Annotated in this window: 88 protein-coding genes, 4 tRNA genes and 1 pseudogene (2 of these 93 cut by a window edge); 47 read left to right on the plus strand and 46 right to left on the minus strand. The window is 62.1% G+C overall.

Features of this window, described 5'->3' with window-relative positions; all coding sequences use genetic code 11:
* The 3 genes from CMN27_RS09410 to CMN27_RS09420 all read right to left on the minus strand — a co-directional run.
* Positions 1 to 1,578 carry the beginning of an ATP-binding protein gene (locus CMN27_RS09410; protein ID WP_293625856.1) on the minus strand. It extends 2,433 nt beyond the left edge of the window, so 1,578 of the gene's 4,011 nt are visible here — the first part of the coding sequence; it begins with the start codon at positions 1,576 to 1,578; its stop codon lies beyond the left edge, outside the window.
* Between the two features lie 583 nt (positions 1,579 to 2,161).
* On the minus strand, positions 2,162 to 2,950 hold the full coding sequence (locus CMN27_RS09415; RefSeq protein WP_293625858.1) for a metallophosphoesterase: 789 nt from the start codon (positions 2,948 to 2,950) through the stop codon (positions 2,162 to 2,164).
* A gap of 377 nt (positions 2,951 to 3,327) precedes the next feature.
* On the minus strand, positions 3,328 to 6,069 hold the full coding sequence (locus CMN27_RS09420; RefSeq protein ID WP_293625860.1) for a hypothetical protein: 2,742 nt from the start codon (positions 6,067 to 6,069) through the stop codon (positions 3,328 to 3,330).
* Between the two features lie 154 nt (positions 6,070 to 6,223).
* Between CMN27_RS09420 and CMN27_RS09425 the strand changes: the two genes are divergently transcribed.
* The 8 genes and pseudogenes from CMN27_RS09425 to CMN27_RS09455 all read left to right on the plus strand — a co-directional run bounded on the left by CMN27_RS09425 (position 6,224) and on the right by CMN27_RS09455 (position 28,335).
* Positions 6,224 to 7,933, plus strand: a complete 1,710-nt coding sequence (locus CMN27_RS09425; RefSeq protein WP_293625862.1) for an MBL fold metallo-hydrolase — start codon at positions 6,224 to 6,226, stop codon at positions 7,931 to 7,933.
* A gap of 992 nt (positions 7,934 to 8,925) precedes the next feature.
* Complete coding sequence (locus CMN27_RS09430; protein ID WP_293625864.1) at positions 8,926 to 12,315, plus strand: STY4851/ECs_5259 family protein; 3,390 nt, start codon at positions 8,926 to 8,928, stop codon at positions 12,313 to 12,315.
* Positions 12,316 to 12,331: 16 nt separating this feature from the next.
* A complete protein-coding gene (locus tag CMN27_RS09435; RefSeq protein ID WP_293625866.1) occupies positions 12,332 to 18,655 on the plus strand; it encodes a DEAD/DEAH box helicase in 6,324 nt (2,107 codons plus the stop codon).
* A gap of 799 nt (positions 18,656 to 19,454) precedes the next feature.
* Positions 19,455 to 19,644, plus strand: a pseudogene (locus CMN27_RS17440) (ribbon-helix-helix protein, CopG family).
* A gap of 70 nt (positions 19,645 to 19,714) precedes the next feature.
* A complete protein-coding gene (locus CMN27_RS09440) occupies positions 19,715 to 22,483 on the plus strand; it encodes an N-6 DNA methylase (protein ID WP_293625868.1) in 2,769 nt (922 codons plus the stop codon).
* Positions 22,484 to 22,539: 56 nt separating this feature from the next.
* On the plus strand, positions 22,540 to 24,363 hold the full coding sequence (locus CMN27_RS09445) for a restriction endonuclease subunit S (protein ID WP_293626049.1): 1,824 nt from the start codon (positions 22,540 to 22,542) through the stop codon (positions 24,361 to 24,363).
* 142 nt (positions 24,364 to 24,505) lie between these two features.
* Positions 24,506 to 27,625, plus strand: coding sequence for a type I restriction endonuclease subunit R (locus CMN27_RS09450; protein WP_293625870.1), 3,120 nt, complete (start codon positions 24,506 to 24,508; stop codon positions 27,623 to 27,625).
* Positions 27,622 to 28,335 carry a SprT family zinc-dependent metalloprotease gene (locus CMN27_RS09455; protein WP_293625872.1) on the plus strand — a complete coding sequence of 238 codons (714 nt, stop codon included), beginning with the start codon at positions 27,622 to 27,624 and terminating at the stop codon, positions 28,333 to 28,335. The genes CMN27_RS09450 and CMN27_RS09455 overlap by 4 nt, the downstream gene beginning before the upstream one ends.
* Positions 28,336 to 28,528: 193 nt before the next feature.
* Here CMN27_RS09455 and CMN27_RS09460 read toward each other — a convergent pair whose 3' ends face one another.
* The 3 genes from CMN27_RS09460 to CMN27_RS09470 are packed head-to-tail and all read right to left on the minus strand — an operon-like array spanning position 28,529 to position 31,724.
* Positions 28,529 to 29,554, minus strand: a complete 1,026-nt coding sequence (locus CMN27_RS09460) for an AAA family ATPase (RefSeq protein ID WP_293625874.1) — start codon at positions 29,552 to 29,554, stop codon at positions 28,529 to 28,531.
* Positions 29,551 to 30,528 (minus strand): TraI domain-containing protein, encoded by a 978-nt coding sequence (locus tag CMN27_RS09465; RefSeq protein ID WP_293625876.1) that lies wholly within the window; start codon positions 30,526 to 30,528, stop codon positions 29,551 to 29,553. Before CMN27_RS09465 ends, CMN27_RS09460 begins: the two co-directional genes overlap by 4 nt.
* Before the next feature lie 2 nt (positions 30,529 to 30,530).
* Positions 30,531 to 31,724 (minus strand): site-specific integrase, encoded by a 1,194-nt coding sequence (locus CMN27_RS09470; protein ID WP_293625878.1) that lies wholly within the window; start codon positions 31,722 to 31,724, stop codon positions 30,531 to 30,533.
* A 439-nt stretch (positions 31,725 to 32,163) separates the two neighbouring features.
* Here CMN27_RS09470 and CMN27_RS09475 point away from each other — a divergent pair, with 439 nt between their 5' ends.
* Positions 32,164 to 32,385 carry a helix-turn-helix transcriptional regulator gene (locus tag CMN27_RS09475; protein WP_293625880.1) on the plus strand — a complete coding sequence of 74 codons (222 nt, stop codon included), beginning with the start codon at positions 32,164 to 32,166 and terminating at the stop codon, positions 32,383 to 32,385.
* Between the two features lie 241 nt (positions 32,386 to 32,626).
* Here CMN27_RS09475 and CMN27_RS09480 read toward each other — a convergent pair.
* The 10 genes from CMN27_RS09480 to CMN27_RS09525 form a co-directional block, all read right to left on the minus strand.
* Positions 32,627 to 32,703 (minus strand) — tRNA-Arg (locus CMN27_RS09480).
* 14 nt (positions 32,704 to 32,717) lie between these two features.
* Positions 32,718 to 32,810 (minus strand) — tRNA-Ser (locus CMN27_RS09485).
* Between the two features lie 167 nt (positions 32,811 to 32,977).
* Positions 32,978 to 33,157, minus strand: coding sequence for a carbon storage regulator (locus tag CMN27_RS09490; RefSeq protein ID WP_293625882.1), 180 nt, complete (start codon positions 33,155 to 33,157; stop codon positions 32,978 to 32,980).
* A gap of 9 nt (positions 33,158 to 33,166) precedes the next feature.
* Positions 33,167 to 34,441: an aspartate kinase gene (locus CMN27_RS09495; protein ID WP_293625884.1), complete on the minus strand. Its 1,275-nt coding sequence runs from the start codon at positions 34,439 to 34,441 to the stop codon at positions 33,167 to 33,169.
* 63 nt (positions 34,442 to 34,504) lie between these two features.
* Complete coding sequence (alaS, locus tag CMN27_RS09500) at positions 34,505 to 37,117, minus strand: alanine--tRNA ligase (protein ID WP_366515439.1); 2,613 nt, start codon at positions 37,115 to 37,117, stop codon at positions 34,505 to 34,507.
* A 92-nt stretch (positions 37,118 to 37,209) separates the two neighbouring features.
* Positions 37,210 to 37,509: an MTH1187 family thiamine-binding protein gene (locus CMN27_RS09505; protein WP_293625888.1), complete on the minus strand. Its 300-nt coding sequence runs from the start codon at positions 37,507 to 37,509 to the stop codon at positions 37,210 to 37,212.
* Between the two features lie 372 nt (positions 37,510 to 37,881).
* Complete coding sequence (locus tag CMN27_RS09510) at positions 37,882 to 38,358, minus strand: regulatory protein RecX (RefSeq protein ID WP_293625890.1); 477 nt, start codon at positions 38,356 to 38,358, stop codon at positions 37,882 to 37,884.
* Between the two features lie 33 nt (positions 38,359 to 38,391).
* The gene (recA, locus tag CMN27_RS09515) at positions 38,392 to 39,483 is read right to left on the minus strand and encodes a recombinase RecA (protein ID WP_293625892.1); all 1,092 of its coding nucleotides are present in this window, start codon (positions 39,481 to 39,483) and stop codon (positions 38,392 to 38,394) included.
* Positions 39,484 to 39,566: 83 nt separating this feature from the next.
* Positions 39,567 to 40,112, minus strand: a complete 546-nt coding sequence (thpR, locus tag CMN27_RS09520) for an RNA 2',3'-cyclic phosphodiesterase (RefSeq protein ID WP_293625894.1) — start codon at positions 40,110 to 40,112, stop codon at positions 39,567 to 39,569.
* Between the two features lie 21 nt (positions 40,113 to 40,133).
* Positions 40,134 to 40,643, minus strand: coding sequence for a CinA family protein (locus tag CMN27_RS09525; protein WP_293625896.1), 510 nt, complete (start codon positions 40,641 to 40,643; stop codon positions 40,134 to 40,136).
* Between the two features lie 206 nt (positions 40,644 to 40,849).
* Between CMN27_RS09525 and mutS the strand changes: the two genes are divergently transcribed.
* Positions 40,850 to 43,477 (plus strand): DNA mismatch repair protein MutS, encoded by a 2,628-nt coding sequence (mutS, locus tag CMN27_RS09530; protein ID WP_293625898.1) that lies wholly within the window; start codon positions 40,850 to 40,852, stop codon positions 43,475 to 43,477.
* A 24-nt stretch (positions 43,478 to 43,501) separates the two neighbouring features.
* Here mutS and CMN27_RS09535 read toward each other — a convergent pair whose 3' ends face one another.
* From CMN27_RS09535 to CMN27_RS09585, 11 genes are all read right to left on the minus strand, one after another.
* Entirely contained in the window at positions 43,502 to 43,750 is a 249-nt protein-coding gene (locus CMN27_RS09535; protein ID WP_293625900.1) for a DUF2970 domain-containing protein, read from the minus strand.
* A gap of 2 nt (positions 43,751 to 43,752) precedes the next feature.
* Positions 43,753 to 44,253: a DUF2505 domain-containing protein gene (locus CMN27_RS09540; protein ID WP_293625902.1), complete on the minus strand. Its 501-nt coding sequence runs from the start codon at positions 44,251 to 44,253 to the stop codon at positions 43,753 to 43,755.
* Positions 44,254 to 44,300: 47 nt separating this feature from the next.
* Positions 44,301 to 45,722, minus strand: coding sequence for an AarF/ABC1/UbiB kinase family protein (locus tag CMN27_RS09545; protein WP_293625904.1), 1,422 nt, complete (start codon positions 45,720 to 45,722; stop codon positions 44,301 to 44,303).
* A gap of 165 nt (positions 45,723 to 45,887) precedes the next feature.
* Positions 45,888 to 45,963, minus strand: a tRNA-Met gene (locus tag CMN27_RS09550).
* Between the two features lie 84 nt (positions 45,964 to 46,047).
* Positions 46,048 to 47,139, minus strand: a complete 1,092-nt coding sequence (gene ychF / locus CMN27_RS09555) for a redox-regulated ATPase YchF (protein ID WP_293625906.1) — start codon at positions 47,137 to 47,139, stop codon at positions 46,048 to 46,050.
* Positions 47,140 to 47,215: 76 nt separating this feature from the next.
* Positions 47,216 to 47,809 carry an aminoacyl-tRNA hydrolase gene (pth, locus tag CMN27_RS09560; RefSeq protein ID WP_293625908.1) on the minus strand — a complete coding sequence of 198 codons (594 nt, stop codon included), beginning with the start codon at positions 47,807 to 47,809 and terminating at the stop codon, positions 47,216 to 47,218.
* 48 nt (positions 47,810 to 47,857) lie between these two features.
* A complete protein-coding gene (locus CMN27_RS09565; RefSeq protein WP_366515440.1) occupies positions 47,858 to 48,589 on the minus strand; it encodes a 50S ribosomal protein L25/general stress protein Ctc in 732 nt (243 codons plus the stop codon).
* A gap of 162 nt (positions 48,590 to 48,751) precedes the next feature.
* Positions 48,752 to 49,705, minus strand: coding sequence for a ribose-phosphate diphosphokinase (locus CMN27_RS09570; protein WP_293625911.1), 954 nt, complete (start codon positions 49,703 to 49,705; stop codon positions 48,752 to 48,754).
* A gap of 373 nt (positions 49,706 to 50,078) precedes the next feature.
* Positions 50,079 to 50,153, minus strand: a tRNA-Gln gene (locus CMN27_RS09575).
* Positions 50,154 to 50,407: 254 nt separating this feature from the next.
* Positions 50,408 to 51,034 (minus strand): lipoprotein insertase outer membrane protein LolB, encoded by a 627-nt coding sequence (gene lolB / locus CMN27_RS09580; RefSeq protein WP_293625912.1) that lies wholly within the window; start codon positions 51,032 to 51,034, stop codon positions 50,408 to 50,410.
* Entirely contained in the window at positions 51,031 to 52,764 is a 1,734-nt protein-coding gene (locus CMN27_RS09585; RefSeq protein WP_293625914.1) for a tetratricopeptide repeat protein, read from the minus strand. Before CMN27_RS09585 ends, lolB begins: the two co-directional genes overlap by 4 nt.
* Positions 52,765 to 53,052: 288 nt before the next feature.
* Here CMN27_RS09585 and hemA point away from each other — a divergent pair, with 288 nt between their 5' ends.
* Genes hemA through prmC form a run of 3 tightly spaced genes read left to right on the plus strand, consistent with a single transcriptional unit; the run spans position 53,053 to position 56,310 of the window.
* Positions 53,053 to 54,366, plus strand: a complete 1,314-nt coding sequence (gene hemA, locus CMN27_RS09590; RefSeq protein WP_293625916.1) for a glutamyl-tRNA reductase — start codon at positions 53,053 to 53,055, stop codon at positions 54,364 to 54,366.
* Entirely contained in the window at positions 54,363 to 55,448 is a 1,086-nt protein-coding gene (gene prfA / locus CMN27_RS09595) for a peptide chain release factor 1 (RefSeq protein WP_293625918.1), read from the plus strand. Before hemA ends, prfA begins: the two co-directional genes overlap by 4 nt.
* A 10-nt stretch (positions 55,449 to 55,458) precedes the next feature.
* On the plus strand, positions 55,459 to 56,310 hold the full coding sequence (gene prmC, locus CMN27_RS09600; protein WP_293625920.1) for a peptide chain release factor N(5)-glutamine methyltransferase: 852 nt from the start codon (positions 55,459 to 55,461) through the stop codon (positions 56,308 to 56,310).
* 14 nt (positions 56,311 to 56,324) lie between these two features.
* Here prmC and CMN27_RS09605 read toward each other — a convergent pair whose 3' ends face one another.
* From CMN27_RS09605 to CMN27_RS09620, 4 genes are all read right to left on the minus strand, one after another.
* The gene (locus tag CMN27_RS09605) at positions 56,325 to 56,657 is read right to left on the minus strand and encodes a circadian clock KaiB family protein (RefSeq protein ID WP_293625922.1); all 333 of its coding nucleotides are present in this window, start codon (positions 56,655 to 56,657) and stop codon (positions 56,325 to 56,327) included.
* A 5-nt stretch (positions 56,658 to 56,662) separates the two neighbouring features.
* Positions 56,663 to 58,369: a circadian clock protein KaiC gene (gene kaiC / locus CMN27_RS09610; protein ID WP_293625924.1), complete on the minus strand. Its 1,707-nt coding sequence runs from the start codon at positions 58,367 to 58,369 to the stop codon at positions 56,663 to 56,665.
* An 11-nt stretch (positions 58,370 to 58,380) separates the two neighbouring features.
* A complete protein-coding gene (locus CMN27_RS09615; protein ID WP_293625926.1) occupies positions 58,381 to 60,468 on the minus strand; it encodes a bifunctional diguanylate cyclase/phosphodiesterase in 2,088 nt (695 codons plus the stop codon).
* A 474-nt stretch (positions 60,469 to 60,942) separates the two neighbouring features.
* Positions 60,943 to 61,956 (minus strand): isocitrate dehydrogenase, encoded by a 1,014-nt coding sequence (locus tag CMN27_RS09620; RefSeq protein ID WP_293625928.1) that lies wholly within the window; start codon positions 61,954 to 61,956, stop codon positions 60,943 to 60,945.
* A 199-nt stretch (positions 61,957 to 62,155) separates the two neighbouring features.
* On the opposite strand from CMN27_RS09620, the gene CMN27_RS09625 reads away from it, so the two are divergent.
* The 8 genes from CMN27_RS09625 to CMN27_RS09660 all read left to right on the plus strand — a co-directional run bounded on the left by CMN27_RS09625 (position 62,156) and on the right by CMN27_RS09660 (position 68,180).
* A complete protein-coding gene (locus CMN27_RS09625; protein WP_293625930.1) occupies positions 62,156 to 62,683 on the plus strand; it encodes a L,D-transpeptidase family protein in 528 nt (175 codons plus the stop codon).
* A 44-nt stretch (positions 62,684 to 62,727) separates the two neighbouring features.
* On the plus strand, positions 62,728 to 63,711 hold the full coding sequence (locus CMN27_RS09630) for a cation transporter (RefSeq protein ID WP_293625932.1): 984 nt from the start codon (positions 62,728 to 62,730) through the stop codon (positions 63,709 to 63,711).
* Positions 63,712 to 63,787: 76 nt separating this feature from the next.
* Complete coding sequence (locus tag CMN27_RS09635) at positions 63,788 to 64,198, plus strand: M67 family metallopeptidase (RefSeq protein ID WP_293625934.1); 411 nt, start codon at positions 63,788 to 63,790, stop codon at positions 64,196 to 64,198.
* Positions 64,199 to 64,303: 105 nt separating this feature from the next.
* Entirely contained in the window at positions 64,304 to 66,004 is a 1,701-nt protein-coding gene (locus tag CMN27_RS09640; RefSeq protein WP_293625936.1) for a proline--tRNA ligase, read from the plus strand.
* A 172-nt stretch (positions 66,005 to 66,176) separates the two neighbouring features.
* Positions 66,177 to 66,737 carry a transglycosylase SLT domain-containing protein gene (locus CMN27_RS09645; protein WP_366515441.1) on the plus strand — a complete coding sequence of 187 codons (561 nt, stop codon included), beginning with the start codon at positions 66,177 to 66,179 and terminating at the stop codon, positions 66,735 to 66,737.
* 86 nt (positions 66,738 to 66,823) lie between these two features.
* Positions 66,824 to 67,210 (plus strand): arsenate reductase family protein, encoded by a 387-nt coding sequence (locus CMN27_RS09650; protein WP_293625940.1) that lies wholly within the window; start codon positions 66,824 to 66,826, stop codon positions 67,208 to 67,210.
* Positions 67,207 to 67,824, plus strand: coding sequence for an NAD(P)H:quinone oxidoreductase (gene wrbA / locus CMN27_RS09655; protein ID WP_293625942.1), 618 nt, complete (start codon positions 67,207 to 67,209; stop codon positions 67,822 to 67,824). The genes CMN27_RS09650 and wrbA overlap by 4 nt, the downstream gene beginning before the upstream one ends.
* Complete coding sequence (locus CMN27_RS09660) at positions 67,824 to 68,180, plus strand: DUF2069 domain-containing protein (RefSeq protein ID WP_293625944.1); 357 nt, start codon at positions 67,824 to 67,826, stop codon at positions 68,178 to 68,180. The genes wrbA and CMN27_RS09660 overlap by 1 nt, the downstream gene beginning before the upstream one ends.
* A gap of 342 nt (positions 68,181 to 68,522) precedes the next feature.
* On the opposite strand, the gene hda is transcribed toward CMN27_RS09660, so the two are convergent.
* The gene (gene hda / locus CMN27_RS09665) at positions 68,523 to 69,209 is read right to left on the minus strand and encodes a DnaA regulatory inactivator Hda (protein ID WP_293625946.1); all 687 of its coding nucleotides are present in this window, start codon (positions 69,207 to 69,209) and stop codon (positions 68,523 to 68,525) included.
* A 28-nt stretch (positions 69,210 to 69,237) separates the two neighbouring features.
* Positions 69,238 to 70,290 (minus strand): AI-2E family transporter, encoded by a 1,053-nt coding sequence (locus CMN27_RS09670; RefSeq protein WP_293625948.1) that lies wholly within the window; start codon positions 70,288 to 70,290, stop codon positions 69,238 to 69,240.
* A 302-nt stretch (positions 70,291 to 70,592) separates the two neighbouring features.
* On the opposite strand from CMN27_RS09670, the gene purM reads away from it, so the two are divergent.
* The 3 genes from purM to CMN27_RS09685 all read left to right on the plus strand — a co-directional run bounded on the left by purM (position 70,593) and on the right by CMN27_RS09685 (position 73,055).
* A complete protein-coding gene (gene purM, locus CMN27_RS09675) occupies positions 70,593 to 71,636 on the plus strand; it encodes a phosphoribosylformylglycinamidine cyclo-ligase (protein WP_293625950.1) in 1,044 nt (347 codons plus the stop codon).
* On the plus strand, positions 71,633 to 72,325 hold the full coding sequence (purN, locus tag CMN27_RS09680; RefSeq protein WP_293625952.1) for a phosphoribosylglycinamide formyltransferase: 693 nt from the start codon (positions 71,633 to 71,635) through the stop codon (positions 72,323 to 72,325). Before purM ends, purN begins: the two co-directional genes overlap by 4 nt.
* 79 nt (positions 72,326 to 72,404) lie before the next feature.
* The gene (locus CMN27_RS09685; RefSeq protein ID WP_293625954.1) at positions 72,405 to 73,055 is read left to right on the plus strand and encodes a DUF3108 domain-containing protein; all 651 of its coding nucleotides are present in this window, start codon (positions 72,405 to 72,407) and stop codon (positions 73,053 to 73,055) included.
* A gap of 15 nt (positions 73,056 to 73,070) precedes the next feature.
* Here CMN27_RS09685 and dcd read toward each other — a convergent pair whose 3' ends face one another.
* A complete protein-coding gene (dcd, locus tag CMN27_RS09690; RefSeq protein ID WP_293625956.1) occupies positions 73,071 to 73,637 on the minus strand; it encodes a dCTP deaminase in 567 nt (188 codons plus the stop codon).
* A 137-nt stretch (positions 73,638 to 73,774) separates the two neighbouring features.
* Here dcd and CMN27_RS09695 point away from each other — a divergent pair, with 137 nt between their 5' ends.
* Positions 73,775 to 74,782: a zinc-dependent alcohol dehydrogenase family protein gene (locus CMN27_RS09695; RefSeq protein WP_293625958.1), complete on the plus strand. Its 1,008-nt coding sequence runs from the start codon at positions 73,775 to 73,777 to the stop codon at positions 74,780 to 74,782.
* A gap of 216 nt (positions 74,783 to 74,998) precedes the next feature.
* On the opposite strand, the gene CMN27_RS09700 is transcribed toward CMN27_RS09695, so the two are convergent.
* The gene (locus tag CMN27_RS09700; protein ID WP_293625960.1) at positions 74,999 to 75,304 is read right to left on the minus strand and encodes a DUF1127 domain-containing protein; all 306 of its coding nucleotides are present in this window, start codon (positions 75,302 to 75,304) and stop codon (positions 74,999 to 75,001) included.
* Between the two features lie 117 nt (positions 75,305 to 75,421).
* On the opposite strand from CMN27_RS09700, the gene CMN27_RS09705 reads away from it, so the two are divergent.
* On the plus strand, positions 75,422 to 76,324 hold the full coding sequence (locus tag CMN27_RS09705) for a LysR substrate-binding domain-containing protein (RefSeq protein WP_293625962.1): 903 nt from the start codon (positions 75,422 to 75,424) through the stop codon (positions 76,322 to 76,324).
* A 15-nt stretch (positions 76,325 to 76,339) separates the two neighbouring features.
* Here the strand turns inward: CMN27_RS09705 and apbC are convergent, their stop codons facing one another.
* A complete protein-coding gene (gene apbC / locus CMN27_RS09710) occupies positions 76,340 to 77,431 on the minus strand; it encodes an iron-sulfur cluster carrier protein ApbC (RefSeq protein WP_293625964.1) in 1,092 nt (363 codons plus the stop codon).
* Positions 77,432 to 77,552: 121 nt separating this feature from the next.
* Here apbC and metG point away from each other — a divergent pair, with 121 nt between their 5' ends.
* From metG to CMN27_RS09760, 10 genes are all read left to right on the plus strand, one after another.
* The gene (gene metG, locus CMN27_RS09715) at positions 77,553 to 79,616 is read left to right on the plus strand and encodes a methionine--tRNA ligase (RefSeq protein WP_293625966.1); all 2,064 of its coding nucleotides are present in this window, start codon (positions 77,553 to 77,555) and stop codon (positions 79,614 to 79,616) included.
* A gap of 485 nt (positions 79,617 to 80,101) precedes the next feature.
* A complete protein-coding gene (locus CMN27_RS09720) occupies positions 80,102 to 80,755 on the plus strand; it encodes an RnfABCDGE type electron transport complex subunit B (protein ID WP_293625968.1) in 654 nt (217 codons plus the stop codon).
* A gap of 1,256 nt (positions 80,756 to 82,011) precedes the next feature.
* Complete coding sequence (nth, locus tag CMN27_RS09725) at positions 82,012 to 82,659, plus strand: endonuclease III (RefSeq protein ID WP_293625970.1); 648 nt, start codon at positions 82,012 to 82,014, stop codon at positions 82,657 to 82,659.
* Positions 82,656 to 83,321 (plus strand): fumarylacetoacetate hydrolase family protein, encoded by a 666-nt coding sequence (locus CMN27_RS09730; protein WP_293625972.1) that lies wholly within the window; start codon positions 82,656 to 82,658, stop codon positions 83,319 to 83,321. Before nth ends, CMN27_RS09730 begins: the two co-directional genes overlap by 4 nt.
* On the plus strand, positions 83,318 to 84,028 hold the full coding sequence (locus CMN27_RS09735; protein ID WP_293625973.1) for a phosphoglycolate phosphatase: 711 nt from the start codon (positions 83,318 to 83,320) through the stop codon (positions 84,026 to 84,028). The genes CMN27_RS09730 and CMN27_RS09735 overlap by 4 nt, the downstream gene beginning before the upstream one ends.
* 95 nt (positions 84,029 to 84,123) lie before the next feature.
* The gene (locus tag CMN27_RS09740) at positions 84,124 to 85,230 is read left to right on the plus strand and encodes a hypothetical protein (protein ID WP_293625975.1); all 1,107 of its coding nucleotides are present in this window, start codon (positions 84,124 to 84,126) and stop codon (positions 85,228 to 85,230) included.
* Entirely contained in the window at positions 85,220 to 86,518 is a 1,299-nt protein-coding gene (locus CMN27_RS09745; RefSeq protein WP_293625976.1) for a hypothetical protein, read from the plus strand. The genes CMN27_RS09740 and CMN27_RS09745 overlap by 11 nt, the downstream gene beginning before the upstream one ends.
* Positions 86,519 to 86,645: 127 nt before the next feature.
* On the plus strand, positions 86,646 to 88,301 hold the full coding sequence (locus tag CMN27_RS09750; protein ID WP_293625978.1) for a phosphoenolpyruvate carboxykinase (ATP): 1,656 nt from the start codon (positions 86,646 to 86,648) through the stop codon (positions 88,299 to 88,301).
* Between the two features lie 179 nt (positions 88,302 to 88,480).
* A complete protein-coding gene (locus CMN27_RS09755; RefSeq protein ID WP_293625979.1) occupies positions 88,481 to 89,509 on the plus strand; it encodes a putative solute-binding protein in 1,029 nt (342 codons plus the stop codon).
* 14 nt (positions 89,510 to 89,523) lie between these two features.
* Complete coding sequence (locus tag CMN27_RS09760; RefSeq protein WP_293625981.1) at positions 89,524 to 90,120, plus strand: helix-turn-helix transcriptional regulator; 597 nt, start codon at positions 89,524 to 89,526, stop codon at positions 90,118 to 90,120.
* A 106-nt stretch (positions 90,121 to 90,226) separates the two neighbouring features.
* Here the strand turns inward: CMN27_RS09760 and CMN27_RS09765 are convergent, their stop codons facing one another.
* The 3 genes from CMN27_RS09765 to CMN27_RS09775 form a co-directional block, all read right to left on the minus strand.
* The gene (locus tag CMN27_RS09765) at positions 90,227 to 91,090 is read right to left on the minus strand and encodes an FKBP-type peptidyl-prolyl cis-trans isomerase (RefSeq protein ID WP_293625982.1); all 864 of its coding nucleotides are present in this window, start codon (positions 91,088 to 91,090) and stop codon (positions 90,227 to 90,229) included.
* A 78-nt stretch (positions 91,091 to 91,168) separates the two neighbouring features.
* On the minus strand, positions 91,169 to 92,515 hold the full coding sequence (locus CMN27_RS09770) for an MFS transporter (RefSeq protein ID WP_293625984.1): 1,347 nt from the start codon (positions 92,513 to 92,515) through the stop codon (positions 91,169 to 91,171).
* Positions 92,516 to 92,827: 312 nt separating this feature from the next.
* Positions 92,828 to 94,036 (minus strand): argininosuccinate synthase, encoded by a 1,209-nt coding sequence (locus tag CMN27_RS09775; RefSeq protein WP_293625985.1) that lies wholly within the window; start codon positions 94,034 to 94,036, stop codon positions 92,828 to 92,830.
* Between the two features lie 169 nt (positions 94,037 to 94,205).
* Between CMN27_RS09775 and rnt the strand changes: the two genes are divergently transcribed.
* Together rnt and CMN27_RS09785 are read left to right on the plus strand one after the other, a co-directional pair.
* Entirely contained in the window at positions 94,206 to 94,862 is a 657-nt protein-coding gene (rnt, locus tag CMN27_RS09780; RefSeq protein WP_293625987.1) for a ribonuclease T, read from the plus strand.
* 233 nt (positions 94,863 to 95,095) lie between these two features.
* A complete protein-coding gene (locus tag CMN27_RS09785) occupies positions 95,096 to 95,863 on the plus strand; it encodes a lysophospholipid acyltransferase family protein (RefSeq protein ID WP_293625988.1) in 768 nt (255 codons plus the stop codon).
* Here the strand turns inward: CMN27_RS09785 and phaZ are convergent.
* The 3 genes from phaZ to CMN27_RS09800 form a co-directional block, all read right to left on the minus strand.
* Positions 95,817 to 96,719 carry a poly(3-hydroxyalkanoate) depolymerase gene (gene phaZ / locus CMN27_RS09790; protein WP_366515442.1) on the minus strand — a complete coding sequence of 301 codons (903 nt, stop codon included), beginning with the start codon at positions 96,717 to 96,719 and terminating at the stop codon, positions 95,817 to 95,819. The two genes, CMN27_RS09785 and phaZ, sit on opposite strands and share 47 nt — an antisense overlap.
* A 182-nt stretch (positions 96,720 to 96,901) precedes the next feature.
* Positions 96,902 to 97,750: an alpha/beta fold hydrolase gene (locus tag CMN27_RS09795; protein WP_293625991.1), complete on the minus strand. Its 849-nt coding sequence runs from the start codon at positions 97,748 to 97,750 to the stop codon at positions 96,902 to 96,904.
* Positions 97,734 to 99,440 carry an alpha/beta fold hydrolase gene (locus tag CMN27_RS09800; protein WP_293625993.1) on the minus strand — a complete coding sequence of 569 codons (1,707 nt, stop codon included), beginning with the start codon at positions 99,438 to 99,440 and terminating at the stop codon, positions 97,734 to 97,736. The genes CMN27_RS09795 and CMN27_RS09800 overlap by 17 nt, the downstream gene beginning before the upstream one ends.
* Before the next feature lie 145 nt (positions 99,441 to 99,585).
* On the opposite strand from CMN27_RS09800, the gene CMN27_RS09805 reads away from it, so the two are divergent.
* The 3 genes from CMN27_RS09805 to CMN27_RS09815 all read left to right on the plus strand — a co-directional run bounded on the left by CMN27_RS09805 (position 99,586) and on the right by CMN27_RS09815 (position 104,674).
* Positions 99,586 to 100,959: a YihY/virulence factor BrkB family protein gene (locus tag CMN27_RS09805; protein ID WP_293625994.1), complete on the plus strand. Its 1,374-nt coding sequence runs from the start codon at positions 99,586 to 99,588 to the stop codon at positions 100,957 to 100,959.
* Between the two features lie 42 nt (positions 100,960 to 101,001).
* On the plus strand, positions 101,002 to 102,657 hold the full coding sequence (locus CMN27_RS09810; RefSeq protein WP_293625995.1) for an AMP-binding protein: 1,656 nt from the start codon (positions 101,002 to 101,004) through the stop codon (positions 102,655 to 102,657).
* Between the two features lie 358 nt (positions 102,658 to 103,015).
* Entirely contained in the window at positions 103,016 to 104,674 is a 1,659-nt protein-coding gene (locus CMN27_RS09815) for an AMP-binding protein (RefSeq protein WP_293625997.1), read from the plus strand.
* 265 nt (positions 104,675 to 104,939) lie between these two features.
* Here the strand turns inward: CMN27_RS09815 and CMN27_RS09820 are convergent, their stop codons facing one another.
* From CMN27_RS09820 to minC, 4 genes are read right to left on the minus strand one after another with little or no spacing between them, the layout of a single operon-like run.
* On the minus strand, positions 104,940 to 106,571 hold the full coding sequence (locus CMN27_RS09820; RefSeq protein ID WP_293625998.1) for a choline dehydrogenase: 1,632 nt from the start codon (positions 106,569 to 106,571) through the stop codon (positions 104,940 to 104,942).
* A 39-nt stretch (positions 106,572 to 106,610) separates the two neighbouring features.
* Positions 106,611 to 106,877 carry a cell division topological specificity factor MinE gene (minE, locus tag CMN27_RS09825; protein ID WP_293626000.1) on the minus strand — a complete coding sequence of 89 codons (267 nt, stop codon included), beginning with the start codon at positions 106,875 to 106,877 and terminating at the stop codon, positions 106,611 to 106,613.
* Between the two features lie 6 nt (positions 106,878 to 106,883).
* The gene (minD, locus tag CMN27_RS09830; protein ID WP_293626001.1) at positions 106,884 to 107,690 is read right to left on the minus strand and encodes a septum site-determining protein MinD; all 807 of its coding nucleotides are present in this window, start codon (positions 107,688 to 107,690) and stop codon (positions 106,884 to 106,886) included.
* A 3-nt stretch (positions 107,691 to 107,693) separates the two neighbouring features.
* On the minus strand, positions 107,694 to 108,455 hold the full coding sequence (gene minC / locus CMN27_RS09835) for a septum site-determining protein MinC (RefSeq protein ID WP_293626002.1): 762 nt from the start codon (positions 108,453 to 108,455) through the stop codon (positions 107,694 to 107,696).
* 163 nt (positions 108,456 to 108,618) lie between these two features.
* Between minC and CMN27_RS09840 the strand changes: the two genes are divergently transcribed.
* The 6 genes from CMN27_RS09840 to CMN27_RS09865 form a co-directional block, all read left to right on the plus strand.
* On the plus strand, positions 108,619 to 110,076 hold the full coding sequence (locus CMN27_RS09840) for a circularly permuted type 2 ATP-grasp protein (RefSeq protein WP_293626004.1): 1,458 nt from the start codon (positions 108,619 to 108,621) through the stop codon (positions 110,074 to 110,076).
* A gap of 2 nt (positions 110,077 to 110,078) precedes the next feature.
* Positions 110,079 to 111,005 (plus strand): alpha-E domain-containing protein, encoded by a 927-nt coding sequence (locus CMN27_RS09845; RefSeq protein ID WP_293626005.1) that lies wholly within the window; start codon positions 110,079 to 110,081, stop codon positions 111,003 to 111,005.
* A 42-nt stretch (positions 111,006 to 111,047) separates the two neighbouring features.
* Entirely contained in the window at positions 111,048 to 112,118 is a 1,071-nt protein-coding gene (locus CMN27_RS09850; RefSeq protein ID WP_293626006.1) for a putative zinc-binding peptidase, read from the plus strand.
* A gap of 37 nt (positions 112,119 to 112,155) precedes the next feature.
* The gene (locus tag CMN27_RS09855) at positions 112,156 to 113,037 is read left to right on the plus strand and encodes a DMT family transporter (RefSeq protein ID WP_293626008.1); all 882 of its coding nucleotides are present in this window, start codon (positions 112,156 to 112,158) and stop codon (positions 113,035 to 113,037) included.
* The gene (locus CMN27_RS09860) at positions 113,034 to 113,915 is read left to right on the plus strand and encodes an alpha/beta hydrolase (RefSeq protein ID WP_293626009.1); all 882 of its coding nucleotides are present in this window, start codon (positions 113,034 to 113,036) and stop codon (positions 113,913 to 113,915) included. The genes CMN27_RS09855 and CMN27_RS09860 overlap by 4 nt, the downstream gene beginning before the upstream one ends.
* A gap of 501 nt (positions 113,916 to 114,416) precedes the next feature.
* Positions 114,417 to 115,343: the beginning of an Ig-like domain-containing protein gene (locus CMN27_RS09865; RefSeq protein WP_293626051.1), read on the plus strand. 2,544 nt of this gene lie beyond the right edge of the window; the window shows 927 of its 3,471 coding nt (coding positions 1-927); its start codon is at positions 114,417 to 114,419; the stop codon falls past the right edge of the window.

Here is a 115,343-nt window from a genome sequence, read left to right on the forward strand (position 1 = left end):
TTGTGCATCGACATGCGCCTTACCCAGGGCCTGCTGCTGTTCGGACAGTCGGGTATTGAGCGCGCCCCGCTCCTGTTCATGACGCTCGTCAACAGCCTGACGCTGTTGTTCAGCCTCAACGAGGGCAGCCCGTTCTGTTTCACGAACACGATCCTCGGCCGACTGGAGACGCGCAGCGGCATCGTTCTTCGACTCATCGAATTCGACGTCGATATCACGCGAAGCGCGCTTGATCAGAGCGGCCTGATTCTGAGCGCTTTCGAGAGCAGCCTTGCGAACCTCCAGCTCGCCCGCCTCTTCAAGTGCCGCTGCCACCCCTCGCTTGCGGAAGTCGCTTTCCTGGGACTCAAGCGCCTCGACGGCGTTTTTGAGATCACGTGCTGATTGGCGCGCCGCGCTGATCTCATCTTCGTATGCCCTTCGGGCCTCGGCATGCGTTTGATTCAACGCGTTGCCCTGGAGCTCGAGCTGACGCTGGTGATCAGCGGCGCCCTCCTTCTCCTCGAGCGCTTTCTCCGCCCGACGTTCCATGGCCTCACGCAGGTTGACCTCGGAAACCGACAGGCGTGCGAGTTCATTGCCGGCCGTGATCGCTTGTGTGGCGTGCTTACGCAGCCCCCTGGCTTCTCGCATCCCGCGATAATCATCGACCCAGGCCAGAACCTTCTCCGGATCCAGGTCCGTTCCGGACAGGGAGTCGTCATCAATATCGGACATGCGCTGCGCCTGCTTGAGTAATAGCAGCTGCAGCAAACGCTCATCGACCTTGCTGTCGAGCGTCGCGGTCAACAGGTGGTGAACGTCGGTCATTGAGCGACCCGAGGACCCACCATCTAGACCGACCAGGATGTTGAACCGAGCCAGCTCAGGCGAAGAGCCGCGCCGTCGCGCACCACCCCACACAATATCGACGTAGGCGCGAATGGTGCGGGCATCATGAACCTCATGGCCTGCCGCTCGGGCCCGCCGCACCAGGTCGTCCTTGTTCAGAAAATGGTTGTCCGAATCCAGGAATAGTTCTGGCGCAAACGCGCCGCTGATCAAGATTGGACGCAAGGTGTCGCGTCGACCATCGGTGATGAACACCGCCATATTCAGCCCTTGGGCTGTGGCGTACTCGAACACCAGATAGCTGCCATCGCCGGGCAGATAGAACCCCGAAAAGGATGTGTGATGCGAGCCGCTGTTGTTCCGCACCAGATGCCCAGGCTCGGCGCCGAAGAAAAGCGGGAGGATGCGGATCAACGATGTCTTTCCGGATGCATTTCGCCCGGTGACGCTGACATGGCCGTCGATCTTGAGCTCAGCACGGCAACGACGAATGTAGGAGTCGAGCAGGATGAGCCGCCGGAGCCCGAGGTGGTTGTTTTGTTGCGCCCCCGGTACCGAGACGCTCGCCTGCGAGTCGTCGGCAGCGCCCTGGCCTGAGCTCCCGAACCCGAAATCAACCGGCAGCGAATATGCGTCTCCGACAACACGCCCCCGAGACGAATCGAGGTCAGCATCTTCGGTAGCGGATGCTGGGGCCGATGTGTTCTCGGCTTCGGACCCTCCGCGCCCGTGATCGTCGTCGCTCAAGGCGTTATTCTTCTGGTCTGACATTGGCCGTCTCGGCAGCGAGCAATCCAGAGTATGGTCGCATGGTCAGTGTCCCGAGTAATCGTTGTACCGACATTGATCGTTTCACCCTCCACACCTATTACGGCATCGTGGTGAACTTCGACCTATGAGAAAATTCTGAATAGATAAACACATCCCCGTCCCGATCCGAGGAGAGTCCATCACTATCGAACGTCCGAGTGCGGCGATACGAACTAGGGTGTGATACGGGGATTCCAGGCTCGACCACAGTGTCGCGCCCAGAAACAGAAGGTCCTTGGCGGTGATCTCATCGTTTTCGAGGAGCAACACGTTCGGATACGAGGCGGCGGTTTCACGTGCAGCGTATACCAGCGTGGCGTAGTCTTACCCGTAGAACTCGTGGTTGCCGAGTACATAAAGCACGGGCGCTCGAAGGTATGCGCCGCCCAGTCGATACCCCGCGTTTCCACATGAATGTCGTCCGCCACTACGGCCACATCACAGTCGACATCGTCACGGATACCGACGCGCTCGGGCATGTCATAGAACTCCGAATGCAGACCGGAGCGCACGCGTAGCCTCATCGCTGGCGCCAGTCAGTCGTCACTGTGAGGCAGTCCTCGGCGATCGACCAGACCTGACCCTCGCTGGCCAGTTCTGCGATAGATAGCGTGCCGTCCTTGGCTGCACCGGTATCGAGCCAGCGGGTGTTGGCGGCTCGCGTCGGGCGAGGAAGCGGCGTGTGGCCAAACCAGACGATATCGATATTGGCGACACCGACTACGTCCGATGTGGCGTTGCCGATCGCCATCAGCCGGGCATAGCGTTCGCGCGACCACAGCACGTGTTCGAGTGATTGCACGAAATCAGGGTCCGGGTCTGTCGGCTGGATGCGGTCACGTGTTACGCCCCAGTCGTCGGCGATGACATCGCCGTGGATCAAACCGTGCGTTATACCCTCGGCATCTTCCACTTCCAGCATGATCGGCAGCCGCGAAATGTCGAAATATGCCGCCTCCTGGTCCGGAATCGGCATCTGGAAGAACCAGCTGCCCGCATTGGAGAGCCATTGCTGAGCCGCGGCCATATCCACCGGCGCCTGTTCCACCGTATGCGCGCCCCGCAGCAGCATCCATTCGTGGTTGCCACGGATGGCGTGGAACCAGGGCTGAAGGAGGAATTCGGAAACCCTTTCGCTTTCAGGCCCATGGTCGATGAGGTCGCCGAGCGAGAACAGGCGGTCGGTCTGTTCATCGAATTCGATGTGAGTCAGCAATGCTTCGAGCAGGTAGAAGCAGCCGTGTATGTCGCCAACGATGAAGTCGCGGCCGGTAGCGTTCGGCCCGAGCGATGTGATCAGAGCTCTCATTATTTACGATGCCTTGCTTAGCCGCGGGTACGGGATAATTGTCGATGATGGACCATGATATGGGTCAAGAAACGACCCACCCTTGACGAAGGCGCGTTTAACTGACGGCTATGCTTGTCTTGTAATGAACAAGGTAACTTCGATCTCCCCGCTCGGCCGATAAGGGGCTGATACGATCAAACCGGAAAGGGAAAACTGGCAAGGCAGATACGTGTGCCGTCTTCCCTGACTTGTCACTTATGGCTCGCGTATAGCAGTTCCGAGTGCGAAATCCGAAAGCCTTATTCGTCGGACCTCAGCGACTGCGACGCCTCGGGTCAGTTTTCGAGGCGCTCTGCCCAACCTCTGCCACACTTTGGAGCGTTGAGCTCGTTCGGTTATCGAGCGTCCGGTGTAGGCAACAATGCGAGCAACCTCGGTGCCAACCACCCCGAACGGGGCAACTGCCGCGTTACCCATTCCCTACGCTCTAACTCAGATAAGAGCTCGGCATCGTGTTCCAAGATGCCAACGACATCGACCAGTGCCGAGTCAAACGGGTCTGTCCTATCGCTGAAACTATCGAAACCGAGTATGAGCGCACGTTTAAGGCTTCGACCAGAGCGGGCCGTCAGCATCTCCTTCGCTTTTTCAGGGAACACGTTCCAAACGAAAGGCACGATGATGCCGTATTTACCATCGGCCTCGATCCATGGCACGAGCGCGTCGATCAAACCAGCGTGTACGGCGGGCGCGATGTGGAACCACCACCTATTCAGCTCCTTGGGATGGCTTTGCCATTGCTCCAACAAGGCAAGCTGATAGTTCGTGGGCAGTGAGACGAAATTCCGACATATGAACGCATGCGCATCGGTCGAGATGGCGTCCCAAAACGCTGCCGCGTTCGATCGCTCGAAGAGCGTCTTTCGAAGCGCCGTGCCCCGCACCATCGCCAACCCTATGAACGAGCGCCGAGCCTGGGCATTCAACTCTTCATTTTTAGCCATACTAACGACGGCTTCCGTAAACGATACGAGCACGGATGTCAGATCACCCGAGACCTGGCCCATCCGATGCTCCACCATCTCGCTAGCCCACTCGTGATTCAAGACAAACGCCCACCAGTCGTCTGGCACTCTCGCTTCCTCGGTCACACAACGCACCAGCGCATCGGGAATCAATACGCCAGGCGCATCGACCTCCAATGGAGCCAATACATCAACCACTTGCTGTGCCTGTCGGACAAGTAATCGGTCCGAGGACGCCAACTCGGGAAGACTGCGGTCGGCGTCGAAAGAGGTCACTGCGAACGTCCAATCAGGCGCATCGATCTTCCGAAACCAACCAGGGAAATAGGCAGACCATTCCTCGGGTATCTCCGTAACTTGAGACGTAGTCAGGCCCCATGCCCAACACACCGCCTGCCAAGCAGATCGGTCAGTATTGATCGATGTCCAGGCCTGCGGCGGCATATACACATCGTCGCCGTTCAATCGCTCAATAACCCGAGCGCCGAGGTTTTCAAGCACCTCCGCATCCGGCGGTGTGTCCGACATGGCGCGGAAACCGACCGCGCAAAATAAGGCCTCAGCCGCTCCGATGCTCGCGGCATCACCCGACTCCGCCGTCAACAAGCGCCGACACACATCGTTCAACTCGCCGGCAGTCAGCAGTGCGAGTGCATCATCGACGACGGGGCGTCGGGTTGCATCGAAATACAGGTGGCCCCACGCCGTGTGTGGTTGTTGAATGATCTGCTGTACAAGTTCGTCCCGCGCGACCAGATGAGCGAGGAACCTCGGACGCAACTGCCACTCTGCCAAGTGATTCTGGTGCAAAAATTCTGTATCGCTTAGATCGGGACGCGGCGACTCACTCAATCGATGTTTTATCTGCTCAGCGAACATACGGCGCTTGTCGCCGTCCGCCTCCTGCGCGATCGCTTCGATGAGATCATCCGATTCGCCCGGGTGACGACTCGCGCTTGAAATTCCTCGCCAGGATCTTGCATCGATCGAGCGCCCCCACGGCACGTAGGCCGCCATGAGCCATTCGACGACGATCGCTTTGAAATCGGCGCGCCCGTCCGGCCTCGAATCACCGATCAATTCGAGAAGCCGCCCGCCTGCGATACGCTCACTCATTCTCGGCAGATTGCGGCTGCCGAATCGGTGCGCGAAACGACAGATCGCGATCAGATCGGCGGGCGTATCAATCAGGTTTTGGTCCCCCGATTCAGCCAGCCAGCGCTCGATGTGTTGCGGATCAAACCCTGGGCCCTGCTCTCCGAGTCGTCGATCAATCCACTGAAGCAGGCGCGAGCGCCAGTCAGCGTGCAACTGCCAACGGTATTGCTTGAGCGTCCCCTCGTCGACGAAGGGCCCGTACTGGGTCAGGCGCAATCTCGCGCGTTCATCGGTCGAGGCCGTTTGATAGGTCCAGCTGTATACGCTCTTCGATTCCCGGTCTTCCCGTTCCTGGAATTCGAAGGGCGCACATACGAGTACGGCGCACTCCGGATGTTTGTGTGCCAGTGCCAAAGCGTCGCGCTCGCCCGCGGAATCGCTAACGTATAGGCACACGGCTTGCGCCTGCGCGAGCGGTTCGCGCGCGGAAGCTACAGTTGAAGCGGTTCGGCACGCGTACGGCGAGTGCCGTTTGAGACGCTCCCAGAAAAGGGTACGCCCGGTTCCCGACGGGATATGCAGCCACGTAACGCCCGGCGCCAGCGCGCCAGTGCGTAATCCGCTCACAGGTGATCCGAACCAGCTTCGAATCTCTGTGTCGGGGTCGTCGCCAGCAGAGGTTGTCCAATACCCAATGTCGCACGGCGACTCCCGCGTAAGATCGAGCGGCCTGAGCTCTGGGAAATCGTCGAACGAATAGATCGCGCGGCCGCGGTCAGCCGCATGGAGCCCCAGGTCTTTCGATGAACACTCGAGAAAAGCAGTGAGCTTTTCGACAAAAGCATCACGCTTTAGCCACCAGTCAGTTCGACCACGGTCGAGTTCGCCGAGCTTTACCCCCAACGAGCGTGGCTTGGGCCAATTCTGATCTGGAAACCGCTCGCATAGCTGCGCGCCTAGTTCATCGAACGACGCCACGTTGTGGTTCGCCATTGCCTGTCTGACTAATCCCATAGCACCTCCCGGTTGCGCGTCGAACTATATCGTCGAAACGCCGACAATGCATTGATTAATGCACCGGTGCATTGCATTGCATATTAATTGCATTGTTGTAGCGCGCATTCCAGAGTGCGATTGCGATCACGCACTACCAAAAAGGAACCACGCTATGGAAATTCAATTCTTAGGCCCGCTCGGCAAAGTCACGGGGTCCTGCGCCTGGATGCGCGACACTGCCAGGAACTGGAGCTTTCTTGTCGATTGCGGCATTCAGCAAAGCGAGGCCACCGCGAAAAGCTGGAACGCCGGAGACCATTGGCCCTTCGAACCGAGGGATCTCAAGTTCGTCCTACTCACACATGCGCATGTCGACCACTGCGGCCTGATACCCGAGCTCTATAAACGCGGCTTCTCGGGCACGGTCTATTGCACAAAGGAAACGGAAGAACTCGCGACGCTGTTGCTCAAGGACGCGGCGAGTTTCCCTGACACGCCGTACACGCTCGAAGATGTCGGCAGCGTACGGTGGCATACCCCGAACGGCGATACGCGGTTTGGTGACTATCACCCGGTCGACGATGATCTGTTCATCCGCTTCTTTCCCAGTGGCCACATCATCGGCTCGACCAGCATCACCGTGCTGTGGGGCCCACCGGGCGGCGATCAACGCAGCATCGTGTTCTCCGGTGACATCGGGCCCGGCTCGAAAGATCACGAAGTCCTTCCACTCCTTTGCTCTAGCCAGCATCCGGCACCAGCGAATTTCGCTGTGCTCGAATCCACTTATGGCGACAAGAACAGATGCGTTGAACAACGATCGCCCGAGGCCCGTCGCAACCGGCTACGCGCCCTGCTCGATCGCGTACTCGAATCAAACGGGACCGCCGCGATCACTGCCTTCGCCGTCGGGCGCACCCAGGACATCATGTTCGACCTGCATCACATCGTCGCGAACGCCCCAGACCAGTACGGTGCGATCGATTTCGTGCTGGATTCACCCAGCGCTCTCGCGGTGAATGACATAACCCTGCGTGCGCTGCGCAAGACGCAGACTGTCCAACATACGGGCAAGACGTTCTCGACGTGGCTCGGAAAACAGCTCTTTCGAGAGCTCGACCTCGATCACAAGAACGCCGGAGATGTTCGGTCAGCTCTGGCGATATGCGAGATGGTTCTCGGAGCCGACCGAGTTGCCGCCACAAGAATCCTATCGGGTAACCCGGTCGCTCGCGCCTGGCGCCCCCTCTTCCGAGTAGCCGAAGACCGAAACGAAGAGATTCGCCAAACCGGCAACCGGCCCAGAGTCGTCTTGATGACCTCCGGCATGGGCGATGGCGGGCCGGCCGCACACTGGCTGCCATCGCTTGCACGCCACCCGCGCAACCTGATCGCGCCTAGTGGTTACTGCGCCCCTTCGTCAGCTTGCGGGAAATTTCTCGGGGTGATGAATAGTTCTCCTGGCGATCGTGCACTCCGTCACGATGAGGTCCGTTGGACTCAACCAAACGGTGACCACATCGCAAGCTTACCCGTTGCCGAAATCAAGGCGGAAGTCCGCCTTCTTGACGGGTACTCGGCGCACGGCGACCAGTCCGACCTGGTGAACTGGCTATTCCATACGTTCAAGGAAGAGACCGACCAAGTGATGGCGCCGACCGTGTTTCTTCAACATGGCGAAGACCGGCAGCGTCGCGCTTTGGAAGACGCGCTCCTACAACGCGCAGACGATTGGGGTCTTGATGTCGATATCTTGAAACCCCATGAGCCTGACGCCTGGCATGACCTCGAACACGCCGCAAACACGACAGTTGGTCGCGAAGAACATGATCGGATTCGGCGACAAATCCGGGCGTTGCAAAATCAGCTATCCACGATGTAGCGCCACGAAAGCTAGAGCCACCGACAGACGTTTACATCCCGGAGCCGCTCCGGTATGTCGACTGCGCCCTGAAGACGCGCCGCAAAGTGCCAATCGAAGCTTTGCGGGGCGTCTCCTACAGACTCGGTCGATCTTCGCTGTCTCAGCGAGCCAGAAGCTTCTGCAGCGCACCGCGGCCGCGGCTACTATCCCGGCCGACGTCGCTGGTGCCAAGTAGAAAAGGACTCCGGTTCGTGTTCAGCAGCTTGCCAATTCGAAATGCGTGCGCCGCGATATAGCACGCCCGTGAATCGCGCGTCAGCGCCGAATTGTGTTCTTGCATCGGCTCATACGCATAGTATTTAATCTCATGTTCCTACTGGCTAATTCGGCACCAGTAATCCCTTTCGAGCCGGATACGCCGCCCGTTTAACCTTCGCTTTTACAATAAGATTGGGCATGGCTCATGGATCTGTTTACGCAAGCCGAGGACAAGATCTCAATGCTAGAACCGACGGGTCCTGAGGGCGTGGATTGTAGCCCCGGCGGAGGATCTGGCATAAGCAGCTGGACGCCCTAGTACAGTGCGAATTGCGTCGCGACTTGATAGCGCCGTTCGTCATTCCTCTGCAGCCCGGCCGCGGCAACTGAACCCGCCCAGTTTCGATTCAACGCCTGCTGTTCCCGGGAACGCGATTGACCGGTCGGACCGGCACCACCAACGCTGTACACCAACACTGAGGCATGGTGCGACGACTTATCGGCCGCAGGTTCGCTGGCCGAAGAAACGACATTGCATGAGTTGATTACGTACTCGGCATGCGACAGTGAAACTCTCAAAGTTTCGTATGGAAATATCGTGACGGGCCACTGCAGAACCGGCGCCTATTACGTCCACGAGATCGTCCAATACGCGTCACTTTATCTTGCCGAGTTTCAGCATCTCATCAACCGACGCTGTAACTCGCCCTCCATTGGTGCCTCGGTCAGCGAGCCGCTGCCATCACAAAGCCATGCGCCGCGCCGAGAGTACAGGTAGCCAAGCTGCAACTAATAAAAACGTACTGGGAGAAACCCGGACCATGGTCGATGCTTCAAGTCTTCAATATTCACTTTGGCTCGAGAAATTTATGCAGCGACGCTTCATGCGGCAACCGGACCAGCGGCCGCTATACGCTTATCAATGTAACCGTGATGAGTACTTCGAGCTTTTGAATTTGCTGAAAAGGCAGGGTGCGAACGCAAGCTACGACGAAAACCGCGCCGCTTGTGCCGCATTCGTGTTGTTCTGCGCGGAATGGTACCGACGTGACTATCAGCAGAATTTTGGTTGGAGCTGGGATCAAATCTGGCAGCGGCTGGGCTACGAATTATTGCCAAATGCACGCGCCACAGTTGTCAGCAAAGGCTTGGAGGGCTACTGGAAGCGGCCCTTGCACCGTTACGACAGTGGCACACGGAATTTCCTAGGCTCCCTGTTCAGCGAAGGCGGCCTACCGTTTCAAGTTCTGCGTCAAGGAGATAACCGCTTCCAGACGTTGTTCGAGCGCACGCTCGCGCAATATGACGAAGCCCGGTTGCTGGGCTATGACACCTTTAAACACGTCGAACAGCAGCTCGAGCGTATCAATCTGCCGGCGGTCTTCTCGGAAGCCGTTTCCGTGCAGTTAATAGCCGAGATGACTGACCAGCTAGTGGCCCTGGTCAGGGAGTACAGGCTAACGGATACCAACGACCCGGTAGGCCATCTGGACACCAATAACCCTAGGTGGCGCGAACAGTTCCCACTGCCGCTGGATGACACGACCGGCAACAGGCTACTGAACCACCTGCTTAACCGAGCGACCAGCGAGACCAAAAAACGCAAACGAGACGATTCAGCACTTTGGCAGCATCTTTGGCGGCCCAGCCAGCCGGAACACCTTTGGTTTAAGGTCAATCTGCCGAAACAAATTAGTTTCCGACTCGAAACACAGCCGTCGACTACCCGTTTCGAGCTGGCTATTGTCGAAGGCGAGCAGTCGATCAAGGCGATAGGCCCCGGATATGCGGCGCTCGATGACTTGGTAGCCAGAATCCAGCTCCGCAATCCCAAAGTGATCGGCCCGCGCCAGTCCAGTCATCTGCCCCTTGGTCTAGTAGCCATGGCGGGCGGGATAGTCATTGCCAGCAGTCAGCTTACGGGCAGTGATGTTGCACTGGGGGAAGTGCCTCTAGGCTTTGAAAGAGAAGGCGACGATTGGCAGCTCTGTGGCCAAGCTTCGCTAGACACCGCAAGCGAAGAGCTCCTGCTGGCCCTACCTGCGGGCAGCGTTATCGAGGATCTCGAAGTGGTCGAGGGCCAGCCGGAAATTATCCCAATGCCGGAGATGCTGGGGCTCGTGGCTGTAAGGATCTGCGGCAAGGCCGAGCTGAAGCTCAACGCAGATGAGTCCTACCGGATTCGCACGGGCCACGGCTCAAGTGGCGATCCGGGACTGGCGCTGGCCGGGGAATCCGTCGGTTGGGCTACCCAGCCAGCGCTGTCCTTCATAGGCCTACCGAAACCAAGCTGGAAGAACTCCGATCCGCGTGCGCAATACGATACCCGGCTGCTCATAGGCGGTCACGAACCTGGAAGTGTCGGTGCAGAGGATATGTTGGGCGTTCGCTATGTCACCGTTCGCAACCGACAGGGCGATTCGCTACTGCGACGCAAGGCGGGAATCCTGCCGACCGGTTTTCGTCTACAACTGCGCCCCGGGGATACCGCCGGACAAGGCAGTGTTTTGGTGTTTTCATCCCGGCGCGTTCTGCTCGATATCCAAACCGATACGGTCACCACCCGGCAGATAAGGCATGACGACCATACCGAGTTGCGGCTAACAGCAAACAGTCTCCCACCGGTGGAACTGCGGCTGACTGTAACCCCTAGCCTTCTAGCAGACCCCATAGAAATTACCTTGCCTTTTCCGGGGACCGGCTGCCTCGGTTTCGATAAAAAAGGCGATAAGCTGCAATCGGTTCTATCGTTTGACGACCTACTGGGTAGCCGCCTTCTTTTGTTCGCAAAACCGCAGGCCGCCACCTGGTTTGTCCTTGAGTTGACCCTAAGCGGCTCGCTAGCAAGACACGTTTATTGCCGCTGGTCCTACCAGGTCATCAACAAGCCGGTCGAAATCAGCCTATACAACTTGCGCGAGCAAATTATTGATCTCATGTCGCTCAGCGGTGATATCGACCAGACGGTGGAATTACGGATATCCTCGCCCGGCGTCGGAGACAAAATCTATCGCATACGTCAGCACTCGGCAGAGCTGGTACTAGACCGTAATCGCGGGCTGCTAGCCACTTCCGGGCTCAATAAAATTAACGACGCATTCCCCGAGCCGGCTCTGATGCTATTGCATGACCCCCATCAGCGTGCACGGTTGCTGGTTTCACGGACCAGCCAAGGTACCGATGTCGGTACTTACGAATTGCCGGCCACTTTAGACAGGGACGGCCCGTGGCTGGTCGTGCCATCGACGTCGGATTCTTTGTCCTTCCGGCCAATTTTTCTGCCAGGCAACTGGCAGGCACCCGCCACGACCCGACCCTCCAGCAGTTTACAAAGCGCAGTACTAAATTTTGATCCGACGGCCTCGGCATCTTCGAGTCCTTTCATTCCTGTACTGAACGCCATGGCCGAAAACCCGTTGCACAGTGGCTGGCAGTTCCTGCGAGCACTGTACGATCAGTATGGCTACCTGCCACTCGCCACTTTCGAGGTTTGGAAGGCGCTGGTACACCACCCGCAGGCTTTGGCTATGTCGTTGTTCAAGTTCGAGATGGACCCCAAGTTTCTTGGCAGGATCGAAACAGAGTTCCCGATCCTCTGGGAGCTTTTTCCGATCGCTCACATACAACAAGCGCTTCGGGCCTTTAGCGTTTTTCTCGCCGAAAATGGCGTTAGACCCGAGGCTATCGACGAAATTTCAAACCGCTATCTGGAGCAACTCGGTGCAACACTTCCCAGCTATGGCGGAAATGTGCAGGCCTACCTGGGTGGCGACTTATCCAGTTCGCACATGAATGTTCCGTACGAGGCATTCAAAGCCGTCTTGCATAGCTGGCATCAGGAGTTGATCAGGGTCCACAGTGAGGATCAGTGGCCAGAATTTTATGGCAGCGAGCTCAAACAGTGGCAGCGGAGCCAACAGGAAGCCGTTATTGATTTCGATACCACCATGAGCTTTCGCAACGCGGTGGTCTATATGCCCATGTTCGCTGCGGCAGTGGCCAGCGGTGATGCCGAACTTGGCGATATCTTTAGTGAAGACAGAAAATCCGTTTTCTTCCTCCGCCAGGTTCGGGATTTCGACTCGAACTGGTTTACATCGGTTTACCAATACTGCCTGCTAAAGCGGCTCGCACGTTATTAAACAAAAAAAACAGACGATGAATAACTATTTTGCCAATCTTTCCAGCCAAGCGCTTTCGCGAGCTACGGAGTCGACACTAAGCATTCTGGGTATAACCGATCCCGCTTTGCGCGCGCACTTGGGCGATATTATGAGCCGGGATCCCGGCAACGCTGGATCTTTTCTAGCTCCGCCCGTTTTCGAGCAGATGTTTGGCTGGGAGACCTCTCCACAAACCATGAACGACTTGGCGACCGACGGCAGCATGCTAAGCCGGGAAGTCGTTAATTCTCTGGACAACGCCGCCAATGGCAGATATCGATTCGGCGCGGATTGGCAGCCGTTCACCCACCAACTGGCCAGTTGGCGGTCGCTTCTGGAAAAAAAGCACTCGGTCATAGTGACCAGCGGCACCGGTTCGGGCAAGACAGAATGCTTTATGGTGCCGGTACTTGAAGATCTTCATCGCGAGTACGTCGCTCGCGGCAGACAGCCGCTAGAAGGTGTACGTGCACTGTTCTTGTATCCACTTAATGCGCTGATAAATTCCCAACGGGAGCGTCTGGATGCCTGGACACGGGGCTTCGGCAACGGTATCCGCTATTGCCTTTACAACGGTAATACCGAGGAAACCGCACGCAATCGGGCAGAACAGGCACAGCGGCCCAACGAGGTGCTGTCGCGCCAGCTGATGCGGGAGAAACCCGCGCCCATTCTGGTAACCAACGGCACCATGCTGGAATACATGATGGTGCGTCAGGTAGACGCCCCCATCGTACGAAAATCGCGAGCAGAAAAATCGCTGCGGTGGATTGTGCTCGACGAAGCCCATACCTATGTCGGTTCACAGGCGGCCGAACTGGCGTTACAGCTACGCCGGGTGATGACCAACTTTGGTGCCGAGCCGGAAAACATTCGCTTTGTGGCGACTTCCGCCACTATTGCCGGCGACCCCGACGCCACCCGACGTCTGAAACGATTCCTATCGGACTTGTCTGGCGTAGCCGTTGCCAATATCGACGTCTGGGACGGACAAAGAGTTACGCCAGAACTCCCGCCCTGCCGAAGCCGCACCATGTCGCTGGACGAACTGGAATCGATACCAGCGGATTCTCCCAAAGACCGCGAAGCGAGCAAGCTCCGCTACTACGCTTTGGTCCATAGTCCGGAAGCGCGCCGCCTGAGGGGGCTCGTGGTAGATGCCGAAAAGCCGTTGACGCTGACCGAGATTATTACACGCATGCACGGCAATAGCGGTTGCAAGCCCTCGCCTCAGGAAGCCTTGCGCTGGCTAGATGTCTGCTCCGGAACCCGTCCTGCATCTGACAAACCGGCGTTTTTGAAGCTCAGGGGGCACTTTTTTCAGCGTACTACCCATGGTTTGTGGGCATGTTTCGACGCCAACTGTTCAGCCAAGAGAGGTACTTCTCTGGAGAATGGCTGGCCTTTTGGCTATGTATACCCTACCCAGCGGCAGACTTGTACTTGTGGCAGCCCGGTATTTGAGCTGGCTTTTTGCCATGACTGCAATGAACCTCATTTACTCGCTCGGGATGCCTACGGCCGCCTGATGCAGTGGGAAGGCGTAAGCATCGACGAATTTTCGTTACAAGAGGAAACGCCGGCGGACGATGATCAAACTATCGCCGGTACCAAGGGAGACCATATCCAACCTCAATTGGCGCTGTGCCCCGCGGCCAACGCTGGCGAGAACTACCTTGCCCAGTGCTTTGATAAGCGCACTGGCTCCTTCGATTCGGGATCCGGTGACCATGTCCAGCTGGGACTAAGGGACTCCGACCCAGAGTGCAGCCGGCCTGGATGCGAATACAGGGGTTCGCACGGCCGCCAAACGTTCAGAAGGGCACTGTTGGGCGCCCCCTTCTATGTCAGTAGCGCGGTGCCAACCCTTCTTGAGCATTGTAAGGATTTCGAATCCTCGGATTACGGAAAGCAATCGCTCCCCGGGCGCGGGCGCCGACTGATCACCTTTACTGATAGTCGGCAAGGAACGGCCCGCATGTCGGTACGCATGCAGCAGGAAGCCGAACGTAGCCGCTTGCGCGGTCTGGTCGTGGAAATACTGAGCTGGCACCAGCGCCGGCACGCGCAGGAGGTTGAATGCTCTCCCGATCTAGATGCCGAAACGCTCCACGGGTTTATAGCCGATGCCCGAAAAAAAGCAGACCTATTCCGCAATCTTGGCTTACATACCCAAGCGAAGCGAGAGGAGCAGAGCATAGATGAATTCCGACAGAAGCTGAATACGGCAACCGGCAATAAGCCTCGCATCCCGCTCATATCGCTATCGTGGGGAGAAGTAGTTAACGAATTATCGAGCAAAGAGGACATCAGAAGCTCGATCTTGGATCACAACCGTTACTTGGATCCGGAAACTTTCGGACGAGACGCTGGGCCTCTTAAGCTTTCGGAATTGTTGTTGTTTCGAGAGTTCGCGCGCCGGCCGAAGCGACAGAATAGCCTCGAGACGTTGGGCCTCGTCAAGCTAGGTTATGCCGGCCTCGAACACATAGACCGCTCTCCCGAGCGTTGGGAACAAAACGGGTTGACGCTCGACGACTGGCGCAGCTTTCTTATCGTTGCGCTAGATTTCTATGTTCGAGAGAACACCTATGTACAAGCCGACCGGGACTGGACCCGGTGGGTAGGCGCACACTTTTCTCCCAAGACGCTGAGAACCCCCCTCTCCGAAGAGAAAGATGAGATTCGAATCAAACGCTGGCCGCAGATTCGAGGCGGCTATTACTCGCAACGGCTGATAAAACTCTTGCTGTTGGGCGCCAATCTGAGTCCGAGCGACACATCCCATGTCGATCTGGTGAACAGTTGGTTGCAGGCGGCGTGGAAGCAGTTGACTCAGACCACTTTCATTCTTAAACCCGACGGCAACCAATACTCTCTTCCTCTCCAGAACATACGATTCTCCCTGACCGCCAGGGCTGACGTCTGCCCGGTAACCAACAAACTGCTGACGACTAGTTTCAAAGGTCTGACCCCTTACCTTCCTGCGCACATTGATTTCTCGCGGTCGGTTGACGAACTACGTGAGCGCTACCGCACCCTTCCGGTCGAGATGCCCGAGATCTGGCGGTTTGACAACTCTCAAGAGGACTACGACACCGGACTCAGAAAGATCCGAGCCGAGGTCGGCCATGATCCGCTGATAGCCAGTTTGCGTGACGAAAACCTTTGGACAGACATCAGCGACCGAGCGATCGAAGGCGGTTTTTACTACCGCACTGCTGAACATTCCGCGCAACAGTCCGCAGGCCGTCTAGAGCAATATGAAAGTAAGTTCCAAAAGGGACAGGTCAATGTATTGAACTGTTCAACAACGATGGAAATGGGCGTCGATATCGGCGGTATTTCCGTGGTGGCCATGAATAATGTACCGCCCCACCCAGCGAACTACCTGCAACGCGCCGGGCGCGCCGGGCGCGGCAGCGAATCCAGGGCCATAGCCTATACGCTCTGCAAGAACAACCCGCACGATCAGCAGGTTTTTATGAGGCCGGAATGGCCATTTGAAACCGCGATACCGGCACCGGCTGTCGCATTGAATTCGGAGAAACTGGTGCAGCGTCATGTCAACTCGCTGCTGCTGTCGGATTATCTTTGCAACATCGTCGCCCCCACGCGCACCGAAAAAACGAAGCTGAACACGGCGTGGTTTTTTCATAACGAGGCTGGCCCGTCCCATTGTGATCAATTTATGGAACGTCTAGCACAGGCCGAGCTCAAGTGCCTCGACGAAACGCTCCATCGGCTAGTCAAGCGAACAGCTTTGGACGGCATCAAACCCCATCGATTACGGCAGTATTCCCTCGACGCTATCAAAAAGCTCCAGGAACGCTGGCAAGAAAGCTACCGTAATCTCAGCGCCCAAGAAGCCAGCGCCGAACCCAAGACGCCCTTCCGGAAGCGTCTGGAGATCGAAAAATCCCGGCACTGCCAAGAATATCTATTGCGCGACCTCGCGGCCCGAACATTTCTGCCGGGCTATGGGTTTCCTACGGACGTAGTCAATTTCGACAATTTCACAATCGAAGACTATCTCAGGGAAATGAGGGGCGAAAATAACGAGCGAGAAGATAATATCGCTCGCTACAAAGGCCTGCCCTCCCGCAACCTGGCGATTGCAATTCGCGAATACGCTCCAGGCGCCGAAATTGTTCTGGATGGGCGGGTTTTCACGTCGGCCGGGATTTCCCTACATTGGCATAATTTGTCAAGCGAGAGTAAGGAAGCCCAGAAGATGGATACCGCTTGGCGTTGCGACGTGTGCGGCCAAGTCGGCTACGAAGAAGGGCTTGGCCAGATGTCGGAGCTGACCTGCAGCAATAACCGATGTCAGAGTCTCATCAAACCGAACAATATTCGCAAGGTTTTACAACCGACCGGGTTTGTAACTGACGCCTATGCACCGATTTCCAATAACGTGCAGCGCCAGAAGTTCATCCCCGTCGAAACGCCTTGGGTTTTCGTCCGCGCCACGCCCGTCCCCTTACCCAATCCGGCTCTCGGCGACATGTCTTTTGCTCATGATGGGCGGGTTTTCCATTACAGCGCCGGGGAGAATGGCCAAGGTTATGCCCTATGTCTGGGTTGCGGACGTGCTGATTCTATGTCGCCGCAGGGTGAATACCCGCCGGGGTTGAGGCCAAGCCAGAATCACTTTCCACCCCGGCCCGGCAAGGAGGATAAGGACAGCAATAACCACCGTGTCGCCTGCCCCGAAAGCGGTAATGTAAGAGCCGGCATTTATTTAGGGACGATCTCGACAACCGATGTATTCGAACTGATTATCCGTAACCCCGAGACAGGCGAGTATCTTCTGGATTCCGATAAGGAATGCCAGCAGATCGCCCTGACCCTAGCCGTGGCCATGCGGGCAGCGTTAGCCGGGACTCTAGGCATATCTAGAGATGAGCTGGGTTACGCTACCCGTCCAAGTAAATTACCGGAAGGCCAAGCGGCTCTTGTCCTCCAACTATTCGATGTCGTGAGCGGCGGTGCGGGCTTTTCCAGTAGCGCGCCGGAACACGTGGAAGCGCTCTTACTTGGCATGGCGAAGCAGCTGGAATGTGAATTCTGCGAGACCAGCTGTAGCGAGTGTCTGCTTGACAGCCAGACACGCCATGATTTCAGCATGCTGAACCGCAAACTTGCGCTGCAATGGCTGGGCCAAAATTTTACGCGCCACGTAGCGTTGACCCGCGATGATCAACTCGGGTTGGAAGATGCGAGATACTGTCCAGGCAGCATGGAAATCGTGCTGCGACGGCTGATCAATCGCGGAGCGCATAAAGTCAGTCTGCGGGCCACGGGCGACGCTTCCGAGTGGGATTTGTTGGCGCCACAATTTAACAAGGCCATCCAGCAGTACTTGTTCAACGACGAACTCGAAATCGACTTGCTTCTGCCCGACCACATCGGAGACCAGGTGCTATTGCAAGACCTCGACCGCCTAAGGTCTTTAGGGGCCAGAATTGGCTTGGCCAATAAGCGCCTGCCTCAACCCGTTGCCGCCCAGGTTTTCCTCGATGGAAAGATCATCACGCTAGCCACTGGGGACACCCGGGCTACCGTGCCGGGAGAAAATTGGCACCAAGCAGGTGAGATTGTCGTATCGTCCGAATCCTGTCCGGCGTTCGAATTGCAACCATTCGATTTTCCAGATACCAATCTGGCTCCGGTGGCAATCATTCAGATCCGCGATGAGGCCAATGCGCCTTGGCGGAGATTCGGTAGCCGTTTTTGGAACGCAGTCATAGCACAATGCCCTGCTGCGTCCGAGTTGCTGAAAGATGCAGCGGTGAGCCGTATTTGGTATTCAGACCGTTACATCCAGAACCCAGCTGCGGTTGCAATCCTCGGTTCTATTCTGAGTTATTTTCGCGGGAGGTTGACGCCCGATGCACATATTGGTGTCCACACGCTATTCAAATCGGGGAAGTGGGCCGGACGAAAGACTTTCGAAGACTGGGCAGCGCAACAGGACTTCGAGCTTTTCCTCCATAGCTGGGTCAGCACTATTTTAGATAAACCCGTGGACGTGACCGTAGCAACCTCCAACAGGGATATTCCGCACCACCGCAAACTGGGCATTGAGTTTTCGAGCGGCAAAACATTGGAGTTAAGGCTGGATCAGGGCGTTGGCTACTGGCAGCTATGGTTTCGCAACCGCCGCGATGCGCTGTTTGATTTTGACCAAATCGTCGAACGGCAGCTGGTAGAGATGGGTGAGAAGCTCAAATACGCCGATGTCCAAAACTCAACAGATAAATGGCCAACCGATATATTTGCGGAGGTTCTTACCTCAAACCTGTATGGTGAGTAGCGGGCCCAGGTATCTTTCGCGATGTCTGCTTGGTCATCTGTACAATTTACGGCTCTAGCTCATTCGGCTGAATGATGTTACGCGTTACACCACGGTCATCGGCGATTACATCGCCGTGAATCTGACAGTGTGCTGCGCTCGCCGCGTCGATTTCTACCGCGCCAAAAAGCGGAATACGCGGCTTCCTCGGCCGCATGCGCGCCGCGCATCACCATCCATTCGTGGCTGCCACGAATAGCATGAAGAAACCTAGAGGCGCTCGCTTTAAGGGCCGTGGTCGGAGTGAGCGGTGTCACTTGCAGGTAGAAGCCCCGTAGGTCGCGCCGACGATGAGGTCTTGGCCCGCGGCGTTCGGTTTGAGTGACTGGACGAGAGCTCTCATTCTTTTAGCTCCGCTCCCTCGATAGACCCTGTAGCGGTAGCGATTATGGCCTCAGCATTGGGTTAGTTACTGATCCAGCCGGGGGTTTCTGCTACAACCTGCCCTATTGAAGGGCTAACAATGCGCAATATGCCGCATCTGCATTGCGACGTAGCGGACCGCACAGTTTGGTTCTCCAAAGGCGGTTGGCGAGGCACAACGAACGCCGATCACGAGACCGCCTATAACGTTCTCAATTCCGGCAGTCACATTTCTCGCCAGTGGCGCGTCAGCGCAACTTGCGCACGATTAAACGTTCGGCTCCGTCTGCAAACGCTCGCTGTTTCGTACGGTTGTCACAATCGCAATGAAAACCTTCGGCGACGACTGCACATCTGCAGTACATTCGCATTATCCAACAACCGCCTAGGAAATCCTATGGCAGCTTCGAAGACAGCGACGCTTACATTAAGGATCGATCCAGGCGTAAAGGAAGGCCCTGCGACGGCTAGCCGAGCAGGAACACCGCAGCCTCGCCAATATGGTTGAGGTCATGATCCGCGACTATTGCGCGGAGAGGCATCTCGCTGTCCCCCGAGCAACAAGCGGTGCTCCCCTCGAAAAATGACAGAGAGATGCAGTAGCGCAGTACTGCGAAACGCAATCAACTTCACCGTCAGAAGAACCAATCGACCTGCATGGCCATTAAGAAATCCCAGCTCTATTCCTCCCTCTGGGCCTCCTGCGATGAACTGCGCGGCGGCATGGACGCGTCGCAGTACAAGGACTATGTCCTGTTCATGCTGTTCATCAAGTACATCTCGGACAAGTACGCCGACTACGACGGCTTCGAGCCGCCGGTGGTCATCCCGAAGGGCGCCAGCTTCGCGGACATGGCCAAGCTCAAGGGGCAGAGCGACATCGGCGATAAGATAAACACCCAGATCATCCAGCCGCTGATCGACCACAACACGCGCCTAGCCCGTAGCGACTTCCCAGACTTCAACGACCCCAACAAACTTGGCGAAGGCAAGGCGATGATCGATCGCCTCACGAACCTGATCGGCATTTTCCAGAAGGCCGAGCTAAACTTCGCCAAGAACCGCGCCGACCACGATGACATCCTGGGCGATGCCTACGAATACCTGATGCGCCACTTCGCCTCGGAGTCCGGCAAGAGCAAGGGCCAGTTCTACACTCCGTCCGAGGTCAGCCGCGTGATCGCGCAGGTCATAGGCATCGCACCCGAGAACACCACCGCCCGCACCGCCGCGTACGATCCAACATGCGGTTCGGGCTCGCTGCTACTGAAAGTCGCGGCCGAGTCGGGCAACCCGATCACGCTGGAAGGCCAGGAGAAAGACGTGACCACGGCCGGTCTGGCCCGCATGAACATGATCCTGCACGACTTCCCCACCGCCACCATCGTGCAGGGCAACACCTTGGCCAATCCCAAGTTCAAGGATGGCGAAAGCCTGCGCACCTACGACTATGTGGTGGCCAATCCGCCGTTCTCCGACAAGGGCTGGAACGCCGGCATAACACCCACCGACGACCCCCACCAGCGCTTTGCCTGGGGTGCGCCGCCAGCCAAGCAAGGCGACTATGCCTACCTGCTGCACATCGTCCGCGCGCTGAAGAGCACCGGCAAGGGCGCGGTCATCCTGCCCCACGGCGTGTTGTTCCGCGGCCACGCGGAAGCGGCCATCCGCAAGCAGCTGGTGCGCTCGGGTTACCTCAAGGGCATCATCGGCCTGCCCGCCAACCTGTTCTACGGCACCGGCATCCCCGCCTGCATCCTGGTGCTGGACAAGGAGAACGCCCCCGCCCGCAAGGGCATCTTCATGATCGACGCCGCCCGGGGCTTCATCAAGGACGGCCCCAAGAACCGCCTGCGCGAGCAGGACATCCACCGTATCGTCGACACCTTCAAGAAGCAGGCCGACACGCCGCGCTATGCCCGCATGGTGCCCTTCGACGAGATCGCGGACCCGAAGAACGATTTCAACCTCAACCTGCCGCGCTACATCGACAGCAGCGAGCCCGAGGACCTCCACGACATCCACGCCCACCTCAACGGCGGCATCCCGCACCGGGACATCGACGGCGATGACACCGCCATCCCGCCCGTGCCGGGCCTTGCCCGCTACTGGGCCGTGCTGCCGTCGCTACGCCGCAGCCTGTTCCGCGACAACGGCCACCCCGGCTACGCCGACCTCGCCGTCGAGCCCGACCGAATCAAGCCCACCATCGTGGAGCACGACGAGTTCGCCGCCTTCCGCGCCGAAGTCACCGCCCGCTTCGCCAAATGGCAGACCGACAACAGGCCGCGGTTGAAGGACTTCGACCAGGGCGGCAAGCCCAAGGTGCTGGTCACCGACATCGGCGAGGCCCTGCTCGACACCTTTCGCTCCATCCCGTTGCTGGACCCCTACGACATCTACCAGCATCTGATGGACTACTGGGCCGAAACCCTGCAGGACGACGCCTACGAGATCGCCGCCGACGGCTGGGTGGCCGAAACCCGCCGCGTGCTCGAAGAGGTCAAGAGTGGGAAGAAGAAGGGTGAGATGAAGGACAAGGGCTGGACCTGCGACCTCATCCCCAAGTCCTACATCGTCATCCGATACTTCGCGGACGAGCAGGCCAAGCTGGACGACCTGCGCGCCCAACTGGATGCCGTGGCCGCCAGCCTGACCGAACTCGTCGAGGAACACGGCGGTGAAGAGGGCGTGCTCAAGGATGTCTCATCGAAAGGCGATGCCGAGGACGCCTTCACCCAGACCCTAGTCGCCGTCTGGAACGAGGACGACCCGGCCGCCTGCGGGCAGTACACCACCCTGATGGAACAGGCCGGCGAATACGCCGCCGAGCTGCGCAGCCTCACGGACCACAGCCACCTTTCCGCCCTCAAGAGTAGCAAAGGCAAGCTCACCCAGAAGTCTGTTAAGGACCGCCTGGCTGCCACCGGCGATACAGCCGAGCAGGCGACCCTGCAGCGCTATCTGGATGCGGATAGTCAGCAGAAACAGAACAAGAAAAAGGCCGACGGGTTGCTCGCGAAGGCCGAACAGCACTACCGCAGCCGTCTGGGCGAGACCCCACTACCGGAGGCCCTCACCGATCTCAACGCCACCGCCACCTATCTGGGCCTGCTCGACCGGCAAAGCAGACTCAAGAGCCAAGTCAAGGAGGCCGACGCCGTCCTCGACCAGCTCGCCTACGAGAAATACCCCCAGCTCGGCGAGGACGAGATCAAGACGCTGGTGGTGGACGACAAGTGGCTGGCGGCGCTGGATACGGCCGTGCAAGGCGAGTTGGAGCGCGTCTCCCAGACCCTCACCGGCCGCGTGCGGCAGCTGGCCGAGCGTTACGAGACGCCGTTGCCGCAGATCGTCAATCGTGTCGAAGAGCTATCGGCACGGGTAGATGAGCATCTGAAGAAGATGGGAGCGGTATGGGCGTGAGCCGAGACGTGATGGAAGTGCGGGATGCTTCGGCAGGCTATCCGCCACTGGTAGATATGCCATTAGTGCTAGAGGGCCACGTTGAACTAGGCGCGGTTACTCAGTGGTTGTCGGGTGGGACACCCAGTCGTTCGGTAGAAGCCTATTGGCAAGGAGAAATTCCTTGGATTAGCGCGTCAACTCTTCGGAAAGTGGAGGTCACGCAATCAGACCAGTGCGTTACACCCGAAGCTGTAGTAACTGGTAGCAAGATGGCGCCAATTGGTTCAACCCTTCTTTTGGTAAGAGGAAGCGCGTTACATAAAGAAATTCGAACTGGGATAGTCCGCACACCTGTTTGCTTCAACCAAGATGTAAAGGCCTTAATTCCGAGTAAGCAGCTATATCCAGAGTACCTTACATATTCACTTCTAGGCCGTGAAGGCGAATTATTGAAGCTTGTGAGTTCTGCTGGGAATACAGCAGGGGTTTTGGACACCAAACTTGTTCAATCCTTTCGGGTATGGCTCCCTAGTTTCGACGAACAACGCGCCATCGCCACCGCCCTGAGCGACGTGGATGCCCTGCTGGAGGAACTGGACCGCCTGATCGCCAAGAAGCGCGACCTCAAGCAGGCCGCCATGCAGCAACTCCTCACCGGCCAGACCCGCCTGCCGGGGTTTGAGGGGGAATGGGAACAGACCGTGCTTGATGAGCTGGTAACGTTCCTTTCTGGCGGGACTCCATCGAGGGGCAACGATACGTACTGGGCCGGTGACATCCCTTGGATCAGCGCAAGCAGCCTTAGAACTTTTCACATTTGGCGTTCCGAAAGCAACGTCACGGAAGATGCTGTGGTGGCAGGTAGTAGGATGGCTCCAATAGGGGCAACGCTGTTACTCGTGAGGGGCAGCGCCCTCCACAACGAAATTCTTGCTGGTTTAGTTAAAAAACAAGTTTGTTTCAATCAGGATGTTAAAGCGCTCGTACCGAAGAAACGGTTGCTCCCGAAGTTTCTTACGTTTCTGCTTCTCGGGAGAGCAAACGAATTATTGAACCTGGTGAGCTCCGCCGGGAATACCGCGGGTGTGCTGGACACGAAAATCCTCAAGGCATTTGACGTTCACCTCCCGAGCCTCCGAGAACAACAGGCTATCGCAGATGCATTGACGGATTTGGACGACGAACTGGAAGCCCTGGAGCAACGCCGCACCAAGACCGCCGCGCTTAAACAGGCCACGATGCAGGAGCTGTTAACTGGGAAAACGCGGCTGGTCGACCCCGCTGTGCAAGACCAGCCGGCGGAGAAGGCCCAGCCCAGTGGCCGCAAGGCAAACATCTATTTCATGCGAAGCGTGCTGGCTGCCGAAATCGTCGACCAGTTGCACGCGGAGCCGACCTTCGGGCACGTCAAGTTCGAGAAGATGCTGTTCCTCGTGGAGCATCTGTGTGACGTGGATACCGGCTCCACCTATCACCGCAAAGCCGCCGGCCCTTACGACAACCGGGCATTGCGCTCGATCGACAGCCAACTGCAGAAGCAGCAGTGGTTCGAAGCGCGCAAGGAAGACGGACGCTACCGCTACGTACCCCTGAACCGTCGGGGGAACCACAAGACGTACTTCGTTCGGTACTTCGCCGCGGTCAGTGACACGTTCGAGCAGGTGTTGGATAGTTTTCGGCACATGGACACCGAGCGATGCGAGATCGTGGCGACGCTTTTCGCCGCATGGCGCGACCTGCTACACGATCAGCCCACGGTGTCCGATGAAATGATCGTGCATGAGGTGTTGAACAATTGGCACGAATCCAAGCAGCGGATTCCCGAGGATCGCTGGCTGAAGGCCCTCGCCTGGATGCGCGAGCGGGGATTCGCTCCGGAGGGTCGACGGTATGAATGACCGCGGTCCACACCTATTGCGATGAGTCGTGTCGTCTTGAGCATGCCCGCCCGTCAGCGATGGCGCTGGCCGCAGTGCCCCGCTCTGCGTCCACGTGGCCGGCAAAAGCTCGAGGGCTGGCATTGAAGGGGGAGATCGAACCATGACGTTATCCGCTGCTCGCCCCGAGCGGGCGACCCAGGATCGAGTTGTGGAGCTGTTCACTCGACCGACAGATTCTGGTGGGTTGGACTACCGCTACCTGGGCGACCACAGGCGGCGCGAGAACAACCGCGCCATCGAACCGGAGATTCTACGCGCCAGCCTGTGGGACCGTGGCTATTCGGAGGCACATATATCGGCCGCTCTGCAGAAGCTGGAGGCCGCCGCCGATGTCACCGGCGTAACGCTGTATCAGGCCAATCTGCGTACCTACAACCTGCTGCGTTACCCGGTGAAGGTGCTGCTGACGCCCGGCGAACCGCATCGAGATGTGCACCTGATCGACTGGGAGCAGCCGGAGAACAATGACTTCGCGCTGGCCGAGGAAGTCACGCTTCGGGGTGCCCATGAACGGCGGCCCGATCTGGTGCTGTACCTCAATGGCATCGCGATCGCGGTCATCGAGTTGAAGCGCAGCTCGGTAGAGGTAGCGGACGGCGTGCGCCAGCTCATCACCAATCAAGAAGCGATCTTCAACCAGTCGTTCTTCAGCCCGGTGCAGGTCCTGTTCGCGGGCAGTGACTCCCAGGGGCTGCGCTATGGCACCACGGGAACGCCCGAACAGTTCTTCGTGCAGTGGAAGGACGAGGAAGGCTGTGCCGACCTGGCGCCCGGAATGCTGCTGGACAAGCCGCTGGCCCAGATGTGCGAAAAAGCGCGACTGCTGGATCTAATCCGCAACTGCATCATCTTCGATGCAGGGCAGAAAAAGGTGCCGCGGCCGCATCAGTACTTCGGCATCAAGGCCGCCCAGGCGCGTATCGAGCAACGCGAAGGCGGCGTGATTTGGCATACCCAGGGCAGCGGCAAGAGCATCCTGATGGTGCTACTGGCCAAGTGGCTGTTGGAGCATGATCCCGAAGCGCGCATCCTGGTGATCACGGACCGTGACGAGCTGGACAAGCAGATTGTCGGGGTTATGCGTAACGCCGGCGTTGTGGGCGAGGATGCCCCCTCGCCGCGAATCACTTCGCGGGCGCAGTTCGTGGAGACGCTGCGCGCCACGACACCCCGCCTGCTCTGCGCCCTGGTGCACAAGTTTGACCCGGGCGATCTGAATCACGAGCCGCCGCCGGTGAGTGGGCGCGTGTATGTGTTTGTGGACGAGTGCCACCGTACTCAGGGCGGTGCCATGAACCGCCAGATGAAGCGCTGGCTGGCGGATGCCATCTTCATCGGATTCACCGGCACGCCGCTGCTGCGCAAGGACAAGCAGACCACGCGGGAGGTCTTTGGCACCAACATCCACACCTACAAGTTCCCCGAGGCCGTGGCCGACGAGGTGGTACTCGACCTGAAGTACGAGGCCAGGGACGTGCCGCAGCGCTTGACCTCGCCGCAGGCCGTGGACGCCTGGTTCGAGCAGAAGACCAAGAACCTGAATAACTACCAGAAAGCCGTGCTGCGCAACCGCTGGGCCACTATGGAACAGCTGATGAGCGCCGCGGAGCGCAAGCAGCGCATCATCGCCGACATCATCGAGGACTTCAGCCTCAAGCCGCGGCTTAACAATAACCGCGGCACGGCCCTCCTGGTGGCGAACTCGATCTACGACGCCTGCCATTATTTCCGGCTGCTCCAGAACACATCGTTCGGCCCGTACTGCGGCCTAATTACCTCCTACGAGCCGAACGCCAATGCCATTAGCCGCCAGCCGGCCGATAGCGACGAGCGCTACAAGTTCGACACGTATACCCGGTACGTGCTCGCGGACGGCCAGACCACCGGCCAGTACGAGGACGAGATGAAGCGCCGCTTCATCGAGGAACCCACCAACTGCAAGCTGCTGATCGTGGTCAGCAAGTTGCTCACGGGCTTTGACGCGCCGTCGTGCACTTATATCTACCTCGACCACGAGCTGCGCGATCACAACCTATTCCAGGCGATTTGCCGCACCAACCGTTTGGACGGCGACGATAAGGACTACGGCCATATCGTCGACTTCAAAAAGATGTTCGGCGACGTACAGCAGGCCATCGCGGTCTACAGCTCCGACGAGCTGGATCAGGAGGATGGCGGAACCACCGGCAACAATATCGACCTGAAGAACTGGCTAGAGGAGGGGCGAAAGAAGCTGGACGCGGCGCGCGAGGGACTGAAGTATCTATGCGAGCCGGTGGCCTCACCCCAAGGCTTCGAGCAATACCTGCGCTACTTCTGCGGCAACCTGAATGATCCGGAAGCGCTAAACCGCACGGAGCCTCTACGCATTGCTTTCTATAAGGCCACGGCAGCCTTCGTGCGCGCCTTTGCGGGCATTGCCCAGAACCTGGATGACGCGGGGTACACCGCTGGCCAGATCACCGAATTGAACAACGAGGTGGCGTTCTTCAGCGACGTGCGCGCGGCTATCAAGCGGCATGCTGGCGAGGAGCTGGACATCAAGCCCTATGAAGCGGACATGCGCCATCTCATCAACACGTATATCCAGGCCGATCCCGCCGACGACCTTGGCACGGTGGACGACTATTCGTTAATCGAGCTCGTGGTAGAAACCGGCATCCACGACGCCATTGCACGCAAGCTCAACCAGAAGGGCAAGCTCAATCGGAATGCGGTGGCCGAGGGCATCGTCAACAACGTGCGCAAGACCATCATCCGCGACCAGCTTACCGACCCGCGCTTCTACGAGCAGATGTCCAAACTGCTGGAGGACCTAATCGCAGAGTGGCGCAGCGAAACGACGTCATATCAGGCCTTTCTCGAGCGGGCCGAGGCGCTTATCAAGCAAATGCATAGCGGCCAGAACGATAAGGATGTGCCTCCAGCCCTGGCGGACCGGCGGGAGGCGCTGGTGGTCTACAATAACCTGCCGAACATTCTCGCGGCTGGCGGCCAAGCTCAGGAAATCCGCGAATCAAACCCGGGCTATGCAGACCCGCTGATCAGTATCGCGCTCGAAATCGACCATGCCATGCGCGAGCAAGCGCCGGCTGGCTGGAACGGGGACCAAGCCAAGGAAAGCCAGGTTCTGAATGCGCTGTTCCCGATCATGAAGCGAAACCGAACCACGACCCGCGCCCTATTCGATCTGATCAAAAACCAAGCCGGCTACCAGTGACCGAGACCATCGAACTCGGCGAACTTTCGATCCAAGTCACGCGCAAGGCCGTCCGGAACGTGCACTTGTCTGTGCATCCGCCGGACGGTCGCGTAACTCTGACGGCGCCATCGAACACCCGCCTGGACGTCGCCCGTGCCTACGCCATCTCGAAGCTCGAATGGATCAGAGCACAGCAGTCGCAACTACGCGAGCAGCCACGCGAGACACCACGTCAGTTCGTACGGCGCGAAAGTCATTACGTTTGGGGCCGCCGTTACCTACTGGATGTGGAGGAACGCGACGCCGCCCCGGGTGTCCACCTAGACCATCGGCGCATCACGATCAACGTAAGGCCTGGAAGCTCAACCGCCAAGCGGGCCGAGGTAATGCACGCATGGCACAAGCGACTGCTGCACAAGGCCGTACCGCCGCTGATAGAACAGTGGCAGCCCAAGCTAGGCGTAACGGTTTCCCGGTACTATCTGCAGCGAATGAAGACTAAATGGGGCAGCTGCAACGAGCGCGCCAGCAACATCCGCCTGAACACCGAGCTTGTAAAAAAACCGAAGGACCTGCTCGAGTACGTCATCGTGCACGAGATGGCACACCTGCTCGAGCCCACGCACAACAGCCGATTCATCGAGCTACTTGATATCCACTATCCGTGTTGGCGTGAAGCACGATCTGAACTAAACGAATTACCGTTGACAGCGGAAGCTTGGCCGTAGGCTCACCGGTCCCAAAACTATTTGGACCGATAGCTATACGGTCTAGTGTTGCGAATAGCAGCATTCAACGTTTCCCATAACCTCTTACGGCAATTCGTAACCCAGTGAGCGATTATTTGGATATGAGATTAAGGCGTTTATGTGACTCAAACCATAAATCCCAATGCGCCAAGCTCGCGCTCCGTTGGTGACTCTAGCCTAAGAATCCGATCGTACGCCGCGATTCTCCGATAATAAAATCGGCTTCACATAAGTCGGGAATAAGGCGTTTGCGGGCTTGTGTCTGCAAAGCCGCCGCGCCCATGCCGTCTATCAAACGCTTACGTATGGCACGTGGGGGCATATCCGCTAAGCGGCCCATTACGTGGTCCGGTAGCCTTGATCGAAAGGCCGCCCTCCAACCCGGATTCTGAGCCAGGATCCCTGCATAAACCGATTGTGCAATCGCCTTCAAGTCTTCCGCACTTGGGCCGTCGACGGTAGCCACATCAAATCGCGAAAGAATCGGCTTGGGTATGGCGCCGAGATTATTGGATGTGGCAATCCAGATGACATGGGATGCGTCCATAGGCAAACCGACGTGCTCGTCGACGAATTCGCTGGCCGTTCTCGTTTCTAGCAATTGATAGAGCGGCCCATATCCATCGAATCGCGCGTCAGTCGAAAGTTTGTCGACCTCGTCGAGCAGGACGATCGGGTTCGCGCAGCGGCCACCTTGCAGGATCTCGTAAACACGCCCTGGCCGGCTGCCTTGCCAGCTTGGGCTGTTGCCGCCGAGCACGAAGCTTGCGGTAACTGAAGAGCAGTTGATCACAGCGAACTCGGTGTCGAGTACTTCGGCGAGCATCCGAGCGAAGAAGGTTTTGCCGATGCCCGGCGGGCCATCCAGTAGCAACGGCGGCCACTGAAGGACCGGGGGCAGAGCCAATCGGCAAAGCGCAAGCTGGCGTCGCAGACGATCGATGACCGGTGCGAAATTCGGTTGGCTTTCCACCATTCCATCTAGCTGGTCGAGCATCGAGGACTGCACCAGCGCGAGTGTACGGTCCGAACCACTCATACGGAGCCGGTTGAGTGTTTCGCGGCGGGCCGAACGACTATCCTCCGCTTCGAACGCCTCATGCGCCGCGTCCGTATCGAACACCTTGGCCAAGAGAGCGCGGCGACGGGCTGGCGGCTGTTCTCCTACACCTTTTTCATACTGCCAGAAATCGCTCATATGATTGCTCCCACCCAGTCTTGCGGAGAAACCACCGATTTGGGCGTGAGTCGGGCGAGCAGCTGGCCACGGTCTGTACTCGTATAGCGTTGCCAGCCTTCGGCACCTTGAAACGCGCGTTCACGCAGATCCTGTCCTGCGCTGAGCCGATCCATGGCCCTCACCAGATCTGTCATCAAATAAGGCGCGTGCGTATAACTGCGCGCCGGCGCAAGAATCGAACGAAGGGCTGCCGCGCCTTCGCCCCAGTGCGCATCAAGACACGCCAGCGCCGGAGCGAGCACCTCCAGGTTGAGCGCTTCTGGGTCTGTCCCTTGCAGCGGGCTCATACCCACGGTGCTACGCGCGTAGAGCCGTATCTTGCCGATGTCGTGAAACAACGCCCCCACCACGGCCAGTTCACATTCACGCGCGGGCGTGCTATGAAGCGCGGCGGCGGCTGCCGTCGTTTCTGCCACCTGCACACTATGGATTAGCAAGCCGCCATCATAAGCGTGGTGGTGGGCCCGACTGCCCGGCACGCACATGAAAGGCTCCGAGACCCGCTCGTCCGCGAACACGCTGCCGACGAACGCGCGCAGCGCCGAGTCGTTCAAGCCATCGAGCAGTCCTTGCAGGCGCGCGAACGCCGGACGGCCATTCTCGGGCACCCAGGCCAGCGGGATCAGCGACCATTCCGGCTGAGGCGTACCGTCGAGCCGCGTCAGGTCGCTGGCAAGCAGTTGTTTGCTGTCAGACGTGTCGACGATCACGCCGTCGAAACGGACCACGGGCACGCCAGCCCCAACCTCCGAGCGTACGACGTGATCTGGCTCGTTTATCAAACAGTCAGCCTCTCCCGTGGCATCTGCGATGCGTATCACCGTCTGCTGCACACTTGCGTCAGTAGCTAGGGCTGGTCCTACAGCGAGCACGCGGTAACAACCTTGAACTGGACGACCGACGCCCGCGGGCCAATTTTTGATGCGCGTCATGATCACTCCTCCGAATCCAGGCCACCGTTCATCGCGCCCGTCACGAACCGGTCGAATGCACTGCCATCTCGACGCGTGAGATTCGGCACGTAGCGCGAATAGACACGGAATAGCATCTCCGTGGTGGTGTGCCCCATCTGCCGCGCGATCCATTCGGGGTTCTCCCCTGCGGCGAGCCAGAGTGTGGCTGCGGTGTGGCGACAGTGATACGGACGCCTCGGTGCGAGCTTCAGATATCTCAATAGCGGATACCAGACACGCTGCGTCACATTGGTCGTATCCAGCGGCGTGCCATCTCGCGTGACAAAGACATACTCGCCGTCGCCGGTGACCTTGTGCTGGGCCTGTAGCGCGTCGTATACGATGGACGACATGGCGATCTCTCGCTGGGAGCCATCGGTCTTCGTGTAATCAATCACGCCCTTATCAATCGTTTCTCTCACGAGTATCTGGCGTGCCTCCCAATCGACGCGTGACCATTTCAGGCCATGCAGCTCGCCTGTACGCATCCCCGTAAAGAACCGAAGCGTGTAGTACTGCTTGTAGTCGCTACGGACCGTGTCGAGGATCAGACGGACCTCCTCGAGTGAGAACGGCTGGATATCTTTCCGGCGCAGCCGCAGTCGCTTGATATTCCGAACGGGATTCTGGAACTCGAAGCGGTCAGCTGCCTCCGTCATGATCATGTTCAGGATGCCCATCAGGTTGTTGATGGTCTTTGGCGACAGCGTTTCGTTCCCCGAGCGGCCCGCGCACTGGGCGACTTCGGCTCTGAAGGCCAGCACCTCGGCTTTAGTGATTTCGCCGATCGGCCGGTCACCAAACGCGGGAAGCAGATGGCGATTCAGTACAGCCCGGTTGCCTAGAATTGTATTGCGGCGCCAGCGTATTTCGTTCTCGCGCCACCAAGTATCGACAAAGTCTCGAAACGTAGGTGTCGCAGCTGTAGCCAAAGGGCTTGAGGACGACACCTCGTCGCCATCAAAACGCACTGCCCGCCTGCTATCAGGGAAATATTTCCGATACTCAAAGGCACCGAGAGTAATTTCCGCATCCATCTTTTCGGCAACCGACTTCATTCGCTTCCTATTCGCTTTCGTATCGTCGAGCGCGGTGTACTCACGACACCGAATGCCTCGATACTTGAAGTCGAAAAAGAGCTTGCCGCTGTCTTCTCGGCATCGGATGTTAACCATTGCACACACCCCCGCCAGCCATCGGAATACCGGCGAACGCCATCGTCTTTGGCGGAGCGCTTTTAGCCGATGCGTCAGAAGCTGAAGAGGACGTAGGAGCACTTATCGGCGCTGAGTCAGCTCGAACTGCGGGCTGCCTCATGTCCCGCTCTATCGTTTCCCAGATATACAAGATTTTTCGACCGCCGAACGGTCGAAAGTAATGCTTGCCCTCGATTAATACCGAATCCTTCAGCCGGTCGCGGATTGTGCGAACGTCGTAATGAATTCGCTCGGCCAAGGCTTCCGTCGTTAAGTACGTGTAGTTCATAATATGCTCCATCGGTTGATTCTAGACATCTTGCGTCGCGTTAACGCGACGACTGATGTCTATATTAGTCGACCGGTGTAGCTTGTCAATACTTTTCGTCGCGTTTGCGCGACGTATGGAGCGTTAACTGTGATCCGCTTTAAGGTGAAAGAACTCCTCGCCGAAAAGGAATTCCAAGAGTCCAGAGTTATCACGCTCGCGGAAGTAGCGAAGGAGGCTGGTATTCATCGCGCAACTCTTTCGAAGATCACGAACGAGCGCGGCTACAACACGGGCACCGATAATGTAGACCGCTTGTGCGCTTATTTTGGATGCGAAGTGCAAGACCTGATGCACCGCGTGCCTGAGTAGGCGGCCTGAGAGGATTAGCAGAGGCCCAAGGCCTCACTGTCGTTATTGTATTTCGTCGCACGCAATCGCGGCTCAGCGTGGCCCCAGCTTGGCCCGCATAAGGCCCGGAGTGCTAGAAGCGCCGGCAACATATCTAGCGAGTCGACAAGTCGAAGCCCGTCGTTGACTCAGTTCACGGCACTAACGCGATGATATTGCGCAAAAAAAAGACCAGTAGCAATCAACTACTGGTCTTTCAGTATGGCGGGCCCGGGAAGATTCGAACTCCCGACCTTGCGGTTCGTAGCCGCACGCTCTATCCAACTGAGCTACGGGCCCTTGACTGGTTGTCATGGCGGAGAGGGAGGGATTCGAACCCTCGAAGGGGCTATAAACCCCTTACTCCCTTAGCAGGGGAGCGCCTTCAGCCACTCGGCCACCTCTCCAAAAATCGTTGTCCTGCGAAACGCAATCGCCGTTCTTAAGCCGTTTGCGTCGACTGTTTCGACAAACCGACTCACCGGAGTAGCGGCCTTGCGAAAACGAACTCTCATTCGTTCAAGGCCGCGAATAATACCCGGCTAAGCCTTGCGGGTAAACCCCTTATGCCACTTCATTTGCGATCGATCGTCGATTCGTCGTCCTCGAACGACTCGTCAACGCTTTCCACCCGCACGTCGCGCGGCGCTTCGACGGCGATACGCACGCGTTCGCCATCGGTATCCAGCACCCTCACCTCGATCTCGTCGCCGATCTGCAGGCGCTCACCGGCGCGGCGTTCGAAGATCAGCACGGGTCCTATCTAGCCCTGTTCCGCGCTCGGCGTGAGCTCGCTTTCGACCTTCTTCGGCTCTTCGTCGAGCTCGAATTCGTCGTGCAGCGCGCGCACGGCCAGTTCCAGGTACTTGGTCTCGATCACGATGGAGATCTTGATCTCGGTGGTCGAGATCATGCGCAGGTTGATGTTCTCGCTGGCCAGGGCCTTGAACATGCGCGCAGCGACGTTTGCGTGCGAGCGCATGCCCACACCCACCAGCGACACCTTGGCAATGCCGGACTGGCCCGAGACTTCGCGCGCGCCCAGATCCTTGGCCGCTTTTTCGAGCAGTTCCTTGGCCGCATCGAAATCGCGGGTATGCACGGTGAAGGTGAAGTCGGTGAGCGTGTAGTCGCTGGACGAGTCGCCCGAGACGTTCTGCAGGATCATGTCGACTTCGATATTGGCCTCGCCGATCGGGCCGAGCAGCGCATAGGCGATGCCGGGCTTGTCGGGCACGCCGAGCACGGTGAGCTGGGCTTCGTCCTGGGTAAAGGCGATGCCGGAGATGATCGGTTCTTCCACTTGTTTCTCCAATGTAATGAGCGTGCCGGGGCCGTCGTCGAAGGTAGACAGCACACGCAGCGGGACGCCGTATTTACCGGCGAACTCGACCGCGCGAATCTGGAGCACCTTGGAACCCAGACTGGCCATTTCCAGCATTTCTTCGAACGTGATCTGCTCTAGGCGGCGCGCGCCGGAGACCACGCGCGGATCGGTGGTGTAGACCCCGTCCACGTCGGTATAGATCTGGCATTCGTCGGCGCCAAGCGCCGCGGCGAGCGCGACCGCGGTGGTATCCGAGCCGCCGCGACCGAGGGTCGAGATTTCGTTGGCCTCGGTAATCCCCTGGAAACCGGCGACCACTGCCACATCGCCTTCGTCGAGCGCGCTGCGCAGATTGGCCGGTTCGATCTTCTGGATCCGCGCCTTGGAATGCGAGTCGTCCGAGACGATCGGCACCTGCCAGCCGGTGAACGAGCGCGCCGATACGCCGGTATGGCGCAGGGCCATCGACAGCAGCGAGATGGTGACCTGCTCACCGGTGGAGAGCAGCACATCCATTTCGCGCGGGACCGGACGGCCCTCCAGTTCCTCGGCCAATCCCTGCAGGCGATCGGTTTCGCCGCCCATCGCCGACACCACGACCACAACCTGGTCGCCGTTGTCGCGATAGCCTTTGATCTTCTGGGCGATGCGCTTGATCTTGTCGACGGTGCCGACGGACGAGCCGCCGTATTTCTGGACAATCAGTGCCATGGAATATCGCTTTCCTTGTCGGGCGCTGGGTCGCGCCGGTCATGAGTTCTGATAGGGCTAAGCTTACCCGAGTCGCTGCTCAATCCAACCGTAAACGCTTTCCAGCGCTTCATCGAGCTTGCTCGCATCGCTGCCGCCTGCCTGGGCCATATCGGGCCGGCCGCCCCCCTTGCCGCCGACCTGTTCGGCCACGAAGTTGACCAGATCGCCGGCCGGCAGCGCCTTGCTCTGGCTCTTGGCCACGCCGGCAATCAGCGCCACCTTGCCGTCGCTGGCCGCACCCAGCACGATCACGCCGTCGTCGAGCTTGTTCTTGAGCGCGTCGACGGTATCGCGCAGTACCTTGCGGTCGGCGCCATCCATGCGCCGGACCACCACCTGGGCGCCGCCGATATCGCGGGCGGCGTCGGCCAGATCGTCGCCCTGGCTGGCGGCAAGCTTCTGGTTGGCCTGGTCGAGCTGTTTTTCCAGCCCCGCCACGCGTTCGAGCATGCGATCGAGCTTGTCCTCGAGTTCCGACGGCGCGGCCTTGAGCCGGGAGGCCACACGGATTTCGCGGGCCATCGTGTCCTGAACCCACTTGAGCGCGTGTGCGCCGGTCACCGCCTCCAGGCGCCGCACCCCGGCGGCCACGCCCCGCTCTTCGGTGATCTTGACCAGGCCGATCGCGCCGCTGGCCGGCACGTGGGTCCCGCCACACAGCTCCACCGAATAATCGCCAAAGCGTACGACACGGACTTCGTCGCCGTATTTTTCGCCGAAGAAGGCCAACGCGCCTTCCGCGATCGCCTCGTCGTAGCTGCGGGTATAGAACTCGCCCTGAATATTCTCGCGCACGCGGGCATTCACCTGCGCTTCGATATCGGCCAGGGTTTCCGGGGTCACCGACTCGAAATGGGCGAAGTCGAAACGCAGCCGTTCGGGGGCCACCATCGAACCCTTCTGGCGTACGTGCGTACCCAGGGTTTCGCGCAGTGCCGCATGCAACAGATGCGTGGCGGTATGGTTGAGTTCGATGGCCTGACGGCGACCGGTATCGACCTCGGTCTCAACCGCCATGCCGGCAGCGAATTCACCGGATTCGACCTGCCCGAAGTGCAGGAACACACCGTTTTGTTTCTGGGTATCGGTCACCACAAAGCGTGCGCCGTCGGCATCGATCACGCCGTGATCGCCCAGCTGCCCGCCGGATTCACCGTAGAACGGGGTGCGATCGAGTACGACCACGCCCTCGTCGCCTGCGCCCAGTCGATCCACCGGCTGTTCGTTCTGCACGAGGCTGACCACCTGTGCACGGCCGCGGGTTTCGGTATAGCCGATGAACTCGGTGGGCGACTGCACGTCGATCTTCGCGTGGTAGTCGGCACCGAACTGGCTGGCTGCCCGTGCGCGCTCGCGCTGGGCCGACATTTCGGCATCGAAGCCGCGCGTGTCCAGGGTCAGACCGCGCTCGCGGGCGACGTCGTTGGTGAGATCGACCGGGAAACCGTAGGTGTCGTAGAGCTTGAACACCGTCTCGCCGGGAATCTCGGTACCACTCATGGCACCGATCGCATCCTCGAGAATGCGCAGTCCCTGGGCGAGCGTGAGCGCGAAGCGCTGTTCTTCCTGCTCGACCACGCGCTCGATCTGGGCCTTCGATTCGGCCAGTTCGGGGAAGGCCTCGCCCATGAGTTCGACCAGCGGGCCGACCAGCTTGTAGAAGAACGTATCCGTCGCACCCAGCTTGTGGCCGTGGCGAATCGCGCGCCGCATGATCCGGCGCAGCACGTAGCCGCGCCCTTCGTTGGAAGGCATCACCCCGTCGGTGATGAGAAAGGCGGTGGCACGGATATGGTCGGCCACCACCTTGAGCGAGGACTGCTGGGCCGGCGCGGCCTTGGTCGCATCCACACCGACCGCGTCCGACGCGGCCTTGATCAGCGTCTGGAAGACGTCGATGCCGTAGTTGTCGTGGGTGCCCTGCATGACCGCGGCGATGCGCTCCAGGCCCATGCCGGTATCGATCGACGGGCTGGGCAGGTCGACCATGGTGCCGTCGGGCTGGCGGTCGTACTGCATGAAGACCAGATTCCAGATCTCAACGAAGCGGTCGCCGTCCTCTTCCGGCGTGCCGGGGGGGCCGCCGGCGATATGCTCGCCGTGGTCGTAGAAGATTTCCGAGCAGGGGCCGCAGGGGCCGGTATCGCCCATCTGCCAGAAGTTGTCCTTGGCGCCGATGCGCGAGAACGTGGACTCGGACACGCCGATTTCGTCGAGCCAGATTCGCGCAGCTTCTTCGTCTTCCTCGTAGACCGTGACCCAGAGTTTTTCCTTGGGCAGGCCGAGTTCCCCGGTAAGAAATTCCCACGCGAAATGAATGGCTTCGCGCTTGAAGTAGTCCCCGAAGCTGAAGTTGCCCAGCATTTCGAAGAAGGTGTGATGACGCGCGGTATAGCCGACGTTTTCCAGATCGTTGTGCTTGCCGCCGGCGCGCACACAGCGCTGCGACGATACCGCACGACTGTAGTCGCGCTTGTCGCGACCCAGGAATACGTCCTTGAACGGCACCATGCCGGCATTGGTAAACAGCAGCGTCGGATCGGAGGCCGGAACGAGGCTGCTGGAGGCGACGAATCGATGCTTGTGCCGTTCGAAATATTCGACGAAACGCGCACGCAACGCGTTGGTGGACATCATGGGCAGGCGCCTCTTACGAAATCAGCGGGAAGCAAATAGCGCGCTAGTTTAACAGAGCCTTTCGGCCTGCCCTACCACTGAACGCCCTGTCAGCCCGCCTGCTGGCGCAGGCTGTCGACCTTGTCCTGATTGCTTTGATCGCGGTCGCTGCGACTGCCCAGCTTGATCGTGGTGAACACCCGCGGCGCGCCCAGATCGTGAATTGCCTCATGGCACTGCTTGAACGCAGCGAACACGTCGTCCCAGTCGCCTTCCACATTGGTGCCGTAGGCATGCGCGACCGGATTCAGGCCGGCGTTGTCGAGAATCGGCTGACAGGCAGCGATGAAACGCGACACGGACACGCCCGCGCCCATGGGAATGACACAGATTTCGGCGGTGATGTTCATGAGGCACTCCTCGGCGGCAAACGCTTGGGCTGACAAGTTACTTGTTAACTATGCATGAACCGTAGTGGGCTATGCGCAAAGCAAGCAGGTGGTCCGCAAATGAACGCGAAGACACGCGAATAAGGCGAAAGCCGGATCGCGCCATGCTACTTGGCTTGCTGTTCGCGCGGCATGCTCGACGGTTTACATGAAGTGCTGGCTCGTATTCGCGTTTATTGGCGCGCATTCGCGGACCGGTTTGCTTGTTGAGCACGAAAGGACGAGGCCGATCGTTGGCAACGCGCCCGATCTGCTGTGCACGCCACCTGCCGGCATTTGCGCGTGGTCACGCATGACTTGGCGCCGGCAGGCCGGGCGTCGACGCCCGGCCGGTCAGTCGTCGAAGGCTGCGTTGAGCATATCCATATCGAAGCCGCGCCGCTGGAGAAACCGCATCTGCTTGGCCTTGGCGGGGAAGTCCTCGGGCTGGACGGGGCCGAAGCGTTTGGCGCGTACTTCCTCGGCGAGCGCGTTCCAGTCGGTTTCGCTATCGGCGAGCGCGCGCTCGATCTCTGCATCGTCGATCTGTACCGCCGCGAGTTCGGCACGAATACGCACCGGCCCGATACCGCGCGAGGCACGCGACGACACCATGGCATCGGCATAACGGGCGGCCGACAACAGCCCGTCGTCGATCAGCTCGTCAAGAACCTCGGCCACCTGTTCCCGGTCGTGGTCGCGCTGGGCGAGCTTGTGTGCGAGTTCGGCCGGCGCATGCTCGCGGCGTGCGAGCATGTCCATGGCCCGTTTGCGAATGGCTGTGCGCTCGGCCGAGGGGTCGAGCGGTTCCTCGGCGTCGTGTTCCTGCATTACCACTTAAAGACAGCGCCGAAACGCAGGCGGCTAGCTGTTCTTGCCGCCCTGCGCGGAGCCCAGCAGATCGTCCGAGGCTTCGCCTTCGCCTTGCTCGGCGGCTGCCTCGGCCTGCTCGTCCTTTTTCTTGCGCTTGGGCGCGAGCAGCTTCTCGCGCAGCGCGGTCTCGAGCTGCTGCGCGATTTCGGGGTTTTCCTTGAGGAAGTTGCGGGCGTTGTCCTTGCCCTGGCCAACGCGGTCGCCGTTGTAGGAATACCAGGAACCGGCTTTTTCGATGAGATTGTTGGCCACGCCCAGATCGATGATCTCGCCTTCGCGGGAGCTGCCCTCGCCGTAGAGGATTTCGAACTCGGCCTTGCGGAACGGGGGCGCCATCTTGTTCTTGACCACCTTCACCCGCGTTTCGTTGCCGATGACCTCGTCGCCTTTCTTGATCGCGCCGATACGGCGGATATCCAGGCGTACCGAAGCATAGAACTTGAGCGCGTTACCGCCGGTGGTGGTTTCGGGGCTGCCGAACATCACGCCGATCTTCATACGGATCTGGTTGATGAACATCACCGTGGTGCCGGTGCGCTTGATGTTCGCGGTGAGCTTGCGCAGCGCCTGGCTCATCAGGCGCGCCTGCAGGCCAACATGCGAATCGCCCATTTCGCCTTCGATTTCGGCCTTGGGCGTGAGCGCGGCCACCGAGTCGACCACGACGATATCCACCGCTGCCGACCGTACCAGCATGTCCGCGATTTCAAGCGCCTGTTCGCCGGTATCCGGCTGGCTGATCAGCAGATTCTCGATATCCACGCCGAGGGCTTCGGCATAGGTCGGGTCCAGGGCGTGCTCGGCGTCGATGAACGCAGCCGTGCCGCCGGCCTTCTGGCATTCGGCGATGGCCTGAAGGGTGAGCGTGGTCTTGCCCGATGATTCCGGACCGTAGATTTCCACCACGCGACCGCGCGGATAGCCGCCGATGCCGAGCGCGATATCCAGGGTAAGAGAACCGCTGGAAATGGACGGAATATTGCTCGTGTCCTGGTCGCCCATGCGCATGACCGAGCCCTTGCCGAACTGGCGCTCGATCTGGCTCAGTGCAGCTGCCAGTGCTTTCTTACGATCTTCGTCCATAGTTATCGTCGCTTTGTCGTTCGTGGATACGGTCGCCGCGCCGGCCAGGGCGAGGCAGTCAGGGTCCGTTCGCGGCCATTATTTCACACTGCCGGACGCCGCCGTGGGAGCGGCCATCGGCGCAATTCCCGATAGGCGCCCGGCTGGCCGCCCTCGCCGCTGCACAGCAGCGAAAAGTGCGCCACCGGCCATACGATCGGCTCGATCTGCTCCGCCGGCACGCGGGCAGCCCTGCGTCTGACGCTGACATGCGGGCGAAAACGCCTATTCTCAATACTGCGAATTGTATTTTTATCCAGCGCCGCCGCCAAGTCCAGAAGTGGCTGCGGCGGGCTCGACGGTCCGAGCCAGGCGATCTGCGGGGCTTCGAAGGCACCCAGGCGGTCGAGAACGAGCGTGAACGCCGGCGCCTCGATCGCATCGGCCGCGGTGCAAAAGCGTGCCAGGGCCGCGGATTCGACGGCGCCGAGGAAAACGAGGGTGAGATGCAGACGCGGCGTTTCGATACGCCGGCCGTCCAGGCCAAGCCGATCCGCGGTGGTCGCAATACGCTCGGCCACCGCGGCCGGCGGCATGAGCGCGAAGAACAGCCGCTGGCTGTCGCGCGGTGGTTCCGCCGCGGCCGTCATCGGCCGGCGCGGCGGCGGTACTCAGCCGGCGTCGACACGCTCGCGCAGCCCTACCAGCGCGGCCACCACGCTCTGGCTGCGGACCTCGTCGCGCGAGCCGTCGAACTGATAGCGCACCACTTCCGGCGGCCGGTTTCGTGCAAGCCAGCCGATGTAGACCGTGCCCACCGGCTTGTCGTCGCTGCCGCCGCCGGGGCCCGCGACCCCGGAAACCGCGATCGCCCAGTCGGCCGGGCTGTGCGCGAGCGTGCCATCGAGCATGGCCGCCACCACCGGCTCGCTGACCGCGCCGTGGCGCTCGATGAGTTCGCCGCTCACGCCGAGGCTGTCCTGCTTGGCCGCATTCGAGTAGGTCACGAAGCCGCGCTCGAACCATTCGGAGCTGCCGGCGCGGTCGGTACAGGCGGCCGCGATCATGCCGCCGGTACAGGACTCGGCAGTGGCCAGGGTTTGCCCGCGGCCGGTCATCAGCGTGGCCAGCTGATCGACGAGCGAAGCAATCGAGGTCTGGGCGTCGTAAGGTACCGTCATGGCTGCATTATGCCTAAGACATCGCCCGATTTGCGGGCTGTTGCCCGTACCGACTGACAATCGCGGTGTGGCCGAAGCGCGCAACTGCACACGCGCGCGGCCTGCCCCCAGGCTGGGTTCTGCGCGTTCTCCGGCGGGCGTCTACAATTGCGCGCTGCGGCCAGCCGGGTCGCCTTGCTTGTTCGTTTACCGACACAGACTGCTTCATGAGCGCACGCCCCAGCACCGATTCGCGCACTGACGGCTCGGCCGGCGAGTACGCCGCGCATACGCCGATGATGCGCCAGTACCTTGGCATCAAGGCCGATTATCCGCACATGCTGCTGTTCTATCGCATGGGCGACTTCTACGAACTGTTTTTCGACGATGCCCACCGCGCCGCCGAACTGCTCGATATCACCCTCACCGCGCGCGGCGAATCGGCCGGGCGCTCGATCCCGATGGCCGGCGTGCCCTATCACGCCGCCGAACAGTATCTCGCGCGGCTGATCGCCAAGGGCGAGTCCATCGCCATCTGCGAACAGCTGGAAGCACCCGGGGCGAGCAAGGGCCCGGTCAAGCGCGAAGTGGTACGCGTGGTCACACCGGGCACGGTCACCGACGATGCCCTGCTGGATGCCCGGCGCGCGAACCTGATCGTGGCCATCGCCCCCGCCAAGCGGGCGATCGGTATCGCGGTGCTGGAACTGGCCCGCGGCGACTTCGCAGTGACCGAAGTCGCCGACGAAACGGCGCTGGCCGCCGAACTCGCCCGGCTCGATCCGGCCGAGATCGTGGTCAGCGAACAGGCCTCGCTCGAGCTGCCCGCCGACGGCGTCGCCCTGACCCGCCGCCCCAGCTGGCTGTTCGATGCCATCAGCGCACGCCGGCGCCTGGAGGGCTTTTTCGAGGTGGCCCAGCTGGATGCCTTCGGCTGTGCCGACCTGCCGCGCGCCATCGCCGCCGCCGGCGCGCTTATCGACTACGTCGAGGCCACACAGCAGGCCGCGCTGTCTCATATCAAGAGCCTGCGCACCTATGCGGTCACCGATACGCTGGTGCTCGATGCGGCCACCCGCCGCAACCTGGAAATTGAACGCAGCGCCTCGGGCGATACCCGCCACAGCCTGGTCGGCCTGCTCGATCGCTGCGCCACCGCGATGGGCGCACGCGCGCTGCGCCGCTGGCTGGCCGAGCCACTGCGCAATTTCGATATTCTGCGCCATCGCCATCTGGCCATCGAAACGCTGCTTTCGGGCAGTCATGCCGGGCTGTCGGAACGGCTCAAGGAAGTGCCCGACGTCGAGCGCATCGCCACGCGCATCGCCCTGGCCTCGGCGCGCCCGCGCGATCTGTCGGGCCTTAACCGCGCGCTCGCCGCGCTGCCGGCCATCCGTCGTACACTGGCCAGCCTCGACGCGCCCCTGCTGGCCGCCCTGCACGAACAGATCGACCCGGCCGACGAGGTACGCGAATTGCTCGAACGCGCGGTGGTGGCCGAACCGCCGGTGGTGGTACGCGACGGCGGCGTGATCGCCCGCGGTTACGACGAAAAGCTCGACGAGCTGCGCGATCTGTCGGCCAACGCCGATGGCTATCTCGCGGACCTGGAAACCCGCGAACGTGAACGTACCGGCGTGGATACGCTCAAGGTGGGCTACAACCGCGTGCACGGCTATTACATCGAAATGGGTCGTGTGCATGCCGATGCCGCGCCCATCGACTATCAGCGCCGGCAGACGCTCAAGGCCGTCGAGCGCTATATCACGCCGGAACTCAAGCAGTTCGAGGATCAGGTGCTGTCGGCCCGCGAACGCGCGCTGGCCCGGGAAAAAGCCCTGTATAGCGAGCTGGTCGAAACACTCGCTGCCCATCTGCCCCGGCTGCAGTCGATCGCGGCCGGGCTGGCAAGCCTGGACGTGCTGTGTGCGCTGTCACGCTGCGCGCTGGGTTATCACTGGGTCGCGCCCACGCTCACCGACGCCCCGGGCGTGCGTATCACCGGCGGGCGTCATCCGGTGGTCGAGCATTTCTCCGATACGCCATTCGTGGCCAACGACACCGAGCTCGACGACGACTGCCGCCTGCTGCTGATCACCGGCCCGAACATGGGCGGCAAATCCACCTATATGCGCCAGACCGCGTTGATCGTGCTGCTCACCCATATCGGCAGCTTCGTGCCGGCCGAAGCCGCCGAAATCGGCCCGCTGGATCGCATTTTCACCCGAATCGGCGCGGGCGACGACCTGGCGGCCGGCCAATCCACCTTCATGGTGGAGATGAGCGAAACCGCGCAGATCCTGCACCATGCCACCGAGCGCTCGCTGGTACTGCTCGACGAGATCGGCCGTGGCACGTCCACCTACGACGGCCTGGCGCTGGCACGGGCGGTGGCCGAACGCCTGGCCCGCCACAACCGCGCCTATACGCTATTCGCGACCCATTATTTCGAACTCACCCAGCTTGCCGAGGACTGGCCGGCGAGCCGGAACGCCCATTTCGAGGTGGCCGACTACAACAGTGGCGGCGAGCAGAAGCTGGTGTTTCTACATGCGATCCGGCCGGGCCCCGCATCGCGCAGCTTTGGGCTCCAGGTAGCCTCGCTGGCGGGCGTGCCGCGGAGCGTGATTCGCCAGGCTGAAAAACACCTGGCCGAGCTGGAAGCCCAGTCGCGTGAACAGTCCGGCCCGCAGCTCGGCTTGTTCGAGCCAGCGCCGGCCGAGAACAAGCCCGCCGAGCCGGACCCGGTGCACGAAGCCCTGGCCGAGCTCGACTGCGACGAACTCACCCCGCGCGAGGCGCTGGAACTGCTCTACCGCCTCAAGCGCATGGCCGCCCAGACCGACCCGCACTGAGCGCGCGGGTCGTTGTCCGGTCGGTCACGCCATGGAAGTGGCGAGCTTGACCAGGCCGACCAGCAGCACCACCAGAAGCACGGTGGCCACCAGGCCCAGCAGGATGAAATGACTGGCCCGCCCGCGGGTGAAGTCGCGCTTGCGATTTTCGCTCGACTGCACCCCGAAGAAAGCGGCCATGACGCTCATCCAGCTCTGCCATAGTGTGGGCGGCCGCCGGCCATCTCCGGCCGGCGCGCCCTTGCTGTCATCCTTGTCGTTACGCTCAGTCAAGGTTATTTGCCGGCGTACTCTGCGGCCATTTCGTTGCTGATATCCAGATCCCGCCATACCCGGCGCGTGAGCGGCCCGGAGATCGCTTTCTCAACGCGCCCGCCCAGCATCGGCACCTCGACCTTGATATTGAAGCCGAGCGTCATCTGGGCCTTGCCGCCGTTGTCCTTCATGCGCATGTCGATCGCCACGTTTGCGGGCGTCTTCTCGAAGTCGATATCGATACGACCCTTGTTCGCGGCCAGATCCCAGCGGTCGGTCTGGAGCATGTCCACCTTCTTGGGCATGCGCGAACGGATCATGTCGGGCAGGTTCATTTCTTCCGTGCCAAAGCCGTAGCGCACGGTGATTTCGAACTCGTCCTTACCCTGGGTGGTATCGATATGCTCGGCGCTGCGCCCGTCCAGGCGCTCGTACTTGCGCAAATAGTACGATTCGTCGCCGAACATCGTCATGATCACGTCGACGGGATAATCGAAATCGTAGGTTTCTTCGAACTTCATTCAGCGCGTTCCTTGTGCTTGCGGGTAACGATGAAAGCCGGGGCCGCTCAGTCGGTGGGGCGGTCCATGTCGTTGGCGGACGGCGAGCCGTCGTCGCGATACAGATAAGAGGCGAGCATACCGTGGGCATCGACTTCGGCATCGAGCACGGCCAGCAGTACGAACACGCCGCCCATGCGTCGATGCAGGAAAACGATCTCGCGCGGTGGAATCCGGAACCAGCGCGAGATCGCCGCATCGGAAACCGCCCGCGATACGCGAAACGGCAGGTCCGACTCGCCCCAGCGATAGGCGCCATCCGGGGTGGTGAGTTCATCCGGCGCGTCGTCGGCGAACGGCTCGATCATGAGCATACCGACCTTGGCGAAGGCATCGAAGACATGCTGGGGCGAATCGCGGCGCAGCAGGTTGATGCCGATCGCGCCGTCGATCAAACGCTTGGCGTCCTTTTCGAAGGCGCCGGTCACCACATCGTAGTAGGAGCCGAGAAAACGCGGTGCGAACTCGCGCGTGGCGCCGAAATCCAGCAGCACCATCTGATCCGGGCCATCTTCGCGCAGACGGATCTTGTAGTTGCCGAAATGCGGGTCGGTCTGCACGATGCCCCAGACGAAGAACTCGCGAAAGAACAGGTCCAGTGCGCTGCGCCCGATCTCGTCGCGGCGCGCCTGATCGAGATCCTGTACGGCCTCGCTCTGGACGTGGTGGGCGGCCTCATAAGAAGTCACCAGCACCGTTTCAGTGGAGTATTCCGGGAATACCTGGGGCACCACGTAGCGCTCGTCGCCCTCGAGGCGGGTGGAAAACTCGCGCGTCATGCGCAGTTCGCGGTCGTAGTCCACCTCGCGGTAGATCATCTCGCGAACCTCTTCCATGATCGCGTTCAACTCCATGCCCTTGGGCACGAGCCGCGCCAGCCTCACGATCTGGGTCAGCGTGCGGATGTCGCTGTCGATGGCATCGGCCAGACGCGGATACTGGATCTTCACGCACAGTTCGAGACCGTCGGACTTGCGTTTGGCGCGATGAACCTGGCCCAGGGAGGCAGCCGCCATCGGCTCAGGATCAATCTCCAGCTCGGCCAGACGCTTCTTGCCGAGGCGTTCGACCACCACCGGCTCGAGGTCTTCCCAGGCGACCGGCGGACTGTCGTCCTGCAGGCTGCGCAGCACTTCGATGGCCTCGGGCGGCATGAAATACTGGCCGTAGACGGACAGCATCTGGCCGACCTTCATCACGCTGCCCTTGAGCTGGCCCAGTTCGTCGGCGAGGAATTCGGCCTGCTTGACGTAGAACTCGCGGTTGCGTCGTTCCCGGTCTTCCTTGCTGCGGAACATATTGCCCAGCGTATGACCGGCGAACGACGCCCCCGCCATCACGCCCATGCGGGCCATGGCCGCATTGCGGTCGAAGGAGCCCGTCTTGAGCTTGAGCGGCTTGCGGTCTTTACGGTCGGACTTGGAGGCCATACGTCATGTCGAACGCTGGATAAAGGTTGGAGTCTATCAGGTCGCCCGCGCTTGTCGGATGGGGATCGATACCGATATTCGCGGCCGCGCTACGGGCATAAAAAAAGGGATCCGGCGCTGGCCGGATCCCTTCCAACCTTCGACGAATCGAAGGTGCACGTCGCCTGGTGGCTATGGGTGGATTTGAACCACCGACTCTCGCATTATGAATACGATGCTCTAACCCCTGAGCTACATAGCCGGAAAGCCGCGTAGTTTCTTCGCCGAGGCCCTTCGTGTCAACCCTTGAATGGCCGCCAACGATGGCCCGTGCGACAGCCCGTTTTCAGACGTTGAAACGAAAGTGTACGACGTCGCCCTCGACCATCACGTATTCCTTGCCTTCGAGGCGCTGACGGCCCGCTTCCTTGGCCCCTTTCTCGCCCTTGAGGCTGACGTAGTCGTCGTAACCGATGACTTCGGCACGAATGAAGCCGCGTTCGAAGTCGGTATGGATCACCCCGGCCGCCTGCGGCGCCGTCGCGCCGCGGCGCACCGTCCAGGCCCGGACTTCCTTGGGCCCGACCGTAAAGAAGGTCTGCAGACCGAGCAGTTCGTAGGCCGCGCGAATCACACGGTCGAGGCCGGGTTCCTCAAGGCCCAGATCAGCGAGGAATTCGTTCTTGTCATCGCCGTCGAGCTGCGCAAGCTCGCCTTCCAGCGCCGCACAGACCGCGACCACCGGCGCGCTCTGGGCCGCGGCATGCTCGGCCACGCGGTCGAGCAGCGGATTGTTCTCGAAGCCGTTCTCGTCGACGTTGGCAACGAACAGGGCCGGCTTGGCGGTGATCAGATGCAGTTCGCGTAACGCAAGGCGTTCGTCATCGCTGAATTCCATCGCCCGCACCGGCGCGCCTGTATCCAGATGGTCGCGCACGCGCTCGAACAGCTCGAAGTTGCGCTTGGCGGTCTTGTCACCGGACTTGGCCGCCTTGGCGGTGCGCTCGGCGGCGCGGGTGACCGTGGTCAGATCGGCCAGCGCCAGCTCGGTATCGATGGTTTCGATATCGGCGATCGGATCGACCCGGCCGGACACGTGCATGACATCGTCGTCGTCGAAGCAACGCACCACATGCAGAATGGCGTCGGTTTCACGGATATTGGCCAGAAACTGGTTGCCCAGCCCCTCACCGGTCGAGGCGCCGGCGACCAGCCCGGCGATATCGACGAACTCGATCGCCGTGGGAATGGTCTTTTCGGGGCTGGCGATACCGGCCAGCGCGGTCAGCCGCGGATCCGGCACGCTCACCACACCCACGTTCGGGTCGATGGTGCAAAAGGGGTAGTTCTCGGCCGGTATTTCGGCCGCGGTGAGCGCGTTGAAAAGTGTGGACTTGCCCACGTTGGGCAAACCGACGATACCGACCTGAAGAGCCATGTGAACAAACCTCTGATGGCGTTAGTGCAGCGCCAACGCAGGCGCATCGCGATGACGTGTTGTCGACAGTGCGGGATTAGTCGCTGGCTGGCGCCTTGCGCGAATTCAGCCGCTGGGCGCCGTGATCCCAGCCCTTGTCGAGCGCAAGCTCCAGCGCGTCGATACCGGCATCGATGGCAGCGTCAATGGCAATCCGATCGTCCGGCGACGGCGTGCCCAGCACATAGGACAGTACCAGCGATCGATCGCCGGGATGGCCAATGCCGATCCGCAACCGCTTGTACTGGGTACCGATCACCCGGGTGATATCGCGCAGACCGTTATGGCCGCCGTGGCCGCCCGACTGCTTGAACCGGGCCGTGCCCGCAGGCAGGTCGAGCTCGTCGTGTACGACCAGCACGCTCTCGGGCGGGATCTTGTGAAAGGCACACAGCGGCTGCGCTGCATCGCCGCTGCGATTCATGAATGTGGCCGGCTTGAGCAGCCACACGCTCGCGTCGCCCGACCCGTAGCGCGCCAGATCACCCTTGAACTTGCGTTCGGGCGAAAACGTCAGGCGCCACCGCTCGGCAAGGCGATCAGCCAGCCAGAAGCCGACGTTGTGTCGATCGCTGGCATGATCCGCGCCGGGGTTGCCCAGCGCCACCACGGCACGAATCGGATCACTCATGCCGTTTCCCGAATGCGCAGGCGCAAGCCGGAGCGGGCGCGACGAAGACTACTTGTCTTCGTCTTCGCCGGCGTCCTCGCCTTCCGCATCGTCTTCGGATTCGCCGTCTTCGGCGTCCTCGCCCTCGGCTTCTTCGGCAGCCGCGGCTTCGGCTTCTGCCTCTTCCTCGGCTTCGAGTTCGATCGCGGCACGGGGCACCTGCACGGACACTACGGTGCGATCGGTCTGATCTTCCTCGTCGCCCATCAGTTCGACGATCTGGACGCCTTCCGGCAGGACCAGCTCGCTCAGGTGCACGGCGTCGTGCAGATGCAGCTTGGAGCAGTCGACTTCGATGTATTCCGGCAGATCGCGCGGCAGACATTCGATTTCGATGTCGTTCATGTTGTGCTGAACGATGCCGTCTTCGTCGGCCACGCCCGGGCATTCCTCTTCGCCCACGAAGTGCAGCGGCACGCTCATGCGCAGCGCTTCGCCGGCAACGATGCGCAGAAAGTCCGCATGTTCGATGAACGGCTTGGCCGGATGGCGCTGCAGGTCACGCAGAACCACTTCCTCGGTGCTGCCACCGTCGACGTGAATCTTGATGATGTGGGAGAAGAACGCCTCGTTGTCCAGATGATGGTCGAGGTCGTTGTGCTCCAGGGTCAGCATCACCGGCTCGCCGTTGCCGCCGTAGATGATCGCCGGCACGCGGCCGTTGCGACGCAGGCGACGGTTCTCGGCGCGGCCCTTCGCGGTACGTTTTTCCGCATTCAGCTCGAAAGCTTCCATATCGATTCGCTCCAATAATAAGGACGGTCACCGGACGTTCCGTCGACCGCTCGATCGTTGTGTTTTATGGCGGGCCGCCGCCCACCGACTTCAAAAGACCGCGTAGTATACGCGCTTGGCCGGCAAATGCACGACCTGCGAGCGCGACCGGCCCCGCGCCGAATACGCCTAGTCCACGTACAGCGTGGACACGGACTCCTCGTTGCTCACCCGGCGGATGGTTTCGGCCAGCAGCGCGGCGATATGCAGCTGGCGAATCTTGCCGCAGGCGGCCGCATCCGGCGATAGCGGAATGGTGTCAGTGACCACCAGCTCGTCCAGGCGGGAGTTGCTGATGTTCTCGATCGCCTTGCCCGAAAGCACCGGATGCGTGACATAGGCCTTGACCTTGGTCGCGCCCTGGTTCTTGAGTGCATCGGCCGCCTGGCAGAGCGTGCCGGCGGTGTCGACCAGATCGTCGACCATGATGCAGGTCTTGCCGCTGACGTCGCCGATGATGTTCATCACCTTGGCTTCGTTGGCCTTGGGGCGCCGCTTGTCGATGATCGCAAGATCGGCATCTTCCAGACGCTTGGCCAGCGCCCGTGCGCGCACCACGCCGCCGACGTCGGGCGAGACGACAATCAGCTTTTCGTCCTTTTGACGCCAGATATCCCCGAGCAACACCGGCGAGGCATAGACGTTGTCCACGGGCATGTCGAAAAAGCCCTGGATCTGGTCGGCGTGCAGATCGACCGTAAGCACGCGATCCGTACCGACCGCGCCCAGCATGCTGGCGACGACCTTGGCCGAAATCGGCACGCGCGCGCTGCGCGGGCGACGATCCTGGCGGGCATAGCCGAAATACGGAACGACCGCGGTGATACGCCCGGCCGATGCGCGATGCAGGGCATCGATGAGCATCAGCAGCTCCATGACGTTGTCGTTGGTCGGACGACAGGTCGGCTGGACGACGAACACGTCGCGCCCACGCACGTTTTCTTCGATCTCGACCGTGATCTCGCCGTCCGAGAACTTGCCGACATTCGCCTTGCCCACGGGCAACTTGAGGTAACCGGCCACATCCTTGGCCAACGCCGGATTGGCGTTGCCGGTAAAGACCATCAACCTGGAATCCGCCATGGGTTCGTGCTGCCGTGCTGTCAATTGAAGGTGAGCGGTCCGCGCTGCGGACGGTAATCGGGATGAAATGCTGGACATGCACGCTTGCCGCGCGCTGTTCAACCACACTCGTCGCGCGGCGCGTCACCCTGACCGGGCTCGCGCGCTGCGTCGATTTCATCCAGCCTTTGAGCTGTATTTACGTGTCCGCTCGCGCGTCACGCTTGTATGGCTGGGGCGGCAGGATTATTCGGCATCTTGCGATGCCTCACCCTGCGGGCTCGTGCCGCTGCGCGTCACGATTCTTGCGCGCTTCGCGCGCTGCGTCGAACCTTGCAGGTTCTCATCCAGCCGCCCCGGCTGTCCTTCGTGTCCGCTTACGCGGACGCTTGTATGGCTGGGGCGGCAGGATTCGAACCTGCGGTACACGGGATCAAAACCCGATGCCTTACCGCTTGGCTACGCCCCATCTAACTTTCATCGTCTTCGTTCATTCGAATCCTGCCGCTGCGCGGAAGGACTCGAACCTGCGGGATTATCGCGCCTGCGGCACAGGGGGATCAAAACCCGATGCCTTACCGCTTGGCTACGCCCCATCTAACTTCATCGTCTTCGTTCGTTCGAATCCTGCCGCTGCGCGGAAGGACTCGAACCTGCGTGAATCGAGAAAACTCTCTTCACCCGCGCGAAGGCCGCGTATTTTCTTGACTGCTTCGGCCGGTGTCAATTCGCGCCGGATACGCCGTCGACGTTGAACCAGCGATCGACGACGAGGCGAATGCGGGTTTCGCCGTTGTCGAGCACGATGCGCCGCGGCACGGCCGGCATGTTTTCCGGCTCGACATACTCGGGCAAGGACAGCGCCCAGCCGTTCTGTTCGAGCGAGATCATGCGCCCCTGGGCATTGACGCTGATGCGGTCGTAGTCGCCGGGCGCGGGCAGACCGCGCGCCCAGAAACGCAGCGGCTCGAGCGGGAACGTCCAGCCCAGCGTGCGCTCGACCAGCGCATCCGGTTCGGTGGTGACGAAGCGTTCGTCCTTGGTCTGAATGACCACGGAATCCTCAAGCGAGCCCTGTGCACGAAAGCCGCCTGCGCCCAGCGGGCCGGACAGGCGCACATCGAAGGTTTCGCCCTGCTGACGCCAGCTCAGATTACCCGTCCACCCCAGAAGCTGGCCGGTGGCCACCCGGCCCTGAAGCGACCAGACGTCGAAGTCGGTGAGCGCCTGCCTGTGTTCGGCCCAGGCAGCGGCATCCACGACGCCGGCTTCGGTTTCGGCGGGCTTGCGGATGATCGCGCAGCCGGAGAGTACGGCCGCGGCCAGGAGCAGAATAAGCAGTTTCTTCATGGGTCGAGACGTTCGATGGTTTCAGTGAGCACGGGGTGGTCGGCGCTGTCGGCCATGGCACCCTGCCAGATACGCCGCGCCGCTTCGTGCTGGCCTTGTTGCCAGAGCACTTCGCCCAGATGCGCGGCGACCTCGGGATCCGGAAACTCCCGGTAGGCGCGTTCGAGATAGTGCCGTGCGGCGTCGAGGTTGCCCCGACGGTACTCCACCCAGCCCATGCTATCCAGAATGGCCGGGTTGTCCGGCTCGGCTTCGAGCGCCCGCTGGATATAGCCCGCCGCGCGCTCATAGTCGCTACCGTGGTTGGCGATCAGATAACCCAGTGCGTTGAGCGCACGCGCGTCGTCCGGCTCGCGCTCCAGCACGGTCTCGAGATCCTGCTTGGCCGCCTGAATATCGCCGAGGCGTTCATAGGCCATGGAGCGGCCATAAAGAAGCTCGGTGCTGTCGGGCACTTCGTCGAGGGCGTGATTGTAGATATCCAGCGCCGCGCGGGCCTCGTCGGCCTCATACAGCAGCTGGCCCTCGGCCGCGTAGAGCTGTTCGCTCAAGTCGGGATAGCTGTCGCGCAGTTCGCTCAGGCGACGCTGGGCGCCGGGCAGATCGCCCTGTATGAAGATCATGCGTGCCCCGCGCACCTGCCCTTCGAAGGCATGCCCGCCGTTCTCGACACGCTGATACCAGCGCTGCGCGTCGGCATAGTCTTTACGTTCTTCGGCAATCGTGCCGAGATAGAAGGCCGCGTCGTCGGCACGTTCGTTGTTGTCGTACAGGCGAGTTAACGCGGTCTCGGCGCGCTCGAGCTGGCCCAGACTCAGCGACAGGATCGCCAGGCCATAGCGTGCGTCGGTGTTGTCCGGCTGCAGTTCGATGGCCTGCTCGAACTCGCCGAGTGCGGCGTCTTCCTGATCCGCCTCGATCAGCAGACGGGCCAGTGCCAGATGGTATTGGGCGCGGCTGGCCGCATTGCCCGGCAGGCCGGCCACGAGCTTGCGCGCCTTGGCGGTTTCGCCGGCCTGTATCCAGACCCCGGCCTGCAACAGCACGGCATCATTCCAGTTCGGATCGAGTGCGAGCGCGCGTTCTGCCGCGCCTGCGGCGACCTCGGCCCGGTCGTAACGCAGCGCGACCACGCCCAGCGCATATTGTGCCGGCGCGCTATCGCTATCGGCCTGGGCCATGTCATTGAGCGTATCGATGACCATGTCGGTGGCATTGGGTGCACCGCTGACCACATCGGCAAGCAGCCGGTAGCCGATATCCGGCGAGGCCGCGGCCGTAACCAGCGCCGGCGCGTAGTTCGCCAGCCCCTCGGCATCCTCGTTGGCCACCGCCATGCGCGTGGCCGTGCGCTGGGCGTCGAGCGAATCCGGTTCGTTGCCTGCCCAGATCTTCGCGGCCTTGTAGGCCATATCGGGCTGCTCGGCGAACAACGCAATACGAGTGGCACGCTTGGCCAGCGCCGGGTCATTGGAATATTCGAGCGCGGCCACATATTCGCGGGCAGCGAGATCGCGGTTGCCGCGCTGGATAGCCATCTCGCCGGCAAGCACGTGGTACTCGTAGGCTTCGCGCCGGCTCACCGGGCTTGGCTGCACGGCATTGGCATCGATACGCGTATCGGCGCCGGCAGGCGCGCTGCCAAGCTGGCCGGCACAGCCGGCCGCCAACGCCACGATACCGGCAAGCAGCAGCCCCGCCGCGCCCCGGTGCAGGCGGTTTCGCTGCACGCCGGTATCGGCCGCAGCCTTACCAGCACGGCATGAAAGTCGGTCCATCGCCGGTTGATAGCACGGGCGTGCGCCAGCATGCTCGCCGCGGCCAGCCGCCATGAAGCCCTTGTGACCCGAAGTCGGGCAGCCCCCGGCTTCGGTTCTGGAGGGCGTTGAAAAACGGCTGCGCATCAGCGGTTTTCGTGCCGGGTTAATAGTATGCATAAGTCAATGATAGCGCGACGATCAAAGCAACGGCTACGCAAACCGCACCGCGCAGGCGACGTGGCGCGGTAGAATAACGTCATGACGCTGCTGACCGTCGGTCTGAACCATATCACCGCCCCGCTATCGGTCCGTGAGACCGCGGCGTTTCCGCCCGAGCAGTTCGATGCGGCGCTCGACGATTTTCTGCGCCTGCCGCATGTGTACGAGGGCGCGATCCTGTCGACCTGCAACCGTACCGAACTCTATGCGGTGACCGACGCGCCGGGCGATGGCGCGCTGCGCCACTGGCTGTGCGAACAGCGCGGGCTCAACGACGACGACATGGCGCCCTACTTCTATATCCACCGCGATCGCGAAACGGTGCGCCACAGCCTGCGCGTGGCTGCCGGGCTGGATTCGATGATTCTGGGCGAGCCGCAGATTCTCGGCCAGATGAAAAACGCCTATCGCAGCGCCCGTGCCGCGCGTGGCGCCGGGCCGTTGCTCACCCGTCTTTTCGAACACAGCTTCGCGGTCGCCAAACAGATTCGCAGCCAGACCGATATCGGCGCCAACCCGGTATCGGTCGCCTATGCCGGCGTAAGCCTGGCACGCCAGATCTTTGCCGACCTGTCCGAAACCGCGGCGATGTTCATCGGCGCCGGCGAGACCGTCGACCTGGCCGCGCGCTATCTTGCGGACGCGGGCGTGCAACGCATGATCTTCGCCAATCGCAGCGTCGAGCGCGCCCAGGAGCTGGCCACCCGCTATCACGGCTATGCGATCGCCCTCGACGATATCGCCGCCCACCTGGCCGAAGCCGACATGCTGATCTCGTCGACGGCCGCCCCCGGCTATCTGGTGAGCTTCGATGAACTACGCGACGCGGTAAGACAGCGTCGACGCAAGCCCATGTTTGCCCTCGATCTGGCAGTGCCTCGCGATATCGATCCCGCCGCCGGCAAACTCGAGGATATTTATCTATATTCGGTGGATGACCTGCAGAGCGTCATCGACGATAATCGCCGTTCGCGCGAAAAGGCGGCCACGCTGGCCGACGGCATGCTCGATGTGCGCATCGAGGAATACATAGACTGGCTGGATTCGCGTCAGGCCATCGATACCATTCGCGATCTGCGCGAGCAGGCCTACAACGCCCGCGAAGACGTGCTGGCCAGAGCCCGCCGGCGGTTGGCGCGCGGCGAGAACGCAGACGACGTACTCGCGTATCTTGCCCGCACGCTGACCAACAAGCTCATGCACGAGCCCAGCGCGACGCTGCGCAAGGCACGAGGCGCCCATCAGCAGGAACTGCTGACCGGCGCCCGGGACCTGTTCCAGCTCGACAGCGAAACGCATGCACGCAGCCCGCGCGAACCGGTTTCCAAGACGAACATAGAAGACAACGAATGAAAGACTCCCTGCGCGCCAAGCTCGAGGAACTGGTCGAACGCCACGAAGACCTCGCGCATTCGCTATCCGACCCGGAGGTTATCGGCAATCAGGACAAGTTCCGGCGCATGTCCCAGGAATATGCCCAGCTCGAATCGCTGGCAGCGGACTACCGCGCCTGGCGGGCACTGGTCGATGAAATAGCCGATCTCGAAGAGATGGAAAACTCCGATGAGGCCGAGCTGCGAGAAATGGCCGAAGCCGAGCTCGACGACGCCAGAGAACGCCTCGTCGGCCTGGAGGCCGAGCTGCGCAAGCACCTTATCCCGCGCGACCCGAACGACAACGCCAATCTCTACCTGGAAATCCGTGCCGGCACCGGCGGCGACGAAGCGGCGCTGTTCGCCGGCGACCTGTTGCGCATGTATTCCAGCTATGCCGAGAAACAGGGCTGGCAGGTCGAGATCCTGTCCGCCAGCGAGGGCGAACACGGCGGCTACAAGGAAGTCATTTCGCGCCTGATCGGCACCGGCGCGTTTTCACGGCTGAAGTTCGAATCCGGCGCGCATCGCGTACAGCGTGTGCCTGCCACCGAATCCCAGGGCCGTATCCATACCTCGGCATGCACGGTCGCGGTGTTACCCGAAGCCGACGAGATCGAAGCGATCAAGATCGATCCCAACGATCTGCGCGTGGACACCTTCCGTGCCGCCGGCGCGGGTGGCCAGCACGTCAACAAGACCGACTCGGCGATCCGTATCACCCATATCCCCACCGGGGTGGTGGTCGAATGCCAGCAGGAGCGCTCCCAGCACAAGAACCGTGCCCGGGCGATGAGCCTGCTGCAGACCAAGCTGCTGACCGCCGAACAGGACAAGCAGGCCAGCGAACAGGCCGCCACCCGCAAGAAACTCGTGGGCAGCGGCGACCGCTCCGAGCGTATCCGCACCTACAACTTCCCGCAGGGGCGCGTCACCGACCATCGCATCAACCTCACCCTCTACAAGCTCGACGACGTCATGGCGGGCAATCTCGAAGAGATCGTCGACGCCCTGACCAGCGAACATCAGGCCGATCTGCTCGCCGAAATGGGCGCGGCCTGATCGCCACATCGTGACCTCAACCGTCGATGCGCTGCGCCGCGGTGCCCGCGACCGCCTCGCCGCGCATAGCGACAGCCCCGATCTGGATGCGCGGCTGCTGCTCGAACACGTGCTCGGGGTGAACCATAGCTGGCTCGTGATCCACGCCGAAGACGACGTCGACGACGCCGTCTGCCAGCAGTTCGCCGCACTCGTTGCCCGGCGCGCGGCGGGCGAACCGCTCGCCTATCTCGTGGGCAGCGTCGGCTTCTGGACGTTCGAGCTGGATGTGTCACCGGCGGTACTCATTCCCCGCCCGGATACCGAAACACTGGTCGAAGCGGTACTCGAAGCGCACGGCCCCGAACCGCGCCGACTGCTCGATCTCGGCACCGGCAGCGGCGCGATCGCCCTGGCCCTGGCCGAGGAACGCCCGGCCTGGCGGGTGACCGCCACGGACGCAAGTTCGCAGGCGCTCGACTGCGCGCGCGCCAACGCGGCCCGGCTCGGCCTGGCCCGGCTCGAGTTCGCCCTGGGGCCCTGGTTCGAGGCAGTCGGCGACCGATGCTTCGATATCATCGTATCCAACCCGCCGTATATCGCCGCCGGGGACAGCCACCTCGCCGCCCTCACGCATGAACCGTCGACCGCACTTGTCGCCGCCCGGCAGGGATTGGCAGATCTAGAACAGATCATCGCCGGCGCCGGCCGCCATCTATCGGCGGGCGGCGCGGTCTACCTCGAGCATGGCGCCGATCAGGGCGCGGCGGTGCGCGCTATGTTTGCCGGTTGGCAGCACGTGGAAACCCGTCGCGACCTCGCCGGTAACGAGCGGGTGACCCGCGCGTTCGTCGATACACACGGCGGCGTACACCGCAGCTAATCGCCGCGCCGTGCTCAGGCCGATCGGGCCAGATGGGAGAGTTCTTCGAGAATATCCTCACGCCCGTAAAGGTCACCGACATAACGACTGACCGTCTCACCCTTTTCGATGATCAACGTGGGCGTGGCCAGAAGCCGGGACTCGAGCGCGCGCTCGGGTTCGCGGAGAACATCGACTATTTCGAACCGACTTTTATCCACGCTGTCGTGCACGCCAAGCAATTCCTCGATCGCGCGCCTTGCGCGACGGGAACTCGGCGCATCGCCCGCGACGAATAAACGTACGCGCGGCGAATCCGGTGACCCCTCTTTTTCCATCCCGCACTCTCCGGGTTCTACATCGCTCATTGTGTTCATTCGTCGGAGAGCCGATGATCGTTTGCATCGGCACCGCGGCTGCGTAACAGACGTCCACGGTCATCGGCGCGCCGGCGAACGTAATCCTCGGCCTGCTGCTCCAGTTGTTCGAGTTCCTGGCGCTGCTGCTCGAGCTGACTGTTGAGCGTCGCGATCTGCTCGCGGGTCTCGGCCATGCCAGTCTGCATCCGTTGTCTGTCGCGCTCGTATGCCTGCTGCTCTTCGTGCACCCGGGCTTCGACTTCCTGCTCCTCGCGCAGCCGAGCCGATCCCATTAGCATCTCGCCGCTCGCAATATAGACATCGGCCAGAGCCGGTCCGGTATCGTCGATGGTCAGCTCGCGTATCTGGTTCGAATGATTGATGCCGCGCGCCTTGATCACCGACAGCGCGCGATTGCGCTCACCTTCATCCACGCGGTAGCTCACCCCGACCCATACATCGACGATATTGGCCAGATGGCTTTCCATATCTACCACGAAGGTCTGGCTCGACGAGAGCGCGGTCAGATAAAGGGTGATCCCGCTCGCCTTGGCAAGATCCAGCAGTCGATCGGTGACATCCACCGCCATATCCAGACCGCCAGACTTCACCAATGCCGAAACCGGGTCGATAATCACGTGCTCCGGCGCGAACTGGCGAATCGCGTGATGGATATCGATATAGTGGGCTTCTGCGCTGGTGGCGCCGGCGAGCACACCGTGCATCTGCAGCAGACCGGCGTCGACATAGGGCCGCAGGTCGATGCTGACCGACTGCAGATCCTCGACGATCTGATCCCCCGCTTCGTCGAAGCTGATATAGAGCACGCGCTCGCCGTTTTCTGCCATCTGGCGTGCAAAACAGGCGGCCAGGCTGGTCTTTGCTGCGCCGGGCGGCCCCGAAACCAGCACGCTGCTGCCGCGGATCAGCCCGCCCCGCAACATCGTGTCCAAACGCGCGACGCCGCTGCCGATACGTTCATCGAATACCTTGGCCGTGAGCGGATAGTTCTCGCGCTCGGCCACCAGCACGCCACTGCTGCGGATGACGAACGGCATCTCGGCGCCGCTGCTCTCTCCGCCGCGCAGCTTGACCACCCGCAGGGTGCGCGCAAACGTGCGCTTATGCGGAATGTTGCGCAGGCGAATGACGCAATCGGCGACATAAGGCATGTCGCGAAAGTGGCCAACACCGATGCTGTCATAGTCATCGAGCTTGGCGGTCATAATCACGGCGACACCGCAATCCGTGAGCCAGTGTTTTAGCCGGAAAAGCTCGCGCATCGCGGCCACCCGGTCGCCCAGCGTACCCAGCAAGGCGTCGAGCCCGTCGATGAGAACCCATCTTGCCCCGGTCTGCTTGATCTTGGCTTCGATGGCGGCCAGGAGGCCGGATATATCGAATTTACCGACGTTGTGAAATTCGTCCTCAACGCGTGCGGCCATCAGATGGATTTCGTTATCCGCGGCTTCGGCCAGCCCCCACTCGAAAGTGACGTGATTTTCGATCAGTTCGTCGGGGCCTTCTTCGAACCCCACCACAATACCCGGCCGGCCGGCGCGAGCGTTGTTCACGAGTATTTCGAGCGCCAGCACGGTCTTGCCGACACCGGTGGCACCATAGACCAGCGTAAGTCGGCGATCCGGCAGACCGCCACCCAGTAGCGCATCCAGACCATCCACGCCCGTGGGCAAGCGCGAGGTTGCAGCGAATTTTTGCATCGGCACGGAGCCTATTCTTCAAGTACGGGGAACGAATCGTGTCGCAGCCTGCCGGTTTCATCTCCCACCGGCAACAACTCGTGATTGGCTAGCAGCCATTCCAGATCGTCGGCCGCCAGCGGCATGCTGTAAAGATAGCCCTGTGCCTCTTCGCAGTGCCAGTGCTTGAGCCATCGACGCTGGGCGAGCGTTTCCACGCCCTCGGCGGTTACGCGGATGCCCAAGCTTCTTGCCATGGCGACGATCGTGCGGGTGATGGTCAAGTCGCCCTTTTCTGCGGGTATGCCGTCCACGAACGACTTGTCGACCTTCAAATAGGTAATGGGAAAGCGCCGCAGGTAGCTCAACGACGAATAACCGGTACCGAAATCGTCGAGCGCGACGGCCACACCCAGCGCTTGAAGCGCATGCAGCGTATCGAGCGTGGCACCGGCCTGCTCCATGAGCACGGTTTCGGTGATTTCGAGCTCGAGATGGCGGCTGTCGAGCCCCGTTTCTTCGAGCACCGCGGCGATCTGATCCACGAGATCGGTCTGGCGGAACTGGCGTGCAGAAAGGTTCACGGCCACCCGCAGGTGATCGTAGCCGCGCTCATGCAGGCGCTGGAGTTCCTGACAGGCCTGGCGCAGCACCCAGTGGCCAATATCAAGAATCAAGCCAGTCTGCTCGGCGATGGGTATGAAATCCGCGGGCGACACCATGCCCAGTTCATCGTTTTGCCAGCGCAGCAGGGCCTCGATTCCGGTCACTTCGCCGGAATTAACATCCACAAAAGGCTGGTAGTAGACATGCAGCTCATCGAGCTCAAGGGCGCGATGCAGGTTGTTGCGTAGCTGCAGCATCCAGTGCGCGTTGGCGTCCATTTCCGGGCGATAGAACACATAGCGGCCATGGCCGAGCCGCTTGGCCCGATACATCGCCATATCGGCATTGCGCAGCAACGTGGTCAAATCCTGACTGTCGTCGGGATAACAGCTGATGCCGATGCTGGCGGTCGTGAACACGGTCTGGTCATTGAGCGTGAGCGGCACTTTCAGCGTGTTCAGAATCCGGTTGGCCACATAGGCGGCATCCTCGGGCTCGGCAATCGAATCGAGCAGAATCACGAACTCGTCGCCGCCTTGCCGCGCCACCAGATCGCGCTCGCCCACCGCGCTGCGCAGACGATCCGCCACATGGCATAGCAATTTGTCGCCCGTGGCATGGCCCAGCGAGTCGTTCACCGCCTTGAAGCCATCCAGATCGAGAAACAACAGCGCGAGATGACGCCCGTCGCGTTCGACCGCCATACGCGACATCTCGGCGCGTTTTTCGATCATCGTACGGTTGGCCAGACCGGTCAGCGTATCGTAGTGGGCGAGGTACTCGATGCGGGCCTCATAGGCCTTGTCGGCCGACAGATCCCGAAAAACGACCACGAACTGGGCCGAAGCGGTTTCTTCGCCGGGTGCAAGCGCCGTAATCTTGACGAAGGCCGGGTATCGCTGGCCATCGCGCCGTCGGTTGTGCACTTCGCCGGTCCAGCGTTTCCCGGGTGCCAGCCCATCGATCACCTGCGTCAGCAGATCGCTTTCATGCGACCCGCCGTCCAGCTCAAGAGATTGGCCGACCGCCTCGGCCTCGTTGTAGCCGGTAATACGGGTATAGGCGGTATTAAGAGCGCGGATTCTTCCATCGGCGCCTACCAGCACCGCAGCCTCGTCGATATGGCTTAACGCGATCTTTGCGATATCGCCTGTGTCATCGCCGGATGCCACGGGCAGTGTTGCGTTTAATCGGCAAACCACGCTCGCCACACGGCCATGATCGGGATGTTCGAACACACGGGCGTCGAGGCGCGCACTGAAGTCGAAACCGTCGGCGTGGTGCAGCGCGACCTCGATATCCGAACTACCCGCGTCGTTGATTCCGCCCGCCAGCGCGCGTGCCCGAGGGTCGCTGGTTTTCAGCCACTGGCGGCCGGCGAGCCCCACCAGTTCGGCGCGGGAACGACCCAGCAGGCGAGCGCCAGCATTGTTGGCTTCGAGAATCGTGCCGGTCAGATCCACCAGAAATAACGCGGCCGGGCTGTTTTCGACCAGATACTCGTACTCGGTCATGTGCTGCCATATCTCCTGCGCGCCCAGCCTTCGCCAAGACACGTGATTACCCTGGCACATCTGCTTACGGCCAGCGCCCGCGGTGGGTAGGACCTCCGCGATATCCTCCCAAAGCGGCGGCTTTCGATATGCCGTGCATGCCATGGTTAGCCTCAGCCCTGCAGCGCGTGGCCGTGGCGCCCTCGCACCCATTGGGTCGTTTAAAAGCACGAAGAGGTATCAGTAAGATTACGCACACGACTACCGAGGCATACCCGAAACAAGCCCGCATACTACGAATTGGTTACAGTCCGGACGTCAACGCCGCATGGATCGGCGCTGAACGCGCGGGCAACCCGAATTACCCGCGCATACGTAGCGGTGGTTCGGCGGCCAGGTGACGCACGATTCGTGCGCTGATTACGGCGCCCCACGGCGCCGACACCCAAGCGCGGCGCCGCACCAAGTTGAGTGCAGACGCGCGCATTGAAAGGTTCAGCCGAGTCGTTCGATTACGGCGTCGGTGAACCGCTCGGTGGTGGCATTACCGCCCAGATCGGGCGTGACGCGATCGTGCTCGGCAACCACCGAGCGCACGGCACGCCGCAGACGATTGGCGTTTTCGGGCTGGTCGACGTGTTCCAGCATCAGCGCGGCCGCGAGAATGACCGAGGTGGGGTTGGCAATGCCCTTGCCGGCGATGTCCGGCGCGCTGCCATGCACCGCTTCGAACATGGCACAGGTTTCGCCGATATTCGCGCCCGGCGCGAGCCCCAGCCCGCCGATGAGGCCGGCACACAGGTCAGAGAGGATGTCGCCGAACAGATTGGTCGTTACGATCACGTCGAAGCGCTCGGGGTGCATGACCAGCTTCATCGCACAGGCGTCGACGATCACCTCGTCGTGTTCGATATCGTCGTATTCCTCGGAGATCTGACGCCCCACTTCCAGAAACAGCCCGGAGGTGGATTTCATGATGTTGGCCTTGTGTGCCAGCGTGACCTTGCGACGCCCGCGTGCCCGCGCCATGTCGAAGGCGAAACGGATGATGCGTTCGCATTCGGAGCGCGTGATCACCGACAGCGCCTCGGCACGGTTACCATCCTCGGACACCTTCTGGCCCTGGCCGGAATACATGCCGCCGGTATTCTCGCGCACGGTGATGATGTCGAGATTGTTGTAGCGCGACTGCGTGCCGGGCATCGACAGCGTGGGCCGTACGTTGGCATACAGGTCGAAATGCTTGCGCATGGCCACGTTGACCGAGCGATAGCCCTTGCCGGAGGGGGTCGTTACCGGGCCTTTGAGCACCAGGCCGGTGCGCTCGATGGATTTCAGCGCAGACTCCGGCATGACGTCGGACTCGCCCGCATCGAGCGCGGCCTGGCCGACGATGACTTCCTCGTACTCGAATCCGGTATCCAGACGCTCGAGTACCCGCAGGGCGGCATCGACGATATCGGGACCGATGCCGTCGCCCTTGATGACTGTGACCGGCGTTTTGCTCATCTCGATTCCTCTAGGCTGGGGAAATACGGGAGGCGCGCCGCGCCTGCGCGGGCCGCCTGACCTCTTGCTGATTCCATCCTAGCACCGCATCGCCTGCCGACATGGCGCCGTAATTATTGGCACGCGAGCACAGCGCGCGGCAGAATTGCCTCGCGGGGCGCGCCGTGGCGCGCTTTTCGATTCTCAACACGAGCCGACCATGCGCTTGAACGCGACTTCATACATTCGTCTGCTGCTTTTAACGCTCGCGGCGCTCGCGCTCGTGGCGCCGACCGTCACCCTCGCCCAGGACGAATTCGACGACGACTTCAAGCCGCCGGTCGACCTGGTCGTGGTCATGAAGGCCAACCGGGTGATGTATCTCTACGCCAACGGCGAGATGGTCGAGCAGTTCCCGATCGCCCTCGGCAAGAACCCGATCGGCACCAAGCGCAAGCGCGGCGACAACCGCACGCCCGAGGGCCTGTATTACCTCGACTGGCGCAATCCGGACAGCATCTTCCACCGCTCGATCCATATCTCCTACCCGAACGCCCGCGACCGAGAGGAGGCCGACGCCCGCGGCGTGGATCCGGGCGATCTGATCATGATCCATGGCCAGCCGGACTACGACGATCGCGAGCGCGAAGGCGACTGGACCAACGGCTGTATCGCCGTATCCAACCAGGCGATCGACACGATCTGGGACCGTGTCTACGACGGCACCCGAATTCATATCTATCCGTAGCCGGGCCACTCAGGCCGGCCTGAACACGACGCCCGCCCGCGCCCATGACGCCGCACGAGCCGCGCACGCCGAACGCGCTTCCCGCCGACAAGCGTAAGGCGCTGCGCCGCGCCCTGCGCATCGAATGGCTGACGCTGGTGTTGCGTATCAGCGTTGTCGCCGTGCTTTATCTTGCGCTCGGCACGGCCCAGGCATTGACCGCGATCTGGCTGAAGAGCCTGTGGGCGCTGTTGCCGCCTCTGGCCTTCATCGTCGCCTGTCGTATCGAGCGCCTGCGGCCGACGCCGCGCTTTCCCTACGGCTTCTATCGCGCCGGTACCATCGCATTCCTGAGCGGCGCCCTGGCTCTTTCGGCGATGGGTCTGTACCTGCTTTACGTGGCACTGCGCGGGCTGGGCGAGCTCAAACACCCCGCGCTGGGCGCCCTGTGGTCGCAGCCGTTGCTGCAATGGCCCGGCTGGCCGGTGCTTGCCGCGCTGACCTACAGCATGCTCGTGCCGGTCATCGCCGGGCGTTCGCGCCAGCGCCTGGCGATCGATCTGCACGACAAGGGCCTGTATGCCGACGCCACCATGGGCCGCGCGAGCTGGCTGGCCGGCGGCGCGGCGATTGTCGGCGTGGTCGGCATCGGCCTGGGCCTGTGGTGGGCCGACTTTATCGCCACCCTGCTCATCGGCGCCGATATCCTGCGCCATGGCGGGCGACATCTTTACACCGCCGTATGCGATCTCATCGACGAAGTGCCGCGTGAACTGGGGAGCAGCCGGGTCGATCCGCTCGGCGGGCGCATTCGCGATCGGCTCAATTCGCTGGCCTGGATCAGCGATGCCCGGGTCCGACTGCGCGAAGAAGGCCGACGCCTGACCGGCATCGCCTTCGTTTGCCCGCAGGCGGATACGCCAGCGCTGGTCACCCAGCTGGCCGAGGCACGGGCCGATATCCAAGCAATGGACTGGCGCCTGCTCGATTTCGAACTGGTGCCGGTAACCGGCGCACGTTGCGCGGATGCGATACGCACACCGCGCTGAGGTTTGTAACCGGCGGCGCTCGTGCAGATAGATCGCGGGCGCTATCATGCGCATCGTTTTGCTCAAGGAATTTGGCGTGTCCCCTGTAAAGATGAGTCGGATGCTGGCCACGCGCCTGCTCTTCGAAGCCCAGAAACAGCCGGATGCCGAAGTGTGTGGCTTTCTCAGCCAGCGCGACGGCATACCCTACGAAATCTATCCGGTCACAAACGTCGCGGCCGATCCGGCTCGGCGTTTTGAGATGGACCCGGCCGGGCAGATCGCCGCGCTGCGCAACATGCGTGACCGCGGCGAAGAGATGCTGGCGATCTATCACTCCCACCCCAGCGCGCCGCCCGAACCCTCCGTCCACGATCTCGAAGGCCTGGGCTATCCGCAGGCGCTGTATCTGATCATTTCGCTCAACATCAAGGGCGTGCTGGAAATGCGTGCCTGGCAGCGCGACGGCGATGCCATGCAGGAGCGCGTGCTCACGATTCTGGACTGATCGGCCAGCCGAACGCCCTGACCCGCCCTACGCTGTCGGTCAGCCGCCGCGCTTTTTTGTAGAATCGCGGGCTGATTCGCTCATCGACCCAACCGGCCTTCGCCCATGCGTCTATCCGCCTTTGCCCTGTCCACCACCAAGGAAACCCCGGCCGATGCCGAGATCGTGTCGCATCAGCTGATGCTGCGTGCCGGCATGATCCGCAAACTCGGCGCCGGCCTGTATACCTGGACGCCGCTGGGCATTCGGGTACTGCGCAAGGTGGAGAGCATCGTGCGCGAGGAGATGGACGCCGCAGGCGCGCTGGAGGTGCTCATGCCGGCCGTGCAGCCGGCCGAACTCTGGCAGCAGAGCGGTCGCTGGGAAGCCATGGGCGATCTCATGCTGCGCATGACCGATCGCGCCGAGCGCCAGTACTGCTTCGGGCCGACCCACGAAGAAGTCATCACCGACTACGCCAAGCGCGATATCAGCAGCTACAAGCAGCTGCCGGTGAACTTCTACCAGATCCAGACCAAGTTCCGCGACGAGATCCGGCCGCGCTTCGGCCTCATGCGTGCCCGCGAATTCATCATGAAGGATGCCTACTCCTTCCATATGGACGAGGCCGACCTGGACCGCGAATATCAGGTCATGCGCGCAGCCTATGCCCGCATACTCGATCGCATCGGCCTGGACTATCGCATCGTCGCCGCCGACTCGGGCGCCATCGGCGGCGCCAAGTCCGAGGAATTCCACGTCCTCGCTCACAGCGGCGAGGACGAACTGGCGGTGGCCGAGAACGGCGCCTATGCGGCCAATATCGAAGCCGCCACCACCCGCGCCAGCGATACCCCGCGCCCGGCCCCGGGCGGCGAGCTGCGCAAGGTGGACACCCCCGGCGTCGCCACCATTGCCGATCTGTGCGCTGCCCTCGAACTGCCCGCTGAAGCCACGGCCAAGGCGATCGTGGTCATGGGTGAGGACGACAAACCGGTGCTGCTGGTGCTGCGCGGCGACCACAGCCTCAACGAGATCAAGGCCGAAGGCATCGACGGTATTGCCACCCCGCTGCAGTTCGCCGACGAATCGACCATTCGCGAACACTTCGGCGCCGGCCCCGGCTCGCTCGGCCCGGTGAACGTGAACCTGCGCGTGATTGCCGATTACGGCGTGCAGAACGCGGCCGACATGGCGGTGGGCGCAAACTACGACGGCGCCCATTTCGTGAACTTCAACTGGGGCCGCGACGCCGTCGAGCCCGAGTTTGCCGACCTGCGCAACGTCGTGGCCGGCGATCCGAGCCCGGACGGCTCGCCGCTGTCGATTCTGCGCGGTATCGAAGTCGGCCACGTGTTCCAGCTCGGCGACAAGTACAGCCGCGCGCTCGAACTGAGCGTGCTCGACGAAAACGGCAAGTCGATCACCCCGCAGATGGGCTGCTACGGCTTTGGCGTATCGCGCATCGTGGCGGCGGCCATCGAACAGTGCTTCGACAACGCCGGCATCTGCTGGCCGACCGCAATCGCGCCCTTCGAGCTGGTCATCATTCCGATCAAGGCCGACAAGTCGGCGGCGGTACGCGAGGCCTGCGACAAACTCTATGCCGAATGCCGCCAGCTGGGCATCGACGTCGCCCTCGACGACCGCGGGCTGCGACCGGGCCCGATGTTCGCCGACGCCGAGCTCATCGGTATTCCGCATCGCGTGGTGGTCTCCGATCGCGGCATCGAGGCCGGCACGCTCGAGTACAAGGGTCGGCGCGACAGCGAAAACAGCGAGATCGAATACAGCGTTGAAGCGCTGCGGCAAAAGTTGGGCCGCTAGACGCCGATAACGATCGAGGATTGCTTACGATAGCCCGTGGCCATTCATGCCCGTATGAATGGATGCGACGCGTATTGGGGGCGCGGGTTCGGCCGACAGGGGGGAGCAGGCTTTGTTCGAAACGTATTCGCTGGCAGGCGTATCCGCCCGGCTCGTGCGCCTGGTTTCGGTGATGGCGCTCGGCTGGGCGCTGTTCGCGAGCACGCCCGCCCACAGTGCTGCCGCCCAGCCCGAGGCCGTCGATCCCGCCCTGCGTCAGGCGCTGATGAGCGCGGTCAAGGACTCGGCCACGTTCTCGAACCGCTTCGAAGCCGAAGTATGGCTGCTCGACATGTCCACGCGACTGCAACGGCTCATGCCGGACGTCGGCCGGCGTATGGCGCTGCTCAAGACCGTGCACGCCGAGGCGAGCCGCGCCGGACTCGACCCGCAGGTGGTGCTATCGCTCATTCAGGTGGAATCGGCGTTCCAGCGCTTCGCCGTATCGTCGGCCGGCGCCATCGGGCTGATGCAGATCATGCCGTTCTGGATCGACGAAATCGGCCGGCCTGACGACAACCTCTTCGACATGCGCACCAACCTGCGCTACGGCTGCACCATTCTGGCGTTCTATCTCGACAAGGAGAACGGCGATCTCACCCGGGCGCTGGCGCGCTACAACGGCAGCCTGGGCGAGTACTGGTATCCGTCACGGGTGGCCAGCGCCCTCCAGGCCCGCTGGTACGCTCGCTAAACAAGGTCTGACTGGGCTCTCGCGGGTCGTATTCGAGTCCGCCGGGCGTTGCGTTGTCGACGCATGCGCCGCAGGATAAGCCGCCGTTGAACGACCGCTGGTACTTCATGCGTTTGTACTACAACCCGCGCTGTTCCAAATCGCGCGCCGCACTCGAGCTGCTCGAAGGCGCGGGCCATAAGCCCGACGTGGTCGATTATCTACAGGAGCCGCCGACGGCCTCGGAGCTTGGCCGCCTGATCGACGCGCTCGATAGCGCGCCTGCCGCGCTGGTGCGTACCGGCGATGCGGCCTTTGCCGACAGCGGACATACCTCGGCAGAGCTGGATCGCGATACGGTCATCGCCCTGCTTGCCGCCCAGCCGGCTCTCATGCAGCGGCCGGTGCTCGCCACCGAGACCGCCGCCGTCATCGCTCGCCCGCCCGAGCGCGTATTCGAACTCGTCGCATCCGATCAGGAATCCGATTCATGAGCAGCGTTTCCGCGAGCAACGAAATTCTCGTGCTCTATTACAGCCGCAATGGCGCCACTGCCGCACTGGCCAACGAGGTCGCCCGCGGTATCGCCAAGGTCAAACCCATGCAGGCACGCGTACGCACCGTGCCCGAGGTTTCGCCCGATACCGAAGCCAGCGCGCCGTCCGTGCCCGAGCACGGCGCGCCCTATGCGACCCACGACGACCTGGAAAACTGTGCCGGCCTGATCCTCGGCTCGCCGACCCGATTCGGCAACATGGCCGCGCCGTTGAAGTACTTCATCGATACGCTCTCCGGTCAGTGGCTTTCCGGCACGCTGGCCGACAAACCGGCCGCCGTATTTACCTCGACCGGCAGCCTGCACGGGGGCCAGGAGACCACGCTCACGAGCATGATGCTGCCGCTGTTGCACCACGGCATGCTCATCGTCGGGCTGACCTATACCGCCGATAACCTCCTGGCGGAAACCGACAGCGGCGGCACGCCCTACGGGGCCAGCCATGTCTCCGGCGTGATCGGCGACAAGCCGCTGACCGATATCGAAAAACAGCTCGCCCGCAATCTAGGTGAGCGCGTCGCGCGGACCGCGCTCAAACTGAGCGATCACTGATGCGCTGGTCTCGCTACGCACTGCTGCTGGCCGTACTCGGCAATATCGCCCTGATCGCGAGCCTGTTCTGGATTGCCGGCGTGCACACCATGGAGCGGCTGCTGCTGGCCTCGATCTTCAGCCTGCCGCTGCTGGCCTCGCTAAACGGCCTGGCCCGTGCCCGTATCTATACCGCGGCCTGGGCCTCGATGGCGGCGTTGTTCTATATGGCCTATGCGATGGTGGAATATATCTCCGGCGCGCCCAGCATCGCGGTCGATCTTTGTCTTGGGGCAAGCATCGCCATGTTCGTGGGCACGGTGGTGTTCGCGAAGTGGGACGCACGCGAACGCGAAGCCCAGCGCCCTGACGCCTGAGCATTGCCCTATTGATCCGTCATAAAGCGCGGCGCGCTGCGCTAACGCGGGCAGATTGTCCGCAAATGAACGCGAAGACACGCGAATAAAGCGAAAGACAGATCGTTCGACGGCCAGGCAGCCTGCGTTCAGACCAACTGCTGAACTTTGTATCTACGGTTATCCGCGGATCGGCAGGGCACATGGCGGCGCCGACTTTGCGCGGTGCCTGCGTCTCAGGCGAGCGCCGGCGGCGCTCGCCCGTTTTTCATCTGCGTGAATCTGCGTCGATCTGCGGACAAGGCTTCTCAAAACGCAGTACGCGGCGAGAAACCCCGCTCGCCGGGCCGGCGCCGCCCGGCTTCAGCCGAGGGTCTGCTTGACGAACGGAATGGTCAGCCGCCGATGGGCCGCCAGCGAGGCATGATCGAGCGTGTCGAGGGCGGCCATGAGCGCCGGCACGTCGCGCTCGCCATGGCGCAGCAACCAGCGGGCGGTGGCATCGGGCATTTCCATGCCGCGCTGGGCTGCCCGCTCGATGAGCAGGGCGTGCTTGTCGGCATCGTCGAGTTCGGCGGTCGCCATCGTCCCGCCCCAGGCCAGGCGGCTGGCCAGATCCGCCAGCGCCAGCCCCAGTTCGGCCGGCGGCCGTCGATCGGCGGCCAACAAACGCCCGCCGCGGGCACGCAGGCCGTCGGTGAGGCTCAAAAGCGCGATTTCGGCATCGCGGTCGCCGGCAATGGCGGCCACGTTGTCGACACACACGCAGTCCATATCCTGTAGACCCGCCAGCAGCGACTCGGCCTGATCGGCCACCTGATCCAGCGGCACATACACGCTGCGATCGCCGGCGTCACCCGCGGCACGACAGGCCGCCTGCAGCAGATGGGTCTTGCCGCTGGCTTCGGGGCCGTGCAGGAACAGACGTTCGCTGCGCCCGTCCACGATCTGTGCCACGGCGGCCCGTACCGGCGCATTGGTTTCGCCCACGAACGCATCGAGCGTCGCGCTCTGCGGCAGCTGGACCCCCAGAATCAACTGTGTCGCCATCACCGCGGCCTGTTCGAATACAACAACATCAGTGATCGAGATAGGCACGGCTGGAGCGCCATTGACGCCCGCCATAGCGCACGATCACCGCCATCGCGGCGGCCACCGGCAAGGCGATCAACACGCCCACAAAGCCCAGCAGCTGGCCGCCGGCCAGCACAGCGAAGATCACCCATACCGGATGCAGGCCGATGGCATCGCCAAGCAGCAGCGGCTGCAAAATCACCTGCTCGAGTACCTGACCAATGCCAAACACCACGAATACCCAGACCAGCTGAAAAGGATCACCCGTCTGCACGAGCATGGCCACACTCGATACGAGCAGGCCGCTGATCACGCCCACATAGGGCACGAAACTCACCAGCCCCGCGCCAAGACCAATCACCAGGGCCAGATCCAGACCGGCCAGCCACAGGCCCACGATATAAATCGAGCCCAGCACCGTCATCACCAGCAGCTGGCCGCGAATGAACTGGCCCAGCACCTGGTCGGTTTCCTGGGCGAGTTCGCTGACCGTGCCGACATAGCGGCGCGGCAGCTGCGACTTGATCCAGGCCACCATATGGTCCCAGTCGCGCAGCAGATAGAACATGATCACCGGGATGAGCAGCATGTTCATCACGATGGCCATCAGCGCCGTGCCCGATGAGAACGCCTTCTTGGCGACCGTGGAGGCAAAGCCGCCGGCCGTGCCCCAGTTGTCGGCGATCAGCGTCTTGATCGCCTCCACGTCCAGCGACTGGCCATTGGGGCCTAGCGAGCCGAGATACGGCGCGGTCGTGCGTTGAATCCAGTCCAGATAGCGCGGCAGGTTCTGGATCAGCGTATTGAGCTGTTTCTGCAGCTGGGGCAGCAACAGCAGCAGCAATAACGACAGCACCACGGTCACCACCGCGAAGACCACCACCACGCCGCCGGTACGCGACATGCGCAGCCGCTCGAGCCGGTCGACAATCGGGTCGCAGACGTAGGCCAGCCCTGCGCCGACGAGAAATGGCGTGAGAATGGAGCCCAGCAACCAAACGGTGAGCGCGATGAACAGGAACCCGCCGATCGCGATGTTGCGCTGGGTCTTGCTCATGGCCGCGACCCGTTCGCCAAGGTCATCGAGAGGTCGTTCGCGCGGCCGGCATAGGCTCGGCGCTCGTCAATCCAGTGGTGTCGCACGAATACCTCGGCATGAAAACGACGATGAAACCCGGCCCCTGCGCGACAACCCGGCGTGCCCGGCAGGCCACGGGTTCGCAACACGGTCGCGCTGCGCGGGGCAGTCACGATCGATCCGAGGCGCGGCGCTGGCAACACGCCCGGATACCCGCGTTACAATAACATGCGCTGCCCGCCGTCACGGGCTCAACCTCCTTCAACCGCGAGCGATTTCACGTGAGCCAACGTCCTTCCCTGACCTATGCCGACGCCGGCGTGGATATCGATGCCGGCAACCGCCTGGTCGACGAAATACGCGAACCGGTCGAAGCGACCCGCCGACCGGAAGTGATCGGCGGCCTGGGCGGTTTCGGCGGGCTGTTCGAACTGCCGGTGGATCGCTACCGGCGCCCGGTACTGGTGTCCGGCACCGACGGGGTCGGCACGAAGCTGCGCCTGGCCATCGATGCACAGCGCTTCGACGGCATTGGCATCGACCTGGTGGCCATGTGCGTGAACGACGTGCTGGTCACCGGTGCCGAGCCGCTGTTCTTCCTCGACTACTACGCCACGGCCCATCTCGATGCCGCGGTGGCCGCGCCGGTGATCAAGAGTATTGCCGAGGGCTGTCGTCAGGCGGGCGCGTCGCTGATCGGCGGGGAAACGGCCGAAATGCCGGGCATGTACGCCAGCGGCGATTTCGACCTGGCCGGCTTCTGTGTGGGCGTGGTCGAATACGACAAGCGCATCGATGGCAGCCGCATGAGCGAAGGCAGCGTCGTGATTGGCCTGGCCTCGTCCGGCGCCCATTCCAACGGCTATTCGCTGGTTCGCCGTATTCTCGACGTGGCCGGCGCCACCCTGGAAACCCGCCTGGGCGAACAGAGCCTCGCCGATGCCCTGCTCGCGCCCACGCGTATCTACGTCAAGGCCATTCAGGCCCTTCTCGCCGAGGTCGACGTGCAGGCCATGGCCCATATCACCGGCGGCGGGCTGGCCGAGAACTTCGCCCGGGTGATGCCCGAGCATCTGGCCGCCACCATCGAGCGCAGTGCCTGGACGCGCCCGGCCGTGTTCGACTGGCTCGCCGAGGCCGGCAATGTCAGCGACGCGGAAATGGATCGTACCTTCAACTGCGGGATCGGCTATTGCGTGGTGGTACCGGCGGATCAGGTGGCCCAGGCCATCGATGTGCTCACCGGCGCCGGCGAGCAGGTGTTCGAACTCGGCCGTATCCACGCCCGCGAGAACGCCACCGACGACGCTGTGCGCCTGGTTTGAGTAGCCAAACCGAGAAGCCGGGCGAGCACACCTCGCGGCTGGTGGTGGTGATTTCCGGCCGCGGACGCAATCTGCAGGCGATCATCCAGGCCATCGAAGCCGGCAAACTCGACGCCGAGATCGCGCTGGTGATCAGCAATCGGGCCGACGCGCCCGGCATGCAGATCGCTCGGCTGGCCGGGCTCAACTGTGTGTGCATCGAAGCCGGCGGCTTCAAGCACCGCGAGGATTTCGACCGCGCGCTGGCCGCGCGTATCGCCGCCGCCCGCCCGGACTGGGTGGTGCTGGCCGGTTTCATGCGCATCCTGAGCCAGGCCTTCGTCGAGCGCTTCGAAGCGAAACTGATCAATATCCACCCGTCGCTGCTGCCGCGCTACAAGGGGTTGAACACCCACGAGCGCGCGTTGTCGAACGGGGACGCCCGCCACGGCGCGAGCGTACATTTCGTGACGCCCGATCTGGACGACGGCCCGACGATCCGCCAGGGCAGTATCGCCGTCGCCGCCGACGATACCCCCGAAACCCTGGCCGAGCGGGTCATGACCGAAGTCGAGCAGCGGCTCTATCCGGCCGTGCTCGCCGAACTCGTTGCCGGGCGCGTGTTTTTCAAGGATGGCGTGGTCTGGCGCGACCAGCGCCTGCAGGAAGACTGCCCGCATGACGAATACGACCAAATCGCCCTCTCATGAACCTCATCGCAAACGCAGCCTCGGGCTGTGTCTGCTTTTAGCCGCCCTGTTTGTGTCCCCCGTTGCCGGAGCCGATGTCATGCAAACCTTCGATGCCCAGTTCAAGGTCAAGCGCGGCGCGGTCGCGCTGGGCACCACGCGCTTTTCGCTGGCGCGCGACGGCGGCAACGACTGCTACGTGTTTCGCGGTGAAGCCAACCCGAACGCCGTGGTGCGCGTATTCGTGGGCCAGGTCATCGACGAAAGCCGTTTCTGTATCGAGGATGGCACGGTACGGCCGCAGCGCTTTTCCCACCACATGGAAGGCAACGCCGAGGACAGCTACAGCCTCGAATTCGACTGGTCGCAGCACGAAGTCACCTATCGCAGCGAAGCCGGCGACAGCAAGGTCATGCCGCTCGGCGATAGCGCCTTCGATCCGCTGTCGATTCAGTTCGCGGCCCGCCGCTGGGTGGCCGGCGCGGCGAATCCCAATGCCGCCGGCGAGCGCGATTTCGCCCTGATCGACGAAAAGAAACAGAAGACCTATCGCCTGCGCGCCAGCGATGGCGGGCGTATCAAGACCCCGTCCGGGCGCTACGATACGCTCAAGATCGAGCGCGTGGACGACCCCAAGCGCGGGCTGCGCTTCTGGCTGGCCCGCGAAGCCGACTGGATTCCGGTACAGGTCGAGCACGAAAAACCCAAGACCGGCGTCTTTCGCATGCAGCTCACCGCGCTCGATCGCTAGCGCACCCCAGGCATATCAGGTGCGCGGCAGGGTCACGCCGCGCTGGCCCTGGTACTTGCCGCCGCGATCCTTGTAGGACGTTTCGCAGACCTCGTCCGATTCCAGAAACAGCATCTGGGCAACGCCTTCGTTGGCGTAGATCTTCGCCGGCAGCGTGGTGGTATTCGAGAATTCCAGAGTCACGTGGCCTTCCCACTCCGGCTCCAGCGGCGTGACGTTCACGATAATGCCGCAGCGGGCATAGGTGGACTTGCCGAGGCAAATGGTGAGCACGCTGCGCGGAATACGGAAATACTCCACCGTCGAGGCCAGAGCAAAGGAATTGGGCGGAATGATGCAGGTATCGCCCTCGAAATCCTGAAAGCTCTTTTGGTCGAAGGCTTTCGGATCCACCACCGCAGTATTGATATTGGTGAATATCTTGAAATGCGGCGAGCAGCGCACGTCGTAGCCGTAGCTGGACACGCCATAGGACACGATGCGGCCTGTTTCGTTTTCCTTGACCTGGCCGGGCTCGAACGGCTCGATCATGCCGTGTTCGGCGGCCATGCGGCGGATCCACTTATCCGATTTGATACTCATCGACTCGACTCTGCGCGGCGGGCAAAGCGCGCAGTTTAGCTGCTTGTCGCACCCCACGCCTATCCGCGGGCTGAGCCGGCCGCCATGATCGCGTATCGTTGAGCGGTCTGTGATTCACACGTTTTCAGGAGCCCGCCATGCAGGTTCAGCTCATTCGCGAATTCGGCGCCCCCGATGTCTTCGAAGCCGCCGAAATCGATACCCCCACGCCCGGACCCGGTCAGCTGCTGGTGCGCCAGATCGCATCCAGCGTGAACCCGGTGGATACCAAGCTACGCGCGGCCGGCCCGCCCATCGCCCCGGAACTGCCCGGCGTGCTCGGCTGCGACGTGGCCGGCGTGGTCGAGGCGGTCGGCGAAGGCGTGACCGGCTTCAAGAAAGGCGATGCGGTTTATGGCTGCGCCGGCGGGCTGCGCGGGCGCGGCGGCGCCTATGGCGAATATATCGCCGTGGATGCCGCCTTCATGGCCTTCAAGCCGGAGGCACTTAGCTGGCGCGAAACGGCGGCCCTGCCGCTGGTGACGATCACCGCCTGGGAGGCCATGGTAGACCGCACCCGCATCGCCCCGGGCGATCATGTGCTCATCCACGGCGGCGCGGGCGGCGTGGGCCATATCGCCATCCAGCTGGCCAAGGCCCAGGGCGCGCGCGTGGCGGCCACGATTTCCTCGGCCGCCAAGGCCGATATCGCCCGCCGCATGGGCGCCGACGAAACCATCAACTATCGCGAGGAAAGCGTCGAGGACTATGTCCAGCGCCTGACCTCGGGCCGCGGTTTCGATGTGGTCTTCGATGCCACCGGCGGCTCGGATATCGCCACCTCATTTGCCGGCGTGCGGGTCAACGGCCAGGTGGCCACCATCGTGTCGCAGTACGAGGCCGACCTCACGCCGATGCATACGAAGAGCCTCACGCTGCATGCCATCTTCATGCTCACGAGCATGCTGCACGGCGTGCATCCCCAGCATCACGCCGAGATCCTGACCAAGGCAGCGCAGCTCGCCGCCACCGACCGACTCAAGCCGTTGCTCGACGAACGCCGCTTCACCCTCGGCGACGTGGCCGCCGCGCATTCGCATCTGGAAGCCGGCGCGGCCGTGGGCAAGATCGTGATCGATATCGCTGACGAGGCGCGTAACGCGTAAATGCACACTTGGTGATGTATGTGCCTGCGCCACTGCGCGAACGCATACATGTTGTCCGCCAATGAACGCAATACGCGCAAATAAGGTAATAAGGCAGGCGGCGACGAGCACGCTCGATCAGCCCATCGAGCCACGCGTCGCGCTGTTTTCGTAACGCGATAAACGGCAGTCCGGACCGTCGCCGGGCTGCCGCCACGCAAAGCGCCGCCCGCTCGTTCACGAGCCGTCGCATGGGGTTCGATTACAGTGCACGGATACATCCAGGCCGGGTTGGTCGAGCTGCCGGCGGAGTTCGCCGCGGCTATAACCCAGATCGCGCAGTATATGATCGTCGCGCTTGAGCAGTGCCTTGACCGCCCGGCGCTTGCGCCAGCGCGCCAGGGCACGCCCGATCAGTGCGAACAGCCATAGCGGCGGCATGGCCGGCATATAGAGCCGCTCGATGCGCGGGGTAATCGATCCAGACCGAGATCCAGGCCCGCGCCCGGTCTCGTGGCGATGTTCGACAGACGATTGACACATGCATACCTCCAGATGCGTGACCGATGTTTTAGCAACGGGATCAGCATGGAAGCGTCTTTCTTTTCAATACAGCGAAAAGATCTATACTCTGCTTTCAGTTTTATTTAACAAAGTGCGATGACTGGACTAGCCGGCCAAACCAGCGGCGCCACCGAGCGACTACTCGATACCGAGGTGCTACGCAGCTTTGTGGCCATCGCCGAGCACGGCAGCTTCACGCGTGCGGCCAAGGCGGTATTTCGTACGCCTTCGGCGTTGAGCATGCAGATCAAGGGGCTGGAAACCACGCTCGACAAGCGCCTGTTCGTACGCGAGGCGCGCCGGGTACATCTAACGGAGCACGGCGAGCTGCTGTTGCGCTATGCACGTCAACTGCTGCAGTTGAACGCCGAAGCGGTCGCCTGTTTCCTTGCCCCCGCGCTCGACGGCACGGTGCGTGTGGGCACGCCGGATGATGTGGGCGGGCGTATTCTGCCGCGGGTGTTGGCGACGTTCGCGCGCTCGAACCCGGCGGTCCAGGTCGACGTGATTACCGGCACCAGCCGGGTGATTCTCGAACGCCTCGACCGCGAGCAGATCGACTTCGCGCTGGTCACCGTCGGCAGCCGGGAGGTCGATAGCGAGCGTGGCGAGATCGTACACAGCGAGCCGCTGGTGTGGGCGGCCCGACGCGGCGGCAGCGCGAAGCTGCGCGAGCCGTTGCCCGTGGCCCTGGCCGAACCCGGCTGTGCCTGGCGTGCGAGCGCGATCGATGCCCTCGACCGGGCCGGCCGTTCCTATCGTGTCGCCTACAGCAGCGATCACAGTGCCGGCCAGCGGGCGGCCGTGCTCGCCGACCTGGCGATTGCACCGCTGCCGCGTCCACTGGTGGATTCGGCAGAACTGGAAGTGCTGGACGAACCGCAGCTACCGCCGCTGATCGATACCCACACCGCGCTCGTATTCGGCACGCATTGCTCGGACGCCGGCAAGGCCCTGTCGCAGCACGTGGTCGAGGCCTTTCGCGCGCTGCGCGGCTAGGCGCTCGTAACGCGCCTAGGTACTTTCCACCTTGATGTTCGGGAACTTGCCGGCGTAGTCCTTCTTCTGCTGCGACAGACGCGCGGCGGTACGTCGTGCCATATCGAAATACGCGCTGGCGATGTTGCCCTGCGGGTCGGCCACCACGCTGGGGTGGCCCGCATCGGCGTTTTCGCGAATCGAGATATCCAGCGGCAGTTCGCCCAGCAGGCCCACGTCGTATTCGTCGGCCAGCGTCTGGCCGCCGCGGGCGCCGAAGATCGCTTCCTCGTGGCCGCAGTTCGAGCAGATATGCGTGCTCATGTTCTCGACGATACCCAGCACCGGCACATTGACCTTGTTGAACATCTCCACGCCCTTGCGGGCATCGATGAGCGCCAGATCCTGCGGGGTGGTCACCACCACAGCGCCCGACACGGGCACTTTCTGGGCCAGGGTGAGCTGGATATCGCCCGTGCCCGGCGGCAGGTCGATGATGAGATAGTCGAGATCCTCCCAGGCGGTCTGGAACAGCATCTGCTGTAGCGCCGAAGTCACCATGGGCCCGCGCAGGATGGCCGGCGAATCCTTGTCGATGAGATAGCCGATCGACATGGTCTGCATGCCGTGGGCTTGCATGGGCAGCAGCATCTTGCCGTCCTTGGCCTGGGCACGCCCTTCGATACCCATCAGCCGCGGCTGGCTGGGGCCATAGATATCGGCATCCAGCAGGCCGACCGAGGCGCCGTCGGCCCTGAGCGCGAGCGCGAGGTTGGCCGCCACGGTGGACTTGCCCACGCCGCCCTTGGCCGAGGCCACGGCAATGATGTTGCGTACGCCCTCGACACGCTTGAGCGAGGGCTGCACCGCGCGCGCGGCCACCGAAAAACCGACGGTCACGTCGGCCCGCTCGACGCCGTCGACCGCTTCGAGCATGGTGCGCACCTGTTCGGCCAGCGTCTGGCCGTAGTCGCCGCAGGGAAAGCCCAGATCGAGTTCGAGGGTCACGCGCTCGCCCTTCACCTCCAGCGAACGCACCGCGCGCGCGCTGATCAGGTCGGTATCCAGATAGGGCTCGTGGAAACGGCCGAGTTCGGTTTCGACGGTCTGTTTTAGGGCATCGCTCATGGCGCTTTCCAGGATTGATTCGGTCAATTGAAACGGCGCCAATGATAGCAGCCACCGCCGGCCGGCCGGGCACGGCTGTGGCATACTGGCGGGCTTTCGACAGCCGACAAGAAAGCCTGTTATGGCGCGCGATATTCTCGTTACCTCTGCCCTGCCCTATGCCAATGGCTCGATCCATCTGGGCCATCTGGTCGAATACATCCAGACCGACGTGTGGGTGCGCTTCCAGAAGCTGCGCGGCAATCGCTGTATCTATGTCTGCGCGGACGACGCGCACGGCACGCCCATCATGCTCAAGGCGCGCGACATGGGCATCGAGCCCGAGCAGCTCATCGCTGATGTCGGCGCCGAGCACAAGCGCGATTTCGACGATTTCCTGATCGGCTTCGACAACTACCACTCGACCCATTCGGCCGAAAACCGCGAACTGGCCGCCGAAATCTATACCCGGCTCGACAAGGCCGGCCATATCGCGCGTCGCACCATCTCGCAGGCCTTCGACGAAGAAAAACAGATGTTCCTGCCGGATCGCTTCATTCGCGGCGAATGCCCGAAATGCGGTGCGCCGGATCAGTACGGCGACGCCTGCGAAAAATGCGGCGCGACCTATCAGCCCACCGAACTGATCAACCCGGTGTCCGTGCTGTCGGGCGCTACGCCGGTGGAGCGCGATTCCGAGCACTACTTCTTCCAGCTCGGGGATTTCGAGAAATTCCTGCACGACTGGACGCGCAGCGATCACCTCCAGGAAGCGGTCACCCGCAAGCTCGACGAATGGTTCGAGGCCGGGCTCAAGGACTGGGACATCTCCCGCGATGCGCCCTATTTCGGCTTCAAGATCCCGGGCACGGACGACAAGTACTTCTACGTGTGGCTGGATGCCCCGATCGGCTATATGGCCAGCTTCGCGAACCTGTGCAAGCGCCGCGACGATCTCGACTTCGACACCTTCTTCAAGCCGGATTCGAAGGCCGAGCTGTATCACTTCATCGGCAAGGACATCGTCTATTTCCATGCCCTGTTCTGGCCCGCCATGCTCGAAGGCGCGGGCTATCGCACGCCCACGGGCATTCATGCGCACGGCTTTCTCACCGTCAACGGCGAGAAGATGTCCAAGTCGCGGGGCACCTTCATCAAGGCGCGCACCTGGCACGACCACATGCCGGCAGAATTTTTGCGCTACTACTTTGCCGCCAAGCTCTCCGGCAAGGTCGAGGATCTGGATCTGAACCTCGACGACTTCCGCGCGCGCATCAACTCCGATCTGGTCGGCAAGTACGTCAATATCGCCTCGCGCAGTGCGACCTTCATCACCAAGCGCTTCGACGGCAAGCTCGCGGATACGCTTGATGGCCTCAAGGGGCACGATTTGTTCGCGCGCTTCGCCAAGGCGGCGGACGAGATCGCCGAGCACTACGAACAGCGTCGTTTCGCCCAGGCGATCCGCCAGATCATGGCCCTGGCGGACGAGGCCAATGCCTATGTCGCCGAACGCGCGCCCTGGCAGCTGGCCAAGGAAGACGGCCGCGAAGAGGAACTGCAACAGATCTGCACCACCGCCCTGGCCCTGTTCGCCCAGCTCACGATCTATCTCAAGCCGGTGCTGCCGGAAACCGCCGAGCGCGCCGAAGCGTTTTTGAACGTCGATTCGCTGAGCTGGGCCGATCTGGCCACGCCGATATCGGGCGAGATTCAGCGCTTCAAACCGCTGCTGCGCCGCGTGGAACAGCCCGCCATCGACAAAATGATCGAGGCCAGCCAGGAAGACCTCGCGGCCAAGTCCGCGCCGCAGGCCCAGCCCGAAGCCGAACAGAAAACCGCAGACAACAAACCGCAGAAAAAGGACGAAGCCGCCGTGGACAGCGATACTATCGAGATCGGCGATTTCGCCAAGGTCGACCTGCGCATTGCCCGTATCGAAGCCGCCGACCATGTCGAAGGCGCCGACAAACTGCTGCGCCTGACGCTCGACGTGGGTGCGCTGGGCGAGAAGCAGGTCTTTGCCGGCATCAAGTCGGCCTACGACCCGGCCCAGCTCGAAGGCCGGCTGACCGTCATGGTCGCCAACCTCGCCCCGCGCAAGATGCGCTTTGGCGTATCCGAAGGCATGGTGCTCGCCGCCGGCGACTCGCCGCATATTCTTTCGCCCGACGACGGCGCGAAACCCGGTGACAAGGTCAAGTAGTACCACCGACGGTAGATTTTAGTCGCTGTGCCCAGAGCCGTGCGCGCCCCGGGCGAACCGGCCACTGCTTGCGTCTTCGTTCCTGAAGAAGGCCACAGATTTCGCCGATTACGCAGATCAAGAAAACAGGCGCCAGCAAGCGAAGCAACGTCCGCGCCTGCAGAGCGTTTGCTTTTGATCTGCGTTTTTCTGCGTCGATCTGCGGACACGCCTTCCCGGGAACGGCTGGAGACTCAAACGACGCAAGCGTCGGCGAACCGCACCGCCTGAAAATCCAATCTACGGAATTTGCGTAATCTGTGGATAGCCGCCTTGAGAACCTTTAGCCCGGCCGGCGAGTGCGCGAACACAAGGCCGATATAGCGGCGGTGGGCGTGTCCAGAAGCGCCGTCATGCACGCCCCGTGGACGCCTCCTACAGACTCGACCCGCCGCCGTCGCGTAACCTGCGGGCCAATCGGTCGAGAACATGTCGAACACGAAACCATGACGACACCCGTCGACGATATCGATGCCCTGCTGCCCCAGACCCAGTGTCGGCGCTGTGGCTACGATGGCTGTCGGCCGTACGCCGAGGCGATCGCGGCCGGAGAAACGGATATCAACCGCTGCCCGCCCGGCGGCGATGCCACGGTGGCCCGGCTGGCCGAACTCACGGGCCAGGTGACCAAGCCGATCGACCCGGAATGCGGCGATGCCAGCCTGCCCAAGGTCGCCTTCATTCGTGAGGACGAATGCATCGGCTGTACCCGCTGTATTCAGGTCTGCCCAACCGACGCCATCATCGGCGCGGCCAAGCAGATGCATACCGTCATCGAATTCGACTGCACCGGCTGCGAGCTGTGCGTGCCGGCCTGCCCGGTCGACTGTATCGACATGCCGGAATCCCAAGCCGACAGCGGCCAGCCGGTCTGGCCCCCGGCCCGCGACGTCGACGCCGAACGCGCCGCTCGTTCGCGCCGCCTGTTCGAAGCGAGACAACAGCGCCTCAATCGCCGCACAACCCGTCATCGTCGCGCCAGCCGTCACGAGGCCACCGTCGATGCCCGCGAAGATGCACAGGCCACGTCCGACGCCAAGAGATCCACGATCGCCGACGCCATCGCCCGCGCCAAGGCCCGCCGCGCCGGGCGCGAGTGACGCCACCCCGGCCGATATCGATCGCCCATGGTGCCTTGGCTTCGTTCTTCAAACAGATCCACAGATTTCTCAGATTAGACAGATTTAAAAAAGCCCATGGCCCGCGTAGCATGCCGACGAACGGCGATATGTCGTGCCTTGGGCCTGCGCGTATCTATGCAGAACTGCGGACCGTTCTGACCGGCTAATGCCACCCCAGACAAAGCGCCAACGAAGCCTAACGCCCGCCGCGAGCCCATCAAAAAAATCTGCGTAATCAGCGTAATCTGTGGATAAATCGCTTTTGGGAACCTTCGCGTAACACCCTAGAAGCAATGCGCAGACGGGCGCCGATGCGCGCGGGCCTATTCAACCGGGCTGTTCTGCGGCTTGGTTCTTCTAGCGGATCCACAGATTTCACAGATGACACGGATTAGAAGAGTGTCGCCTATGCGCCAGGCACCAACGAACCGCGGTACATCTTTCTTCGATCTGCGTGATCTGCGTCGATCTGCGGACCGTTCTTCGCCGCCAAAGCCACCCCACCCGGAGCGCCGCTTAAGCCGATCGCCCACGATGCCCAAATCATTATTAACCCGGCACCAAAACAGCTGACTCTGTCAGCCGTTTTCAACGCTATCAAAAATCAAGTCCGGCACGTGTCCGTCCTAGATTTTCAATAGCTTCGCGGCCGTCGGCCGCGGCGAGTACGCTGTCGCGCACTCGCGTTATTAACCCGATAATTCATCTATAGTTGTGCCGGGTTAATAACTCTGCGTAATCGGCGTAATCTGCGGATCACTGCCCTTCAAGAACCATCGTGTCACACCCTAAAGGCACTCCGCAGACGGGCGCCGATGTGGCCGGGCGTTTTAAATCGGGCTGTTCGGCGGCTTCGTTCTTAAAGAGGAACCGCAGATTTCACAGATTACGCAGATTAGACGAGCGCCACCTATGCGCCAAGCGTCAACGAACCGCAATAAATCTCTCCTTCGATCTGCGTGATCTGCGTCGATCTGCGGACCGTTCTCCGCCGCCAACGCCACCCCACCCGGAGCGCCGCTTAAGCCGATCGCCCACCATGGCCATATCATTAAATCTGCGTAATCGGCGTAATCTGTGGATGAACGTCTCGAGAACCCTTTACGCAGAACGCTAAAAGCAATCTGGGGACAGTTCCCGGCGCGCTCTCGCCCAGTCTGCGGATCGCTTGAAGTGACGAAGCCGATACAATCCTGCCCCGATTGTCGCTTCCAGCCGCGCCGCGGCACCGAGCCATGAACAAAGCCAAACGCACCGAGATCTTTCATCGTCTGCGCGACGCCAACCCGACCCCGGAGACCGAGCTGAAGTACGACTCGGCCTTCGAACTGCTCGTCGCGGTGATTCTGTCCGCCCAGGCCACGGACGTCGGCGTGAACAAGGCGACGGCGAAGCTGTTCCCGGTCGCGAATACGCCGCAGGCGATACTCGATCTCGGCGAGGACGGGCTCAAGGACTACATCAAGACGATCGGGCTGTATAACAGCAAGGCCGCCAACGTCATGAAGACCTGCCGTGCGCTGGTCGACACGCACGACGGCAAAGTGCCGGACACGCGCGAGGCACTGGTGGCGCTGCCCGGCGTGGGTCGCAAGACGGCCAACGTGGTGCTCAACACGGCCTTCGGCAAACCGGCCATGGCAGTGGACACACATATCTTTCGCGTATCCAATCGCACCGGCATTGCCCCCGGCAAGACGGTACGCGCGGTGGAAGACCGGCTCATGCGGCTGGTGCCAAAGGAATTTCTGCTCGATGCGCACCACTGGCTGATTTTGCACGGTCGGTATACGTGCAAGGCCCGCAAACCGTTGTGCGACGACTGCCGCATCGTCGATCTATGCGAATATCGGCACAAGAATTTAAGCGAGCAGACCTCATGAGCGATTCCCCGGGCCGTCCCGCCGATGCCTTTGCCGCGCGCAATACCCCGCGCATCTTCTGCATCGGCCGCAACTACGCAAAGCACATCGAGGAGCTGGGCAACACGCTCAGCGGCAAGCAATCGATCGTATTCATGAAGCCGGCCAGCGCGCTGGTTGCGCCGGGCGAGGCGATCACCCTGCCCGACGACGTCGGCGATATTCACTACGAAACCGAGCTGGTGGTCGAAATCGGCAGCGGTGGCCGCGATATCGCGCCGGAGGCGGCGCGCGAGCATATCGCCGGGCTCGGCCTGGGCCTCGACCTGACCCTGCGCGATGTCCAGACCGATCTAAAAAGCACCGGCGAGCCCTGGGAAAAGGCCAAGGCGTTCGATCACAGCGCGCCGCTGGGGCCACTGGTCGCCCTGACCGACGATATCGACCTGACCGATCTGCACTTCGAACTGAGCATTGACGGCGAAACCCGCCAGCGCGGGCATACCGCGCACATGCTCGTGGGGGTCGCCGACCTGATCGCCATGCTCAGCGCCCACTGGCAGCTGCTGCCGGGGGATCTGATATTCACCGGCACGCCGGAAGGCGTGGGCGCGCTTACGCCGGGCATGCAGCTGTCGTTGCATGCGCCGCAGCTGGCTGATGCTCAGTGGACAGTCGCTTGAGTTCGGACGAAGCGGCTCATACGCGGCGCGCGTGCCACCCGGCGCTGGACAATATCCAACTCGTCGCCTTCGACCTCGACGGTACGCTGATCGACTCGGTGCCGGATCTCGCTGCGGCCATCGATGCGACCCTGGAAGAGCAGGGCCAACAACCGGTCGGGGCGGAAAAGGTTCGCGACTGGGTCGGCAACGGCAGCTACAAGCTCGTGCAACGCGCGCTCGCGCACGCATGTGCGACCCCTGAAGACCGTCTCGATTCGCAAACGGTGGAGACCGCCCATGCGTGTTTTCTTGAGTGCTATGCCGAGGCGCCCTGTACCCGGACGACGCTATATGACGGTACGCGTCAGTGCCTGCGCGCATTAGCGACGCGCAACGTCACCTGTGTATTGATCACAAACAAGCCAATCGCCCTCGTCGCCCCCATTCTTTCGCATTTCGAACTCGCCGACTTTTTTACGCTCACGCTCGGCGGCGACAGCCTCGACGAAAAAAAGCCTCACCCGGCGCCGCTTCTGCACGCCGCACAACAGACCGGCATCGCCCCGGCCAAAGCTTTGATGGTGGGCGATTCCCGGCATGACATCGCCGCTGGCAAGGCGGCGGGTTTTCGTACGCTGGCGGTAACTTACGGCTACAATCACGGCGAACCGATCGCCGACAGCCGGCCTGACCATATCGTCGCCACGCTTGCCGAACTCGCTTGAGCGACTGCCCTGCGGTTTCTAAAAAGATAAGTTGTCTTTGCGTCGTCTTTACGTGACGATGCGATGACATAACGACGTGCGAGGAGAAAGCGTCGATGACCAAGAAGAAAATAACCGGCATCGCGATCGTCGGGCTCATCGTGCTGTGTGCGGGCGCGGTGATCGCCATGAAGGCGGCCCAGCCGGAGGCGGCCGAATCAGCGACCATCATCACCGCGAAGCAGGCACAGCTGGCCTCGATCGAAAGCTACAACGAAGGGCAGAACAGCTTTTCGGACAGCTTCAACCCGATCATTCGCGAACGCACGCTGCGCGACTCGGGCCGCAAGTCGGTCGGGTTGTTCATCAAGAACGTGTATTTCCGCATCGTCGGGGATGTCGCCTTCGATACCACCCAGCTCTCGGCCGTTCTGATTCCGAAAACGCCGGGCGACCCCATCGTGCTGGACGACCCCACCTCGTTCATTTTTCATCCGCTCAACGGCCAGGTCACGCTGCCGCCGAAAGCGCTGTCGGCACTGTTCAACCAGTACCTGACGGATTATGACGACTCCCAGCTACGCAATATCCAGGCCTCCACCCGCGACGATGGCCAGCTGCGCGTGGAAGGCGAGGCAGCGAAGATTCCCGGCGTATGGCTGCCCTTCCACATGACGGGCCAGGTGACGCTGGAACAGGGCCATCTGTTCGTCTATCGACCGGACGAAATCAAGATCGGACCCATGAAGGCCAAGGGTCTGCTCGAAGCGATCAATCTCGAGCTGTCGAAGCTGTTGCAGATCGAATCCGAAGGCGCCGGCTTTTCCGGCAATAACGTGGTGCTCGACCTCAACCATGCCCTGCCGCCGCCCGAGCAGAGCGTGCACGTCGCCAACATGCAAATCGACAGCGCCGGCGTACATCTCGATATCACCAGCGACAGGGATCCGGAATTCCCGGACCCGGTCGTAAAGAGCGACAGCTACGTCATGCTCCAGGGCGGTGATATACGTATTCAAAGAGCCGTGATCACCGATGCGCGCCTGCAGCTGATGGCCCGCGACGGAGGCAAACTCAATGCCTCGCTCTACAACTATCGCGAGCAGATGGTCAACGGCGTGCTCGATGCCACCCCTGCGGGTGAGATCGCGATCTATCTTTCCGACTACGTGCCTGTCGACTACGTGGGTTCCGCCCTGCCGGAGGATAGCGATGCATCCTGAAACTCCGTCCCATAGCCGGCGCATGCGCATGGGCGCCGCATTCTCCTGGCTCGCCGTCGCGTTAGTGCTGCTGAGCGCGAGCGCCACCGGCTGGGCCCAGGGCCAGATGCGCAAGTCGCTTGGCCCCGAGCCGGGGCGGCTGGCCCCCGTGCTAAACGACGATGGCAGCGACTCGGCACAGCAAGACGACGAACAACAGACGGCAGACGAAAATACATCGCAGAGTCCGGCCGACGCCAACGATAACAAGACGATACAGCCGAACGTCGTAACCGCTCAGCAGCAGCGCTACGCCACGCTGCGCGATATCTGGCGTCGCCGGCTGCTGCCCGATGCGCTCAAGTCGGACGTTGGATCGTTCAGCCTGCGCGACTCGGGGGTGCGTGCCATCGCGCTACAGGCAAAGAACGTCGAGTTCTTCATGGACAAGAACGTCGGCTATTACGTGGACAACCTGCGTGCCCTGCTCGTGCCTCGAAAAGCCGGCGAACCGGTGAATTTCGACGACCCGGAGCAGTTCGATATCCATATCCTGGCCGGCGAGCTGGTTGTAAGGCCGCAGGATCTGGATGCGCTGTTCAACAACTATTTGCTGGATTATCAGCCGCGCTCGCTTTCGCGGGTGACGAACAAGACCTCCAAGGACACGCTCACCGTGGAAGTCGGCGCACGCCTGTTCGAGTTCATCCCGCCTGTCGGCGGGTTACCGACCACGCTCGAAGGCCCGATCACGGTCACCGACGACAACAAGCTCGTCTACACGCCCACCCAGGTCAAGCAGTTCGGCATGCCCGTCAAGGGGCTGCTATCGAGCGTTGGGCTCGACCTGTCGACCCTCACTCCGTTCGATCGCGAAGGCATCAGGCTCGAAGAAGACAAGCTGATCATGGATCCGGAACGGATCTTTCCGCCCCCGCACGTAAAGATCGACCATATCGACAGCGCGACGCTCAGCGACCAGGGGCTGACGCTCAAGTTCTCCAGTGACACCTCGGCGGCCGGTTTCAGCGACCCGCCGGTGGCAACCGACAGCTATATCTGGCTGCAGGCTGGCGACGCCCGCTTCTATTCCACCCTGCTGGTCAATGCGAACCTGCAGCTGATGAACAACGCCGACGAGCGCCTCAAATTCAACCTCTATCATTACCGCGCCCAGAGCGCGGCCGGCACCATCAGCGCGCAAGTGGACGGCGCGCTGATCGTGCGCGTGCCCAATGAGTTCGAGATCGATGACGGGGATATACACCAGTACAGCGGCCTGACGCCCCGCTCGTCTTCGTCCGACTGACGCGCATTGGCCGGCAGGCAGGCGCTCTGCCTGCCGATACGCTGGCGTATTGCCAGCCACAGGCCTTCCCGGTAATCTGCGCGTTTTTGCCGGCCCGGCGGGCCGGATGCTCTCAGGACAAGTGCATATGAGTTTGAATGCCGAGTTGAACAAGACGCTGGGCCTGAACGGCCTGGAGTACCGCCACAATCTCGGCAAGGACGCGCTCTTCAGCGAGGCACTTGCACACGATCGCGGCCGTATCCGTACCGACGGACCGGACGACGAACCCAAGGCCTACGAAACCGCGCTCGGGCTGGAAGGCCCGCTCGTGTATTACTCGGACCCGAGCTGCACGGGGCGCCCGGTCCAGGACACCTTCGCCGTTGCCTGGCCCGAGGTCGTGGACAAGATCTGGTGGAAGTCCGATTTCCAGCAGTTCGCACCGGACAATTTCGGCCCGCTGCTCGATCGCGTCGCCGCCCATCTCAACGAACGCGGCCGGCATCTGTATGTTCAGGATGTCTACTGCGGCTGGGATGCCTCCTACGCGGTGCCGTATCGCTTCGTGGGCGAGTTCGCCACCCATGCCCTGTTCGCCAAGAACATGTTCGCCGACGGCGTCGACGTCGATAACCCGGAAGACAAGCGCTGGACGCTGCTCAACGTGCCCAGCTTTCACTGCGACCCGGCGCGCGACGGCACCAAGTCCAGCCGTGCGGTGATCATCGATATTCGCAACCGCATCGGCCTCGTACTGGGTCGGGCCGACTACTGCGGCGTAGTCAAGAAGACCATGTTCACGGTCATGAACTACCTGCTGCCGGAAATGGGTGAAATGCCCATGCACTGCTCGGCCAACGTCGGCGCACGCGGCGATGGCGCCATCCTGTTCGGTCTGTCGGGCACGGGCAAGACGACGCTTTCCGCCGATCCGAATCGCCAGCTCATCGGCGATGACGAACACGCCTGGACCGAAGACGGCGTATCCAATTTCGAAGGCGGCTGCTACGCCAAGCTTATCGACCTCGACAAGGAGGCCGAGCCGGTTATTGCCGGCGCGCTGTCCACCCCCGGCTGCGTGATCGAGAACGTACCGGCCCTGCCCGGCAAGGCCTTGGCGGACACGGACCCGCAGGATCTCGACCTCACCGACGGCTCGATCACCGAAAACACCCGCCTGTCCTACCCGCTGTCGGCCAACCCGAACGTGGCCGACGGCGCGCGTGGCCCGCATCCGGAAACCATCGTACTGCTCACCGCCGATGCCTTCGGCGTGCTGCCGCCGGTATCGCTGTTGGATACGAAGGATGTGATGTATCACTTCGTATCGGGCTTCACCTCGAAGCTCGCCGGTACCGAAGTCGGTGTGACCGAACCCAAGGCCGCCTTCTCGGCCTGCTTTGGCGCACCCTTCATGTCGCAGAAGCCGTCGGTCTATGCAGAGATCCTGGCCGAGAAGATGCGTACCCACAAGGCCCGCTGCATCCTCCTCAATACCGGCTGGTCGGGCGGCCCGCACGGCGTGGGCAAGCGTATTTCCATCAAGCATACCCGTGCCCTGCTCAACGCCGCGCTCGCCGGCGATCTCGACCCGGAGAATACCGAGTACGAGAATCATCCGATCTTCAATCTCGCCATGCCTACGCAGTGCCCCGGCGTACCCAGCGAGATCCTGAATCCGCGCAATACCTGGGAAGACAAGGCCGCCTACGACAACCAGGCCGAAATGCTGCGCGACATGTTCCGGGAAAACTACCAGGCGAAGGGTTTCGACCAGCTGGGTATCGAAGCGGTCATGTAAGGCGACGTCGCGGCCGTTGCCGGCCGCGACAACCCCGCCTCGCGGTTCTCGACGGGCTGTCGCAGGGGCCCGACGAATACGAATTCGACTTCGTCAGTGTACGATGTGAACAACTGTTGACTTCGGCCAATTTCAATTCTAATGTGTACAACTGTTCACATAGGAATTGAACGTAGCCGATGAAACGATTCGTTGTCCTTGGCCTTTTCGCCATCTGTGCTCTTGCAGGCACCCAGGCATTTGCGCAGGCGCAGCCGAGCCGCGTGGCCTGTGTGTTCGACCCGGTCGGCGCCGACGGCTTCGTTTACGAGCTGTTTACCGACTATGCCCTCGCCGCCCGGGACTGGGGCTATGCCCTCAAGGCCCGTGCCTATACCGATGAAACCGTCGCCGCCAACGATTTCAAGGCCGGCAAGTGCGACATGGTCGTGATTTCCGGCGTGCGCACCCGTGGCCTGGTTCCGTTTGCCGGCAGCCTGGACATGGCCGGCGGCCTGCAGAGCTACGACGCCCTGCAACGTGCGATCAAGGCCATGGCGGCCCCGAAAGCGGCACCGCTGATGCAGGCCGACGGCAACGAAGTGGTCGGCGTCGTTCCCTTGGGCAAGGTATTTCTGTTTGCCCGCGATCGCAGCAATCTGGAAAGCCTCGACCGGTTGGCCGGCAAGCGGATCGCCATTCTTTCCTACGACCGGGCCTCACGCCGCGTGGTGGAAGCGGTGGGTGCTTCGCCCGTGCCCGCGGATATCGCCTCGCTCGGCCCGCTGTTCAACAACGGCAGCGCCGATATGACCTATGCGCCGGCCATCGCCTACGAGCCGCTCGAACTCGAGCACGGCATCACACCCGATGGCGGCATTGCCAATTTCGTGCTCGGCATGCTGTCCGGCCAGATCGTGGTGCATCAGGATCGCTTCGACTCCGAATTCGGCGCGCGTTCACGTCGCTGGGTCGCCGACACCCTGTCTGTGCAGATGATCGAACGCCTGGAAAAGGCCGAATCACGGCTGCCCTACGACCGCTGGGTGGTGATCGAACCGGAACGTGCCGAGCGCTATCGACAGATGTTCCGGGACGTACGCGAACAGCTCTGGCAAGAGAACTGGTACAGCCACCGCATGCAGCGGCTGCTCAAGAAGCTTCGCTGTAACGAACACCACGAACTGGCGGAATGCAGCCTCGATTCGGAAGGCGGGCCCGTCTACTAACCGCGATTGTCGCGATGAAGAAGAGTATCTCCCTCGACCCGGGGCGCATTCGCCACTGGCGCGAACAGCGCGGCTTGACTCAGCAGGCGCTCGGCGATGCCGTTCTCGTATCGGCCAAGCCGGCATCGCGCCTGCGGCGTATCCAGGCCTGGGAACGCAACGGCCGTGTCTGGGATCGCCTGGTCGACGCACTGACACAGGCCCTCGATGTCGAACTCCACGACCTCGAGGCATCGAATGCCGATATTGCGGGCCTCTGGCTATGCTGGTGCGAACACGACCTGCCCCCGGCCTCGGCCGTGCTGCAATCCAGCCTGCACCGTGCCATCGACGATATCCAGGTGCGTATCGAACGCAGGCGTGTTCACGATGAACGGCTGCAGGTGGCCCTGTTGCCCTCGGGCACGTCGTTTCGTATCGAACTGACCGCGTCCGCGGCGAGCCGTGCCACCGCGCCGACGCCGATGTTCCTTCGCGCCGTTCGATGGCATACGCGACATGGCCTGTTGTGGCGCCGGCCTACGCACCTCGAACGCGATAGCCTGCAGCGGCTTTTCGATCAAGACATCCAGCGCCGACCTCGGGCCGAGGCACGCGACAGCGGCGGCTGAGATCCCAGCCGGGTCGCAAACGCCTCGCTCGTACACATAAAAAAGCCGCCGGCATCGCTTGCCGGCGGCTGTGCGACCCGCGGCGCGAACGCCGCTGGTTCATGTGCTACGAGTTCGTGTCGGCATCCGCGTCGGGCTGGCTGTTGCCCTGCCCGCCGGCCGCGCTCTCGTCGCTGTCACCCGAGCCGACCTTGAGCAGCTCGACGTCGAAGATCAGCGTCTCGTTCGGGCCGATCTGCGCACCCGCGCCGCGCTCGCCGTAGGCAAGTTTCGCCGGGATGTAGAGCTCGTACTTGGCGCCCTGCTTCATCAGCTGCAGCGCTTCGGTCCAGCCGGGGATGACCGCATCGACCGGGAAGGTGACCGGCTCGCCGCGTTCGCGGGAGCTGTCGAACACCGTGCCGTCGATGAGCTTGCCGGTGTAGTGCACGGTCACGCTGTCATCCGCGCTCGGGCTCGGGCCGTCGCCTTCTTCGAGCACCTTGTACTGCAGGCCGCTGTCGGTGGTCTTGACGCCTTCCTTGTCCTTGTTTTCGGCCAGGAACTTCTCACCCTTTTCAAGGTTGTTCTGCGCCTGCTGGCTCGCCTTCTGCTGCTGCGCGGCTTCCATCTCCTTGACGAAGCTCTGCATTACGCTGTCGAGCTCGTCCTGGCTCAGACGGGTTTCCTTGCCGCTGACGACGTCACTTACACCCTGGGAGAGCTCGTCGACCTGGATATCGACCGGCAGCTCCTTGAGCGAATTGCCGATATCCATGCCCAGCGCATAGCTGCGGCGGGCCTTGTCGCTATCGAAATCGCCGGCCTGGTCACTGGCCTGGCCATTGGTCTGGTCGCCGCTCTCGGCGCTCGCAGCACTATCGTTGCCGTTGGAAGCCTCTGCATCGGCAGATGCGTTATCGGCGTCCGACTGGTTACCACATGCCGTGAGCGCGAACAGGCACGCCAACAAAGCCATATATCGTTTCATTGAAATCATCCATGTCCAATTCTGGAAACCGCAAGCCTACGCTAAAGGCCCCATGAGAAAAAGCCGCTTTTAACCGGCTCAAACGCCCGGTCGGCCTTCATTTGAAGACGACTCGCCGTTGCCCGGGTCGGCAGGCGTATCGGTCGAGCCATGAACCGCATGCAGCTCGTCGAACACATGCGGGGTTTCCATATAGAGGTCGTGACGCGGATCGAGTTCCAGAATCGCCGGGCTGGTATTGGCGGCCACGATGGTGACAAAGCGGCTCTGTTCGGCCACCGCCACCGAAGGCGTGGTGAAACCGCGCCAGAATACGAACAGGGAAAACAGCGCGAAAACACCCGCGAGGAATACGAACAACCCGGGCGGCCCCAAGGCCTGCATGGCCAGGGCACCGGCCACCGGGCCGATACAGGTGCCCACACCATAGGCCAGCAGCAGCCCCGCACTGGCCGCGATCGGGTCGCCGCTGTCCATATAGTCGTTGATCATCGACAGGCTGATCGGATAAAGACAGGCCGCGAGGCCGAACAACGGCGCGGTGGCGATATAGAGCAGGCGCATATCGGTTGCACCCGCCACCGCGGCCACGATACCGGCCGCCGTAGCAATACAGCTGACCACGGCAATGGTCAGACGCCGATCGAAATGGTCGGACAGACGGCCCACGGGCCATTGCACGACCATGGTGGCGACCACCGCGAACGCCATATAGCGCGACACCTCGGCCAGGCTCATGCCGATATCGCTGGCATAGACCGGCGCGAGCGTACTGAAGCCGGCCACCAGCGCCCCGCCGGCGATGCCGCCCAGCAGGCCACTGGGCGACAGCGCATAAAGCTGGCTAAAACGAAGCCGGGTGGCGGCATCCGGCGCCGGCGCTTCGGAGCGGGTCAGCGCCAGCGGTACCAGCGACATCACGATGAGAATGGCCACGATCGTATAGATCGGGTAGTCGTCGGTTTCGCCCAGCGACACCAGATACTGTCCGAGCGCGGCCGCAAAGAAGAACACCACCTGGTAGATGCCCAGCAGCGCGCCGCGGATCGCATGGGTGGCCCGCCCGGAAATCCAGCTCTCCAGCACCATGATCAGCCCGGCGGCACAAAAGCCTACCAGCACGCGCAGCACGGCCCACAGCGCACCGTCGAAGAACAGGGGGTGGATCAGCGAGGCCGAACAGGCCACGGCTGCAAACGCCGCAAACGAGCGGACCTGCCCCACACGCCTGACCACCCGGGTCGCAAACAGCGAACCGATAACGAAGCCGACGCTGTGACAGCCCAGAATAAGGCCGATCTGAAGCGTGGACAGCTGGTCGGAACCCAGCTCCACCGCGACGACCGTGGTCAGCAGCGACGTGCCGGCAATAAACAGCGTAAGGCTCGCGAACATTGCCGCCAGCGAGATGATCACCTGGCCCATGCGGGTGCGCTCTTGCAGTAAAAAATCGATGCGATAGGCGCATCGATCCGTTTGGCGAGCGCCATTTTAATGGCGGCTGCGTTCCTTCGATAGCGCTTGGCGCGATACATGACTTTGCCGGCCGGGCGCACCATTACCCGCGCACCTCGATGTGCTTCAAGCCGGGCTTACAGGCTTGCGCTCTCGAGCCGACATCGGCACTGGCCTGTCGAGCTACAAATAACGGCCGAACGTGATACGGCTTGCGCCCATCGGGCAAAAAAAACGCGCCGTTGAAAACGACGCGTTTCTTGTTGCCGGCGTTTGCAGCTCTTATCGCTGGCGATGCCCCAAACGCAGCCGCAGCGCGTTCAGGCGAATGAAGCCGGCCGCATCCTTCTGGTCATAGGCGCCGCGATCGTCCTCGAAGGTCGCGATCGCCTCGTCGAACAGGCTGTCGCTTTCCGAAGCACGTCCGACGATGGATACGCTGCCCTTGTAGAGCTTCACCCGTACGGTTCCGTTGACGTGCGCCTGCGATTTGTCGATCGCCGCCTGCAGCATCTCGCGCTCCGGCGAGAACCAGTAACCGTTGTAGATGAGCTTGGCATAACGCGGCATCAGCTCGTCCTTGAGATGGGCCGCCTCGCGATCCAGGGTAATCGACTCGATCGCGCGATGCGCGCGCAGCATCACGGTGCCGCCGGGCGTTTCATAGCAGCCCCGCGACTTCATGCCGACATAGCGGTTTTCCACGATATCGATCCGGCCGATGCCATGCGCGCCGGCGAGCTCGTTAAGCTTCGCGAGCACCTGATAAGGCGTCATCCGTTCGCCGTCGATGGCCACGATATCGCCTTTCTCGAAGCTCAGATCGATTTCCTGCGGCGCGTCCGGCGCGTCTTCGGGCGCTACGCTCCATTCCCACATGGAATCCTCGGCCGGGGTCCACGGGTCTTCGAGCACGCCGCCTTCGTAGGAGATATGCAGTGCGTTCGCGTCGGTGGAATAAGGCGAGCCGCCGTCCACCTTCTTGCGGATATCGATGCCGTTCTCCTCGGCATAGGCCAACAGCTTCTCGCGCGAATTCAGATCCCACTCGCGCCAGGGCGCAATCACCTTGATGCCCGGCATGAGGGCATAGGCCGACAGCTCGAAGCGTACCTGGTCGTTGCCCTTGCCGGTCGCCCCGTGGGCGATGGCGTCGGCGCCGGTCTCGGCCGCAATCTCGACCAGGCGCTTGGAAATCAGCGGCCGCGCGATCGAAGTGCCGAGCAGATATTCGCCTTCGTAGATGGCGTTGGCGCGAAACATGGGATAAACGAAATCGCGCACGAACTCTTCGCGCAGATCGTCGATATAGACTTCCCGCACGCCGAGCTTCTCGGCCTTGGGCCGGACTTCATCGAGCTCCTCGCCCTGGCCGATATCGGCGGTGAAGGTCACGACTTCGCAGTCGTACTCGTCCTGAAGCCATTTCAGGATGACCGAGGTATCCAGGCCGCCCGAATAGGCCAGCACTACTTTATTGACGTCGCTCATATCGTTGTTTGGCTGTTCGCAGTGAATGGCGTAGCAGACCGCGCATTATACGCACGCCGGGCACTGCAGCCATCGCCGCCGCCGGCAGCGGTACGCGCCCGCCGGCAAATATCCCACGGATCGCTGCCGATATCGCCCGGTTGCACGCGCAGGCTGCTAGTATCGCGGCATGACAGATATCCAACCTTCCGAATCCGCGCCGCCGATCATGGCGCAGCGCTTTCGCGGCTTTCTGCCGGTCGTCGTCGACGTGGAAACCGGCGGCTTCAACAACGCCACCGATGCCCTGCTGGAAATCGCCGCGGTCACCGTCGACTTCAATGCCGACGGCGAACTCGAACTGCGCGAATCGGTGTCGTATCACGTCGAGCCCTTCGAAGGCGCCAACATCGAGCCAGCATCGCTCGAGGTCAACGGTATCGATCCGCATCATCCCTTGCGCCCCGCGCTACCCGAGCGCGAAGCGCTGGCGCGCGTGTTTAGGGTGGTGCGAGGCATGGTCAAGGAAGCCGGCTGCAAGCGCGCGGTACTGGTTGGCCACAACGCGCATTTCGATCTGGGCTTTCTGAATGCGGCCATCGCCCGTACCGGTATCAAGCGCAGCCCGTTCCATCCGTTTTCCTGTTTCGACACGGCTACGCTCGCCGGCGTTGCCTTTGGCCAGACGGTATTGCGGCGCGCGGCCACCGCAGCCGGCATGAGCTGGGATAACGACGCGGCCCATTCGGCGCGCTACGACACCGAGCAGACGGCCCGGCTTTTCTGCACCATCGTCAATCGCTTCCGCCCGATTTACGAAAATATTCCGCCCCTGCCACAGGACTAGTCGCAACCCCGCGGCAAAAGCTGTTGCCCTAGCCGGGCGCCGTCATCGCGTGGCTCGGTCGCCGGCCTCGCCGCCGGCCTGGCCGCGGGCCGGCACCACCCCTGGGCATTGTTAAAAAATCGCTTTCCCAACCGCGCCCTTGCCGACGCCCCGTCGAGCGGCTAACTTGTGCCCGCGATATGGCCGACTCTTCATTTTCTGCTGCCCCTCGCCCGCTGATGGGACGCTTCGGGATGTGTCTGAAAGCCGCACGCCTGGTGGGTTTGCTGCTGCTGGGCATCGTGTTGCTGCCCTGCGTGCCGCTGATTGGCCAGCGCTCCTGGAAACTGGTGCGCTGGTGGCATGGCCGCATGCTGCGCGTGTTGAATGTGGCCCTCGAGATCGATGGGGAACTGCCCGCCGGGCCCGTGCTGATCGTGGCCAATCACTGTTCGTGGCTGGATATCATCGTGCTCGGCCACGCATTCAATGCCTCGTTCGTATCCAAGGCCGAGATCGGCGGCTGGCCCCTTGTGGGCGCGTTCGCGCGCGCGGCCGGCACGCTGTTTCTGACCCGCGGCGCGGGCAAGACCTCGGAAACCTCGGAGAAAATCCGCGCCGTACTCGACGCCGGCCGCTCGGTTCTGTTCTTTCCCGAAGGCACCACCACGGCCGACCCCATGCCCCGACGTTTTCATGCGCGCCTGTTCGCGGCCGCCATCGAGGGCGAATATCCGGTGCTGCCAGTGGCTCTGCGCTACTGCGACGACACCACGCCGGCGGATATGCACCACGCACTCGCGCCGTGGGTCGACGAAGCCGCGCTCGGGCCCCACTTCAAGGATCTGTTCCGGGTTCACGACATGCGTGCCCAGGTGCGCCTGTGTGCCCCCATCGACCCGCGCGGCTATGACCGCCGCAGTCTGGCCGAGGCCAGTTATCTGGCGATCAGCCATCGCCAGTCGATGGCCGCGATCAGGGCTCAGCGTCGGGCAATGTCCCAGTCGCGCTCAGCGGCTTGAGCGTACCGTCGGGCGGCAGGTTCAGGGCCGCGAAGTAGTCCTGACCGTCGGTGCCGTCGTAGCGACGCTCGTTGATGAAGCGCTTGATCACGGCAGCGCTTTCGTTGGCACGCACCAGCAGAAACAGATGCCCGCCGCCGCGCACGATGTGCAGATAGGACTTCGGAATCAGCCAGTAAAGCAGGCGAATATTGACCAGCGGCATGACCGGGTCGTCGTCGCCGCCCATGATCAATGTCGGGCAGCGCAGCCGGTGCAGACGATGCACGCTGGTCCAGCCCAGCCCCGCGATCAGCTGGTTGAAATAGCCGCGCGTCGAGGGATCGGGCGAGAAGTGTCCATCGCGGCCCAGCAATTCGGGTCGGCGACGCATCAGCCCGCCATACAGCGCCGGCGCAAGCTGGGCGAGGTTTTCATTCTTCTGGAAACGACGGGCGTTGGTCAGGCGCTTGAGCACGTTCGAGCGGGCCGGCAGCGCCAGCATGCCGGGTGAGGTGGCCGCCAGAATCAGCCGGTTGGTACGTTCCGGAAAGTCGAGCGCGAACTGCTGCGCCAGCGCCCCGCCCCAGGACACCCCGGCGATATTGATCGGCATGTCGTAGCCGAGCCGGTCGAGCAGCCGGGCCGACAGGCGCGCCAGCCAGCGAAAACGGTGGGGCACGTTCAACGCCGGCGAATCGCCCGAGCCCGGGACGTCGAACACGATCACTTCGACGTCGTCGAGGGCGTTGACCAGTGGCAGCGTCATATCGAGATTCGCGCCGATACCGTTGAATACGAGCATCGGCCGGCCGCGTCCGCGGCGCACGCCCACGCGCAGCTCTACGCCGTCGACGTCGACGGACTCGACCTGCATCCTCGTGCGCCGGCGCAGTACGCTCAAATTGGGCGGCAGACTGCGGCGGGGCGTGTCTTTATCAGCGACCACTGCGCTCATGGTGCCCCCTCGAAAGCGCGAACGACAATGCCGCGATGCGGCATGCCTGATTCTACGACGTTTGCCGCAGCGCAACAAAAATACGCAGCCGGCATCACGTCCTAGAACGTACTATTTTGATCGGCGGCACTGATCGCAACCTTAGACTCGAGGAACTCGTCGAGCATGCGAACCACCTCGTCGGTGCGTTCGAGCACGAACCAGTGGCCCCCGCCGCGTATGATCTCCAGGCGTGCCTGCGGCAACAGCAACGCCAGCACCCGCGAGTTCACCGTGGGTACGATCGTGTCGTCGTCGCCGGCGAGTACCAGGGTCGGCACGTTCAGCCGATGCAGCCAGCGCAGGCTGCTGAAACCGGTCAGCGCATAGATTTGCGCGGCATAACCACGGCGCGTCGGGGCCGTCGCCCGATTCATGGCGGTCGCGATCTGGCGGCACTCGTCGTTGCGACGCCCGCCGAAGACCGTTCTCGCCTGTTCGCCATCGGGTGCCACACGACTCAGCGCGCCCGGGCGCGCAAGCCGCACCAGACTGGCCAGCCGGCCGGGAAACATCAGCTGTCCGCTCGCTGTCGCCGCGAGCACCAGTCGGCGTACCCGGTCGCCCTGCGAGTGCGCGAACTGCTGCGCCAGCAGCCCGCCCCAGCCGATGCCCATGACGTCCACGGGTTCGCGCAGGCCGTAATGGTCGAGCAGTTTCGCGAGCAGCGCCGCCAGCGCGGGCATACGGCGCATGCGCACGACCTCGGCGGACGTACCCACGCCGGGCAGGTCGAAACACAACACCGGTCGGCCCAGCGCGGCCGCGAATTCGTTGAGAATATCGAGATTGGCGACGAAGTCGTTGCACAGCAACAAGGGTACGCCCTGCCCCGAGATGAACGCGGTATGCAGGCGCTCGCCGTCGAGCGCCACATGATCGATATACGCCGCCTCAGACTTGACGGACATAACGCCCCGGCGCCGGCTCGATCGGCTCGTGGGTCTCGTCGCCGTAGGCGGTGGGGGCATCGATGCGCTCGCCGCCGTGGCACTCGGCCCAGCGTAGCCAGGCCGGCCACCAGGAGCCTGTCTGCTCGCGCGCACCGCGGCGCCAGGCCGCGGGATCGAGGCTGTAATCGTCGTTGACGTAGAACCGCAGGCTGTCGTCGCCCGGCGGACACAGTATCGACTGTACATGCCCGGCCGAGCCCAGCACGAAGCGCATGTTGGTACGAAACATCTGCATCGAACGGTAGCAGGCCTGCCAGGGCGTGATGTGATCGCGGGCGCCGGCGACCACGAACACGTCGCGGTCGATCGCGGCCATGTCGACGCTGACGCCATCGATGGCGAAATCACTGCCGCGGCGTAGCAGGTTGCGCCGATAGATCATGAGCAGATCGGCATGCAGGGCCGCGGGCAGACGGGTGGTATCGCTGTTCCAGTAGAGCACGTCGAACGCCGGCGGCTCGTTGCCGAGCACGTAGTTGTTGACCACGAAATGCCAGATCAGGTCGTTCGGGCGCAGCCAGGCGAAGGTACGCGCCATGTCGGCGCCGTCGAGCACCCCGGTAAACCGTGAACGCGCCAGCGCGGCGGTTACGGCCGCGTCGTCGGCCACCCGTGCCAGGCGCCGGCTGCGCGGCGAATCGAGCATGGTCACGAACAACGACAGACAGGACACCTTGTTCTGCTCGCCGCGCCCGGCCAGCCAGGCCAGCGTCACGGCTGCGGTCAGACCGCCGGCACAGGCGCCCATGAGCTTGACCGGCTGTTCGCCGCAGATAGCACGCACGATATCGATCGCCTCGGCCGTGGCGCGCACGTAGGCGGCCAGATCCCAGTCGCTCTGGGTGGCGGTCGGATTGCGCCAGGAGATGGCGAACATCTGCTGACCGCAGTCGAGCGCATGGCGCACGAAGCTCTTCTCGGGCGACAGGTCGATCACGTAATACTTGTTGATCTGCGGCGGGCAGAACAATACCGGCTGGGCATCGACCCGGGCGGTGCGCGGGCTGTACTGGATCAGCTCGAAGATCTCGTTGCGAAATACGACGGCGCCTTCGGTGGCAGCGATGTTGCGCCCGACCCGAAATGCGGTGGTATCGACCTGGCGCGGCAAGCCGCGGTTGGTGCGAATATCTTCGAGCAGGTGTCGAATGCCGCGCAGGATAGACAGTCCCCGCGTATGCGCGGCCGCATCGTAGAACCCCGGGTGGGTCGCGAACAGATTGGTGGGCGCGCCGGCGGCCACCAGATGCTCGGCCACGAACAACAGACGACGACGCTGGTCGGGGCTGATGCGCAGGCCGTGAACGAGTTCGAGTAGCGCGCTCGACCAGGCCAGATAGCCCTGGAGCAGGCGCCGGAACGCGGGGTTGTCCTGCCAGGCGGCATGGGTGAAGCGCCGATCATCGGGCGCGGGGCGCAACTTGGAACGCCCCAGCGCGATCCGCGTCATCTCCAACGACAGCGAGGCCTGGGCACGCCCCAGCGCGACGGGATGCAGTGCCAGCACCCGCAGCAGTTCGCCGCCCGAGGACAACGCCTCGCCCCAGCGCGAGCCGACAAAGGCCTGTGCGCCGTTGAGATCGCGCAGGGCCCGCGGCGAACTATCGCTGGCACGGGTGATGTCGGTATCCAAAGCGGTTGCGTTCATAGGAAAACGGCTCCAAACCATGCTCGCGGTATGCCACGGGGCTGCTGCAGGCCGCCGGGCCGGCGCTGTCTCACAGGCCGATGCGAGCGCGAGCGCTGGAGATGGTTACAATGCCTATGGATCGCCACCCAAGGCAACTCGCTCTATGCTGACCCGGATTCGCAACCGCTTCAACGAGGCCATATGGCAGCCCGAGCTCGATGCGCTGCCGGCCCCGAGACGCTGGGGCGTGACCGGCGTACGCATCGGCCAGATACTCGTGCGCGATTTCCAGAATGGCGAAATCACGCTGCGCGCGATGGGCCTGGTCTATACCACCCTGCTGTCGCTGGTGCCGCTGCTCGCGCTGGCGTTTTCGATGCTCAAGGCGTTTGGCGTGGACAACGCCCTGCGCCCGGTGTTGCACCGTTTCCTGGCGCCGCTGGGCAGCCAGGCCGACGAGATCATCGACAAGGTCGTTGGCTTCGTCGAGAACGTGCAGGTAGGCGTGCTCGGGGCCATCGGCGTGGTGCTGCTGATGTATTCGGTGGTTTCGCTCATCCAGAAAGTCGAATCGGGCTGCAACTACATCTGGCAGGTACGAAAGATGCGTTCGCTCGGTCGTCGTTTCACCGAGTACCTGAGCATGCTCATCGTCGGCCCCATCGTGGTACTGGCCGCCAGCAGCATGACCGCGTCGCTGACCAGCAATACGGTGGTCGAGTACCTCAGCACGATCGAACCGTTCGGCACGTCGCTCTACGTCGCCGGTCGAATGGTGCCCTACGTGCTCTACAGCATCGGCTTCACCCTGCTTTACGCCTTCATGCCCAATACGAAGGTGCACTGGCTGCCGGCGATAGGCGGCGGCGTATTCGCCGGCGTACTCTGGCAGACCGCCAGCCTCGGCTTTGCGGTGTTCGCTTCCAATTCCAGCAACTACAACGCCATCTACTCCAGCTTCGCGATCCTGATCCTGTTGCTGGTCTGGCTGTACGTATCCTGGCTGATCATGCTGCTGGGCTGTCGCGTGGCTTTCCTGCTGCAGCACCCCGAGCAGCTCACCCGCGAGCCCTATCCGCCGCGCCTGGGCGGCGCGGACCGCGAGCGGATCGCGCTGTTATTGATGGGGCTGATCGGCTACAACTTCATGCACGCCAACCCGCCCTGGCAGATCGCCCGACTCGCGCGGTATCTGCGCGTCGCCCCCGATCATATCTATTCCATCGTCGACCAGCTGGTGGCCGCCAACATGCTTATCGAAAGCGGCGATACCACCATCACGCTGTTGCCGCGCCAGGATATCGAGTCGCTCAAGGTCGACGATATTCTGGCCGCGGCACGCAGTGGCGATGCCAATGCAGCCCCCACCCCACGCGACGATCGTCTACATCGTGAGGTGGAGGGCTGGATTTCGCGTAGTCTTGAGGCTAGAACACAGGTGTTCGAGCAACTGTCGCTGCGGGATCTGGTGCGTGCCAGCATGCGCACACCCAGCGCCGAGGCGGCAGAGCACAGGGGGAGGCAGCCGGTGGCCTGATCAGAACGCCGCCGGCCATACCAGACGCCAGAGGGAGGGCATATGGACAAGAACTGGTTCGAAAACTATCCGATCGGGGTCAAGCAGGATATTGACGCCAGCGCGTTCGATTCGCTGGCCCATATCATCGAGCATAGCAGCCGGCAGTACGGCGACAGGGCCGCGTTTTCTAACATGGGTCAAACGCTGACCTACAAGGAGATAGAGGCCAAGTCCCGGGCGTTTGCCGCCTATCTGCAGCAAACGCTGGGCATGCGGCGTGGCGAACGTATCGCCATCATGATGCCGAACTGCCTGCAGTATGCCACCGCCCTGTTCGGCGCACTGCGCGCCGGCCTGGTGGTGGTCAACATCAACCCGCTGTACACCGCGCGCGAGCTCGAGCACCAGCTCAAGGACGCCGAGGTACGCACGCTGGTGGTCATGGAGAATTTCGCCGCGACGCTGGAAAAGATCTACGACGACGTGCCGGTCGAAACCGTGATCACCACCCAGCTCGGCGACATGCTCTCGCCGATCAAACGCGCCCTGACCAACTTCGTGGTCAAACGCGTGAAAAAAATGGTGCCGGACTGGAACCTGCCCGGCGCGATCGATTTCAACACCGTACTCAGCACCGGCGAGTCGCAGCAGTTCGAACCGGTGGAAATCAGTCCGGAGGACCTGGCTTTCCTGCAGTACACCGGCGGCACCACCGGCCCGGCCAAGGGCGCAATGCTCAGCCATGCCAACGTCGTGGCCAACGTGTTGCAGTGCCAGGAATGGTTCAAGCCGGAGATGAGCGACGATGGCGAGCTCATCATCACCGCCCTGCCGATGTATCACATCTTCGCGCTGACGGTGAACACACTGGTGTATTTTTCAGTGGGCGGGCACAACGTGCTCATCACCAATCCGCGCGATATGCCCGGTTTCGTGAAGACGCTGAAGCAGTACCCGTTCACGGCGATCACCGGCGTGAACACGCTCTATAACGGCCTGCTCAATACCGAGGGCTTCGCGGATCTCGATTTTTCGACCCTGAAGTTCTCCATGTCCGGCGGAATGGCCACCCAGGAACCGGTCGCTCAGCGCTGGGCACAGGTAACCGGCAAGCCCATCATCGAGGGCTACGGCTTGTCGGAAACCTCGCCGGTCGTAACCTGCAACCCGCTGAATATCAACCAGTTCAACCACTCGATCGGGCTGCCCCTGCCCTCCACCGAGGTCGATATCCGCGACGACGACGGTCGTGCGCTGGACGTAGGCGAGCCCGGCGAACTGTGCGTGCGCGGCCCGCAGGTCATGGGCGGCTACTGGCGCAAGGACGACGTCAACGCCGAAGCATTCACCGATGACGGCTTCTTTCGCACCGGCGATATCGCACGGCAGGACAAGAACGGGCTGTTCTATATCGTCGATCGCAAGAAGGACATGATTCTGGTGTCCGGTTTCAACGTCTACCCGAACGAGATCGAGGACGTTGTCGCCGGTCATCCGGATATTCTGGAAGCAGCCGCAATCGGCGTACCCGACGAGAAATCCGGCGAGGCGGTCAAACTGTTCGTGGTGAAAAAGCGCGCCGACCTGAGCCTCGAATCGGTGCGCGAGTACTGCCGCGAGAACCTCACCGCCTACAAGGTACCCAAGCACTACGAGTTCATCGACGAAGTGCCCAAATCCAACGTGGGCAAGATCCTGCGCAAGGAATTGCGCTAGGGAAGCTCTGTATAACCTCTCGCGGATCGCGTTCGAGTCCTCACAGACGGTGCGACAAGGCGTTTCGAGCGCAGCGCCTGCTTCATTGACAGGCCAAGCTCGACAACGCAATCGCAGCGTCTGTGGGGCCGAACCCCCTGCGGGCTTTGCGCGCGTGTTGGATGCCCCGCGAGAAACCGCGCGCTACGCGCTGTGCTGTCTGGCGTTCGCGTCAACGGGTTCTAAAAGAGACAAAACGGGCGCGATCGCGCCGCGATAATGTATATGCCAATGCATTCACGGCGCGACTGCGATACCTTAGTTTGCACCCGCGCGCTAGCGCGCGCCGATGAATACTGCCGATCCATGAGGAGAATTCGTGAATAAAATCTGGCTGGACCGTTACCCGGAAGGCGTCGCCGCGGAGATCGACGCCGAATCGAGCCAAACGCTGGTTGATCTGATCGAAGACGGTTGTCGCGAGTTCAACTCTGGCGTTGCCTTCAGCAACATGGACTGCGAGCTCACCTATGCGGACATCGAGGCGCGCAGCCGTGATTTCGCCGCCTACCTGCAGAACGAACTGGGCTTTTCCAAGGGCGATCGCGTCGCGATCATGATGCCCAACCTGCTGCAGTACCCGATCGCTTTGTTCGGCATCCTGCGCGCCGGCATGGTGGCAGTGAACGTCAATCCGCTCTACACCGCCCGTGAACTCGAACACCAGCTGTCGGATTCCGGCGCCCGTGCGATCGTGATCGTCGAGAACTTCGCCGCCACGCTCGAGGAAGTGGTCGACAAGGTGCCGCTTGAGGCCATCATCACCACGCAGATCGGCGACTGCCTGCCCACGATCAAGGGCACGATCGTCAATTTCGTGGTCAAACGCGTTAAAAAAATGGTGCCCAGCTTCAAGCTGCCCGGCGCCATCAAGTTCAACGATACGCTCAGCAAAGGCGCCAAGCAGACGTTCAAGCCGGCGGGCGTCAAACCCGACGATATCGCGTTCCTGCAGTACACGGGCGGCACCACCGGCCTGGCCAAGGGCGCGGTACTGCTGCACCGGAACATGGTCGCCAATATCGCTCAGGCCCAGACCTGGCTCGCCCCGTGGACGGACAAGGGCGATGAAGTGATCATCACGCCGTTGCCGCTCTACCACGTGTTCGCGCTGATGGCGAACTGCCTGGTGTTCTTCCAGCAGGGCGGCAAGAACGTGCTGATTACCAACCCGCGCGATATCCCGGCGCTGGTCAAGGAATTCGAAAAGCACAGCCCGACCGCCTTCACCGGCGTGAACACGCTGTTTAACGCCCTGGTCAACGACGACGGTTTTGCCAAGCTCGACTTCTCGAAGCTCAAGATCACCCTGGGCGGCGGTGCCGCGGTACAACGGGCGGTGGCCGAGAAGTGGAAGAAGATCACCGGCATCCCGCTGATCGAAGCCTACGGGCTGACCGAAGCCTCGCCGGCGGTTTGTATCAACCCGCTGGATCTGGACGACTACAACGGCTCCATCGGCCTGCCCGTACCGTCCACGGAAGTCTCGATTCGTGACGACGACGGCAACGAAGTCGGCGCCGGCGAACCGGGCGAGCTGTGCGTGAAGGGCCCGCAGGTCATGGCCGGCTACTGGAACAAGCCCGAGGAGAACGAAAAGACCTTCTTCGGCGAGCACCTGCGTACCGGCGACGTGGCGAATTACGACGAGCAGGGCTTTTTCTATATCGTCGACCGCAAGAAGGACATGATTCTGGTGTCCGGCTTCAACGTCTACCCGAACGAAATCGAAGACGTTGTCGCCCAGCACCCCAAGGTGCTCGAAGCGGCCTGTATCGGCGTCGAAAACGAAAAGACCGGCGAGGCCGTGAAGGTGTTCGTGGTCAAGAAAGACGACAGCCTCACCGAGAACGAACTCATCGAGTTCTGTCGCAAGGAGCTGACCGGCTACAAGGTGCCCAAGCAGGTTGCCTTCATCGACGAGCTGCCGAAGTCGAACGTCGGCAAGATCCTGCGCAAGGATCTGCGCGACCGTTAAAACCAGCACGCGGTCGCTTGGCGACCGCCGTGATGCCTGTCAGGCCGCCGGCGCTTCGCGCTGGCGGCCTTTTTCGTGGCAAGCCCGTCGAGCACGTACAAGCCGCAAGGCTGCGAGCGAGAGCAGGTCAGTCGGGTATAACGATGCGGCGGGGGTGAAGTCGGCTGCGTTCCTGCCGGCTGCACGCCGGCCGGGTCACGCCCTGTCCTGGCGCCAGGCCAACGGGCATCGCGCTGCGAGCGACGAATCGCGCCGGACGCAGCACTCAGGCCGTAAGCCAATCCTCGCGGATCATGTCGGCGGCTTTTTCGGCAATCGCGGTGGTGGGTGCATTCGTGTTGCCGCCGACCAGGGTGGGCATGATCGAGGCATCCACCACGCGCAGCCCCTGCATGCCGTGTACGCGTAGACGATCATCCACCACCGATTCGTCGTCGTGACCCATCTTGCAGGTCCCCACGGGGTGATAGATCGTTTCTGCACGATCACGAACGAACGCCTCGATGGCGGCATCGTCCTCCACCGTTTCGCCGGGTTCGAGCTCGCGGTCGCGATGGCTGGCGAGCGGTTCGGCACGCAGGATCTGGCGGCCGATCTTGACGGCCTTGACCAGCTGGGCGAGATCGTCCGGATGATCGAGATAGTTGGGATCGATCAAGGCATCGTCCATGGGATCGGCGCTTTTCAGCCCGATATGGCCGCGCGACTTCGGCCGCAGGTCACAGACCCGCAGCGTATAGCCGTAGTGCTTGATCGTATTCCACAGGTTGTGCCCGTGGTCCTGCTCGATAGTGGCGATGAAGTGCAGCTGCAGGTCCGCGCGTGCCTGGCTTTCGTCACTGCGTGCAAAGCCGCCGGATTCGGCCACATTGCTCGCCAGCTGGCCACGGCCATGCACGAAGTACTGATAAACCGCGATCGGCGCGTCGATCAACAGAAACTTCGGGCCCAGCCGCAGGCTGAGCTTGGTTTTCTCGATATCGATAACGCTGACGTCGAGGTGATCCTGCAGATTGCGACCCACCCCCTTGAGCTCGTGAACCACGGGAATACCGTGCGGCTCGATCTCGGACTTCGGCCCGATCCCCGAAAGCAGCAACAGCTGCGGCGAGTTGATCGCGCCGCCGCAAAGCAGGACTTCGCGCTTCGCGCGCAGGGAGTGATCGCCGCCGAACCAGCCTTTGTTGTAGGTCACGCCGACCGCACGCTTGCCTTCGAGCAGGATTTTCTTCGCCCGGGCACGCGTGATGACGGTGAGGTTCTTGCGATCGGCCACCGGATGCAGAAACGCGTCGGCGTTGCTGCAGCGACGGCCGTTGTTCTGGGCCACGCTGTAAAGACCCACGCCCTCTTCGGTGGCGCCGCCGAAATCGTCGTTGCGCGGCAGGCCACAGGCCTGGGCAGCTTCGATGAAGGCATGATTGAGCGGGTTGACGTGGCGCGGCGCGCTCACGCAGTAAGTGCCTTCGCTGCCGTGGTACTCGCTTGCGCCGGCCTCGAACTTCTCCGATCGGCGGAAATAGCCGAGCATTTCTTCAAAGCCCCAGCCACGGTTGCCCAGCTCCGCCCAGTGGTCGTAATCCCAGGCATTGCCGCGGGTGTAGCACTGCGCGTTGATCGAACTGGAGCCGCCCAGCGTCTTACCGCGCGGCCAGAACATCTCCCGCGAATTCATATGCTTCTGGGGCGCGGTGTAGTAGGCCCAGTTGAACATCTTCGACCACATCAGGCCGATGATGCCGATCGGGATATGAATCAGCGGGTTCCAGTCGGCGGGTCCGGCTTCGAGCATGCAGACCGAAACATCCGGGTCGGCGCTCAGCCGGTTGGCAAGAACACAGCCGGCAGAGCCGCCGCCCACGATGATGTAATCAAACGTCCGCTCTGTGGTGGGCATGTCGGCTCCCCCGGCTGTATTGTTGTTCTGGCGTATGGACTAGTGCCGCGAGTCTTCGGGCAAGGTGATATTGAGCTCGAGCACCTCGAGGTCGCCCTCGCGCTCGATTTCCATCTGAACCGCGTCGTCGCCCACCTGGACATACTTGCGCAATACCGCCAGCAGATCCTGCTGCAGCTGCGGGAAATACGCCGGGTGATCACCGCCACCGCCCCGTCGGTGTGCCACCACCACCTGCAAGCGTTCCTTGGCGGTCTGTGCCGAGGTCTTCTTGTCGTTGCTACGGAATACGTCGAGCCAACCCATGGTCCGTTACCTCCCCATCAGCCGGTCGAGAAACTTCTTCTTGGCCTCGGTGAAACGCATGGGCCGATTTTCACCCAGGAATCGTGCGACCAGATCCAGATAGGCCTGGCCGGCATCGGCGTTGTCTTCCATCGCCACCGGGGTACCCGAGTTCGAGGCATTGAGCACCTTCTCGGATTCCGGAATCACGCCCAGTAGCGGAATCCCCAGAATATCGTTGATATCGTCCAGCGAGAGCATTTCGCCCTTGCCTACGCGGTTGGCCGCATAGCGGGTGACCACCAGATGCTCCTTGACCGGCTCGCCGCCTTCCTTGGCCCGCTTGGTCTTGGACGAGAGCATGCCCAGCACGCGGTCCGAGTCGCGTACCGACGATACTTCCGGGTTGGTGACCACCAGTGCCTCGTCGGCGAAATACATCGCCATGATCGCGCCGGTTTCGATACCGGCCGGCGAATCGCAGATGATGTAGTCGAAGTCTTCGGCGAGCTTGTTGAGCGTGCGCTCGACGCCTTCCTGGTTCAGCGCATCCTTGTCGCGCGTCTGCGACGCGGCGAGGATGTAGAGATTCTCGTGCCGCTTGTCGCGGATGAGCGCCTGCTTGAGGTTGGCTTCACCGCTGATGACGTTGATGAAGTCGAACACCACCCGGCGTTCGCAGCCCATGATCAGATCGAGGTTGCGCAGACCGACATCGAAGTCGATGACCACGGTCTTGTTTCCCCGCATGGCTAGGCCGGCCGCAAAAGAGGCGGCGGTGGTGGTCTTGCCGACCCCGCCCTTGCCGGACGTGACGACGATGATCTTTGCCACTCTTTACTCCTGCAATTCGATGCTCAAGTTATCGTTGTCCAGGCGAACCGCAACGGCCCTGGAACGTACCCCCTCTTCAATCGCATCGGCGACTTTATAGCAGCCGGCGATGGCGATCAGATCCGGTTCGAAGCGCCGGCAATAGATTCGCGCCTGCGTGTCGCCGGTCGCGCCGGCCAATGCACGCCCGCGTAGCGCTCCGTAAATATGGATATGTCCGTCGGCGAGGACTTCGGCCCCTTCGGATACCGATGTCGCGATCACCAGATCGCCGCCACGTGCATAAATCTGCTGGCCCGAGCGTACCGGCTTGGTCACCAGCCGTGTCGGCGTGCGCGGCGGCTGTTCGCGGCGCACCGGTTCCGCCGCGCTCTGCGTGTCGGCCGCCGGCGCCTCGGCCGCGTCATCGCCGCCTGGCTCGGCTTCGGTCGCGGCCTTGGCCGCACCGCGCGCGGGCGAGTCCATGATCGCCACGCCCGCGGCTTCGGCGGCCGCGCGCGCGGCCGGGCCTGGGTCGAGCACGCCGACCGGAATCATGCCGGAATCGCGAATGATGGCGCTCAGTGCGGCCAGGTCGGGCACGCTTTCAGGCAGCGACAGCAAAACCGGCATGCGCTCGAAAAAACCGGGCGCCCGCGCCATTTGTGCGTCAATCTGTTCGGCAATACGTGTACTGTCGGTCTCGCGGACCTCGAGAACCGTGAGGGTCATCATGCGACCCTTGAACACGACGCCGGCACCGGCTGCGGTTGTTGTATCCGCCATGCCCGAATAACTCCCGAAAACAAGCCGGGGAGTCTAGCACGCTGTTTAAGGAATCACTGCATATCCTCTCGCGACAGATTATGCAGAGATTCCGGGGAATTTCGGTCTGTGTCTTGCATGGAAATACGCCGTGCCTTGTTTGGCTGTTGGGAAGCATCTACTCATGAATGACTTGTGGCGTGATTATCGAAGTCCGGGCTTTTTCGACGAAGCCTTCGACGACAGCGGCCAACCACGGCGCGCGGCCGAGGCGCTGGTGCGCTATCTCGGCGAATTCGGCCGTGACGAGCTCGAAACCCGGCGCGCGGCCGCCGATCTGGCGATCAAGTCGATGGGCATCACGTTCACGGTGTACTCCGATGCCGGAATGATCGACCGCGCCTGGCCGTTCGATATTCTGCCGCGCACGATCCCCAAGCATGAATGGGATCGCGTGCGTGAAGGCCTGCAGCAGCGCGTGACCGCCCTGAACATGTTCGTGGCCGATCTCTATGCCGACCAGCGTATCGTCGCCGACGGCGTGTTTCCTCGCGAAGTGCTCGCACAGTCGGTCAATTTTCGTCCCGAATGTGTGGGCATGCGCCCGCCCGGCGATATCTGGGCGCATATCTGCGGCTCGGACCTCGTACGCGACGGCGCGGGCGATATCTATGTGCTCGAGGACAACCTGCGGGTCCCCTCGGGCGTGTCCTACATGGTCGAGAACCGCCTCGTTTCCAAGCGCGTCTTCCCGGAACTGTTTGCCCAGCACCACATCCTGCCCGTCGACGACTACGCCAGCGAGCTGCTGGATTCGCTCAACGCCCTGTCGCCGCGCCAGGACGTAACCCCGAATGTCGTGGTACTCACCCCCGGCGTGTTCAATTCCGCCTTTTTCGAGCATGTCTGGCTGGCCGGACAAATGGGCGCCGAACTGGTCCAGGGCAGCGATCTGTTCGTGGACAGCGACGACTGCGTGTATGCACGCAAGATCGATGGCCCGCAGCGCGTGGACGTAATCTATCGCCGCGTCGACGACGCCTTCATCGACCCCGAGGTATTCCGGGCCGACTCCATGCTCGGCACCCCGGGGCTGATGCGGGCCTGGCGTGCCGGCAACGTCGCCATCGCCAACGCGCCCGGCGCGGGCGTGGCCGACGACAAGGTCGTTTATGCCTTCGTGCCCGAGATCATCCGGTATTACCTGGACCAGGACGCGAAGCTGGCGAACGTGCCGTCCTGGCTTTGCATGAAGGACGACCACCGTGCCCACGTGCTCGACAACCTGGACTCACTGGTGGTCAAGCCGGCCAACGAATCCGGCGGTTACGGCATGCTCATCGGCCCGCGCTCGAGCGCGACCGAACGCAAGCAGTTCGCCGATCTGATCCAGCGCAACCCGCGCAACTATATCGCCCAGCCCACCCTGGCCCTGTCGACCGTGCCCACCCTCATCGAGGGCAGCGCCCGGCCGCGTCACGTCGACCTGCGACCGTTCATCGTCTCGCGGCCGAACGACGACGCCTTCGTGACCATGGGCGGGCTTACCCGGGTTGCGCTGCGCGAAGGCTCGCTGGTGGTCAACAGCTCGCAGGGCGGCGGTAGTAAGGACACCTGGATTGTCGCGGACGAAGGGCTCTAAGCATGCTGTCAAGACTCGCACAGAATCTGTTCTGGGCCGGGCGCTATATCGAGCGCGCGGAATCCACCTCGCGCCTGATCAACGCCACCAGCCTGCTGTTGCTGGATATGCCGCGGGCGACCGCGTTCGATTGGCGTGCGCTCATCGAAATCGTCGGCGCGGAGGATCTGTTCGCCCAGCGCTACCCCGACGACAGCGAAGCCAGCGTGATGCGTTTTCTGGTCGCTGATCGCCTGCATCCGAGCTCGATTGCCAGCTGCCTGGCCAACGCCCGGGAGAACCTGCGCAGCGCCCGCGATCTCGTGCCGCGCGAAGTCTGGGAAGATATCAACGGCCTGCATCTGTTCATCGCCGACGAAGGCCAGCACATCGACAGCCGGCTCGCCCGCTCCCGCGTGATGGATCACGTGGTGCGCAATGCCCGTCATATGGCCGGGCTGATCGAGTCAGGCATGAGCCGCGATGCGGCCTATGACATGTTCATGCTCGGCGTGCAGATCGAGCGGGCGGACATGACCACGCGTATCATCGATGTACGCAGCGCCGACCTTCTCGATGAGCAGATCAGCGAGCTGCGCCCCTACCAGAGCGTATTGTGGATCAGCGTGCTCAAATCGCTGAGCGCTTTCCAGATGTATCGCCGCCACGTGCGTGTTCGGGTAAACGGCGCCGGCGTGGTCCGTTTTCTGCTCGCCGATCGCGCGTTTCCACGTTCGGTACGCTTTTGTATCGAGGCCGCGGCCGGACATCTGGCGCGGCTGCCCAGCGCCTCGCAGTGTATTGCGGCGATCGACGACGCCGTGCAACGCCTCGAGGAGACCGACCCCGGCAATCTGACCGGTTACCGGCTCAGCGAATTTCTCGATCGCATGCAGATCGAACTCAATACGATCGGCGAGACGATACAGACCCGTTACTTTCAACAATGACCCCGATCCGCTCTTTCAGCCCGCGAGGCAAGTTCCAACGTCATGCGTGACTTCTACTGTCAGTGCGGTAATTCCCTGTTCTTTCGCAATACGCGCTGTCTGGTGTGCGAGCGCACCCTGGGGTTCGCCCCCGAAGCCATGCTCATGACCGCGCTCGAACCCGTCGGCGACGGCCGCTGGCAGGTGCCGGCATCCGGCAGCGTTACCGGGCGCATCTATCGCCTGTGCCAGAACTACACGCAGCACAACGTCTGCAACTGGCTGGTGCCGGATGAGTCGCCGCACCATTTCTGCCCATCCTGCCGCCTGACCCGCACCATCCCGGATCTCGACGTGCCGCGCCATCTGGAGCTGTGGGCACGTTTGGAAAATGCCAAAAGACATCTGATCTTCAATCTGCGCCAGCTCGGCCTGCCGATCATCGGCCGCGACGAAGACCCGGCGTTCGGCCTGTGCTTCGACTTCATGGCCGATGCCGATGCCGACACCGAATTCACCGAACCGCTGGCCGGCCAGGCACAGGTCACCACTGGCCACGCCAACGGCATAATCACCATCAACATCGCCGAGGCCGACGACGTGGCCCGGGCGCGCATGCGTGAGCAGATGGGCGAGCACTACCGCACCCTCATCGGCCACTTCCGCCACGAAGTGGGGCACTATTATTGGGCACGGCTGATCGATAACAGCGCCTGGATCGACGAATATCGTGCCCTGTTCGGCGACGAGCGGGCCGACTATGGCCAGTCGCTGCAACGCCACTACGCCAACGGTGCGCCTGCAGACTGGCAGGAACACATCGTAACCCCCTATGCTTCGTCCCACTCCTGGGAGGACTGGGCCGAATCGTGGGCACACTATCTACATATTCGCGACACGCTGGACACCGCGACCGAATATCAGCTGGTCGCGCGTCCGCCCTGGCAGAAGCAGGCACGCGAGTTCGACGGCCTGATGCATCGCTGGACGCATCTGGCCATCGGCATGAACGCGGTCAATCGCAGCATGGGTCTGGCCGACGCCTATCCCTTCGTGCTCAATGCCGAGGCGCGCCGCAAGATCGAGTTCATCCATCGTGTGATCGAGCCTTACGAGATAGCGGCGAACGGCTAACACGGGGGGCCCTGACCGACCCCGCCGGCGTGCAGTCTTGAGCCACCGGATGCTGGGTATGCTGCTGACCGGCCTGGGCGTACTGGTCCTCAGTCCGGACTCGCTGCTCATTCGGCTTCTGGATGCCGATATCGCCACCACCCTGTTCTGGCGCGGCATGGCCCTCGCCCTGGGCCTCGGCAGCTATGTGCTCTGGCGCGAACGCGGCGATGTCCGGGTCATGGCCGCGGCCCTGCGAAGGCCGGTCGGCTGGGGACTTGCGCTGGTGTTTGCGCTCAGCAACATGGCGTTCGTATTCACCGTGGCCCATACCAGCATCGCCGATACGCTGGCCTGTCTGGCCACGGCGTCGATCTTTGCGGCCGTTTTCAGCGCAGTGTTTCTCGGCGAGCGTGCGCCCCTGCGTACGTGGGTGACAGCCGCCGCGATCGCTGCCGGGCTTTTGCTCATCGCCCTGGGCGGCGCCGGCAGCCTCGTCGGTCGGGGCGCCGGTATCGTCACCGCGATGTTTTTCGGAGCCATGTTCGTGGTCATGCGTGCCACCGGTGACGGCGATACTCTGCCCGGGCTCGCGCTCGGCGGCCTGCTCGTCGCCCTTGCCACCGCCCTGTTCGCGCATCCGTTTTCTCTGAGCGCGGCGGGCATGGCCGCCCTCGCCGGCATGGCCGTCGTGCTGCCGCTGGCCTTCGCCCTCATCGGCCTCGGCCCGCGCCACCTGCCGGCGCCCGAGGTCAGCCTGCTGATGCTGCTGGAAACCGTGTTCGGCACGCTGTGGGCCGTGCTTTTTCTAGGCGAAGTGCCAACGCCCACCACGCTGGCCGCGATCGCGATCATTCTGGGCGCCCTGTCGATTTTCTATTCGCGTCAGGCCTACGTGCACAGACGCGCCGCGCGCCGCTTCCTCCAGGTCGAATCATGAATTCAAACGATGCTCTTCTATCGCTGCAAATCGGCGAACTCGATTACGCCGTCCGTGAAACGGGCAATCCAGACGGCGTTCCGGTGGTCCTGCTGCACGGACTCATGGATACGGGCGCCAGCTTCGAGGCGCTCATCGATGCCATGCAATCCATCGCGCCGGGACGCTACCGCTATATCGCGCCGGACTGGCGCGGCCATGGCGCGACCGAGGCGAGCCACGACAGTTACTGGTTTCCGGGCTACCTGCTTGATCTGGAACGCCTGCTGGATGAGCTCGTCGGCGCCGACACGCCGGTTATTCTCGTCGCCCACAGCATGGGCGGCCAGGTGGCCAGCCTCTATGCCGGTACCCGGCCGGCCAGGGTTTCGCATCTGGTCACGCTCGACAGCCTGAACGTACCGGATAGCGACACCAGCGAAGTGCCCGGCCGCTATCGGCGCTGGCTGGATGCCCACGCGACCCCGCCAACCGCCAAGGTCTACGACGACCTCGAGACCGCCGCCTCGCGTATCGCCGCACGCTATCCGGAACTCGACGATTCGACGACCCAGCGCCTCGCCGAACAGTGGACCGTAAGCGCCGACAATCAGGGACGCCGACGCATGCGGGTCGACCCCTGGCATCGCGTGCCCCTGCCCTATGCCTTTCGGGCCGCTGAAGCCAAGGCACTATGGCGCGAAGTCAGCGCCCCGGTGCTATGTATCGATGGCGGCGACTCGCCGGCCAAATATTTCTGCGGCGAAGCCGAAATGGCTGAGCGACGCGCCTGCTTTGCGGACCTGCGCCATATCGTGGTGGACGGCTGTGGGCATATGCTTCATCTGCAAAAACCCCAGGCCATTGCAAGGCATATCTCTACCTTCCTCAGCGCCTGACTTCCGTTGCAACGGCGCTGCAGGCGGCGTTGCGACTGACGACGGCTATCGGTCATCGCACTGTTACAAACGCGACCCCTATACACCGCCCGGCTCCCGCCGTCATCACGCAGAAACAATCGCTTAGCTATCCTTTCTCGACAGGGCCGCACAAGACGAACGGAAACCGCTATTACCGACGGGATTTTGCGCGGTCATGCGCGTGAAACCCGATTTCACGGCGAAAGAGACGTTCCGCCAGCGTCGCTGCCAAGCTCACCGCCCCGTAACCCGTCAATATCGGCAACGGGCTGCAACCCTTGAAACACCTGCGATTCAGCGCCTCGTGGCCCGGCTTTAGCGGCATTGCTGCAACGCCGCAAAAATCGAGCTTATTCAATAAATTCCTGCCCTGTATGGCGCACGATTCCAATCTCGTTTATCGTCCTTGAACGGGGTATTCTAAAAAGAACGCGTGTCGCAATGATGCGCTCACAGCTAGGGAGACAAGCCGTGCTATCGATGCATTCTCTTCGGATGCGTTGTGCCGATTCCGCTCAGGACTCGGACACGACGCCCACCGGCGCGTACAACACGCGCCCACCGCGCCGTAGCCGCCTCGCCGTGGCCGCGCTTTTCATCGCGGCCGCAGCCGTTCTTCCTGCCTGCTCGAGCGGCGGTGGCGGCGACAACGGCGAGTCCAATCCACGAAGCGAAGTCACCGCCGGTGGCTTGAACTTCACCTATCCGTTCAACGGCCAGCAGGATGTGCTGCTGGATACGTTGATGGTCGTCAATTTCGACGGCAGCGTTTCCGGCGACGTGAGCGATGCGCTCGAGCTGCAGGTCGACGGCAGCACCGCGCAGCCGGGTATTACGGTCGAACGCGACGCCGACCGACCCAACATCCTGCGCCTGGTGCCCAACGGGCCGCTGTTGCCGAACCGTGACTATTCGGTCGTGGCAACCCAGGCTCTGTCGGGCGGCAATACCCGCTTCGATGCCGGCGCTACGCTGTTTACCTTCCGCAGCCGTCCGGCCGAAGGTCGGCCCGCTGACGGCGCCTTCCAGGTCACTACCGTGACCCCGGGCGAAACGAACCCCGAAACCAATCGTCAAAGCGTGTTCACGCAGTTCAACGCGATTCGCGTGATTCTTAACGAACCGGTTGACCCCGCCACGGTCAACAACCAGACCTTCACGGTTGAAGGCCCCGACGGCGCCGTGACGGATGCGCGCTTGACCGCGCTCGGCCGCTATATCGTGTTCGATCCCAACGAGGATCTTGCACCTGGCAACTATACCGTCAGCTGGACGGACGGTATTACGTCGGTATTCGGCAAGTCTCTGACCGCAGGCAGCCAGCAGCGTACGGTGCTGACCCTGGGCGATCAGCCAACCGACCAGATGCTGGTCATCGAAGACGACAGCTCGGCCGATGACGTGGCC

Source organism: Salinisphaera sp., assembly GCF_002729955.1.
Taxonomy (GTDB): Bacteria; Pseudomonadota; Gammaproteobacteria; order Nevskiales; family Salinisphaeraceae; genus Salinisphaera.

Coding starts and splice junctions, on each gene's coding strand:
- CMN27_RS09495 (WP_293625884.1), bottom strand. CDS start 34,441: ATGGCACTGATTGTCCAGAAATACGGCGGCTCGTCCGTCGGCACCGTC.
- CMN27_RS09695 (WP_293625958.1), top strand. CDS start 73,775: ATGCAGGTTCAGCTCATTCGCGAATTCGGCGCCCCCGATGTCTTCGAA.
- CMN27_RS09525 (WP_293625896.1), bottom strand. CDS start 40,643: ATGACGGTACCTTACGACGCCCAGACCTCGATTGCTTCGCTCGTCGAT.
- CMN27_RS09430 (WP_293625864.1), top strand. CDS start 8,926: ATGCGCCGCGCCGAGAGTACAGGTAGCCAAGCTGCAACTAATAAAAAC.
- CMN27_RS09850 (WP_293626006.1), top strand. CDS start 111,048: ATGCGTGACTTCTACTGTCAGTGCGGTAATTCCCTGTTCTTTCGCAAT.
- CMN27_RS09750 (WP_293625978.1), top strand. CDS start 86,646: ATGAGTTTGAATGCCGAGTTGAACAAGACGCTGGGCCTGAACGGCCTG.
- prfA (WP_293625918.1), top strand. CDS start 54,363: ATGAAAGACTCCCTGCGCGCCAAGCTCGAGGAACTGGTCGAACGCCAC.
- kaiC (WP_293625924.1), bottom strand. CDS start 58,369: ATGCAAAAATTCGCTGCAACCTCGCGCTTGCCCACGGGCGTGGATGGT.
- lolB (WP_293625912.1), bottom strand. CDS start 51,034: ATGAAGAAACTGCTTATTCTGCTCCTGGCCGCGGCCGTACTCTCCGGC.
- minE (WP_293626000.1), bottom strand. CDS start 106,877: ATGGGTTGGCTCGACGTATTCCGTAGCAACGACAAGAAGACCTCGGCA.
- CMN27_RS09745 (WP_293625976.1), top strand. CDS start 85,220: ATGCATCCTGAAACTCCGTCCCATAGCCGGCGCATGCGCATGGGCGCC.
- CMN27_RS09775 (WP_293625985.1), bottom strand. CDS start 94,036: ATGAGCGACGTCAATAAAGTAGTGCTGGCCTATTCGGGCGGCCTGGAT.
- CMN27_RS09765 (WP_293625982.1), bottom strand. CDS start 91,090: ATGAAACGATATATGGCTTTGTTGGCGTGCCTGTTCGCGCTCACGGCA.
- CMN27_RS09450 (WP_293625870.1), top strand. CDS start 24,506: ATGACGTTATCCGCTGCTCGCCCCGAGCGGGCGACCCAGGATCGAGTT.
- hemA (WP_293625916.1), top strand. CDS start 53,053: ATGACGCTGCTGACCGTCGGTCTGAACCATATCACCGCCCCGCTATCG.
- CMN27_RS09605 (WP_293625922.1), bottom strand. CDS start 56,657: ATGAGCGATGTAGAACCCGGAGAGTGCGGGATGGAAAAAGAGGGGTCA.
- CMN27_RS09435 (WP_293625866.1), top strand. CDS start 12,332: ATGAATAACTATTTTGCCAATCTTTCCAGCCAAGCGCTTTCGCGAGCT.
- CMN27_RS09425 (WP_293625862.1), top strand. CDS start 6,224: ATGGAAATTCAATTCTTAGGCCCGCTCGGCAAAGTCACGGGGTCCTGC.
- thpR (WP_293625894.1), bottom strand. CDS start 40,112: ATGACGGCCGCGGCGGAACCACCGCGCGACAGCCAGCGGCTGTTCTTC.
- CMN27_RS09630 (WP_293625932.1), top strand. CDS start 62,728: ATGACGCCGCACGAGCCGCGCACGCCGAACGCGCTTCCCGCCGACAAG.
- CMN27_RS09670 (WP_293625948.1), bottom strand. CDS start 70,290: ATGAGCAAGACCCAGCGCAACATCGCGATCGGCGGGTTCCTGTTCATC.
- CMN27_RS09800 (WP_293625993.1), bottom strand. CDS start 99,440: ATGAACGCAACCGCTTTGGATACCGACATCACCCGTGCCAGCGATAGT.
- CMN27_RS09505 (WP_293625888.1), bottom strand. CDS start 37,509: ATGAACATCACCGCCGAAATCTGTGTCATTCCCATGGGCGCGGGCGTG.
- CMN27_RS09440 (WP_293625868.1), top strand. CDS start 19,715: ATGGCCATTAAGAAATCCCAGCTCTATTCCTCCCTCTGGGCCTCCTGC.
- minC (WP_293626002.1), bottom strand. CDS start 108,455: ATGGCGGATACAACAACCGCAGCCGGTGCCGGCGTCGTGTTCAAGGGT.
- CMN27_RS09705 (WP_293625962.1), top strand. CDS start 75,422: ATGACTGGACTAGCCGGCCAAACCAGCGGCGCCACCGAGCGACTACTC.
- CMN27_RS09840 (WP_293626004.1), top strand. CDS start 108,619: ATGAATGACTTGTGGCGTGATTATCGAAGTCCGGGCTTTTTCGACGAA.
- CMN27_RS09820 (WP_293625998.1), bottom strand. CDS start 106,571: ATGCCCACCACAGAGCGGACGTTTGATTACATCATCGTGGGCGGCGGC.
- CMN27_RS09470 (WP_293625878.1), bottom strand. CDS start 31,724: ATGGTTAACATCCGATGCCGAGAAGACAGCGGCAAGCTCTTTTTCGAC.
- CMN27_RS09755 (WP_293625979.1), top strand. CDS start 88,481: ATGAAACGATTCGTTGTCCTTGGCCTTTTCGCCATCTGTGCTCTTGCA.
- CMN27_RS09795 (WP_293625991.1), bottom strand. CDS start 97,750: ATGTCCGTCAAGTCTGAGGCGGCGTATATCGATCATGTGGCGCTCGAC.
- wrbA (WP_293625942.1), top strand. CDS start 67,207: ATGAGCAGCGTTTCCGCGAGCAACGAAATTCTCGTGCTCTATTACAGC.
- CMN27_RS09730 (WP_293625972.1), top strand. CDS start 82,656: ATGAGCGATTCCCCGGGCCGTCCCGCCGATGCCTTTGCCGCGCGCAAT.
- CMN27_RS09720 (WP_293625968.1), top strand. CDS start 80,102: ATGACGACACCCGTCGACGATATCGATGCCCTGCTGCCCCAGACCCAG.
- CMN27_RS09645 (WP_366515441.1), top strand. CDS start 66,177: ATGGCGCTCGGCTGGGCGCTGTTCGCGAGCACGCCCGCCCACAGTGCT.
- CMN27_RS09415 (WP_293625858.1), bottom strand. CDS start 2,950: ATGAGAGCTCTGATCACATCGCTCGGGCCGAACGCTACCGGCCGCGAC.
- CMN27_RS09510 (WP_293625890.1), bottom strand. CDS start 38,358: ATGCAGGAACACGACGCCGAGGAACCGCTCGACCCCTCGGCCGAGCGC.
- apbC (WP_293625964.1), bottom strand. CDS start 77,431: ATGAGCGATGCCCTAAAACAGACCGTCGAAACCGAACTCGGCCGTTTC.
- phaZ (WP_366515442.1), bottom strand. CDS start 96,719: ATGCAGGTCGAGTCCGTCGACGTCGACGGCGTAGAGCTGCGCGTGGGC.
- CMN27_RS09540 (WP_293625902.1), bottom strand. CDS start 44,253: ATGAAGTTCGAAGAAACCTACGATTTCGATTATCCCGTCGACGTGATC.
- CMN27_RS09625 (WP_293625930.1), top strand. CDS start 62,156: ATGCGCTTGAACGCGACTTCATACATTCGTCTGCTGCTTTTAACGCTC.
- CMN27_RS09860 (WP_293626009.1), top strand. CDS start 113,034: ATGAATTCAAACGATGCTCTTCTATCGCTGCAAATCGGCGAACTCGAT.
- metG (WP_293625966.1), top strand. CDS start 77,553: ATGGCGCGCGATATTCTCGTTACCTCTGCCCTGCCCTATGCCAATGGC.
- rnt (WP_293625987.1), top strand. CDS start 94,206: ATGACAGATATCCAACCTTCCGAATCCGCGCCGCCGATCATGGCGCAG.
- CMN27_RS09445 (WP_293626049.1), top strand. CDS start 22,540: ATGCCATTAGTGCTAGAGGGCCACGTTGAACTAGGCGCGGTTACTCAG.
- ychF (WP_293625906.1), bottom strand. CDS start 47,139: ATGGCTCTTCAGGTCGGTATCGTCGGTTTGCCCAACGTGGGCAAGTCC.
- pth (WP_293625908.1), bottom strand. CDS start 47,809: ATGAGTGATCCGATTCGTGCCGTGGTGGCGCTGGGCAACCCCGGCGCG.
- CMN27_RS09760 (WP_293625981.1), top strand. CDS start 89,524: ATGAAGAAGAGTATCTCCCTCGACCCGGGGCGCATTCGCCACTGGCGC.
- dcd (WP_293625956.1), bottom strand. CDS start 73,637: ATGAGTATCAAATCGGATAAGTGGATCCGCCGCATGGCCGCCGAACAC.
- CMN27_RS09810 (WP_293625995.1), top strand. CDS start 101,002: ATGGACAAGAACTGGTTCGAAAACTATCCGATCGGGGTCAAGCAGGAT.
- recA (WP_293625892.1), bottom strand. CDS start 39,483: ATGGACGAAGATCGTAAGAAAGCACTGGCAGCTGCACTGAGCCAGATC.
- CMN27_RS09420 (WP_293625860.1), bottom strand. CDS start 6,069: ATGGGATTAGTCAGACAGGCAATGGCGAACCACAACGTGGCGTCGTTC.
- CMN27_RS09700 (WP_293625960.1), bottom strand. CDS start 75,304: ATGTGTCAATCGTCTGTCGAACATCGCCACGAGACCGGGCGCGGGCCT.
- CMN27_RS09640 (WP_293625936.1), top strand. CDS start 64,304: ATGCGTCTATCCGCCTTTGCCCTGTCCACCACCAAGGAAACCCCGGCC.
- mutS (WP_293625898.1), top strand. CDS start 40,850: ATGAGCGCACGCCCCAGCACCGATTCGCGCACTGACGGCTCGGCCGGC.
- CMN27_RS09465 (WP_293625876.1), bottom strand. CDS start 30,528: ATGACGCGCATCAAAAATTGGCCCGCGGGCGTCGGTCGTCCAGTTCAA.
- CMN27_RS09740 (WP_293625975.1), top strand. CDS start 84,124: ATGACCAAGAAGAAAATAACCGGCATCGCGATCGTCGGGCTCATCGTG.
- alaS (WP_366515439.1), bottom strand. CDS start 37,117: ATGTCCACCAACGCGTTGCGTGCGCGTTTCGTCGAATATTTCGAACGG.
- CMN27_RS09460 (WP_293625874.1), bottom strand. CDS start 29,554: ATGAGCGATTTCTGGCAGTATGAAAAAGGTGTAGGAGAACAGCCGCCA.
- CMN27_RS09615 (WP_293625926.1), bottom strand. CDS start 60,468: ATGACCGAGTACGAGTATCTGGTCGAAAACAGCCCGGCCGCGTTATTT.
- hda (WP_293625946.1), bottom strand. CDS start 69,209: ATGGCGACACAGTTGATTCTGGGGGTCCAGCTGCCGCAGAGCGCGACG.
- CMN27_RS09845 (WP_293626005.1), top strand. CDS start 110,079: ATGCTGTCAAGACTCGCACAGAATCTGTTCTGGGCCGGGCGCTATATC.
- CMN27_RS09570 (WP_293625911.1), bottom strand. CDS start 49,705: ATGGCGGATTCCAGGTTGATGGTCTTTACCGGCAACGCCAATCCGGCG.
- CMN27_RS09685 (WP_293625954.1), top strand. CDS start 72,405: ATGCAAACCTTCGATGCCCAGTTCAAGGTCAAGCGCGGCGCGGTCGCG.
- CMN27_RS09805 (WP_293625994.1), top strand. CDS start 99,586: ATGCTGACCCGGATTCGCAACCGCTTCAACGAGGCCATATGGCAGCCC.
- CMN27_RS09660 (WP_293625944.1), top strand. CDS start 67,824: ATGCGCTGGTCTCGCTACGCACTGCTGCTGGCCGTACTCGGCAATATC.
- CMN27_RS09545 (WP_293625904.1), bottom strand. CDS start 45,722: ATGGCCTCCAAGTCCGACCGTAAAGACCGCAAGCCGCTCAAGCTCAAG.
- CMN27_RS09785 (WP_293625988.1), top strand. CDS start 95,096: ATGTGTCTGAAAGCCGCACGCCTGGTGGGTTTGCTGCTGCTGGGCATC.
- CMN27_RS09770 (WP_293625984.1), bottom strand. CDS start 92,515: ATGGGCCAGGTGATCATCTCGCTGGCGGCAATGTTCGCGAGCCTTACG.
- CMN27_RS09620 (WP_293625928.1), bottom strand. CDS start 61,956: ATGAGCAAAACGCCGGTCACAGTCATCAAGGGCGACGGCATCGGTCCC.
- nth (WP_293625970.1), top strand. CDS start 82,012: ATGAACAAAGCCAAACGCACCGAGATCTTTCATCGTCTGCGCGACGCC.